Below are 115,343 nucleotides of genomic sequence, written 5' to 3'. Positions count from 1 at the left end.
CTGTCAAAGCAAAAAGAAGGTAAAAAACGCATGAAGCAAGTGGGACGTGTTGAGATTCCACAAGAAGCGTTTTTGGCAGTGTTAAAAGTGGATAATCAGTCATAGAGGCAAGTATGGATTTTGATTTTAATTTGATTCTTGTCCCTGCGACCTTGATTTTGGGCGCTATTTGGCTACTGGATAAATTGGTACTAAAGCAAAAGCAAAGCAAAGGATTGGAGAAATCGACTGCGCCGGTGCGATGGGCGTATGATTTTTTTCCGATTTTAGCGATTGTGCTCGTAGTGCGCTCGTTTTTGATTGAGCCGTTTAATATTCCCTCATCGTCGATGGTGCCAACCCTGTATACGGGTGACTTTATTGCGGTCAATAAATACGCGTATGGTATTCGCTTGCCACTGGTGAATACCAAGGTGCTTGATTTAGGCGCGCCACAGCATGGTGATGTGGTGGTATTTCGCTATCCTGAGAACCCAAAAATTTATTATATCAAGCGGGTGATTGGCGTGGGTGGTGATACGGTGAGCTTTAACAACGGGCAGTTAAGCATCAATGGCAAAGCGATTGCGACCACGCCAGCAAGCTTTACTCCCGACCCTAAGATGACAGCGCAGCTATATCCGCCAGGTAAAACCGAGACCGGTGAGGTTGTGACAGCTGAGCAAGCAGCGCAACTGGGCAATCAAGAAGAATTGTCTGCCAAATACGTGCAAGAATCACCTAGCAGCAATCATCAACATTTGGTGCGCTATTTGGGTGACAAGAATTGGTATCAATATGCCAGCTTTTTGCAGCAAGCGTCACCTCAATTGATGGCGAGCCAAGGTCAACAATGGCAAATCAAAGTGCCTGAAGGACACTATTTTGTGATGGGCGATAACCGTGATCGCAGTGCTGATGGTCGTTTTTGGGGGTTTGTGCCCGATCAAAATTTAGCGGGTAAAGCCGTGTATGTGTGGACGCACAAAGCCAGTGGATTAAGTCTACCCACCTTTAATCGCAATGGCGCAATACACTAACCGCTTACTCTAAAAAATTGGATATCAAAGCCTTTGTTGTTGAGAATATTTAATTAACTAAGGCTTACATTAACCTATCTTGAGCGATGGTCAAAGGAGAATACGGCATGAACCTACCAAGTCATCAGCGCGGCGCCAGCGTCACGGGTATCGTGATTATGATTGTACTCATCGTCGTGTGTGCCAAAATTGGTTTAGCTATTATCCCTGCCCAAGTCGGTCACTACCAACTCAAAAAATCGTTGGCTTTTGAACTCAAAAAGTCCAATGACAACAAAGAGAGCGTCAAAGAGTTTTTAGGTAATGTCAATTCCCAATGGCATATCAACGGTGTCAGCCAAAAGGCAGAAGATGTTGTGGAAGTGGTGGATAATACGCCAGGTGCGATGTCAGTGAAATTAAAATACGATGAAGCAAACAACTTTTTTGGTAACGTCGATATCGTCAATCGCTTTGAAGATACCATTAGCGCAGAAGATGCCAAAGTCGCCAAGCCCTAGTTAAATAGTTAAATAGTTAGTAGCTATTGAGCTTATAGCCCCAATCTTAAGTAAGTGATAGCCATGTGATGATTTTACTGGCTAATACGTTTTCTAACAATTTGAAGCAGATGAATTTACCAATCACTATCCCTACCTTTAATCTCAAAAAACTACCGCCACAAGTGCGTCAATTAACCGCGCTTTTTTATCAAATGGGTTATCAGTTTGATAATGTGAATTTACCCATTATGGCACTCATGCATCGCTCATTTGATAGCGAACACAATTATGAGCGATTAGAGTTCTTGGGAGATGCATTGCTCGGTGTGATCATCGCAGAAGCTTTATTTTTGCGCTATCCCGACTATAATGAAGGTCGGCTCAGTCGCTTACGTGCATCGCTTGTGCGCGAAGAGACCTTGGTAATTATTGCAAAACAGCTCAATTTGTCAGATTATTTGATTTTAGGGGTGGGTGAGCGTAAAGGCGGTGGTCGTCAACGCGCCTCAATCTTGGCAGATAGCGTTGAAGCCTTGATTGGCGCTATTTATCTTGATAGTCAAAATTTTGACACGGTTAAAGCTTGTGTACTGGCGTGGTTTGAAGATTTGTTCGAAAAAGTGAAAGAACAAAAAGTGCTAAAAGATGCCAAAAGCCGTTTACAAGAGCTGTTGCAAGCACACCAACTTGCGCTGCCACGCTATGAAGTGACCGAAACCATTGGCAATGCCCCCAATCAAATTTTTGTGGTCAGCTGCCAAGTAGATATTGTTTTTGACAATAAAACCGCCAAACCCATAGCACCAACCCAAGCTTTAGTCACAGCCGAAGGGGAAAGTCGCCGTATTGCCGAGCAGCGCTGCGCTGAAGCCATGCTGACTAAAATCAGTGATTTGTTACCGCCGCTGCGCTAATTTGCCGACCTGCTATACCGTCAACACCCAAATTTGCTGAAATGCTTACTGAAATTTGCTCAAAACTCTTCTACAATAATTTGTACCCTTTAAACCAATGTTGAGATCCCACTTTATGTCTAACCAAACAGACACTACCCAACAAACAACCACTGACCCAGCTGTCGATATTCCATCAGCGGACAACAACCATGATGTCATCAGTCAATTCTTCAGTGGGCAAAGTGAAGCAGCGCTCGCGCGTGCGGTGGATTTTCGCACGGGGTATGTAGCCATTGTCGGACGTCCAAACGTGGGCAAGTCAACATTGATGAATCATGTGTTGGGTCAAAAATTGTCGATAACCTCGCGAAAACCCCAAACCACCCGCCATCGTATTATGGGGATTTTGACCAACGAGCAACTACAAGCGATTTTTGTTGATACCCCAGGTATCCATAGCCGCGAAGTGCGCGCTATCAATGAGCGGATGAATAAGGCAGCAACCTCGGCTTTAGCAGACGTTGATGCGGTATTGTTTGTGATTGATAGCCTAAAATGGGTGGAAGATGATGAGCTGGTGTTTGCCAAAGTGCAAAATTTGGGTGTCCCTGTGATTGCAGTGATTAATAAAAGTGACACGATTAAGGACGAAGCTCAGCTGTTTGCGCTACTACAAAAACTGCATGACACCCAAGTATTTAGCGATATCGTGCCCGTATCTGCATTACGTGCGCATAACTTAGATGAGCTAGTACGAGTCATCGGTAAGCATTTACCGATTGCAGCGCCAATCTATGATGCAGAGCAGGTGACTGACCGTTCAGAACGCTTTTTAGCCAGTGAAATCATTCGTGAAAAAGTGATGCGCGCATCGGGCGATGAGATTCCTTACGATTTAACGGTACAAATTGATACCTTCAAGGATGAGCCCGCGCATCAAGACCCAAAAACAGGCAAATGGCGTAAAGCTGTGACCTTTATCGATGCCACGATTTTTGTCGAGCGTCAAGGTCAAAAAGTGATTGTCATCGGTGATAAAGGCGAAAAAATCAAACAAATCGGCATCGAAGCGCGCCAAGATATGGAAAAAATGTTTGATAAAAAAGTGATGCTAACACTGTGGGTCAAAGTCAAAAAAGGCTGGTCAGATGATGAGCGTGCGCTAACAAGCTTGGGCTACTAGGCTAAAGGCTAAAGGCTACTATGCGCAATCAACTGCTAACAGGTTATATTCTGCACCAAAAACCGTATGGTGAAAGCCGTAGTTTAATTCACCTGTTTAGTGAAGAATGGGGCATAGTACATGGTATCGGTAAAAAAAACTTACCGCTATTTGTCCCTATACAATTTTTTGGCAATGGTAAAAACAGCCTAAAAACTTTTAGTCAAAGCCAGATTTTGCAAAATCATATTACCCTCACAGGACAAAGCCTCTATGCAGGCATGTATCTTAACGAGATTTTGCAAAAACTATTGCCTATTGAAGAGCCATTTACTGAAATATGGCAAGCATATCAGCAGTGCCTTGCAAACATGGCAAATCTATTTGTCGAGCCAGCGCAATCGTCACATGACATGATCTTTTTAAAGTGGCATTTAAGACGCTTTGAAAATGTATTGTTTGAACAATTAGGCTATGGGTTCGATTTTGCTAAAGATGCGTTGGGGGATTTAATAGCACCATCGCAGCGTTATCAATACCAGCTACAGCAGGGATTTATGCCAGTTTTACCTTTGGATAAACCTGATATGGCAATAACAGGTGAGCAGCTGCTAACTTGGTATCAATGTTTGCAAGATGAAGCGAGCTTTAACCAGGTGATGCAACAAGATTTTGATTTAGCCAAACAATTGGTCAATAGCATCAGTGCCATGCACCGGTATTTAATGGATAATTTACTCAATTATCAAACCTTGCAAAGCCGAGAACTTTGGCAGCAGCTTACTCAGTATCAATAAGCTTACCCAGTATCAATCATAGACAAAATAGGGCATATTATGACCAGCAATCAACCCTTACTCGGTGTCAATATCGACCATATTGCTACCCTGCGTCAAGCGCGCGGCGTGGCGTATCCCGATCCTGTAGCAGGGGCGTTAATTTGTGAGCAGGCAGGGGCGGATGGTATCACGCTGCATTTGCGTGAAGATCGTCGTCACATTCAAGATGATGATGTTTATCGGCTTGCCAAAGTCATAACCACTCGTATGAACCTTGAAATGGCGGTCACTGACGAGATGGTAGCGATAGCCTGTGATGTTAAGCCAGCTTGGGTGTGCTTTGTCCCTGAAAAACGCCAAGAATTGACCACCGAAGGCGGTCTTGATGTGATTGGTAATCAGGACAAAATAGCCAACGCGATTCAACAGTTACATCAAGTCGGCACTCAAGTGTCACTATTTATTGATCCAGAGTTGGCACAAATTGATAAAAGCATTGCGCTCGGGGCAGATGCCATTGAACTACACACGGGCGCCTATGCGGATTATTGTTTGCAACATGACCAAGTTAAAATTAGCCATGAAATCACCCGTATCAAAGCAGCCGTGACTCATGCCCACGAGGCAAAAGCAAGTTTACTGGTCAATGCGGGGCACGGTCTTACCCGTGATAACGTTGCACCCATTGCTAATATGGGTGGCATCCATGAACTAAACATCGGTCATGCCATTATTGCAGATAGTGTGTTTATGGGACTTAGCGAAGCGGTTAGCGCAATGAGAAAAGCATTTACCGCAAAAGCCTAGCTGTTAGGGGCAGTTAAATTGTTCGACTGAGTAGGGCTTGTATTTAATAATGCCTGTTTTGCTAAAACTTACCTTCAGTCGATTATCGACCTTACCATCTAAAGGGCAGTATTGAATATTGCCCATATAACCAATGGGTCTAGCGTTTTCTGGCTTAAAAATAATGTAGTTGTTATTCAGAGAGATATTTGCTGTAAGCACACCCCAAGACAAGTCTAACGTAAGCTGATGATTGAGTTTGTCTACCGCTGCCTCATAGCTGTTATTGTTGTTTTTATCGATAAAGCTAATCAGCTGATGGCCGCCAGTTGTTACGCAAGCCAAGCTATCACTAGCCACACAGGCAACAACAGGATTTTGATAAATTAACGCCTCTTGTTTTGCCCTGCTTAAAAAATTCATTAAACTTGAAGCGATGTTTTTTGCTTCCATTTGCTTTAAGCTGTTGGTAATAGTAATCGAAGCCATCGCCACCATGATAGATAAAACAGCCAAAACGACGACTGTTTCAATCAAAGTAAATCCCTGTCTTTTTATTGAGAACACGTTGGCTTTCGAATCATTCATACTATTAGAGCTACCGGCTAGACCATGATGGAATAATACAATAAACGATTTTAGTTCATCATTATAGAGAGTTTTGCTGAATTAACAAACAAATATTGATATAAAAGATAGGGGTGGCTGACTATAAAGCTAATAACTAACAGTAAAGCTAATAAAAGCGACCAAAAGGCTGGTACTGTCTGACATACTGAAGTTTTCAAAACCGATTGATGGGTTTATATGTTAAAGTATCTATACCATATTATTAATGTTAAGCCATTATCTAGACGAAACTGTTTTAGTGGTATGGCAAATGTATCAGTTAGACATTAAGTAAATGAATGTCACCAGAATGTATCATTTAGTGACAGTATGAATTTAAGATATGGTAAATTTAAATAGACTGTATTAAAATCCTTCTCAAGATGAGTGTATAGTTTTGATGTGTAATTTCGAATCATTATGATGGTTGTTGGATTCTTAGTATCGAGCGTAATTAATAAGCTTAGCTACTAAAAAATAAAAATATAACATATTGTGATGTTCGTGTAATATTGTGTAGCAATGTAAAAAAATAGTTGTAAACACAATTTTTAGGCGTTAAGCTATATTTAACAAGTTCATAAATTACATATGTTTTGATGTGTTATTTTGTGAATTAACTGTCAGGTTATTTTAATTTAAAATGAGCCAATCCTTTGGAGGACTTCTATGAAGCTAAATAAAATCGCTCTAGCAGTTGTTGCTGCAGCTGTTATGCCAGTAGCCGCTAACGCAGGCGTTACTGTTACCCCTTTACTATTAGGTTATCATTATGTAGACGGTATCAGCAAAACTGAAGACAAACAAGGCGAGCAATTCGCAGGTACTCACCAAGATAACGACTTGTACACTGGTGCAGGTATTGGTATCGAATTGACACCTACTATCGCACTTGAATTAGAGTACGGTGAAACTGATTCTGACGCATTGGATGCTAATGGCGATAATGTAACCGGATGGGGTTTTGAACAGAAATCATACTCAGGTAACTTTACTATCGGTACTGAAACCTTTAGTGGCTACACTAACAGCCCATTCAAGCCATATGTGTTAATCGGTGCAGGTCAATCTAAAACCTCAATGGCATTTGATGATGGCAGCAAAGCAACTTCTAAAGATACAATTGGTAACTTAGGTCTTGGTGCTTACTACCGTATCAATGATGCATTAAGCTTACGTGGTGAAGGCCGTGCAATTTATAACTTCGATAACGATTGGTGGGAAGGTCTAGCATTAGCAGGTCTTAACGTGGTTCTAGGTGGTCACTTGGCACCAGCAGCGCCAGTAGTTGAGCCTATCCCTGTTGAACCAATCGTTGTGACTGATGGTGATGACGACCAAGATGGCGTATTAAATAGCGTTGACAAATGCCCAGGCACTCCATTAAACGTTGTTGTAGATGCTGATGGTTGCCCACGTGAAATTACAGCTGATGACGCATTACGTATGGAATTACGTGTATTCTTTGACAATGACAAAACTGTCATCAAAGATCAGTACAAACCAGAAATCCAAAAAGTTGCTGAAAAAATGAGTGAGTATCCAAATTCAACAGCTTCAATTGAAGGTCACGCTTCAAAAACTGGTCCATCTGCGCGTTATAACCAACGTTTGTCTGAAGCACGTGCAAATGCGGTTAAATCAATGTTAGTTAACCAATTTGGTGTTGCACCACAACGTATTAGCACAGTGGGTTACGGTTATGATCGCCCAATCGCAGACAATAACACTGCTGAAGGCCGTGCAATGAACCGTCGTGTATATGCTATCATCACTGGTAACAAATCTAGCACAACCGTTCAAACTAAAGACATGAACGTACAATAATTAGTTATTAAATAAAAAAAGCTACCCTCGTTGGTAGCTTTTTTTATTTTTATTATCAGGTATAAACTCAACTTAGATAAATTTAATCTATTTTTAATGATAAGATGTTATACTACCGCGTGTTTTAATTTCCCTTCCTAGCCGAATTTTCAAGAGCTATTTTTTTATGTCAGATTCAATCAAAAATCTTCGCAATATTGCGATTATTGCCCACGTTGACCATGGTAAAACTACTCTAGTCGATAAACTGTTACAACAATCTGGTACTTTTGGCGAGCGTGCCGCAGAAGTTGAACGTGTCATGGACTCTAACGCATTAGAGCAAGAGCGTGGTATTACCATTTTAGCCAAAAATACGGCGATCAAATGGACCAATCCTAAAGACGGCGTTGAATACCGTATTAACATCGTCGACACCCCCGGTCACGCCGACTTCGGTGGTGAAGTTGAACGCGTGATGTCGATGGTTGACTGTGTGTTGTTATTAGTTGATGCCGTTGATGGTCCTATGCCACAAACCCGTTTTGTGACCTCAAAAGCATTTGCCCGTGGCTTAAAGCCAATCGTGGTGATTAATAAAATTGACAAACCAAGCGCACGCCCAGACTGGGTAATGGATCAGGTGTTTGATTTGTTTGATAATTTGGGTGCGACAGATGAGCAGCTAGATTTTCCAATCGTTTATACCTCTGCCATGAATGGTATTGCAGGATTATCACCTGACGAGCTTGCAGAAGATATGCAGCCATTGTTTGAAACCATTGTTAATGTTGTTGAGCCACCACAGGTGGATACGGACGGTCCATTCCGTATGCAGATTTCAAGCCTTGACTATGATAACTTCAAAGGTTTGATTGGTATCGGTCGTATTCAGCGTGGGTCAGTTAAAACCAATACGCCTGTAACGATTGTTGATAAAGAAGGTAATAAACGTAACGGCCGTATTCTACAAATCATGGGTTACCATGGTCTTGACCGTATCGAAGTACCTATGGCGCAGGCAGGTGATATCGTCTGTATCACGGGTATCGATGCGTTAAATATTTCTGATACTATCTGTGATCCACAAAACGTAGAAGCCTTACCACCGCTAAGTGTCGATGAGCCAACCGTATCGATGACTTTCCAAGTGAACAACTCACCGTTTGCGGGTAAAGAAGGTAAATTCGTAACGTCACGCAATATTCGTGAACGCCTAGAACGTGAGTTGATTCATAACGTAGCACTTCGCGTAGAAGATACCGACAGTCCTGATAAATTCAAAGTATCAGGTCGTGGGGAACTACACTTATCTGTATTGATTGAGAATATGCGCCGTGAAGGTTTTGAACTGGGTGTGTCACGTCCAGAAGTGATTGTTCGTGAAATCGAGGGTGAGAAACAAGAACCATTTGAAAATGTGATTTTTGACGTTGAAGAACAGCACCAAGGCGCAGTAATGGAGCAAATGGGCTACCGTAAAGGCGAATTAACCAATATGGAAGTTGACGGCAAAGGTCGTATCCGTATTGAAGCGGTAGTACCGTCACGTGGTTTAATCGGTTTTCGCTCTGAGTTCTTAACCATTACCTCAGGTACCGGTATCATGACTTCAAGTTTCTCACATTATGGTCCTGTGAAAACAGGCGATGTGGCAAAACGCCAAAATGGTGTGTTGATTTCTATGGTGAATGGTACGGTATTGGGCTATGCGCTATTTAATCTTCAAGAACGTGGTCGTATGTTTGTATCACCACAAACTGAAGTCTATGAAGGTATGATTGTCGGTCAAAACTCACGTAGCGATGACATGGTAGTCAATCCAACCAAAGCAAAACAGTTGACGAACGTGCGCGCCAGTGGTACCGATGATGCGATTATTTTAACGCCGCCAATCATTTTTACTCTTGAACAAGCGCTTGAATTTATTGAAGATGATGAGCTGGTTGAAGTGACACCAAAATCAATTCGTCTACGCAAAAAATACTTGACTGAAAATGAGCGTAAACGTAACGGTCGTAAATAATAGCAGATTTAAGCTATAAAATTTTTAAAAAGCCTAACATTTATTTACAAAAAGCTTGTACCTGTTACAAGCTTTTTTAATTTAATCTACACGCTTGCAAAGCAAAGGTTTAAAATTTTATAAAATTTCTTATGATGATAAGGGCTTTTTAGTCAACGATTGTAGTAACTATTTTGAAGATAGGAGAAGTTATATGAGTATGATGTCAGAATTTAAGGAGTTTGCCCTCAAAGGTAACGTGATGGATTTGGCAGTGGGTGTCATCATCGGCGGCGCATTTGGTAAAATCACGACGTCATTGGTAGAAGATATTATTATGCCGATTATCTCTGCGATTATGGGCGGCAAAATCGACTTTACCAATATGTTTATGGTGTTAGGTGATGTACCTGCAGGCACCGCCATGACGTACGATGCACTGAAAAAAGCGGGCGTGCCTGTGTTTGCATATGGTAATTTTATTACCATCTTAATCAACTTTATTATTTTGGCATTTATCATATTTATGTTGGTGAAAGCCATGAACCGCCTACGCCGTCAAAGCGAAGCGCAAGAGGCTGCTGCGCCAGAACCTTCAGAAGAAGTACTATTGCTGCGTGAAATCAGCAGTAAATTAAGTAAATAACGGTTTGTACTCACGCTGATAGATTAAAATTTCAGCCCATGTTATTTATAAATGAAAAAAAGCCTCCATGATAACTGGGGGCTTTTTATTGATTGCTAGTCAATCTACATTTTTTATCTATACATATTAATCAGCTAAAGATAGTAAGGCAAGTTATGACAAAGCAGGTAATCGTGCTTGGTGCAGGGGTGGTGGGTGTCACTACTGCTTGGCAGCTTCGACAAGCAGGGTTTGAGGTAACGGTAATCGAGCGTGAAAGCAGCGCTGCATTGTCAACATCGTTTGCCAATGGTGGGCAAATATCTGTATCACATGCTACGCCTTGGGCAAATCCTGATACACCCTATAAAGCGCTAAAATGGTTACTGCGAGAAGATGCGCCATTGTTGTTTCGCTGGCGTCGGTTGTTGGGTTTGCCGGGCAACGCGGGACAAGATACAGTCCCTGATATGGCGCTGTGGCGATGGGGTTGGCAGTTTTTGCAGCAGTGCAATGCGAAAAGTGCCGATGCTAATTTGGTGCAAATGGTCAATTTAGGATTATACTCTCGGCAAGTACTGGGGGATGTTAGGGCGCAAACGGGCATTGATTATGACTGTCTGACACGCGGTATTATGCATTTTTATACCGATCATGCTGAGTTTGAGGCAGCCATAGCACCCACTAAGCGGATGCAGCAATTGGGTTGTGATCGGCAAGTAATTAGTGTGGATAAAGCGATAGAACTAGAGCCTGCGTTAACTGGTATTGGCAAAGAATTGGTTGGGGCGACTTATACCGCACTTGATGAATCAGGGGATGCCCAAAAATTCACTCATCGCTTGGCAGCACTTTGTCAACAGCAAGGGGTAACATTTTTATTTAATACTGCCATCAAACGACTTATTTATCATAACCAACACATTGACGGTGTAGAAGTAATGTCCGTTGATAGCAAAGACAATGCTGCTTTGCCAGCGCAGTCACAGATACTGTCCGCCGATGCGTATGTACTGGCGTTAGGGAGTTATAGTCCAGCCTTAGTCAAAGATTTGGGTATCAATCTACCTATCTATCCTGCCAAAGGCTATTCAGCCACGTACCCCGTGTTGCGACCCCATGAGACACCTTATGTAAGCTTGATTGATGATGAGCTTAAACTGGTATACTCGCGCTTAGGCGAGCGCTTGCGAGTAGCAGGAACGGCTGAATTCAACGGTTTTAACCTTGAGCTTAATCCCATTCGTTGCCAAGCGATTACGCGGCGGGTGAGAGAGGTGTTTGGGGATGCGGTAGATTTGACCCAGCCAAATTATTGGACAGGGCTGCGACCGATGACACCGTCAAATGTGCCGATTATCGGTCGCGCGGTCAATCGTCAAGGACGTATTGATAATTTGTATCTCAATACCGGACATGGCACTTTGGGCTGGACGCACTCGAACGGCTCAGCAAAAGCGATGGCTGATATCATGCAAGGGCGCCAGCCACAAGTAAATTTTAACTTTGTGGGACTGCAGGATTAAGGGATTGGGTTGGAATACTGGCAGATTTTGGAAAGGTCACAGTAAAGGTTGAGCCTTTGCCAACTGTGGAGGTGATATCCAAGGTGGCATGATGCTGATACAAGACATGCTTGACAATTGCTAGCCCCAAACCGGTACCCCCTGTGTCACGGCTTCGACCCGTGTCCACGCGATAAAAACGCTCGGTTAAGCGCTGAATATGGCGCTGCTCGATACCAATGCCATTGTCGGTCACGCTAAAACATACCCCGGCGTCACACTCATGCCAGCTAATACTAATCTCACCCCCTTTGGGAGTGTATTTCATGGCATTGGTAATCAGGTTACTGAGCGCACTTCGCAGATAATCTTCATAACCCAAAATATGTAACGTGCTGTCGATATGCAAATGAATCATATGGTCGTATGACTTGTTGTACATCTGCGCATCGTCAAACAATTGCATCAGCATTTTGGGAATGTCAATGTCTTTGGGTTCAGCGGGCTTTTCATCGTTCTCTAGTCGAGATAATAACAGTAAGTCATTGATGATATTATTCATGCGCTGACTTTGCTGCATCATCTGAGTAAACGCGCGAGCAATACGCGAATCTAAATCAGGCTGTTCACTCAAAGTCTCCACATACCCCATGATGACAGTAAGCGGCGTGCGAAGTTCATGCGAAACATTTGCCACAAAGTCTTTTCGCATTTGTTCTAAGTGCTGAAAACGGGTGACATCATAAATCAGCAGTAATTTTTCTTGCCCGAATTTGGTAATCTTGCACTGCACATAGCGCTCGATATTAGATGGGCTATGGATACGCACACCATCGGGATAGTCTTCAATGTGGTGATAATATTGATGAAAAAGTGGGTTGCGAATAATGGTCAACACATTGCGACCTTGGTCGGGCGCTTTAAAATGAAAAAGCCGCTCGGCAGAGTTGTTCCACCATTCGATACAGTCGTTTTTATCAATCAGCATAATCGAGTCTTGCAATGCGCTCAGCGAGTCGCGCACTTTTTGCACCAGCGAAACGGTCTGCTGATGCGCCAATTTCTCTTGGCGATTGACTTGGTAGATATTACTGGCGATGACATTAAGGTTGGGCTCAAATGCAGGTGGCGGCTCATCGGGGTTTTTGTTATACCACGCTTTAAAGCGTTGTATCGACCATAAAAAATATAGCTGATACAGGCAAAGCCCTATCGCCAGTCCCCAACCCCAAAACCCTAATAGCCCGCCAATCAACAGCCCGGCAACCCCAGCTGTCAATACGGGTGAAATGCTCGCCCACATATTAATTTTTCTAGCATCCATTGAGACAGCTTACTATAGCGAAGTTGGGATAAGTTGGCAAAAATTTCAATGCGATTAATCAGGCTATTTTTAGTCGATTTTATTAGAAAAGCGATAGCCTGTGCCACGTACAGTTTGGATATAGTCGGCAAACCCAAATGGCTCAAGCACTTTACGCAATCGGCGGATATGCACGTCAATGGTACGATCTTCGACATACACATTGCCACCCCACACTTGATCGAGTAGCTGGGTGCGGGTATAAGCCCGCTCGGGATGACTCATAAAGAAAGCAAGGAGACGATATTCTGTCGGTCCGATATCCACCGCTTTGTTATTGGCACTCACGCGCTGACTGGCAGGGTCTAGGGACAAGCCGCCTACGTCAATGGGTTTTTCGCCTGACAATGCGCTACTACGGCGCAATACCGCTTTGATACGGGAAACCAATTCACGGGTAGAAAACGGCTTGGTGATATAGTCATCTGCCCCTGCGTCAAGTCCTTGAACTTTGTTGTCCTCTTCGCCTTTGGCGGTGAGCATGATGATAGGAATTTCAGAGAGCATTTCATCTTTCTTTAGGCGGCGGCATAAATCAATGCCTGATAGCCCATTGGGTAGCATCCAATCTAATAAGATAAGGTTGGGGCGATGATCGACCGCCAAATGATGGGCTTGAGAGACCTCTGAGGCTTGCAAACAATCAAATCCTGCCATCTCTAGTGTGGTTACGATCATTTCTCGAATGGCAGGCTCATCTTCCACTACCAAAATAGTTTCATTTTTCATAAATTTCTCAAGCGATAAAAATAGGCAACTGTTTGTCAAAATAATTTTATGACAACAATATTACAATGCCCATATTACAACTTCAGAATATGACAAAAAAATGACAACGATAAGTTTTTAAGGGTTTTATTTGTGGTGTTGTAAAAAATTCGGCGTTTCACTCAATTTTTATTACCTAATACAGGTCACATCACAGTTCAAAAATAAAATTTATCGGACCATCATTGCAACTGCTGACTTGCATATCTGCGCCAAATTCGCCTGTTTGCACAGCGGCATATTGCGTCTTGGCATACGCTACTATCTGGGCAAACAAAGCTTTGGCAGTGTCGGGCGCCATCGCGGGCTTAAAATCAGGACGTCTACCCGATTGGGTATTGGCAAGGAGAGTAAACTGCGACACTAACAATAAGCCGCCATTAACCTCTTGCACGTTTTTATCCATTTTGCCTAGCTCATTTTCAAATACGCGATAGGTGAGGATTTTATCAATTATTTTTTGCCCCATCGCGAGCGTATCATCATGCCCAAGGCCAAGGTAGACCAGTACGCCGTGTGCAATCTCGCCGACGATTTGTTGTGGGTGAGGCGCTTGGTTGACTGCTACTTTGGCAAATTTCACCCGTTGTAATACTGCTTTCATGATTTTTCCTATCCATCAGTTTAAGCGTAAGCGGCTTAACTTAAAAGCTAGCTTGTCGCTTAACTCGTAGCCCAGTGTTTAATATACCGTGATTCTAAGGGGGATTTTGATTATAATAAGCCAACTTTAAAATGCCAATCTCGAGTAACTTATGACCTTGTTTACGACGTTACAATCGCTTGTCCCACAACAAAAAATCAGTGAAATCGCAGGTCGTCTTGCCCAAAGCCGTCATCCGATGGTGAAAAAAACTTTTATTCGTACCTTCGCTTCGGTATATGGCATCAAGCTAGAGGAATATGCGCGCGGTAGTTTTTCTCAGTATGACAGTTTTAATGATTTTTTTACCCGCGAGCTCAAAGATGGCGCGCGCAAGATTGATGATGACCCAGATGCGCTGATCTGTCCTGCAGATGGCATGATATCGCAATTGGGGCAAATCGATAAAGACCAAATCCTGCAAGCCAAAGGCAAATCGTATGAAGTCGGGCAATTGCTCGCGGATTATGAACTTGGCAAAGCCATGCAAGAGGGGAGTTTTGTCACCGTGTATTTGGCACCGACCAATTATCACCGCGTACATATGCCGTTTGATGGTACTTTGGTAGAAACCATCTATGTGCCAGGACAGCTATTTTCGGTCAATAATGAGACCGCTGAAAACATTACCGATTTGTTTGCCCGTAACGAGCGCTGCGTGTGTGTGTTTGATACCGAATTTGGGAAAGCTTGCGTTGTGCTAGTCGGGGCGATGATTGTAGCAGGAATTGAAACAGTGGCTACAGGCAAAATCAAACGTAGCGATCGCGTGCAGCGTCAAACCCATCACATGACGTTGAAAAAAGGCGATGAACTTGGGCGGTTTTATTTGGGCTCAACGGCGATTGTGGTATTACCAAAATCAGCGGGCATGGCTTGGGACGCAGGTCTTTCTAATTCAGTGCCGGTGACAATGGGTCAACGTCTAGGTACTTTTTTGCAGTAAGCTGTCAAGGTATTTGCTAAAAAAGGTAGCAAAGGCTGCCTTTTTTATTGGGTCTTTTACGCAATCTGCATGGTTGATTGCTCACATAAACTAAACGATAACGAAAAATATTTTAGGAAAATTTGTTTATAATAGCCGACTTATGATTTTTGCCTGCTTTTTTATTTAGACGCGCTTTTTTAGTTAAATTGATCACTATGAACCTACCGCCAACACCACACCCCCAACCATCGCACGACTTAGACTATCCAACAGTTTGGATTATGATTTTGGGGTTGATTATTGCCATCGGCCCGCTGTCGATTGATATGTATTTGCCGGCCTTGCCCAGTATGGCACAAGATTTTGGGGTGGCAACGGCTTTTATGTCCAATTCGGTACCTGCTTATTTTGTGGGCTTGGTGGTCGGGCAGTTGTTTTATGGTCCGATTTCAGATCGAATTGGGCGCATCAAGCCCTTGTATGTGGGCATGGTTCTGTATGTGATTGCTTCGGTGATGTGCGCCACGACTACCAATGAATACGTGTTGTTTGTCTCACGAACGCTACAGGCGTTGGGTGCATGTGTGGGAACAGTGGTGTCGCGGGCGATGATTCGTGACCGCTTGCATCCCAAGCAAATGGCAAAGGCATTTTCGCTGATGGTCCTAGTGATGGGGATTGCGCCGATTTTGGCACCAAGCTTGGGGTCGTTGCTGTTAAAAGTCGCCAGTTGGCGGGTGATTTTTTGGTTTTTGGCAGGGTTTGGTATTTTAAATATCGTGCTGACCCGGCTGTTTTTGCATGAAACCTTGACCGATGAGTTTCGCAACAGCCGTCCGATGAATGACGTGCTCAGCCAATACTGGGATTTGCTCAAAGACACCCAGTTTAATTATCCTGCGATTGGCGCAGGACTGCTGATGGGTTCGATGTTTGTGTATATCAGCGCCGCACCTGAGCTAATTATGGAAGGGTATGGGGTCACGCCGCAGCATTTTAGCTGGATTTTTGGCATGAACGCGGCAGGTTTTATTGGGTTGACACAGGTCAACCAATGGCTGGTGAACCGTTATCGTCTAGTCAGCTTGCTGCGATTTGGGGCGGTGATGCAAGTAATTGCAGCAGCGTGTTTGATGCTGCTAGGCTTAGTCTTTGGCACGCAAGCTTGGCTACCGTTGGTGCTCGCCAGTATTTTTTGTTGTATTGCAGGGTTAGGACTCACTCAGCCCAATTCAGGTGCCATTGCTTTGGCATTTCAAAAACGCCGTGCTGGCATGGCGAGTGCTTTGCAAGGCTCACTCAACTTTGTCGTCGGTATTTTTGGCGGATTAGTGTTAAATATCCTGCCCTTTAATCCGGTCGCCAAGCTGGGTATTACCATGTTTATATTGATGACTATCGGCGCATTTTTGGTATTTCAAATCGACAAAAATCTCGATGTGGCGGATGTGGACTAAGGATTAATCAAACCGATACACATCCATACCCAAACTAAAATGGGCAAAACTTTCATGCACGATACTCATCTTTGAGCCTGCGCCTGCCGCAAAAAATAACGGCAATAAATGCTCAGGGGTGGGGTGATTGTGATGGGCAAATCGATGTGACCGCCAATCTAAAGCCGTTGGCATATGTTGTTTGAGTTGATGAATCAACCAATATTTAAATTCACGTGCCTCAGCATCCACCTCACCACTATCAAACTGTACCTGCGCCAAATTATGGGTGACACTGCCAGAACCGATGATTAATACTTGCTCTGCCCGTAGGGGCGCCAATAAAGCCCCCAACTGAAAACACGCATAACTATCAAAATGCTGCGGCAGCGAAAGCTGCACAATCGGCACATCTGCCTGCGGATACAAATGCACCAGTGGCGACCATACCCCATGATCAAATGGACGCAGTCGATTGACCGACGTGATAACGCCCAAAGCCTGCAACTGCTGTGCCAGCTGCTCAGCAATCTGGCTATCGCCTTTGACAGGATAATCGATTGTATACAGTTTCTTTTGAAAGCCGCTAAAATCATGCCAAGTAGCGGGCGCCGCATTGCCATTGATTTCTAGATGCTGGCTTTGCCAATGTGCAGAGATGATGATAATCAAGCGCGGTTTTGGCAGATTTTGCCCAAATTTATTCAGCGCTTGGGTAGTACGGTTGTTTTCGATAGCAATCGTCGGCGCCCCATGTGAGATAAACAAACTGGGCAAGGTATAAAGCTGGTACGGTGTGTTGGGTAAAAATGGCTGCAGGCTGATTGGTTGTTTTTCGGTTTTTTCCATCAATTTTCTTAAAGTTGCCGTGATAAATAGAAGTGATAACGAATTAATAAGGATTAACTAAAAAGGATTAATAAGTTAAATAAGGGAAAAATTCGCAAAAACAAGCCATTTTAGAGATTTCATACATAATCAGATATAACAGGTTAACTGGAAAAACTTAAAAATAATCACCGCGATGATACGGATGATGATGGATAATGGTCATAGCGCGGTACAGCTGCTCCATCAGTAGCACGCGCACGAGCGGATGCGGCAAGGTAAGATTGGACAGCGACCATTTGAAGGTCGCATGGGCTAATACCTCTTTTGATATGCCATCAGCACCCCCAATCACAAACGCCATGTCATCACCCAACTGCATGGCTTCGCCAACTTTAGCCGCTAAATCTTCGGTTGATAGATTCCTACCGCGGACGTCTAGGCAAATCAGCTGCTCGCGTTTGCCTGCTGAATTTTTGGCTTGGTGCGCTTGCAGAATTAGCCCGCCTTCGGTGATGGCATATTTTTCAAGCTCGGCAGGCGAGGGGTTTTTGGTACGTTTACAGGCGGGGATTTCGACGATTTCGGTGCTGAGCATGGGCTGAATACGTTTATAATAGTCGTCAAATCCCGTCTGCACCCAAGCTGGCATTTTTTGTCCAACGGCTAAAATTCTTGCTTTCATGGGTTCCCCTTTGTTAGTTTTGACCAATCTATGTCACTGTGGCGATTCACTGTCAGCCATTGAACATTCATTAGTGAAGCCAACTATATTTTCGCTATCGAAGCCAGCTATATTAAAGCTTACTTAAAACTTAAATTAAAACTTAAAACGAACCATTTAAAAACCAACCATTTAAAAACGCTTGCAACGCACCCATATACAATGCGATAAAGCCTAAAGCAACCTAAGCTGAGCTAAAGCCTGAACTAAAGCTAAGCTGAGCAACAAAATTTTAACATGATTTTATCGCTGTGATGGATAATACTTCCCCTAGCATTTAACGAAAATGATAAAATAATTTGACTGACAAAGTTTAAATGACAAATTTTAAATGATAAGAAAAGACGACAACAATATGAAAAATTGGCAAGACCCCAATGCCGCTGTTGAAGCAGCCAACTATGACAACCCGATTCCAAGCCGTGTACTGATTTTGCAAACCCTACTTGAGCGCGGACAAGCTACCCAACACGAGCTTGCGACGATTTTTGATTTAGATGATGATGAGTACGACGCACTGGGCAACCGCTTAAAAGCCATGCTGCGTGATGGACAATTAAGCCGTGATGCCGACGGTGGCAATCCTTACATTTATCGCCCATTGACTGAGAACGATGCCGTGACTGGCGTGGTCGCTGCCCATGCCAAAGGCTTTGGCTTTGTCGTGCTTGAGGATATGCCGGATTTGTTTTTGAATGAAACCGAAATGCGCTGGGTATTTCATGGCGATAAAGTAAAAGCTATCGCCACTAGTACCGACAACCGTGGTCGTATGATGGGTCGTGTACTGTCGGTGGTGTCCCATGCCCAGCTACAATATATCGGTAAACTTGCAAAAGATGACGATGGTTATTTCGTAGAACTCATTAGCCCAAACAATCATCAACCGATTACGGTGACGGAAGAAAACGTCGAAGCGCTACAACTTAAAATGGGTGACCCCGTGAAAGTCGATATCATCGACTATCCCACCCAACATGAATACGCGACGGGGAAAATTACTGAAAGCTTGGTCGATGATAACGAGCGTGAATTGATTATCAAAACCACGCTGCTAAATTACGATATTCCCCATGATTTTAGCCCAAAAGTCATGCAGCAAGTCGATGCGTACAAAGAGCCGACACAAAAAGACTATCAAGACCGTATCGACTTACGTGCCTTGCCGCTAGTCACCATTGATGGCGAAGACTCGCGTGACTTTGATGATGCTGTCTATGCCGAAAAACGTCGCGGCGGTGGCTACCGCTTGGTCGTCGCGATTGCCGATGTCAGTCATTATGTGACTGCCAACTCAGTACTTGACCAAGAAGCCTATGAGCGTGGTACATCGGTGTATTTCCCGCATTTTGTGGTGCCGATGCTCCCTGAAAAACTCTCCAATGGGCTTTGCTCTTTAAACCCAAGTGTTGACCGCTTGTGTATGGTAGCCGATATCGTACTATCGCGTAGCGGCAACGTGACTAGCTATGAGTTTTATCCAAGCGTGATGCACTCTCAAGCGCGATTGACTTATAACCAAGTCAATGATTATTTTGCCCAAGCTCAAGGGGAAACGCCCAAATCCGAAGTGCCTGTCACTATCACCGGTAATAAAGCGGTCAAAAAATCGATTGATGTGCTGTATGATTTGTACAAAGTGCTATTGGTCAAACGCGAACAGCGCCATGCGATGGAGTTTGAAACCCAAGAGACTTATATTAAGTTTGATGAAGCCGGCAAAATCAGCGCCATTGTGGCACGGACGCGTGGTGACTCGCATAAGCTCATCGAAGAGATGATGCTACTTGCCAATACCTGCGCGGCTGAGTTTTCGCTCAAGCATGAATTGCCGGTTTTGTATCGCAATCATGATACCCCAGAGGCAGAAAAAGCCGCTCGCGTCAGTGACTTTGTGAAGCATTTTGGTTTGTCATTTCCTGAAGAAAACCCGACACAGGCAGATTATCAGCGTATCATTGAAGCGACACGTGAGCGTCCTGATGCGATTAGTATCCATAGCGTGTTACTGCGCTCCATGCAGCAAGCCAACTATGCACCGACTAATATCGGACACTTTGGGCTTGCGTATGAGGAATACAGCCACTTTACCTCACCGATTCGCCGTTATCCCGACTTGATGCTACACCGTGCCATCAAAGCGAAAGTGACGGGCAAAAAAGCGCCGCTGCCAGATTGGTCACTAGAAGATGCGGGTGAACAGACCTCAATGACAGAGCGCCGTGCCGATGAAGCCAGCCGTTTTGTTGAGCAGTGGCTCAAAGCCCATTATATGAAAGACCATATCGGTGAAGCGTTTGATGCGGTGGTTACGACAGTGACCAATTTTGGCTTGTTCGTGACTCTCACCGATTTATTCATTGATGGCTTGATTCATATCTCGCATTTGGGCGAGGATTACTTTGTATATGATGACAAGGCGCAGCAGTTATTCGGTGAAAAATCAGGACTGGTGTTTGGACTCGGTGATAAAATCCGTGTCAAAGTCGCTGCCGTCAATATGGAGACCCAGCAGATTGATTTTGATTTGGTGGCACAGCTGGAAAAATCGTCATTTAATAATCGCGGTAAAGGCAAAAGTCGCGGTCAATCGCAAGCGTCATCCACTCCTAACGCGCCATCTAAGCCAAATGAGAGCGTCAGGAAAGCAAAAAGCGCTAAAAATAAAAGTAACGCGCGCAACAAATCTCGTTAATGAAAAAAAAGGGCAATACAATTTGCCCTTTTTTTTATCGTTGAGACAAATACCTGCTAGAACAAAAAACGCCTTTGACTATTCAATCTTAACTATTTAACAATAGCGATTTAATATTAGCCACTTGATGCCCTTTAACCAGTCTTGCGTGGCGGTACTAAAATCAATTACGCGAACTGATTATTGCGTGGTTTTCTCTGCGCTTGCCAAGTTGTTGGATGAGGTTTGGGCGGCTTGATTCAAATCTGTTGTTGCCTTATCAAGCGCTTGTTTGGGCTGCTCGCCAATCGATGGCGTATCGTTTGATGCTATGGCTAGGGGCGCCGAGGCGGCACTACTATTGGCTTGATTGGATGCAATGACTTGCTGGGTACGATGTGATGATATTAGGTTAAAAATAGCGAGTGCAGTGATGCCTAATATCGCAAAAATAATGAGTAATTTTGGTTGCATGGGGATTTCCAGTGTAGCGTCAATTTGGCTAACCGACGTCTAAAGTCTGACGTCTAAAGCCTGAGGCTTAAAACGTCAAATCGGGTTTGGCTAGGACAAAAATTGACAGTCGTGTCTATAAAAATTGCTAGGCTACCTTTGTGCAAAAATCATGCAAATTTAATCTGTTAATCTTTTAATCTTTAATTTGGCAGCAGACTGACCTCGGCACTAACCGGCAAATGGTCAGAGAGATTTGACCAAGGTTGTCCCTTATGCACCCAAGCACGGTGTACTTGTAGGTTGCGAACATAGATACGGTCAAGGCTTAATACCGGAAGCTTGGCAGGGAAGGTGGGCAGTAATTTGCCATGGTGGGTCAGCACAGCTTCTTGTAAATTAAGGTCACAGCCAAGCTTTCGACAGGATAATTTTTTCCAGTCATTGAAGTCGCCTGCCAATATCAGCGGCGTGGATTGGTCGATTTCGTTATTGATATACTGGCTCATCACCTCATATTGTTTTTCACGGTCATTTTCCCTTAAGTTTAGATGCGCGCAAAGCACGATAATGGGCGTATGCCAGCCTTTGGGCAGGATTTCGCAGTGCAACACACCACGCTGCTCAAGGCGGCTCACTGTGATATTGACATTGTGTTTGGGGTCGAGCGGATGGCGACTTAGCACCGCATTGCCATGATGACCGTGATTATATTCGACGTTTTTGCCATAGCTGTTTTCAAGCTGTAAATACTCGCCAAACCATTCATGTTGGGACTGGTCGGGAAATTCATTGTATTTCACCACGCGTTTGAGATTTTGACCTTGGACTTCCTGCAAACAGATAATATCAGATTGCACTTGGTTAAGGGCCGCAGCGATGCCTGCCATTTTGACAAAACGATTGAGGGGTGACATGCCTTTATGGATGTTATAACTGGTGATGATTAGGCTGTTTTTTGGTTGTTTGGCGCCTGCTACTTGGTTAGATACTATTTCGTCAGATGCTACTGGGTTAGGTGTTATTTTTTTAGGTGTTAGTAAGCGCATAATAAAATCACAGTGATAAACATGGCATTATTTTAACGTGAAATTGTACCGCTGGCTTGTTTTGACAAAAAATTGTCACAATATAATGGTTGTCGACATTTATGTCGCAAACGTATGTCGCAAAGCCGTGTAGCAAAATGGGGTAGCTTTGCCAAGCGTTGCGGTTTTTATGCTAAAATTTTGGGCAATGACGACTTTTACTCTCAATCATCAACGAGCGATAAAAAATTGGAAAACAGTATGACCAACGATGTAGAAAATCCGACAGAAAATTTGCACCTTGTTGAATTTAATCAATTAGCGCTTGAGCGACTCAAGACGGCAATCGATGGGGCGTTGGCGAATGGACATGCGTTTTTGACTATGCTCGATGATGAAGCTGGGCTCGATGACCTCGATAATACAGCTGGGCAAGCTAATAGCCAAGTTAACGATGCACAGCTCAGCAGCCAGCAAGCGCTCAATGATATTATCGCCTTTGACCATGTGAATTTGGCATTGGACCGTAGTTGGGGCTTGCTATCGCACTTAAATAGCGTGGTCAGTGATGAGCCAATTCGTGCGCTGCATCATGCATTATTGCCCGCGCTTTCTGCTTACGGCACCGCGGTTGGTCAACATCTACCGCTGTATCAACGCTATCAGCGTGTGGTGAGCGATCAGTCATTTTTTGAGCGTTTAGAGCCTGCAAGACAACGCTCGTTGACTTTGGCGCTACAAAGTTTTGAGTTATCTGGTGTGGGTTTAGCGGAGGCGCAAAAACAGCAATTTGCCACCCTTGCCAGCGAGTTATCTACGCTATCGGCTAAATTCTCCGATAACGTGCTCGATGCTACCCAAAGCTACTTTTTACCGTTAAGCGAATCGCAACTGGCAGGACTGCCTGAATCTGCGCTTGCCATGCTGGCAGATGCGGGTAACCGATACACAGAAAAATTCCCGGAGCAAGTATTGGCAACGCCTTATGTCGCGACACTTGATATCCCAGTCTATCTTGCGGTGATGACCTATGCCGATGACCGCGAGTTACGCGAAACCTTGTATCGTGCGTATGTCACCCGTGCCTCTGAACTGTCAGCGCAGCCAGAATTTAACAATGCCGATATCATGGCGGATATCATGGCAAAACGCGCACAAAAAGCCCAGTTATTGGGCTATGACAATTTTGCTGAGTTATCGCTTGCCACCAAAATGGCGGACAATGTCGACACTGTAGAGCAGTTTTTACGGGATTTGGCAGACAAAGCACGACCCTTTGCCATGCAAGATTTAAAACAACTGCAAGTTGAAGGGTTGGCGTTTGGCATCGGTGATGAGGGCGATGAGGTGCGACCTTGGGATACGGCGTATCTGGCAGAAAAGGTTAAACAACGTCAATTTAATCTATCGCAAGAACAAGTGCGTCCGTACTTCCCAGTGCCGACGGTCATCGTAGGCTTATTTGAGATTGTGCAAAAACTGTATGGCATTCAGATTGAAGATAAAACTGCAAGCACGCAGCGCTGGCATGATGACGTGCGTTTTTATCAAGTTTTTAATGAACATCAGCAGCTTATCGGTGGTTTTTATTTTGATTTATATGCCCGTCCTGGCAAACGCGGTGGCGCATGGATGAGTGGCTTTCAAGCGCGTTATCAACACGATGATAGCGGTTATCAGCAGTTACCCGTTTGTTTTATGGTGGCAAACTTTACCCCTGCGCCAACGGGTGCACAGCGCGGCAAACCCAGCTTATTAACCCATGATGAAGTGTTAACGCTCTTTCATGAGTTTGGACATGGGCTGCATCATCTGCTGACTGAAGTGAATGTGGGCGATGTGGCAGGCGTGAATGGCGTCGAATGGGATGCAGTTGAGCTACCCAGTCAGTTTATGGAAAACTGGGCATGGCACCCTGAAGGCATTGCATTAATCAGCCGTCATGTCGATACAGGCGAAACACTGCCAGAGCGCATGCTACAAAGTATGCTCGCTGCCAAAAATTTCCAAAGCGGCATGCAAACACTGCGCCAGCTAGAGTTTGCGCTATTTGATTTGTTATTGCATGCCAAAACCCCAGCACCCGACTATCCCCAGTTATTGGCGTTACTTGACAGCGTGCGTGCCGATGTGTCGATTATGCCGACCGCCAGTTATAACCGTTTTGCCAATGGTTTTAGTCATATTTTCGCAGGCGGCTATGCGGCAGGGTATTATTCTTACAAATGGGCAGAACTGTTGTCAGCCGATGCGTTTAGCAAGTTTGAAGAGACCAGTATTTTTGATAAAAACGCTGGCAAATCCTTCCGCGATAACATTTTAGCCAAAGGCGGTAGCCAATCTGCAAAAGCCAACTTTGAGGCATTTCGCGGTCGTGAAGCCCGTATTGATGCGCTGTTACGCCACTCAGGATTTTTAACCAGCAGCTATGATGAACTGCTGAGCGATGACACCGATAACGCCAACACCCAAGCTTGGTAACAAGGTTGTCAAAATACAGGCTAGTAAAAAGAAGAAACTATGAGATATCAATCCAATCGCCCCAAACGTCAATTTTTGGCAGGGGTGGCTTGTCCAAGCTGTAAAGCACTGGATAAAGTTGTTCAGATTCAGCTATATCAGCCCGAGTATGATGAGTATATCGAGTGTACGGCATGTGGCTATACCGAGCGTCGCCCAACACCTGATGAGATCGTTGACATTCAGCAATCCAATCATCAGGAAACTGTTCATTATGGAGACGATGGCGCGGGTATTGTTAGGTTTAAATAAGCCAAGTTTAAGCGGTTTGGGTAAATTTTGGCAAGGTTAACTATTTAAGTGCCCGTCATACAATTAGGCTGGTCAAAGTATGGCGGTTAAAGTAGGTTTTTGTCCCAAAAGTTGTTATTTTTGATTGCGGTTTGTTATAGTAACAAGCAAACGAATGTACACCATCATTTTCATGCCAGCTTGGTATATACATCGCTAGCATGAAATCGTACAGACATCTGACCCGCCCGACATGGATAGGGATAGTGATCCAACATGAAATTATTTAGCCTAAAAAAAGACAATGACTCTACAGCCCCGTCTAGCGAAGATGCCAATCCATCATCACAGCTGGCTGAAAATCCAATGATAGACGTGTCAGATAATCCGTTGCAGCTTGATACAACTAATCAGCCGCCGATGCAATCGACTAAATCCCCAGAAACGACAACAATCAAAGATGCGTTTTCGCTAGATAGCATTGATTTGAACCAGTTAGAAGATGAATTACTTCATGGCAAAACGGACTATACGGCAGATAACACAAAAGCGGCTGATACTGTCGCGCCTAAAAAGCTGAGTTTTGATGATTTTGATTTGGATGAGCTACCCAGCGTTGTTGAACCCAACACCACTGTGACTCTCCAAGACACTGCTAATACAGCGACAGTGTCACAGCCCGTACCGTCACAGACAACCGATAACGCGCTGATATTTGGTATTGATAACCTACCGTTAGCAGCTAAGCCAGACCCAGACCTAAACCTAGGTCTAGAATCAGACACGCATAGCGCGCAACCACAGCCCATCGCACCAGAAAGTAATGATAAAAAAACTATCGAGACTATCGAGAAGACGCCACCCGTTGTATTAACCAAAACAGAACCCGAAATGAAAGCGTTTATCCCCCAAACCCCAAACCCATTTTTAAGACCGCCAAGTCAACCACTAACAAAACGGACGTTAAAAAAACGCAATCAACTTGGGTTGCTAGTGGGTGCAGGGTTGGCACTGGCTGCCTTGGCATGGTTTTTTATGGGGCAGTCAAGCGAGCCCAACAAAGCTACCGTGCAATCACAGACGCAGACCCAAGCACACGCAACACCCAAAACTGCAGCGCCTATAGTAAAACCACAAGCTAGCGCTAGCTTGCCTGCCGCGTCAACCGTCGCAGTGGATGCAACCACTAGTTCAGTCCATGAGACCGCAGCGCTACCGGCAATCACGCCAGAAGAAATTCTTACGCCGACACTGCCTGAAGATCCGGCGCTTGCCAAAGAAGAGCTGAGCCGATTGTCAGAGCAGAGCGCGCAGCTAAAAGAGCAAGAAACCATGATGCAAGACCAGCTGCGTATGATGAATGAGCTGAGTAGTAAAAAAGAAGAGCGTATTCAGCTGCTAGAACAGCAAGTCGCACAGCTTGAACAGCAAAAAGCCGCCAACAAATAACCACCAACAAATAATTGGAAAGCTAAGTAGTGCTGACCCAAGTCGATAAAAAAACCTTGTTTCAAGACCGCTATCAAGCGCTCATTATGCCCGTCCCGGTGTCAGGTATTTTTCGTCATCGCGCCTTACTTAAGTACCAATCGCTATATCCTGAGCATTATACCATTTACAAGCAAGCCTGTGAGCGTTCGCAGCTGTTACTCGGTGATGTGTTACAGTTTAACCCGCAGCGTGATTTGGCGGGTATGGCAGTCGGTGGGGCATTGTCAAAGCCACAGTTCATCGTGGATATGGCAATCACAGAATTTGCTGAAAATCCGCCGCATGTTGAGTATATGGTGTCAGCGTTACAAAAGTTAGAGAAAATTGTGTTTGATTGGGGACGGTATCAAGGTATTCGCCGTGTGGCAATATTGGCAAGTGATGAGCTCATTTTGCCAAAGGATAAAATTTTTGATGAAGATATTTTGCCATTAATGGAAAAATACCTTCAGCCTGTGAGCAATTTGAATGTGATGGTTTATCGTTAACGCTATTATTTTAAATAGTTTTCAATGGTTAAGATTTTATCGAGGGCTACTCAGCGATTCACTTTCGTTATCGGTATATTGCAAGTAGTAAAATATCAACGCGGTCAAAACCTTCTCATCATCGGGCATTTTTTTAATTACTGTAATGATGTTTTCATAGCGTTTGCCAAAATTTATTCCAAAAAAAAACGCTTTACCATACGATAAAGCGATTTTCATTTTTTGACAATTAAACTTTAATAAAATTATTCAGCCGCTGGCGTTTCAGTATCAGCAGGTGCAGTTGGCGCTATGGTTTGATCCACGCCTTTCATGGTAAGTTTAATACGTCCACGGTTGTCGATGTCTTGTACCAGTACATTCACCATTTGACCTTCTTTTAGCACATCATTTACATTCTCGATACGCGCATCAGAGATTTGTGAGATATGCACCAGACCGTCAGTGTTAGGTAATACATTGACAAACGCACCAAACTCAACAATACGAGCCACTTTACCTGTGTAAGTCTTGCCGATTTCTACTTCTGCCGTAATCGCCTCGATTTTAGCAATCGCGGCTTTGGTCGCGGCTTTGTTTTCACCAAAGATACGAATGGTACCGTTGTCATCAATATCAATCACTGCGCCTGTTTCTTCAGTCAATTGGCGAATGGTTGCACCACCTTTACCAATCACGTCACGGATTTTTTCAGGGTCGATATCAATCACTGCAAAGTTTGGTGCATGGGCGTTGATTTCTTTACGGCTGGTTGCAATCACTTCATTCATCGCATTTAAAATATGGATACGACCCGCATGCGCTTGGTGCAGGGCTTTTTCCATAATCTCTGGCGTGATACCTTCAATTTTGATATCCATTTGTAGTGCAGTCACGCCATTGGCAGAACCCGCGACTTTAAAGTCCATATCGCCTAGGTGGTCTTCATCACCCAAGATGTCAGAAAGCACGGCAAAACGTTCGCCTTCTTTAACCAGACCCATTGCGATACCAGCAACAGGCGCTTTTAGTGGTACGCCGGCATCCATTAACGCCAGTGATGCGCCACAGACGGATGCCATTGATGATGAACCATTGGATTCAGTGATGTCAGATACAATACGAATCACGTATGGGAAACGGTCACTATCTGGCAGCATGGCTTGTACACCGCGGCGTGCTAGACGACCATGACCGATTTCACGGCGTTTTGGACCGCTGTCACGACCCGTTTCGCCCACTGAATAACTTGGGAAGTTATAATGCAGCATGAAGTGGTCTTGTTTGGTGCCCGCAAGGGTGTCAATCATGTTCACATCACGGCTGTTGCCAAGCGTGGTGGTAACGAGCGCTTGTGTTTCACCGCGCGTAAATAGCGCTGAACCATGCGTGTAAGGCAGTACACCAACTTGGATGTCTAAGGCACGGACAGTTTGCAAGTCACGACCATCGATACGGGGTTTGCCAGACAAAATATTGTCACGTACTGTACGGTATTTTAGCGTCTCAAATAGCTCTTTGATTTGTGCCACGTTGTCGGCATAGCCTTCGGCTTCTGCGTCACCGGCTAAGGCTTCAATCGCTTGGTTTTTGATTTCATCAAGGCGAGTATAACGGCTGGCTTTTTCGCTGATGGTATACGCCTCTGAAATCGCTGCAGCAAATTGATTTTGTAGAGCAGTTTCTAAGGCTTCGTTGACGGCAGGGGCAACGAATTGGTTTTTTTGTACGCCAATTTCTTTGGCAAACTCATTAATGGCATCAATCACGACTTGTTGCTGGGCGTGACCGTATAGTACCGCGCCAAGCATTTGGTCTTCTGATAGTTCTTTGGCTTCAGATTCGACCATCAATACCGCAGACGACGTACCCGCGACCACCAAATCGAGCGAGCTTTGTTTTAGCGCTTCATGGTTTGGGTTTAGCACATATTCATCGTTGATAAAACCGACACGTGCCGCACCAATCGGACCATTGAATGGCGCTGATGAAATCGCCAATGCCGCTGAAGTACCAATCATCGCTGCGATATCAGCATCTTGTTTTTTGTCTGACGAAATCACCGTGGCGGTCACTTGGATTTCGTTGAAGTAGCCTTCAGGGAACAATGGACGAATCGGGCGGTCAATGAGGCGTGAGGTCAAGGTTTCCATCTCAGATGGGCGACCTTCACGTTTGCCATAGCCACCTGGGATTTTACCAGCAGCGTACATTTTTTCTTGGTAGTTGACGGTCAATGGGAAAAAGTTTTGACCCGCTTGCGCCTCGTCTTTTACCACAACAGCGACTAGTACAGAGACGCCGCCCATGTGGACGACGACTGAATTAGCTTGGCGTGCGATACGACCTGTTTCTAAGGTAACTTGTTGATCACCATATTGGAATTCTTTAGTAATGATATTAAACATAATGCGGTTTTATCCTTAGTGTGATGAAATAGGGCGATTTAAGTTTTAGTAATAGCCCCTAACGTTTGTGTTCTTTTCAAAAAATACAAACGTTAGAAGCAATCTACCAATTCGCTTGATAGCAGCCTTAAATCAGCCTAAATTAAAAAATACTTTTAAAAAGTAAGTGTAAACTGCAATTGTGCAGGCACAATGCGTTGTCTATTTTACCTAGTTTTGTGGCGAATCACCACCTTTTAACTGCGCTTTAACCACTAATAGCAAACGATGGGTAATGACTAAGCTAACAGCGAGGGTAAAAGTGAAAAGAAATTCACTAAAAATATTGAACCCATAAAAAAGCGGCTACCCAAAAGCAGCCGCTGATTGAATAAAGCTCATAATGCGCTGATAGATTAGCGACGTAAGCCTAATTCATTGATCAATGCAGTATAACGGTCTGCATCTTTACGTTTTAAGTAATCAAGCAAAGTACGGCGTGAGTTAACCATACGAATCAAACCACGACGGCTGTGATGGTCAGCTTTGTGTGCTTTAAAGTGTGGTTGTAAGTCATTGATACGCGCTGTTAATAACGCCACTTGAACTTCAGGTGAACCTGTGTCGTTTTCAGCGCGTTGGAATTTTGCGATTACGTCTGCGCGGTCTTGGTTAGTCAACATAATATTTTCCTAGCTTTTTTAGCATAAAATGAGAAGCCTAATCGGCTAACAATCGAGTCGATTAGTGTAAAAAAATCAGGATAACCACGCTTCTCAGTAGTTAACCGTCAAAAAGGAGCACTATTTTACCAAATATTGCCCAATAAAAAAACCCTAATTTGCATTAGGGTGTTGAATTTATTAAGGCTTTCAATAGATTCAAGTTTTCAATTTACTGGTTACCCGTGGGCTGTTTGGGTATTTCGCTATGAAGCTGGTCAAGCTGCTCTTGTGGCGCGGTGGTGAGTTTATCAGAAGTCACTTCATCCGCATCATTAGGCGTTATGTCAGCAACAAACGTCGCGTCAGGTGCTTTCTTTTCCATTTTTTCAATATCTGTCATGGTAGTCGGTTGCATGGCAATCTCCTTTTTTTCTTATGTTCTATCAAAATCAAAGCTTATTTATTCAATGCTTGGTCAATCGCTTCAGCAAAATCTGGAATATCTTCAGGTTGACGACTGGTAATCAAATTATCGTCTACCACCACCGATTTGTCTTCAAACTGCGCACCCGCATTTTTTAGGTCAACAGCAATGGTTTTATAAGCGGTTAATTTTTTACCACGGGCAATTTCGGTATCCGCAAAAATCCACGGTGCATGACAAATCGCTGCGACAGGTTTATCCGCATTCATGAATGCTTTTACCATCGCTTGAGCATCAGTATTCGCCCGCAACGCATCGGCATTGGCACCGCCACCTGGTAACACAATGGCATCATAATCGGCGGCGTTGGCTTCACCAATTAATAAATCAGCGGTAAAAGTGTCAGCAGGATCAGTATGATTAAGCCCGCGCACTTGTTTTTTTGGTTGTGTGGTGATTAACGTGGTTTGGTGACCTTTAGCTTTAAGGAGTTCATTGGTTTGGGTGTATTCGACTTGTTCAAAGTCGGTATCAAGTAAAATAGCAATCTTAGCCATGGTAATTATCCTATTGATGTCATTATTTAAGTGAGTTAATTAAAGTTAAAAAAATTGTTGTTGTTATCGATTCATCTTTTGTAGTTTGGGCGTTTTATTTTGAGATTATTATTTGATTTTTCTATTTAATTTTTATTTTATTAATGATATTTTTATTAATTATATAAAGTTCTCTAAATAAGCCGCTGTATGGTGTTTATTAGCAAAGCTTCATTAGAAAAGTTTGCTAAGCAAAGAAGCAAGTGAATCAATACCATTAAGAATATTAAGAATAAAGAAATCGCCGGATAAAAACTGCTACTAAAGCGTCATGTTTTGTATCAATGCATAAAAAACGTACTCGCTTTGTGACATCACATCGCCCATTGAGCAAATTATGTGAACACAGCAAAAAATTAGCAAGATGGTAGGTTTACTGACTTACTGTGGCGGGTTTAAATTAACCAGCTTCATCGGTTGTAAACGCCCATTGGGTTCAAGTAGTCCCGTGCCCAAAAATTGCTGATGGTCGTCAAACAAGCGAAACGTTTGATTGGCGGTTAAGTTAAGCTGCTGAGTTAACATGGTTGTCTTGACGTTTAAGCGTTGACCCTGTCGGATGCGCTTTGATTGGCTATCGTCTAATAGTAAGCTTGGTAGTGAGTGAACGCAGGCATCCACTGCTAATAGCTGATCAAACCGCGCTGCAAAATCGAGCGCTGCAAAGTCGGCTAATGGGATGGCATCGGCAATTTCAAAATCACCCGTCTGTATACGCCTAAGCGCTGTCAGATGTCCTAGCGTGCCCAGCGCTTTGGCAATATCTTCAGCGAGCACGCGCACATAAGTGCCTTTGGAGCAAGTGACGGTTAATTCCAACTGTTGAGCGGATAGGGGAGTAAGTGAAAGCTTATAAATGGTGAGAGGACGTGCTGCTCGCTCCACTTCAACACCTTCACGCGCAAGTTCATAGAGCTTTTTGCCGTCTTTTTTGAGCGCGGAGTACATGGGCGGTACCTGCATTATCTCACCCAAAAATTGCTCAGTGACGCTTTGTAGCATCGCTTGTGTCACACGCGGTAAAGGAGAAGTGGCAATTATCTCACCCTCAGCATCCCCTGTATCGGTTTGCTCGCCAAGTTTGATAATGGCTTGGTAAGATTTGATGGCATCGAGTTGGTAGTGGCTAAACTTGGTAGCCTCTCCCAGACAAATCGGCAGCAAGCCTGTTGCCATTGGGTCAAGGGTACCGGTATGACCCGCTTTTTTACTGTCGTGCATATCAGATTTGAGCAAGTATTTGACTTTTGATACCACTTGCTGGGATGTCATCCCTTGCGGTTTATCAATCAGTAAGACACCAGAGACGATGGATTTGGCTGTTTTTGGTTGGGTCATCATGTTAGGGATTTATCAATTCATTAAAAGTCGGTTCGAATCAGCTGCGAGTAATCTGCTGCGCTAATAGGGTGGTTGACAGAATACGGCTTTGACTTTGGGTTAATGTGTGCCCGTTGTTGCCACTGCTGCAAGCTATAGCGGTTATCAATCAATTGCTGGTCATACAGATAACTGGGAATATAGCCTGATAACAGGATACGATAATCAAATGGCAAAGGTTGGATATCATCAATCAGCTCATAAATTGCCGTGGTACAGTTATTTACCAATGAATTATACCATGTCGGCTGCGTTTTTAAGGACTTAGCTTTCGCTAGATACGCAAGCAGCAGCGCTTTAATATGGTCTTTTGGCATATTAATGGGATAAATATAAACATCTTCATGACGGATATTACTACGGGTATAAATAATATCTTTTTCATCGGCAGCGATAATCACCAATTCAAACTTGCGAAAAAATCCACCCAGCGTACTAAATTCTTCATTGACTTCTTTGCGAATCTCGATGGATAACGCAAGCTGCTTTCCATCACTAAACCCAAAACTCACTAGCGTATGGGCAATGGCATCGCCCATCCAATAAGAGGCTATAAAATCGACAGTTTGCAGCTTTGCCAAGTCGTATTGTCTAGTTTCCCAGCGCGGCTGAAAATAGGTTTTATCTTGCCAATCAAAATTTCTAACATTGCTAATGGTGAGTGTGTTGCCATCACTGTCAAGCCGATAGTCTAACATTTGGGCAACTTCAGGGTTCCAATCACGCGCATTGCTAGCTGACATCGAAAAAAAACTGGCAATGGCAATCGCCACCACCGCAAAAAAAATCAATAATAAAGACTGGTGAGAAAGTAGGGGTGAAAATAGGGTTGGTTTGATGATACTGACCAAAACAGCGAGGGTAAAAAATACCCATACACTAATCAGTGCCAGACTGACATATTTGCCTAAGGGCTGATGCGTCCATACAAACACCCCGACCCACAGACTTGAGAGAATAATGATGATAAACTTAATGATACCCCAAAGTAACTGCATTCAACATCCCTGTTAATGACTTAAAGTGACAAATAGGCTCGTCTAGGCTCGTCATGGCCTACAACGCATCAGTCGTCTGATGGCTGACCTTCGCTACTTTGTACGGCTTTAGAAATCAGATTCATCATATAGTTAGCGTTAGCGGTCACTTCATCATAGTGAAAGCGTAGACGTGGGGTAGTGCGGGTTTTTAGCAAATGACTGAGCTCAGTACGCAAAAAACCTGATGCTTTGTTCAGCACTTCTAAGCTCTCAGTATGATAATCTTTTGCCATGGCATCATCCATCGACTTTTCCATGATGGTGACATAGATATCAGCATAACCCAAATCTGGGCTGATTTTGACACTAGAAATGGTCACAAACCCAGTCAAGCGTGGGTCGTTAATCTCGTCACGAATCAAAACCGCTAGGTCGCGCTGAATTTGATCGGCAAGACGTTGTAAACGTTGATTCATTGGTAATCCTTTTTATAGTAAAAAAAGGTCTAATTAACCTAGATTAATTAGACCTCTGGGAAGGTTGCTAATAGCAAGCTGGCAGTATTAGGTTGTCAGCTTAGCTTATAAGGTACGTTTGACTTCATGAATTTCGAAGACTTCAATCTTATCGCCTTCTTTTACTTCATAACCTTTTACCGCTAGACCACACTCCATACCAGCGCGCACCTCATTAACATCCTCTTTAAAGCGACGTAATGATTGTAATTGACCTGTGAAAATAACTTGGTCATCACGCAATACCCGAATTGGCTTGTTACGGATGATATTGCCTTCCGTCACCATACAACCCGCTGCATAACCAAAGCGACTAGAGTGGAAGACTTCACGTACTTCTGCGATACCCAAGATTTGCTCACGATGTTCTGGCGCAAGTAAACCGCTCATTGCCGCTTTCACATCATCAATCAACCCATAGATAACACTATAATAGCGAATATCTAAGCCTGCTTCATCCGCTTTGCGTTTGGCAGCGGTATCAGCACGAACGTTGAAGCCTAATAACACCGCTTCACTTGATTCAGCGAGTACCACATCCGATTCGGTGATTGGACCGACACCCGATGAGATGACTTTGACTTTAACTTCATCGGTAGATAATTCATCAAGCGCGGTTAACAAGGCTTCTAGTGAACCTCGAACGTCAGTTTTAAGAATCAAATTAACGGAAGGCAGTTTTGCATCACTCATTTGGTCAAACAAGTTTTCTAAGCGTGATTTGGCTTGACGTTCAAGCACTTTTTCACGCTCACGCACCGTGCGATATTCTGCCACTTCGCGCGCACGTTTCTCATCTGAAACCACCATAAACTCGCTACCAGCCGCTGGTGTATCAGGCAGACCTAAGATTTCAACAGGAATCGAAGGACCCGCTGAGGTGATTTTTTGACCGTTTTCATCGGTCATAGCACGGACGCGACCATAATATTCGCCAGCAAGTACCAAGTCACCTTGATTTAAAGTACCTTGTTTAACCAGCAAACTGACCACGGCACCGCGACCTTTTTCAAGACGTGATTCAATCACCACACCTTGCGCTGCACCGTCAGTAGCGACTTCAAGTTCCATCACTTCTGCTTGTAGGTTAATCACCTCAAGCAATTCATCGATGCCTTGACCTGTTAACGCAGAGACCTTGACCACCGGTGTGTCACCGCCCCATTCTTCAGGAACGACTTCTTTGGTGGTCAGTTCGTTGAGCACGCGGTCTGGATCGGCGCTGTCTTTATCCATCTTGTTGATAGCCACGATAATCGGGGTACCTGCGGCACGCGCATGGTCAATCGCTTCAGCCGTCTGCGGCATCATACCATCATCAGCTGCAACCACTAACACCACGATATCTGTTGCTTTGGCACCGCGAGAACGCATCGCGGTAAATGCGGCGTGACCTGGGGTGTCTAAGAAAGTAATAACACCTTGATCAGTCTGCACATGATAAGCACCGATATGCTGAGTAATACCACCTGCCTCGCCTGATGCCACTTTACTTGAACGGATCTTATCGAGCAGGGACGTTTTACCGTGGTCAACGTGACCCATGATGGTAACCACAGGCGGACGCGCTTGGACGTTGCTACTTTTCTCGCCCACCGCCTCACGTAATGAGTCTTCAACTTGCGTTGAACTCACAAGCACTGGGTTATGACCCATTTCTTCAACAAGTAGGGCAGCGGTCTCTTGGTCGATAGATTCGTTTTCACGGACCAACTCGCCCATTTTCATTAACATTTTGACGACTTCGCGTACTTTGATTGCCATTTTTTGGGCAAGTTCAGATACCACGATGGTCTCACCGATTTCAACGTTATGCACGATTTTCTCAACCGGTTTCTCAAATTTATGTCTATTGGCCTGCGATGATTTTAAGCCGCGACCACGATTCTTAATTTCTTGCTCACCCTCATCGTCACGGCGACGACGACGGTTTTTGTTCGCAGTGCTTGCGGTTCCGCGTTTAATTTCACGGCGTTCTTGTTCAAATGAGTCTTCAAGCGCTGCGCCCACCAAACCTTCTGCCAATGGCTCATCTTTTTTGACAACCATCGTAGTTTCAGTATCGGTTTCGCTGTATTTACTCGCCATTTGGCGCATTTGCTCAAGGGTACGCTGCTGAGCTTCTTCAGCGGCTTTACGGCGATTTTCTGATTCGATTTGACGTAAGCGTTCTTCTTCTGCTTCACGCGCTTTGCGTTCACTATCCGATTCTTTTTTCGGCGCAGGTTTTTTCTCAGCTTTTTTGACTTCGATTGCAGCAGTTTTGTTGCCTTTTTTGACTACCACACTGGTGGTTGTGTGCTCTTTGGCAGCTTGACTACCACCACCTAAGTTAGCACGCATTGCTGCAAGGGTAGCTTGTTGACGCGCTTCAGCAGCTTGTTTGGCCTTGTCTTTTTCAGCTTGTTCTTGGGCGGCTTTTTCTTTTGCCAAACGCGCTTTTTCTTCAGCGTCTTTCGTCGCTGCCTCACGAGACGCGAGCTCCTCAGCAATTTTATTGGGATTTGGTTTATCAAATACCATTTTTTTGCGCACTTCAACATTGACACTTTTGGCTTTACCAGAAGTGCCTGTCACACGTGCAGTAGAAGTAGTTTTGCTTTTTAAGCTAATGCGAGGTTTGTCATTTTGACCATGACTTTGTTGTAAAAAGCTGACCAGTTTTTGTTGTTCGCTATCGGTGACGATGTCATTGTCACCGCGCGCAGACAGCCCTGCCTTGACCAGTTGATTATTAATTGCTTCAACGGTCTTTGTGGTCATTGCTGCAAGTTCTTTTACGGTTTTATCTGCCATTCATACACCTTTTTTAATTAAACCATGATTCACGGGCTTTCATAATAAGCTCACCTGCGGTCTTTTCATCAAGACCTTCGATATCTTGGATATCAAAGATGGCTTGTTCGGCAAGGTCGTCGACGGTGATGACATCACGTTCGGCAAGCTTGTAGGCCCATGCTTGAGTCATGCCTTCAAGGTTTAGAAGCTCTTGGCTTGGCTCTTTAATATTTTGTTGTTTGACCAATTCATCGGCAATCACCGCTTCTTTGGCACGTTCTTGGATTGCGTCGATGGCGTCATCATCTAGCCCATCAATGTCATAGAAAGTCTCAGCAGGGACATACGCCACTTCTTCAAGTGAGGTAAATCCAATATCCACCAAGGCTTGTGCCAAATCTTCATCGACTTCAAGACGTGTGTAGAATAGGTCGCGATATACTTTGGTTTCTGATTCTTGTTGAGCATTGTACTCGTCTTCGAGCATCATGTTAAGACGATAGCCTGTTAATTCTGATGCAAGACGCACGTTTTGACCTTGTGAGCCAATTGCACGGGCCAACTGATCGTTAGTGGCAAAGATGATATCTGCCGTTTTGGTATCTTCATCAAGAATAATACGATCGACATCGGCAGGTTCCAAAGCGCTGATAATGTACTGCACCGGATCATCCGACCATACCACTACGTCGATACGCTCGCCTTCAAGCTCTTGTTGCACGGCTTGGATACGAGTGCCACGCATACCAATACAAGCACCGACGGGGTCGATACGATGGTCATTGGTTTTGACTGAAATCTTAGCACGTAAGCCAGGTTGACGCGCAACATCACGAATTTCAATGATTTGCTCAGCAATCTCTGGTACTTCTTTTTGCATCAGTGCTGTCAGCATTTGGGGTGAGGTACGAGACAATACGAGCTGAGCACCACGGTTATCGCGATTGACTTGCTCTAAAATCGCATTGATACGACCTTTGATGCGTAGTTGCTCACGCGGCAACATTTTATCGCGTGGTAGATAGCCTTCGACATTATCGCCCAAATCAATAATATAACCATCGCGCGCCGGTTTTTTGACTTCACCGGTAATCATCTCGCCGATACGATGTTCAAACGCATCTGCCACCAGTGAACGTTCAGCTTCACGGATTTTTTGAATGATGACTTGTTTTGCTTGGGTAGCGGCAATACGACCAAATTCAATGGATTCGATTTGTTCTTCTTTGACGTCGCCGATTTTCCACTCGTTTTCATCCAAATCGCTAATCGCTAGTTGACAGGCAGGCATTTCATGATCTTCATCTGCCACTACTGTCCAATAGCGGTAAGTGTCATAGTCACCTGTTTTGCGATTGATATGCACGCGAACAGCAACTTCAGGTTGCTCACTATAAACTTTCTTTTTGGTCGATACCACCAAGGCTTGCTCAATCGCTTCAAAAATATCTTCAGGATTTAAGCCTTTTTCATTACTGACGGTTTCAACGACCGTTAAAATTTCTCGATTCATGTAATCACCTATAATTTAAGTCATTCTAGACTTTATTCTTTAAAATCTTGCTTTTAGCTAGAAAAAAGTTAGCTAGAAGACATAGCGTAAAAAAGGCGTTAACCCCAAATTTAAAAGCTAAAATTGGTAGACCAAATTGGCTTTATCAATATTATCAAGCTCGATGGCTAAAAGTTGGTCATTGACTTGATCGTTTTCGGTTTTGACCGTCAACTGGCGCTCGTCAATATTGACCAATTCGCCTGTTACTTTACGGCGCTTATCACTACCTTGTCCAATTGCATGAATCAATCGTAAGCTGATGGTTTGCCCCACATAGTCATGCAGCTGCTCAGCAGAAAAAAACGCGCGGTCTAAACCGGGTGAGGACACCTCAAGTAGATACTCGCCTGCAATCGGGTCGTGTAAGTCTAACACACCACCGACTTGGTGGGTGACCGCAGCACAGTCTTCAATGGTGACTTGTTTGCCTTCGGCACGGTCTTCAGGTAGGGCTTCAATATAAATACGAAGAAGAGAGCGTCGACCTTGTGGTACAAATTCAATACCCCACAAGCTCACATCACAGGCAGTTACTGCTGGCTCAATGATTTGGGTCAGTTCAGCAACTTTCGTTGATAGTTTCATGATATCCTTTAGAGTTGATTATTAACATCTTTGTTGATTTTAAAAGCTGATTTTAAAAATTGGCAAGTTACTAAAACGCAACCGCTAATTTAGCAAAACTTAAGTTTTTTCGAAACCAATAGATACAAAAAAACCCACAAACTAATTGGTGGGCTTTTAAATCAATAAAAGTGTGTCTAAATTGATTTTTCTAGTAATGATACCAAAGCAATGCTACTAGAAAAGTGGTAGCGGGGGCTGGATTTGAACCAACGACCTTCGGGTTATGAGCCCGACGAGCTACCAGACTGCTCCACCCCGCAACAATTTAGAGAGCGTATTATAGAGTGAGATATTAACCTTGTCAACAGTTATTTAAAATTAATTTTAGTTGGTGCGAATGGAGGGACTCGAACCCTCACACCTTGCGGCACTACCACCTCAAGGTAGCGTGTCTACCAATTCCACCACAATCGCAAAAAACCAAACTACTTTAACCAAGCTGTTTTTAAATAACAACACTCTAAAATAGACGCTGTATTCTAGGTCAAAACTACCAATAACGCAACATTTTTTTTAATAACTTATTTGGCAGGTGTAGGCGTGGTTGGTGTAGGGCTTGCAGGCGCAGTATTGGTCGCTAGACTGGTATCAAGGGTACGACTAGATAGCGATTGCTGTTTGGCAAATACTGCCAGTGTCATACTGGTGATAAAGAAAATTGCTGTTAAAACTGCCGTCAAGCGCGTCAAAAAGTTGGCAGAGCCAGACGCACCAAATACGGTTGCCGAACCGCCTGCACCAAATGAAGCGCCCGCATCGGCACCTTTACCATGTTGAACCAAAATCAGACCAATCATTGAAATCGCGACAATGATATGAACCACTAAAATTGCATTATACATACTTATCTCTACAAAACTTGATAGCACTGATGCCCAACAAAAACGCTGTCAGTGGCAAAAGTAAGAAATTTTAAATGGGTGCCATTTTACCTTAAATTTGGGCAAATGCTTGAATAATTTGTGTAAAGCTCGTCGCGTCTAGTGATGCCCCGCCTACCAAAACCCCATTTACATTTGGACATTGGGCGATTTCTGCGGCATTATCCGCTTTCACGCTGCCGCCATACAATATCGGTGTGGTCGCTAAAGAGGCGTCTATGTCCGTTAAGGTGGTGTTGATAAAGGAATGAATGTTTTGTACTTCTTGTATGGTTGGGATTTTACCTGTACCAATCGCCCAAACCGGTTCATAAGCAATAATCAATCGCGATGCTAAGTTACCCAATTGGGCGTTATCAACTTGAGCGCCTTCAAATTTGGCGTTAGCAAATTCGGCGGCTAGTTGTTTAACTACCATTAATTGTGCTGCTAGCACATCTTGGGTCTGATTTTGCTCATACTGGGCTTGTGTTTCACCGATACAAAAAACAACGGTTAAATCGTGTGCAAAGGCATTGCGAATTTTTTGGATTAAACAAGCGTCATTTTCATTAAAATATTGACGGCGTTCTGAATGTCCGACTAAAACATAATTTACTTGAGCGTCCTTGAGCTGAGCACCCGAAACTTCCCCAGTAAACGCGCCTTTATCGGCGTGTTGTGCACATAAGTTTTGCGCAGCTAGCCCGATGTTGCATGAGCCATGTTGGATGGCTTGTTGCGTGGTCGATAAATGCATAAAACTCGGGGCGACAACCACGTTACAGCTTTGCAGTGCATCTGCCGGTATCTGCTGGTGTAAATCGGTCATGAGGGCTGTGACAGTCAGCTGTGTGCTAGGATTCATTTTCCAATTAGCAATCACCCAAGAATTCTGCCAATTTGCTACATAATCAGATGCTTTCATAATGTCCCTGTCAATTGAGGTAAGTGGTTATCTAAGAATTTGCAAATTATAAATGTCAAGATAACCTTAAAGTATAAGTAACGCTATTTAACCTATCATGATATAAAAAATCACCCTTTAAAAATATCAAGATATGCCAATAGGAGGATTTAAAATACCAAGCGTAAATATCAGGCGTAAAATGGTACCTATTATATAAGCAATTGCCGCGATTTGCCGAATAAATTATTGGGTTATGAAAGCGAGGTGTTTAAAGAAAGGATAAAGAAGGGATAAAGTATAAAACAGTTTTATCAAGGTTGATGGATGGAGATAAAATGCGATAACAAATTATTTATAGTTGAATTCACGGATTTGTCGAGAATGATTTGTTAATATATAAATGAATAGTTTACACTAACAAACATTAGCCAAACATTAGCCCATTTGAATAAATATTGAGTAAACGAGAAAAACGATGGCAGCATCCCTTCCTGGTTTTGGTGGCATTGCCTCGCGATTAGTGCATGAAGGACTAATTAGCGAAGCGGCAATGCAAAAAGTATTGGCAGAATCGCAGCAGCAAAAAACAAATTTAATCGCCTATGTGGTTGAAAATAAGCTCGCGCAAGCTGACGCAGTAGCGTGGGTAATTTCGCGAGAATTTGGCGATCCCCTCATTGATTTGGATGCCATCAATGTCAACTATATTCCAAAAGAAGCGGTTGATGAAAAAATTATTCGCGAATTTAATATTCTGCCGATTTTCCAACGAGGTAGCCGCTTATTTGTTGCCATGAGTGACCCGACGCGGGTGGATGCTTTAGATGCACTGCGATTTGGTACAAGATTTACTGTAGAAACAGTGGTTGCCGAACACCACAAAATCAAATCACTCATCGAAAAAATCTTTGCTACCAGCAATTTAGCTGATTTTGATGATATGGAAGCGGTGGAGTTTGATGAAAACCGTGCCGATGACGACAATAGTGCCACCAGTCATTTAGATGTCAATGATGAAGCGCCTGTCGTCAAGTTCGTTAATGGGATGCTCATCAAAGCCATTACCATGGGCGCCTCAGACTTACACTTTGAACCCTATGAAAAATCTTATCGCGTGCGTTTTCGTATTGATGGGGTGTTACAAAAAATGGCAAATCCACCGACGCAGCTAGCGGGTAAAATTGCTGCCCGCCTGAAAGTCATGTCACAAATGGACATCTCTGAACGCCGCGTGCCGCAAGATGGTCGTATCAAATTAAAAATTTCCAAGGATAAGGCGATTGATTTTCGTGTCAACTCACTGCCAACCTTATTTGGTGAAAAAATCGTACTGCGTATTTTAGACCCATCATCAGCGATGCTAGGCATTGATGCACTCGGCTATGAGCCGGACCAAAAGCAACTATTTATGGATGCGCTGGCAAAACCGCAAGGGATGTTATTGATTACCGGCCCTACTGGTTCGGGTAAAACTGTCTCCTTGTACACGGGTCTTAATATCTTAAACACGGTTGAGACCAATATTTCCACCGCAGAGGATCCCGTTGAGATTAACCTTGAAGGCATCAATCAGGTCAATGTGAACAATAAAGTTGGCTTGACCTTTGCCAGTGCGCTCAAATCATTCTTGCGTCAAGACCCTGATATTGTGATGGTCGGTGAGATTCGTGACTTGGAAACGGCTGAAATTGCTGTCAAAGCTGCCCAAACAGGGCATATGGTGCTGTCAACCTTGCATACCAACTCAGCGCCAGAAACCTTAACGCGTCTGCGTAATATGGGTGTGGCATCTTTTAACATTGCCACCTCAGTCAATTTGGTAATCGCACAGCGCTTAGCCCGTCGCCTTTGTAAATCCTGCAAAAAACCGACAGATGTGCCAAAAAATAGCTTGCTTGAAATGGGCTTTATGGAAGAAGATTTGGCAAATCCCAGCAATGTCATTTATGAGCCCGTTGGCTGCGCTGAATGCCGCGATGGCTATAAAGGACGTGTTGGTATTTATGAAGTGATGAAAGTAACACCAGAGATTGCCCGAATTATTATGGAAGACGGCAACGCTATTGAGATTAAAGACGCGGCTTTAAAGCAAGGGTTTAGGGATTTAAGGCGCTCTGGCATTTTAAAGGTTCTACAAGGCACGACCAGTATCCAAGAGATGTATCGTGTTACTAGCGAATAGTGCGTTTTTCATCCGTCTTTATTGAAGATTAGTTGAGATAGTAAGGGGTTAAGGGTATGGCAAAAGTCCAAACAGAAATGTTATTAGACTTTGTCTATGATGGGGTCAATCGCCGTGGTGAAAAAGTCAAAGGCGAAACCACCAGCCGCAATATTGAGCTGGCAAAGGCGCAACTACGCAAGCAAGGCATCAAAGTCAAGACGATTAAGAAAAAACCCAAGCCTATTTTTCAAATGAAAAAAAGCATCAAGGCAATTGATATTGCTATCTTTGTGCGGCAGTTGGCTACGATGATGAAAGCGGGCGTCCCCCTTACTCAGTCGTTTGAAATCGTTGCAGATGCGCTCGATAACCCCTCAATGAAAGAGTTGGTGCTTAGTGTCAAGTCAGAAGTGGAATCGGGGAGCACCTTTGCTGCAGCGCTGCGCAAACATCCCAGATATTTTGATGACCTATTTTGTTCATTAGTAGAGGCAGGTGAGCAATCAGGTGCGCTGGAAACCATGCTTGAGCGTGTCGCGACGTACAAAGAAAAAAGCGAGCTACTAAAAGCAAAAATTAAAAAAGCCTTGAAATACCCGATTGCGGTTATCGTGGTTGCGATTATCGTTACCATTATTTTACTTGTTAAAGTAGTACCAGTGTTTGCTGATTTATTCAATTCATTTGGCGCAGAGTTACCCGCGTTTACCCGAATGGTAGTCAATATGTCGGAGTGGATGCAAAAATGGTGGTGGTTATTGCTATTTAGCATTGCAGGTGCTGTTGTTGGCTTTTCTGAAGCTAAAAAACGTAGCAAGCCCTTTAATGATTTTTTAGACCGACTTACCTTAAAATTGCCAATCTTTGGCAATATTGCTTATCAAGCGGTGGTTGCCCGTTTTTCCCGCACCTTGTCTACCACTTTTGCGGCAGGTGTGCCGCTGATTGATGCGTTAGATTCAACTGCTGGGGCAACCAACAATGTGGTATTTTATAATGCCACGCAAAAAATCAAAGGTGATGTTGCGACGGGTCAACAGCTGCAGTTTTCGATGCGTTCTACTAATCTTTTCCCCAGTATGGTTATCCAAATGGTCGGTATTGGTGAGGAGTCAGGTAGTCTAGAGGAGATGCTTGATAAAGTGGCGACTTATTATGAAAACGAAGTGGATAACGCCGTAGACGGGTTAACAAGTCTGATGGAACCGATGATTATGGCGGTTTTGGGGGTGCTGGTAGGGGGTCTAGTGATTGCCATGTATCTACCAATTTTCCAAATGGGCTCGGTGGTGGGCTAACAATCATGGCATTGATTCTAGATTTTGTATTATTATTACAGCAGTCGCAATGGCTGACGTTGATTATCGTAGCTTTATTGGGATTATGTGTGGGCAGTTTTCTCAATGTGGTAATTTATCGCACGCCTTTGATGATGGAGCAGCAGTGGAAGAACGAATGCCAGCTATTGCTCCATCCAGAAACCATTGTTGACCATCATGAATCCATTACCTTAAGCCGTCCTGCTTCTCGTTGCCCGCATTGTGGGTACTCAATACGTTGGTTTGAAAATATGCCTGTTATTAGCTGGCTACTGCTAAAAGGGAAATGTAGTCAGTGTCATCACGCCATTGGTTATCGTTATCCGCTTGTAGAAATCATCACCGCTATTTTATCTGTACTGGTTGTTATGAAATTTGGTGTTACTTGGCAAGCGCTGGCAGGATTAGCACTCACATGGACATTAGTGGCTTTGACAGGCATTGATTTTGATACCCAATTGTTGCCTGACCGATTTACATTGCCGTTAGCGGGATTAGGCTTATTTGTCAATGCCTTTGGCTTGTTTGTCAGTCCCACAGCGGCTATTTTTGGCTATGTGTTTGGGTTTTTATGCTTGTGGATTGTCTATCAACTGTTTTTGCTGATTACGGGCAAGCACGGGATGGGGCATGGCGATTTTAAATTATTAGCGGCTTTGGGGGCTTGGCTAGGGCCTTTGATGCTACCGTTAATTGTGCTTTTATCTGCGTTTGTCGGCTCGGTTGTGGGTGTAATATTGATGAAGCGCTCAGGTGAGAGTAAACCTTTTGCTTTTGGACCTTATATCGCGATTGCTGGCATGATCGCACTGTTGTATGGGCAACCAATAATGTCGTGGTATCTAGGCAAAATGTCATGACGTCATATATGGGTCAGTTATCCGTGAATCAAGGAGGGGTTGTGATGTTGGTAGTTGGGCTTACAGGTGGCATCGGTAGTGGCAAATCACAAGTGAGCCGTTGGTTTGCTGAGCATGGAATTGTTATTATTGATGCCGATGTATTGGCACGTGAAGTCGTTGCCAAAGGTTCGCCAACGCTAAAAAAAATTGTCGCCAAATTTGGTGACTGGGTGATTGATGAGGCAGGTGAGCTTAATCGCCGTGCTATGCGAGAGCATGTATTTGGTAGTGTGCAAGCGTTAATGGATTTGGAACAAATCACCCATCCTGCCATTCGCAGCCGTGCCAAAGAATTACTAAGAGCTGCCCAGTCGCCCTATGTAATTTTGGTAGCACCCTTACTGTTAGAAGCCTCCGAAGCGGGGCTGGCCAATCTGTGTGAGCGAGTATTGGTGGTCGATAGTCATGAATCCTTGCAGATTGAGCGCGCCAGTCAACGCGATGGTCAAACACCTGAACGTATTCAAAACATCATGGCAAATCAACTGTCGCGTCATGACAGGCTCAGACAAGCCGATGACATAGTCGATAACAACGGTAGCTTAGACGATTTGTATTTAAAACTTGAACAGTTGCACCAAAAATATTTGGCAATGGCAGGGGTTAATTAGCGCTAAAGATAACAAGCCGTCTGATTAAGACGGCTGTTGAGATTGCGACAAGTTCAATTAAGATTTTACCGATGAGCGTTGACGAATCGCGGTTAGCGTATCATCAACTAGTAAATCACCGTTCAAAAATACATCTTGCAACAAATTATTTTGCTCGGCAAGCTCATCTTCACGCAGCGTCATATAACTACCCTGATGTTTGACCAAGGCTAAACGCCCGCGTTTGCTGCGTTTGCTCACACTGGTAATCGGGTCTTTATACACATCTCGCCAAAAACCGTCCACCCGTGCGCTGCTGGTTTTCATGGCAAAATTCAAGGTATCGCGGTTGACTTGTTGCAGTAGCCCGCCACCCATCCCAAAGGTGATATTATCACTACTAAAGCCTGCTTTAATCACTGCATCAATTATTTTACCCATGCTGGTGGGATTAATACCATCCCCTTGGATGAGTCGCACATAGCTAGGTAGTAGCTTATAGCCTTTTGAGTTGGTGGTAGTGCCAAATTTTGCTGCAAGGCGCTGCAGGGCTTCACGAACCACTTTAATCGGATCGCCACTATCAGGGCGAATGACCAACGTGCCGCCTGTTTGCGCCACTTTTTCTTTTAGCTCACCGCCCCAGATATTATCGATGGCATTCCATAAATCGTAGCTATCACTCACCACCGCAAAGGTTTTACCTTCACCACCAAATTTGGCAATCATATTGCCATAGGCGTCCGCTTCATGCTCACGTCCCCAAGTGGTCATGGTGCTATGCTCTGCTGCGGGAATGGAAAAAGCCGTCATGTCATTTTGCATACCATACCAACGATTGGCAGCCACAATCGCGCTTAAGGTATCCGTACCAGAAAAATTTACCAAGTGCGCAAGAGCGCCAAGCGCAGCCGATTCAAGGCTAGACACCCCACGGGCGCCAAAATCATGCAATTTAAACGGTAGATTATTTAAGTTATCAGCCGATTTTTCCAAGCCTGCTTTGATGATTTGCTTACAATAATAAGAAAGGCTTGCCACAGTGCTAGGATACCAAATAGCGCGCAATAGCGTGGTTTCGATATAGCTCGTCAACCAGTAAAACTCAGGGTCGGTATTCACTACCTGACACAATACTTGACCTGTTGGTACCACCATGCCTTCTGGTATCGCTTGAATGCGAAGCGGTAATAGACCGCCATGTTTGGCGACTAATTGTCGCCAGCCTGCTTCATTAAACGGTACGCCATGAGCAGCAAGTAGCACTTTGGCTTCATCTATATCAGCGTCGGTAATGGGTTTGGTCAAATACTGTTTTAAAAAAGCTTGTAGCCCAAAAAATAGCACATTTTCAAAGTTGCTATTGCCGCCACGCGCTTCAATATAGCTAGATACATACTCGGTATTTGGCGGGTATTGCAGCCAATGCGACGTCTTATAGCTGTCAGTATTTAAAATAAAATTGTCAAAACTTTGACTAAACATCACAGAACTCCTCTGGTGATTGCTTGCGCAGGTTAAAACCAAACCGTCTATCAGTTTGGCGGGAAAAAATCAGAGACCGACCATTTTACAAATAATGGCATAATGGTCTTCAAACAGTTTATCGGCTCTTAATTCAGCCAAGGGTAGCCAAAACGCTTTTTTGGCATCATCGCCACCTTTCACCGACGGTAAGCCTTTGGGATCGTTTTTGAGCACAAAGTAAAACGCTTGGGTGATGGTGCGACCACGAGCTGAGCGATACGGGTCATCAAAGGTGTGTTGACTATGGCGCGAGCCGCGCAGAACTGCTTCAGGTACTTTTAACCGAGTCTCTTCACGTAGCTCACGAATACAGGCGTCAAATAGCGTCTCTTTAGGGTCAATAAAGCCGCCAGGCAATGCCCATAGCCCTTGACCTGGCATGCCACGACGCTCCACCAATAAGATGTGTCCTGATTGAATGACCACGGCATCAACCGTCATAAAGGTGGGCGGGTAGGGGCTTGATTCCCATTGTTTTTTGTATTTATCAATGAAGCCAGCCTCTTCGTGTAGGCGCTTAAATGCTTCAGTCTTTTTAAATGCCTTCATGACATCGGCTGTCGATTGCGGTACCGTATCGGTTAACGGATCGGCACCCAGCAAAAAGCCTTCGCGAATTGGCGTGGCAGATAATTCATGGAAATTGGGCACAGCCACAGACTGCCAATTTGGAAAAAGTGACAAGTAATATGATGAGCTGTCTTTTGAATGTCCAATTAGACCAATATTGGCGTTTAAATCGCCGGTAACCGACTTGACGCACTGCTGCACATATTGAAGCCATTTTGTGTCATTGTATAAGGCATCATCCAAACCGACACAATGAATACGTTTGGCATCTTTTTTGTCAAAGGCGCCCAAAATCATCTGGCTACGTGCTTCGACGCTAAAGCTATTACGGATACTACTTGGTAAATTGGCAGAACCAATGAGCATAATCACATTCTCAGCAAGCTTTAATGCTTCATCGACAACCGATCTATGACCTAAATGAAACGGCTGAAAACGGCCGATAAATACCAAATAATCATATTGATAACCTTTTTTATTTTTGGGTGTGCTAAAACGCCCTTTATCTTCGGTAACGTCGTTTTTAGTAACCGTGATAGTGTCATTAGTGTTATTTGGCATGACGCAAACTCCTTGCGAATGATAACGCCCTCGGTCTATCCAATAGCGTTTTGGTGATAAAGTTCGGTGATAAAGCATGTTTTTTTAACTATCTTGCCTAAACTTTCAACCAATGCCAAGTTATTTTTGGTTAAAGATTTTTGGTTAAAGATAATGGCTAGACTCAATTTTTAGCTTGACTAAAAAATATTGTGACGACCCTTGATAAGCCAAACAACGACCCCCAATAAAATCCGAGTAAATTACTCAAGTTTATGCTAAAATATGGGTAAAAATTGATGACAAGTTAGGGTGACATATGAGCGATACAGAAAAAACCACAAATATCAAAATTACCGATTCAGCGCAAGGTTATCTGACTGAGTTGTTGGCAAAACAAAATACTGACGGCATCGGCGTACGTATTTTTGTTGAACATCCAGGCACGCCGCGAGCAGAATGCTGTATGTCATATAGCCAGCCAGATGAACACAATCCGGATGATTTAAAATTGGATTATGAGACATTCACCGCTTATATAGATACCCCGTCTATTCCTTATCTTCAAGATGCAGTGATTGATTACAATAAAGACCGTTTTGGCGGTCAATTGACATTTCGTGCGCCCAACTCAAAAGTGCCAAAACTGGGTGAAAATGCGAGCCTAGAGGAACGTATCAATTACGTGTTGTCTTCAGAAATCAATCCAAATCTAGCGGCGCATGGGGGTAACGTGCAATTGGTGGATTTGGTACATGAAGAAGGCGTTGGTATCACCGCCGTGCTCAAATTTGGCGGCGGCTGTCAAGGCTGCTCTGCAGTTGATATGACGCTAAAACAAGGGGTTGAAGTTTCGCTAAAACAGCAAATACCAGAATTAACCCAAGTGATTGATGAGACTGACCATACGTATACTGCCAATGCGTTTTATAAGTAAGGTGAAGAGATTAGCAAGTGATACTTAATTCAAGTGACACTTGATTAAAGAAAGGGTAATTCAAGAAAGGGCGTCATAAGACGTCCTTTTTTATTATTAAATTATTATTAAATTTTACTCAATAAAAAACCCAGTTGTGCACTGGGTTTTTGGTTTGACGTATTGGCTTAATCGCGGTCTTCAACAGCCACAAAATCACGCTGGGTATAGCCAGTATATAACTGACGTGGACGACCGATTTTGTAAGGTGCAGAGTGCATTTCTAACCAGTGACTAATCCAACCAGAAGTACGTGCTAAAGCAAAGATTACAGTAAACATAGAGGTTGGAATACCGATGGCTTTTAGGATGATACCTGAGTAGAAGTCAACATTTGGATATAGGTTACGCTCTTTAAAGTACGGGTCATTCAAGGCGATTTGTTCAAGCTTCATCGCAAGTTCAAGTTGTGGATCTTTGATGCCAAGCTCGCCCAATACTTCGTCACAAGTTTCCTTCATCACTTTGGCGCGTGGGTCAAAGTTTTTATAAACACGGTGACCAAAGCCCATTAATTTTACTTCTTTACGTTTTACTTTTTCCATGAATTCGTCAACGTTGTCTACGCTGCCGATTTCATCCAGCATTTTAAGTACAGCTTCGTTGGCACCACCGTGCGCAGGTCCCCATAGAGCCGCAATACCTGCCGCGATACAAGCGTATGGATTAGCGCCCGTAGAACCTGCTAGACGTACAGTTGACGTCGAGGCATTTTGTTCGTGGTCAGCATGTAAGGTAAAGATTTTGTCCATCGCTTTTGCAAGAATTGGATTGACTTTATAGTTAACATCCGCTGGGGTTGCAAACATCATGTGTAAGAAGTTTTCAGCGTAGTTTAAATCATTACGCGGATACATGAATGGTTGACCATTGCTGTATTTGTAGCACATGGCGGCGATGGTAGGGACTTTAGCAATCAAACGAATCGCAGTGATTTCACGATGGTCTTGTTTGCTTACATCAAGATTGTTGTGGTAGAACGCAGATAATGCACCCATCACACCGACCATAATCGCCATCGGATGTGCGTCACGGCGGAAACCTTCAAAGAAGCGACGTAATTGGTCATTTACCATTGAATGCTTACGAACTTTTTCATAGAAGTCAGCTTTTTGCTCAGCATTGGGTAATTCACCATGAATGAGTGCATACGCAACTTCTAAGTATTCTGCTTTATCAGCTAATTGGTCGATTGGGTAACCACGGTGTAATAAGATACCTTTGTCACCATCAATGAAGGTGATTTTTGATTCAGTGGAAGCGGTTGACATGAAACCTGGATCGTATGTCCAAAAACCAGCTTGGGGTACTGCCTTAATATCGAGTACAGGATCGCCTAATGTTCCTTCAATGATAGGAAGCTCATAGTCCTGGCCATTGACGTGCAAGGTTGCAATATTGTCTTTCTCTGACATAAAATCCTCTCAGACGTGTAAAAAAAAGAAGACCTATACTTGCTCAAATGCATTGGCGCAATGACAAGGATAGGTAACTGCCCAGCCACACAGAGACGTGCAGGGCGACTTTATTAATAGCGAAAAAATAGCGAAAACCCAAAACTAAAACATATCTATATTAACAGCATTTTTGCCAAAAATGAAAGTAAATTTACGCCTTACGCGTACAAACAGTTAGTTATAATTAATAGGAGTTAACTAAAACTATGCTCCATGCTTCCGACATTCTATCAACCCTTGATGCGGTTAAATATCTAGATAGGTAAGTAGCAAAACGCTGAATCTTATCAAATTATTTCTGAATTTTAAGGGTGTGCTACAGTGGTTTGATAAAAGATGGTTTTTTTTCTGTTTTTGTTTGTATTTGTAATCAAAGACTCTTATAATTATAAAAATTTTACTGGTGGCTAGCTTTGTATTATTAATATTTGCTAAACATAATTTACTTTTTAGCTTTGTGATTTAACAAAATTAAAAAGTAAGTTGTGGGTGGCTTTTTGTCGATTATTAGTTGGTAATTGTTTGATGCGATTAGGTTTGCGGCTAATAACTATCTATGTGAATAATCCAAAGTACGCTAGCTATTCCTTATCTTCGATTTACCTGTTATTTGACAGGCTATGTGATTCATCAAATCCTGCAAGTGATGTGAAGTTCGTGCTTGATATTTTGGATATTGGCATAGCGATAACACAGGTAAGTTATAACTGCGAATAAAGGATGCCCGCTGTGAAAAGCAACCGACCGATTGACCTTCCTTTAAGCCAAGTAATTAATGTTAATTCAAAAAACCCAATTGCTTTGGCTTCAATTACCCACCGTGTTTCTGGTGTGGTGCTATTTCTCTTAATTCCTGTGATGTTATGGATTTTTCAAACGTCGCTTGCCAGTGCTGAAGGCTTTGCAGATATTTTCACCAACCCATTGGTGAAGTTTTTGGCTTGGATCTTTGTGGCTGCATTAGGCTACCATTTTGTGATGGGTTTCAAACATTTATTTGCCGACATGGGCATGAATGAAGAATTAAACAGTGGTCGCACTGCGACATTCATTGGCTTTGTACTTGCAGCGCTTTGGGTTGTGGGTTCATTTGTATGGGTGATGTTCTAATGAAAAGTGCAACAGGTTTAACAGGCTCAGGCTCTCGCGATTGGGTGGTACAACGTATTAGTGCGGTTGTATTGGCAGTTTATTCATTGGTAATGTTGGGCTGGTTCTTAACCCACCAACCAACGTTTGCATTATGGCAAGGCTTTATGCTAAGCCTACCGATGCGCTTATTTACGCTATTGATGGTACTAGCATTAGTGGGTCATGCGTGGGTAGGGATGTGGACTGTATTAACAGACTACGTTAAGTCAAATGGTTTACGTTTTGTGCTGCAATCTGCCATGATTCTTGCAGTCTTGGTTTATTTATTTTGGGGCGTGATGATTTTCTTCTAAACATCCTGTTAGATAAATTTTGTTAACGTATTTATCGATTTTAACTTTATCGCTTTTTAAGCATTTATGGGGATAAAATCGAACCATCATTTAGGAAATTAAAGCAATGGCAACAAAACAAGACAACACCATTAGCAATATTCAAACCTTAACCTTCGATGCGGTTATCGTTGGTGGCGGTGGCTCTGGTATGCGTGCGTCGCTACAATTGGCGCGAGGCGGTATGAATGTTGCGGTATTAACCAAAGTGTTCCCAACGCGTTCTCACACGGTTGCTGCGCAAGGTGGTATTGGCGCAAGTTTGGGTAACATGAGTGATGATAACTGGCACTTTCACTTTTATGACACCATCAAAGGTTCTGACTGGTTAGGTGACCAAGACGCCATCGAGTATATGTGCCGCGAAGCACCAAAAGTGGTATATGAACTTGAGCATATGGGTATGCCATTTGACCGTAACGCGGACGGTACGATTTATCAGCGTCCATTTGGCGGACATACTGCCAACTACGGTGAAAAAGCGGTGCAACGTGCATGCGCGGCAGCTGACCGTACAGGTCATGCATTATTGCATACGCTATATCAAAAAAATCTTGAGCAAGGCACAGAGTTTTTTATCGAGTGGATTGCGCTTGATTTGGTCAAAGATAGCAAAGGCGACATTAACGGCGTTATCGCGCTGGAGCAAGAAACAGGTCGTGTTGCGGTATTCCAAGCGAAAACAACTGTGCTAGCAACGGGGGGTGCAGGTCGTATTTTCGCTGCGTCTACTAATGCCTTTATTAACACCGGTGACGGTCTCGGTATGGCAGTGCGTGCGGGTATTCCACTACAAGATATGGAATTTTGGCAATTTCACCCAACAGGTGTCGCAGGTGCGGGCGTATTATTGACCGAAGGTTGTCGTGGTGAAGGTGCGTTACTTCGCAATAAAGATGGCGAAGCTTTTATGGAGCGTTATGCGCCAACCCTAAAAGACTTGGCACCGCGTGACTTTGTGTCACGCTCAATGGACCAAGAGATCAAAGAAGGTCGTGGTTGTGGTCCACAGGGTGATTACGTGGTACTTGACATGACGCACCTAGGTGTGGATACCATCATGAAGCGTTTACCATCGGTTTATGAAATTGGTAAAAACTTCGCGAACGTTGACATTACCAAAGAGCCAATCCCAGTTGTACCGACTATCCATTACCAAATGGGCGGTATCCCAACCAATATTCATGGTCAGGTTGTCATGCCAGATCTTGAGGCGGGTACGGATGCGGAAGGTTTATACGCCCAGCAAAAAATCGTGAAAGGCTTATATGCGATTGGTGAATGTTCATGTGTATCGGTTCACGGCGCCAACCGTCTAGGTACTAACTCATTACTCGACTTGGTAGTATTTGGTCGTGCAGCGGGTCAACATATCATTGATGAGTTCCACGCCGCTGACCGTCATGACTATGAGCCATTATCACCGCGTGTTCTTGACAAAACCTTGGCGCGTTTAAATGTGTTACAGCAATCTACGCAAGGTCTCAATGCGCAAGATGTGGCTGACGAAATCCGCCGTACCATGCAGCAACACGCAGGTGTATTCCGTACCCAAGCGTCCATGAATGAAGGTGTACAAAAAATCTTGGCACTTGAAAGCCAGGTCAATAGTCTTCACCTAGCTGATAAATCGCAAGTGTTTAATACCGCACGTATTGAAGCGCTTGAAGTGGCGAACCTCTATGAAGTTGCCAAAGCGACAATGATTTCAGCTTCACTGCGTCAAGAATGTCGTGGCGCACACACTGTCGTTGACTACGAACGCGCGGCAGATGATGCGTATGCCCCGCTTGGTCGTAATGACCACGAATGGATGAAACATACCCTTTGGTTCTCTGAAGGTAACCGTGTTATCTACAAACCTGTTCGTAAGAGCCCACTGACGGTAGACTATGTTGAGCCAAAAGTACGTACATTCTAATTAATATTTTTTGGTCTTTGCAGACTGTTGTAAAGACCCTATAAACCAATACCATAAACGTGTGGAGTTTAGCATTATGAGCAGAGGTACTCGCACCATCGAGATTTTCCGCTACGATCCAGATAAAGACGCAGCACCCCGTATGCAGACATACCAAATTGAGCTTTTAGACTCTGACCGTATGTTATTAGACGTACTTGTCCGTTTGAAAAAAATGGACGAAACCATCAGTTTCCGCCGTTCGTGCCGTGAAGGTATTTGTGGCTCTGACGGTATGAACATCAATGGTAAAAACGGTCTATCATGTCTTATCAACATGAACACGCTACCACAAAAAATTACTTTACGTCCGCTACCTGGTTTACCTGTCGTGCGCGACTTAGTGGTAGATATGAATCAATTCTATGAGCAGTATGAAAAAGTTCATCCGTACTTGATTAATGACCAGCCAGCGCCACCGACTGAACGTCTACAATCACCTGAAGACCGCGAAAAGTTAAACGGTCTATATGAATGTATTCTATGTGCGTGTTGTTCAACCAGCTGTCCATCATTCTGGTGGAACCCAGACAAGTTCTTAGGTCCATCTGCGTTGTTGAATGGCTACCGCTTTGTGGCAGATAGCCGTGATACTAGCACACAGGAGCGTTTAGCACGTTTGGACGACCCATTTAGCTTGTTCCGTTGCCGTGGCATCATGAACTGTGTATCGGTTTGTCCAAAAGGCTTGAATCCTACCAAAGCGATTGGTCACTTACGTAACATGCTGTTAGACCAAGCCGGTTAGTACCAAAGTTTGGTGACAAAAAAGCTCTGTATCGACAGGGCTTTTTTTATTGGGATGTGATAAATTCATAGTAATTGGCTATCTATTAATGAAAGTAATAAATGATATCCAAATATCATAATATTTTTTATACCTTTTCAGCCTAATGAATGAGATAAATTATCATTAATTTTGTATAATATACGATAGGTATCTATAGGGAATATTCATTTAGGTTTTCTAAGGAAGGAAAAAACTAACTTTCACATTACTCTTCTTTTACTGCCATTTGATAGCCATTTCTCCACACGCCAAGCCGCGTGAATCGCTATATTTAGTAAATGAATGGTAACTATTACCTTAACAAAATTTTTTGTTAATTATAAAAATGCTAGGCTATTCCCTAAAATTTTATTTCCACCTTTAAATACTACAGTAGAAAGAATCATGGCTAACCAAAACCAAACTTCTGTCTCATCTGCTCAGTTTACCGAACTGTCAGCAGATAACGCAGTCTATCTTGAATCACTCTATGAACAGTATCTTCAAGATCCACAAAGCGTTGATGAAAAATACATTCCTTACTTTGCGCAGTTTGCCAAAGATGATGATAAAAACGCCCTTCATCATACTATCCAAGACCAATTTTTGCTATTAGCTCGCAACACCACTGCCCACAAAGTTACCGGTCAATCAGCTGCAGGCGCCGTCAGCCCTTCTGAAATTCGCGAATTTGCGGACAACCAAATGGGCGTGCAAAAACTGATTACCAGTTATCGCCGTCGTGGGCATCGTATTGCTAATCTAGATCCCTTAGGACTGATGCCACGTCCAGAAGTTGAAGAGTTGACTTTAGCTTACTACGGTCTTTCTGAAGCGGATTTAGACACTGTTTACCCTGTCAGCGACCTAAATATCGGTAAAGACAAAGCCACACTGCGTGAAATCATTCAAGTGTTAGAGCGAGTTTATTGTAGCAGCATCGGTGCAGAATATTTCCATGTGACCACCGCCAAAGAAAAACGCTGGATTGAAAAATACCTAGAACAAAATCTTGGCTATGTCAAATTTGACAATGAAAAACGTAAATCTATCCTTGAGCGTTTGACAGCAGCGGAAGGGTTAGAAAAATACTTAGCGCGTAAATACACGGGTGTAAAACGTTTTGGTCTTGAGGGTGGTGAAAGCTTTATCCCGATGGTCAATGAGATAATTCAGCGTGCAGGTGAAAACGGAACCAAAGAAATGGTTATCGGTATGGCGCACCGTGGACGTTTAAACTTATTAGTAAATATCTTAGGTAAAAACCCTAAAGATTTGTTTGATGAGTTTGATGGTAAAAAACAACCGACCGTGGGTTCAGGTGACGTAAAATACCACAATGGTTATTCATCTAACGTAATGACACCGGGCGGCGAAGCACACTTGGCGTTGGCATTTAACCCCTCGCATCTTGAGATTGTATCACCTGTATTGATTGGATCAGTGCGTGCCCGCCAAGTACGCCGTCAAGATAAAACCGGTGATGCCGTTTTGCCAATCGTGGTACACGGTGACGCCGCGTTCGCCGGTCAAGGTGTCAACCAAGAAACTTTCCAAATGTCACAAACCCGTGCCTACTCAACAGGTGGTACGCTGCATATTATTATCAATAACCAAGTGGGTTTTACCACTAGCCGCTTAGAGGATGCGCGTTCAACTGAATATTGTACCGACATTGCCAAAATGGTACACGCACCGATTTTTCATGTAAACGGTGACGATCCAGAAGCGGTAGTATTTATGGCGCAGCTTGCCCATGACTATCGCCAAACTTTCCATAAAGATATCGTGATTGATATGTACTGTTACCGTCGTAACGGTCACAATGAAGCGGATGAACCTTCAGCCACTCAGCCACTTATGTATTCGGTGATCAAAAAACTGCCAAGTACTCGTGAGTTATTTGCCAATAAATTGGTTGCCGAAAACGTTATTAGCAAAGCAGAAGCTGTGGCATTTGAAGATGACTACCGTGAGTCACTCGATAAAGGCGAATATGTTGCTAGCGCACTCGTGCGTGAGCCAAATAAAACGCTGTATGTAGATTGGACACCTTATATTGGGCATAAGCTTGAAGACAATTGGGATACGGGCGTTGATATCAATCAATTAAAAGCGTATGGCGAAAAAATGGCGCAAATTCCGGAAGGCTATGAGCTACAACGCCAAGTGCAAAAAGTGGTTGAACAACGTAAAGCCATGCAAACCGGCCAAGAGCCATTGAACTGGGGCGCGGCAGAGACCTTGGCTTATGCGTCACTGGTCGAAGAAGGCTACCCTGTGCGTATCACGGGTGAAGACGTGGGTCGTGGTACTTTCTCACATCGCCATTCAGAACTGTTCAACATGAAAGACGGCAGTATGTATGTACCGCTTGCCAACATGAGCCCTAACCAAGCACGTTTTGACACCTTTAACTCATTGTTGTCAGAAGAAGCAGTGTTGGCGTTTGAATATGGTTACGCAACGACAGTACCCAATGCGCTAGTGATTTGGGAAGCGCAGTTTGGTGACTTTGTCAATGGGGCACAAGTGGTTATTGACCAATTTATTTCTTCAGGTGAAACCAAATGGCAACGTCTATGTGGTCTGACCATGCTGTTACCACACGGCTATGAAGGTCAAGGTCCTGAGCACTCATCAGCGCGCCTAGAGCGTTTTTTGCAGCTATGTGCCGAAGACAACATGCAAGTAATTACGCCGACAACCCCGGCACAGATTTTCCATGCCCTGCGTCGTCAAGTGGTTCGGCCAGCGCGTAAACCGCTGATTGTGATGTCACCAAAATCACTGCTACGTCATAAATTGGCAGTGTCAACGCTTGAAGAGCTTGCGCAAGGTCAGTTCCAAACCGTGATTCCAGAGATTGACCAACTTGATAATAACCAAGTGACGCGTTTAGTGTTGTGTGGCGGTAAGGTATATTATGACTTGCTTGAAAAACGTCGTGAATTGGGTCTCAATCACGTGGCGATTGTGCGTATCGAGCAGCTTTATCCATTACCTGAAGCACGTATTTTGGAAGAAGTGGCAAAATATCCAAACCTTGAAGGTATTGTTTGGACACAAGAAGAGCCACGTAACCAAGGCGCTTGGTACTATCTAGCACCGCACTTATTCCGTTTGATCGCACCGCCAAAACCAGCGACTCGTCCGACCAAAGCCTACTTGCTTGAGCCAGTAGCTCGCCCTTCATCAGCAGCACCTGCTGCAGGTTCGATGCAAATGCACGTTGCCCAACAACAAAAAGTTATCAACGAAGCATTGGGTTTGCCAAAGAATGAAGATTCAACCGAAGATAAGCTAGAAGCTAAAGCGGAAATCGCAGAAAAGCAAGCGACTGACTAAGCGTTTTAAAGGATTAGTACCCAATAGATGCGTACTAATCCTTCTTGTTTTTTGGTATAGGCAATTGCGCCGAGTGCTAAGACAACAATGAATTTAACCCATTAAAAATGAAAGAATGTGAAATTAACTAGGAGTTTTCCATGAGTGAGATTAAAGTCCCCGTTTTCCCAGAATCCGTTGCTGACGGTACAATTGTTGCTTGGAATTTTAATGAAGGCGACCAAGTAAGCCGTGACGCTGTATTGTGTGAAATCGAAACCGATAAAGTTGTGATGGAAGTGGTAGCACAAGCTGACGGCGTGCTTAGCAAAATTCTCAAACAAGTTGATGACACAGTGCTTTCTGCTGAAGTCATCGGTGAGCTGACTGAAGGCGCAACCGCGGCTGCACCAGCAAGCCAACCTTCTGAAACCCAAGCACCGGCTGCCCAAGCTGAAGCCGCGCCTGCAGCTGCACAACAAGCGCCTACCGCTCAAGCGACTGCTGAAGCAGATTATAAAGACCAAAGCCCAGCGGTTCGTAAAGCAGCGAATACCACAGGCGTTAATCCTGCAGACGTTGAAGGTTCAGGCCGTGGCGGTCGTGTCACCAAAGAAGACATGGCAAACCCAACCTTAAAAGCCAACAATGCAATTAAAGCAGACAACGGTCAAGTGGTCGCCAATGCAGTCGGTCAACGTGCAGACAAACGTGTGCCAATGACGCGTTTACGCGCCCGTGTTGCTGAGCGTCTGTTAGCCGCTACCCAAGAAACTGCAATGTTGACGACATTTAATGAAGTGAACATGAAACCCATCATGGACTTACGTAGTGAGTTCAAAGAGCGTTTTGAAAAACGTCACGGTGTAAAACTAGGCTTTATGTCATTGTTTGTAAAAGCCGCCACTGAAGCGTTAAAACGTTTCCCAGCGGTAAATGCCTCTATTGATGGCAGCGATATCGTTTATCATGGTTATTATGATGTAGGTGTTGCGGTATCGAGCGACCGTGGTCTTGTGGTGCCGGTATTACGTGACACTGACCAAATGGGTATGGCAGATATCGAACGTGCGATTGGTAACTATGCATCAAAAGCGCGTGAAGGTAAATTAGGCATTGAAGACATGACGGGTGGTACTTTCACCATTACCAATGGTGGTGTATTTGGCTCATTGATGTCAACCCCAATCATCAATCCACCACAAACAGCGATTTTGGGTATGCATGCGACAAAAGAACGCCCAATGGCTGTTAATGGCGAAGTGGTAATTCTACCAATGATGTACTTGGCATTGTCGTATGACCACCGTTTAATTGACGGTAAAGAAGCTGTACAATTCTTGGTCACTATCAAAGAATTGGTTGAAAACCCAGCGATGCTACTTCTCGATTTATAATGAAAAAAGCCTGTATTGGCAAAGGTTGATACAGGCTTTTTTGTTTAACAACTTTAACAATAACAACTCAAATTTTTGGTGAAGATTATGAAAGAAAGCTATGATTTGGTAATTATCGGTGGTGGCCCTGGTGGCTATGAAGCAGCTATCCGTGCAGGCCAATTAGGTATGAGCGTGGCTTGTATCGAAAAACGTATTAATAAAGGTGAGCCAGCGTTAGGCGGTACCTGTTTGAATGTCGGTTGTATTCCTTCAAAAGCATTACTAGACAGTTCACATCGTTATGAAGCAACCAAGCATGACTTAGCCGACCACGGTATCACCACAGGTGAAGTGGCGATTGACATCAGCAAAATGTTAAGTCGTAAAGACGCTATCGTTAAACAATTAACCGGTGGTGTGGCTGCGTTATTAAAAGGTAACGGTGCTGACTGGCTACAAGGTACAGGTAAATTACTTGATGGTAGAGGTGCGGCTAAACAAGTTGAATTCACCCCATTAGATGGTTCTGCGCCTACAACTATTACCGCTAAAAATGTGATTTTAGCGTCTGGTTCTGTGCCCATTGATATCCCTGTTGCCCCGATTGATAACGAATATATCGTTGATTCAACCGGTGCCTTAGACTTTACCGAAGTACCCGCACGTCTAGGCGTCATTGGCGGTGGTGTGATTGGTCTTGAACTGGGTTCGGTATGGCGCCGTTTAGGTAGTGAAGTCGTGGTATTTGAAGCCATGCCAGAATTTTTAGCAGCGGCTGACAAAGCCGTGAGCAAAGAAGCGGCAAAACTACTAAAAGCCCAAGGCATGGATATCCGTATTGATACCAAAGTCACTCAGGCTCAAGTAGAAAACGGTCAGGTAGTGGTATCGTTTGACGCAAAAGGTCAAGCAGGACAAGAAACCTTCGATAAACTCATCGTTTGTGTGGGTCGCCGTGCTTATAAAGAAAACCTGCTTGGTGAAAATTCAGGGGTAGAGCTTACTGAACGTGGTTTAGTAGCGGTGAATGATTTCTGTCAAACCAACCTTGATGGCGTCTATGCAATCGGTGACTTGGTGCGTGGTCCAATGCTAGCACACAAAGCGATGGAAGAAGGCATGATGGCAGTGGAACGCATTCATGGTGAAAAAGTTCAAGTCAATTATGACACCATTATTAGCGTGATTTACACACACCCAGAAATTGCATGGGTGGGCTTGACTGAAGAACAAGCCAAAGAGAAAGGTCATGAAGTCAAAACAGGTCAATTCAGCCTAGCGGCCAATGGCCGTGCGTTAGCCGCTGGTGAAGGCCAAGGCTTCATCAAAGTGGTCGCCGATGCCAAAACGGATCGTTTACTGGGTATGCATGTCGTGTCAGCGGGTGCAGGCGATATCGTTCATCAAGGCATGATTGCGATGGAATTTGTGTCAAGTATTGAAGACTTGCAGTTGATGACGTTTGCTCACCCAACCATTTCTGAAGCAGTACATGAGGCGGTGCTATCAGCGGATGGTCGTGCGATTCATGCGATTCAACGTAAGCGCAAATAACCCAGTTCTAAGTAACTTAGTTTACAAGTAAATGGGCTAATTAGTTTATGGGTCAATAGTTTGGATAAAGTAGGTGAGCTAACTAGATTATCAAACATGTTAGCTCACTGTTGAACACAATATTCAAAAATAATTTTAAAACAATGTAAACCAAAACCGAGAGGATAAATTCATGAATTTACATGAGTATCAAGCCAAAGAATTATTAAAAAGCTATGGATTGCCAGTACAAGAAGGTATCATCGCTAAAAATGGCGACGAAGCCGCCGCAGCGTTTGACAAAATGGCAGGCAACGCCGGTGCCGTGGTTGTTAAAGCCCAAGTACATGCCGGTGGGCGTGGTAAAGCGGGTGGCGTAAAAATCGCTAAAACGCGTGAAGAAGCCAAACAAATTGCTGAAGAATTGATTGGTAAAAACTTGGTAACTTACCAAACTGACGCCAACGGTCAACCTGTTAACAGCGTACTTATCGCCGAAGACATGTATCCAATCGCAACTGAATTGTACTTAGGTGCAGTCGTAGACCGTTCAGCCCGTCGTGTGGTATTCATGGCGTCAACTGAAGGCGGTGTTGAAATTGAAAAAGTTGCCGAAGAAACCCCAGAAAAAATCTTGAAAGTAGAAGTTGACCCACTGGTAGGCTTACAACCTAGCCAAGCTCGTGAAGTGGCTTTCAAACTAGGTCTAAAAGACAAGCAAATCAACGAATTTGCCAAATTGATGACAGGGGCTTATAAAGCCTTTACGGAAAATGACTTTGCGTTGTTTGAAATCAATCCATTAGCGGTTCGTAAATCTGGCGAATTAGCCTGTGTTGACGCCAAAATCGGTATCGACTCAAATGCCCTTTATCGTCTACCAAAAGTCGCTGAACAACGTGACAAATCACAAGAAAATGAGCGTGAATTAAAAGCCTCAGAATTTGACCTAAACTATGTTGCGCTTGAAGGTAACATCGGCTGTATGGTGAATGGCGCCGGTCTTGCAATGGCAACCATGGACATCATCAAACTATATGGCGGTCAACCTGCTAACTTCCTAGATGTAGGCGGCGGTGCGACCAAAGAACGTGTGGTTGAAGCGTTCAAATTGATTCTTGAAGACAAATCAGTCCAAGGCGTACTCATCAATATTTTCGGTGGTATCGTACGTTGTGACATGATTGCTGAAGCAATTATCGAAGCGGTGAAAGAAGTTAACGTCACCGTACCTGTGGTTGTGCGTCTTGAAGGTAACAACGCTGAAAAAGGTGCGCAAATCCTACGTGATTCAGGTCTTAAATTAATTCCTGCTGAAGGTCTTTCTGAAGCCGGTCAAAAAATTGTTGATGCGGTTAATAATGCCTAATGAAGAAAGTATAGGTATGAGCGAGTAGGGCTATGTGCCCTACTGGTTAATCGTTTAAATCAAACATAAAAAGTAAAAGGAAAAACAATGAGCGTATTAGTTGGAAAAGACACTAAAGTATTAGTGCAAGGTTTCACAGGTAAAAACGGTACTCTACACTCAGAGCAATCAATTGCTTATGGTACCAACATCGTTGGCGGTGTTACCCCAGGTAAAGGCGGTACAACCCACCTTGATCGTCCAGTATTCGATACCATGGATGAAGCAGTAACAGCAACGGGTGCCAATGCCTCGGTTATCTTTGTACCAGCACCATTTGTATTGGACTCAATCGTTGAAGCGATTAACTCTGGCGTAAAATTGATTGTAGTCATCACCGAAGGCGTACCTACACTAGATATGCTAAAAGCCAAACGTTACCTAGAAAACGTCAACGCTGACCTACAAGCCAAGGGCGAAGAAATCATCCGTATGGTAGGTCCAAACTGTCCAGGCGTCATCAGCCCAGGTAAATGCAAAATCGGTATCATGCCAGGTCACATTCACCAAGAAGGTAAAGTCGGTATCATCTCACGTTCTGGTACATTGACTTATGAAGCGGTGGCTCAAACCACTAAACTTGGCTTTGGTCAATCAACCTGTATCGGTATCGGTGGTGACCCAATCCCAGGTATGAACCAAATCGACGCATTGAAATTGCTTCAAGATGACCCACAAACCGAAGCGATTGTATTGATCGGTGAAATCGGTGGTACGGCTGAAGAAGAAGCGGCTGCATACGTCAAAGACCACGTGACTAAACCCGTTATTGGTTATATCGCAGGTGTCACAGCACCAAAAGGTAAACGTATGGGACATGCCGGTGCGATTATCTCAGGTGGTAAAGGTACAGCGGAAGAAAAATTCAAAGCCTTTGAAGAGGCTGGTATTGCTTATACCCGTGACCCTTCAAAAATCGGTGAAAAAGTAAAAGAAGCCACTGGTTGGTAATCATCCGCTATTTTGACTAATCAAGAGCAGATAATCATTGGGTTATCTGCTTTTTTATTATCCGCTGGTGTTAGCAAACACTGGTGTTAGCAAAATACCCTCAATCAATGTTAATAATGCGTTTAAAATATTCGGGCAGATAAAATATTTGCCATAAAAATATGTTAAGCTTGATATAAACTATTTGAACAACTTATCTTATTAAGAGTTAATATGTCGACAAAAATCACTCACGCTGTTATTCCTGTGGCAGGGTTTGGCACGCGTATGTTACCACTATCAAAAGCAGTGCCAAAAGAGTTACTACCGCTTGGCAATAAGCCTGCCATTCAATATGTCGTTGAAGAAGCGATTGCCGCAGGTTTAACCAATATTGTTTTGGTCAATCATGCGCAAAAAACTGCCATTGAAAACTATTTTGACATCAATAGCGAGCTTGATACCCAGTTACGCGGTAAAGGTAAAGCGGCGCTAGCAGATAGTTTAAACTGGCTACCTGCAGGGGTCACGGTTACCAGTGTGCGCCAAGGCAAACCGTTAGGATTAGGGCATGCGGTATTGCAAGCCCGTGCCATTGTAGGTGAAGAACCCTTTGCTGTGCTGTTACCGGATGTGATTTTAAACCCTTATAACACTGACTATACTCAGCAGAATTTAGCCTACATGCTACAGCAGTTTGCCAAGCAGCAGCATTCACAGATATTGGTTGATCCTGTCAAAGAAAGTGATATTCATAAATATGGCATTGCCAAGTTAGCCAGCACACAAATGGTAGCAAAGTCTGAACAGAACCAGTCATTTGCTGTGACGGGTTTTGTGGAAAAACCCAAAGCTGAGGACGCGCCCTCTAACTTAGCTGTCGTTGGGCGCTATGTATTTAATAATGCTATTTTTGAGTATCTAGCGAACACGCAGCCAAGTGTGGGTGGGGAAATTCAGCTGACCGATGCCATTGACGCGCTTATTAGCACACAAGGGGTAGACGTGGTTAGCATGGTGGGTAACAGCTTTGATGCAGGTGACATGAATAGCTACTTACAAGCTGTGGGGTATTTTGCCACCCAATTGGGTATTGAAGCGTTTCAACATACAGCAAATTAATATAGGGTCATAGACGAATGTCAACCGATACAAGTGCGAATCGTACATGGCAAACACTGTCTACCCAGGCAGATAGTATGGCCACGCTTAATCAACTGTTTAGCCAGCAATCCAATCGCGGCTTACAGTACCGCGTTGCCACGTGCGACATGATCATGGATTTTAGTAAACAAAAAATTGATGAAGCGGTGCTCAGTAATTTAATCACCCTGGCAAATGAGCGTGAATTAGCGCAAGAAATCCATCGGCTGATGACAGGCGAAATCGTGAACGATACTGAGCATCGTCCGGCATTGCATACCGCGTTAAGACAGCCGCAAGGTGAGCAAGTTTGGGTCGAAGGTGTCAATGTCATTGAGCAGGTACATACCAGCCTACAAAAAGCGGAAAAGTTGGTTGAGCGGATTCGTAATGGGGTCTGGCGTGGTTATTCTGGTCAGGCAATCACCGATGTCGTGAATATCGGGGTCGGCGGCTCAGATCTAGGGCCAGTGATGGCAACAACGGCACTAAAAGAATGGACAGATACCCCTATCAGTGTGCATTTTGTCTCCAATATGGATGGCACCCAGCTCGATAGTTTGCTTAAGGTATTAAATCCGCAAACCACGCTATTTATTATCTCGTCAAAATCTTTCTCCACCATTGATACGCTGTCCAATGCCAAGACGGCGATGTCGTGGTTGTTAGCCAGTCATGATAACAAAGCCACTATTTTGCGTCGTCATTTTATTGGGATTTCTACCAAAGCCGATAAGATGACAGAATGGGGTATCCATGTCGATAACCAACTAATGCTCTGGGATTGGGTTGGGGGTCGATTCTCCATGTGGTCGGTGATTGGACTGGCGATTGCCATAAAAATTGGCATGCACAATTTCTATGAGCTGCTAGCAGGTGCCTATGAGATGGATCGGCATTTTGCTACCGCCGATTTTGCTCAAAACATGCCTGTGTTGTTAGGGCTACTCGGTGTTTGGAATAGTACGTTTTTGCATATTAACGCCCATACGGTTTTACCTTATGATGGTCGGTTATCTTTTTTTCCCAACTACTTAACCCAGCTTGAAATGGAGAGTAACGGTAAATCCGTCAATCGCCAAGGTGAGGCAGTGGTTTACAGTACTTGTCCGATTTTGTGGGGTGATATTGGCTCCAATGCTCAGCATGCGTTTTATCAGTTGCTGCATCAAGGCACACAGGCAGTCAGTTGTGATTTTATTGCCCCAATCAAACGCTACGCAGATGCCCAAACAATCAATAAAAACTTGCTTGAGCAGCATGGGCTTTCGCTTGCCAACTGCTTAGCGCAAAGCCAAGTGCTGGCGTTTGGCAATGCTGCCATCAAAGACAGCAATAATGGTATGGATAAATTCAAACATTATCGCGGCAATCAGCCGTCAACAACCATTCTACTTAAACAGCTGACCCCAAGAACGTTAGGGTCATTGATTGCGCTGTATGAACACAAAGTGTTTGTTATGTCAGTCATTTGGCAGATTAACCCATTTGACCAGTGGGGAGTTGAAGTGGGTAAAGTAATGGCTAATGCCGTTTTTGATGCCTTGGTATCAACGCAAGAATTATCGCCACAACAGGCGCAGCCGTTTGACAGCTCAACCAATCAGTTGCTAAATACCATTAAAACAACCTTTGCAAGCTGATCAAGGATAGGGATAAAAGAAGAAAACAATGACAAAAACTGTATATGTAATTGGCAGTACCAATGAATCAATCAATGCCTGTATTTTACTTGCCACCCTTCAATACCAAGTCAGGCTATTGACCGATGACGATAGCCTTCAGCAGGTCATGAATGATTACCAATTTGACCGGCAGATGGTGCTACTGTGGCAGTTGTACCAATCTCAAGGCAACATCGTTACCCAGCCTTTGCCAACCCATGATTTTTCAGCCTATGTCAGCGCAAATGATATTTGGTTGTTTGTCGATGGTGTGTCAGCGCAGGCGCTTGACCAATTTGGCTCATTTCATTTTAACCCAACGACCCAGATTATCATCAGTGGTGTCAAAGCCATTGGTGAGATTGAACAATTCGCGCGCAAATTGACAACTACTTGGGTGTATTATCTTCCCTTTATTTTTATGAAAGATGGGGCGAATTTTAGTTCTTTTTTCCAAGCCGATTTGGCACTGATTGGTGAAAAAACGCAAGGCAGTAGCGCGCACAACAACATTTTACTGTTTTTTATTGAAAAGAGTGACAAGCACTTTATTACCGATATCAAAACGGCAGAATTTGCGCGCAGTAGTATCATGGGAATGCTGGCAACGCGCTTGTCTTTCATGAATGAAATGGCACGTCTCGCCGCCAGTGAACAGGTCAATATCAAACAAGTTGAGCAAATCCTTGGGCTGGATAAACGCATTGGTAAAGATTATCTTAAAGCAGGTTGGGGGTTTGGTGGCAAGTCATTACCGCTAGAATTGGATTTTTTGATTGATAGTTTTAAGCACAATCAAGTGGAAACGTCGCTGCTCGAGGCGGTAAAATCCATTAATGAAGACCAAAAAGAACTGATTTTCCGTGAATTTTGGCAATATTTTGATGGCTTTATCGAAAATAAAACGGTGATGATTTGGGGCTCAGGCTATCGTAATGGTACAGGACGCACCACCCATTCAGCGTTTCATCCACTCATTAAATTGTTATGGTCATACAATATCAAGACGATTGTGTATGCCAACAATACCAAAGAAGAATTGTTAGAGTTATACGGTAATCATCCGCTGTTTTCATTGATTGACGATGCCTATGCGCCGCTTACGCAAGTGCAAGCGTTGTTTATTGTCAACTGGTCGCTACCGATCAAGCCGGATATCAATCGTTTAAATAACATTGCATTACCCATTTTTGATGCAAAAAATACGTTAACCGAACCACAAATTCAGCAGCTCGTTGGTTTTTATACGGGTATAGGCTGTAAAAAATAGGCAAAACAATGATAAATCAAAGCAAAAAAATCTTAGTCACGGGCGGCGCAGGCTATATCGGCTCACATACATTAATTGAGCTAATTGCCGCAGGCTTCACCCCCGTGGTGTATGATAATTTATCCAATAGTAGTCCCGCCTCGCTGGCGCGTGTCCAGCAAATTGTAGGGCAGTCTATTGAGTTTATCGAAGGCGATATTTTGGATACACAGCTGCTTGCCAAAACCTTTGCCGCGCATGACTTCACTGCGGTGATTCATTTTGCAGGGCTAAAGGCGGTCGGTGAATCGGTTGCCAAGCCGCTTTGGTATTATCAAAACAATGTCGCAGGCACGCTCAATCTACTCGATGCGATGACCAACGCCCAAGTAAAAAACTTGATTTTCTCGTCATCAGCAACCGTGTATGGCGACCCAGAAGCCTTGCCGATTGTCGAATCCTCACCGCGTTCTGCGACCAATCCGTATGGGCAAAGCAAGCTGATGATTGAATATATACTCGAAGACTTGGCAAAATCAGATAACCAATGGCAATTAATTTCACTGCGCTATTTTAATCCCATTGGTGCCTACCATACGGGAACCATAGGTGAAAATCCCAATGGTATTCCAAACAATTTGATGCCGTATGTCAGCCAAGTGGCAGTGGGTAAGCTGCCGCAGTTAAGCGTGTTTGGCAATGATTATGATACCGTAGATGGCACAGGCGTGCGAGATTACATCCATGTGGTCGATTTGGCAAAAGGGCATGTCGCCGCTTTACAGTATTTGGAACAGCAAACCCAGCTAGGGTTTGAGCCGATTAACTTGGGTACAGGTAAAGGAACATCTGTATTAGAATTGGTCAATGCCTTTATCAAAACCACTGGTCAACCCGTGCCTTATAGCATAGCGCCAAGACGACCTGGCGACATTGCCAGTTGTTATGCCAGTAGTGACAAAGCCAAGCATCTGTTGGGCTGGCAAGCTGAGTTTGATATCGAGCGTATGTGTACCGACACTTGGCGTTGGCAAAGCCAAAACCCTAATGGCTATGACGATTAAGCACCCCTTTAATACTGGCGAGTATTAACGAATATTAACGACGGTTTTATAACCGTCTTTTTTATGGCTAGGTTTTATCAAAGATGACCATTTTTATCATAAAAACTTAGTCAAGGTTATGATTTTACTTGACCCTAGGCTTGCTTCAGCGATAATAGGGGGTTAGATAAATTATGATTTTTAGTTGTTTTCACCCTAGCGATTGTTTAGCGAATTTCTTTTTTCTTATAGCCCCATTGAGCCTGTTATGACTGTTAGCGCACCCGAATTTATCCATGAAACCGTTTTATTAAAAGAAACGGTGGCAAGTGTGCTCAATGTAACTGTAGCGGCGCTAGAAACAGGAACCATCAAAAAAACGGGCACCTTTGTCGATGCCACATTTGGGCGCGGTGGGCACAGCCGATTGCTGTTAACTTATTTGGATAAAGACAGTCGTCTGCTGGTATTTGATAAAGACCCCCAAGCCATACAAACGGCGCAAGCATTGGCAGCCAGTGATGCGCGCGTGATAGTGATTCATGATAGTTTTGCCAAGCTACAGGACAATCTGCAGCGATTAGGGATTGAACAGGTCGATGGGATTATGGCAGATTTGGGCGTGTCCTCGCCGCAGCTGGATGACGGTAGCCGCGGCTTTAGCTTCATGCGCGATGGTGCGGTCGATATGCGCATGGATACCACCCGCGGTGAATCGGTCGCCCAATGGTTAAAACGCGTGGATGAAACCGTGCTTGCCGATGTGCTGTATAACTATGGCGAAGAACGACACAGCCGCCGTATTGCAAGGGCAATCAAACAAATGGACCACTACGATTCTACCCTAGCGCTGGCAGAAACCATCAAACAGGCGCATCCCAACTGGCAAAAAGGCAAGCACCCTGCCACCCAAAGTTTTCAAGCCATGCGTATTTTTATCAATAATGAACTCGGTGATATCGATAGCTTCTTGGATCAATCGCTCATGGCGCTTAAGGTAGGGGGACGCTTGGCGGTGATTAGTTTTCATTCGCTAGAAGACCGCATCATCAAGCAGTTTTTGCAAAAACACAGTAAAGGTCAATATCCTGAAGATGCCAATTTGCCGATGCCGCCCAAACGCCCCAAACTCCTATCTAAACCTGAGCGTGTCGCCCCGTTGGATACGGAAATAAAAACCAACCCGCGCGCCAGAAGTGCTTGGCTTCGTTCAGCCACCCGACTGTAAAAGTAGCCGTTTTTGTAACATGATATTTATAACAGACAATAAAAAACGATTGCATTAACCAAACTTAGATGGGTTGCGTTATAATGACTTGTTTTACCTTGATACCCTGCTCTTTGATATAAAAAGCTCTTTGATATAAAAATGCCAAAATCTCAGCCCCTGCCTCCCATGACGAGTGACCCCATGCCGAATGGCCGCGATAATCAAAATTCGCCCAAAAAAACGCGTCTTTTCTCCGCCAAAAATAAAGAAGCTACGGTAAAAAATAATACGACGATGAAAAAAAGCAGTGAAGGCTTGGGTGCCAGTATTAGCGAGATGCTCGATACTGAGTATCGCGGCGTTAGTCTATATACGGTTGCGATGATGCTATTAGTGATTGCGATTTTGTGGACAGGGGTGAGTGTCGTCGAGCAAATTCAAACTTATCACCAACAATATGGCGAGCTGCAAAAACTCAAAAAACAATTTCGCCAGTTGCAAATGGAACACCAACGCATGCTGATTGAGCAGCAAACCTTTAGCGCTACCCCGCAAGTGACCAATCGCGCGGTGACTGAACTCAATATGTTTTACCCTAACTTGTCCGATCGTATGATTATTCACGACAACAAAGTCACGGTATTTACTAGTGACGCCGGCAGCAACGAGTCAAACACTCAAGCTATCAATCCAGAAACGCAGCATTGATGAGGCAACCGCTTGACTACTCGCAATAAAAAATCGATAACCACCAAAGTCGCCAATGCCATGTCAGGGCGACCCACCAAAGTGCCTGTGCTTAAAGTCACTGCCCCTAAAATCAATGCGTCAAAGCGTCGTAGTGGTGCCTCACGCCAAGGCAGTATCGAAGAAGATGCTATTCGATTTAAGTCCATTTGGATAGCGATGGGGCTGGTGTTTGTGGCGATTTTTGGACGATTGGCATACATCCAAGTCATTAATAAATCCTACTATCAAGATAAAGGTAATTCGCTCATCACCACCGTAAGAAAAGAACCGTCTTACCGGGGTATGATCACCGACCGCAATAACATGCCGCTTGCGATTTCAGCCCCGTTAACCTCGGCGTACTTTAGTCCGCATGAATATGCGGTTGAATACTATGAGCTCAAAGCGCGCCAGCAAGAATTGCAAAAGTCTAAACCGAGTAAATCGGTCAATCGTGAGCTTGAGCGCGTTGCAAAACGCTTGCAGAACATGGATTTAGCCAAACTTTCGGCATTGACAGGCATTAGCGTGAGCGAATTTAAAAATGCGGTGCGTATCAATGACAACATCAATCTTGCCGATAAAGAGGCAATCAAAGCCGTATTGCCCACGGGCGCAGGGTCGCATTATTTTCCATTAATGAAAAATGTGCAACCTGAAGCAGCGCAGCCGCTCATTGATGCCGATTTTGCTGGGGTCAGTACCGACACGTTTTATCAGCGCTACTACCCACAGCCACAGCCCAATGCCCAATTATTGGGCTTTATGGCGCGTACCAACATGACAGATGGCACGCATTATCAAGGGCAAGCTGGGGTAGAGCGCGTATTTAATGACATGCTATCGGGCAAAGATGGCGAAGTCATGGTCATGCGTGATGCCAAAAACAACAGTATTAAAGAAATCGAACAAGTCAAACCTGAAGTCGCTGGCAAGGATTTACAATTAACCGTTGATTCACGGCTACAGTACATCTTGTACCAAGAGCTTGAAAAAGTCGGACGTGTACAGCAGGCGCGCTGGGCAGCGGGTATGATTGTTGATGTCAACTCGGGCGAAGTGATGGCGATGTCCAACTGGCCGTCGTTTAACGCCAATGACTTAAATAGCTTATCCAATGAAAACCAGCGTAACCATGCCTTGATGGATGTATTTGAACCCGGTTCGGTGATGAAACCCATCACCGTTGCCACGGGCTTAAAATCAGGACAATACAATGCCAACTCACTGGTTAACACCAGTCCAGGTAGCATGGTGGTGCAAGGGCATACTATTCGTGACCATGGCAATTTAGGTACCATTAGTCTGCGTACCCTACTGCAAAAATCGAGTAATATCGGCTCAGCAAAAATAGCCCTTTCTTTGCCAGCGAGTGCGATGAGTGATATGCAAAAAGCCTTTGGGTTTGGCGCAAAAACCAACCTAAAATTACCCGGTGAATCTGCAGGTCTAGTGCCAACGCCTGAGCAAAATGAAATCGCACGCCGCGCAACTGTGTCGTACGGTTACGGTCTACAAGTCACGTTAGCGCAGCTTGCGCAAGCTTACAGTGTGTTAGGTGCAGGGGGCGTGATGCATCCGTTGACGCTCCTCAAAAGTACCCGTGATAACGCCCTCAATAGCAGTAGTACCAATAATGTCTCCGTTCCTTTTGCCAAACCTGCCGCCAAGCAAGTTATCAAAACCAGCGATGCCCTCACCATTGTCGACATGATGACGTCAGTCACTGAGCCGGGTGGTACGGCAACCTTAGCCGCCATCGATGGCTATCGGGTGGCGGGTAAAACAGGTACGGCAAGACGCACCAATCCCAAAGGCGGCTACTATGATGACCAATACCGCACCGCGTTTGTCGGTATTGCCCCTGCTTCCAATCCGCGTTTTGTGGTCGCCATTATGGTTGAAGACCCGCGTGTTGACAAATTTGGTGGTTTAGTTGCAGCACCCGTGTTCCGCAGTGTGATGAAAGAAGCCTTGCGTTTGTACAATGTGCCGTTTGACAAGCCGCTATCAGGTAAAGAAACCACTGCCGCCAGCATCGAAAGCGTCAATGACTTATAACAACCCTATGGAACAAGCTATGATTACGTTGCAACCGATGATGTCTGCACTATCACTACCAGAAAGCGTGCGACAACTGTTAAACCCTGTCATGAATCAACCGTTTGGGCAGTTTGTGGTCGATAGCCGTCAAGTGGGTCAGGGCGATGTATTTGTATTGCTAAAAAGTCAAAACGCGACCGACAGCCTCGATTTAGAAAAAGCTGCAGGTTATCTTGCCCAAGTCGCCAACAAAGCGGCGTTTGTGTTGTCAGAAATTGATGTATCCGCGATCCAGTCGCAGTTTATGTTGCCGATTATTTATTTACCCACCATTCGTGATTTTTTAGGTTCTTTGATTCAAACCAGTTTGCAACAGCAACATCCCACCAAGTTACCAGCGGTCATCGCGGTGACAGGCACCAATGGCAAGACCACGGTAAGTCAACTGGTCGCCCAACTCATCAGTCAATCGGGCATCAAAACTGCGGTGATGGGCACGGCAGGTAATGGGGTTTTGCCAAATTTAACCCCAAGTACCCACACCACCCTAGAAGTGTTTAATCTGCAACATGCGATTAATGATTTTGCCAAGCAAGGCGTACAAGCCTTAGCCATTGAAGCCAGCTCTCATGGTTTGCACCAGCAGCGGCTGCAAGGCGTACCCATCAATGTGGCGATATTTACCAATTTAAGCCGTGATCATCTCGACTATCATACTGACATGGACGATTATGCGCAGGCGAAAGCGCGATTGTTTGATAAAGCGCACTTTCCCACCCTCACTCACGCAATTATTCATTTAGATGATGAATTTAGTGCGCTGATGATTGAGAAGGCTAATGCGTCTAATTTAACCGTGTGGACGTATAGTTTGATCAATGACCAAGCTGATTTTTTTGCCAAAACCATCCTGCCTAGTTTGCAAGGGGGTGATTTGACCATTGCTCTTTCAAAAGCTGTCACGCCACAAGGTGAATTAATGGTGAACAGTCCACTGTTAGGGCGATTTAATGTGGCCAATTTGCTCGCGAGTATCGCAGGTGCCTTAGCGTTATCGCAAAGTGCTGCCATGGGATTGAGTGTGGCGCAAATCCAAGCGGCAGTGCCAAAGCTTCGCGGCGCCACAGGTCGTATGGATCGGGTGCCATCGACCAGCAGCTGTTTTATCGTGGATTATGCGCATACGCCAGATGCGCTAGAGCAGGTGTTGACCAGTTTAAAATCGCACTGCACAGGTGAGCTGTGGGCGGTATTTGGCTGTGGTGGCGACCGTGATAAGGGTAAACGTCCACTGATGGCGCAAGCAGGCCTGCGCCTAGCTGACAAAGTGATTTTGACTGCCGATAACCCACGCAGTGAAGACCCCAATGCGATTTTGAACGATATGCAAGCGGGCATGACTTGCCAGCAGCACTATCAAGCCATTATTGAGCCAGACCGTCAAAAGGCGATTGAATATGCGGTGCAACATGCCAAGCCTAGCGATATCGTGGTGATTGCAGGCAAAGGGCATGAAACCTATCAAGAAATCAAAGGAGTACGCCACGATTTTGATGATAAAGTGGTGGTAAAAAATGCCATTGACAAATTTGGCAAATAACTTAGCCTAGCATCATGAAAAAAATCTACCTAATCCGTCATGCCCAAAGCGAGTCCAATGCAGGGCAAGCGGTGCGCCCCAATCATGCCATCAATCTTACTGACGTTGGTAAGACGCAAGCGCAAGCATTGGCGGACTGGCTCACTGACCATATCAGCGAGCCAGTCACCGAGATTTTTGTATCCCAGTATCTTCGCACCCAGCAAACGGCTCAGCCTTATCTACAAAGCACTAAGCGCACAGCCATTGTCATCGACGAATTGCACGAATTTAACTTTTTGGATTTTGACACCATCAAGGATTTGTCATTTGATGACATCCGTGTGATTGCCGATGATTTTTGGCAACAGCATTCTACGCACCGAGCCAGTGAGGTGACGGACAGTTTTGAGCATTTCGTAGCGCGGGTACAAAAAGTGCGCGCGTATTTTGATGCCTTGCCCGATGGTACCTATCTAGTATTTACCCACGGCATGTGGATTGGCATGCTTATCTGGCAACTGCTACTTGGCGATAGCCCGCGTCTATATAATATGAAAAAATTCCGTGAGTTTGAACTGGCAACGCGCCCCAAAAATTGCGAAGTGTTGTTGCTCGCTCCTGCAGGAATCAAGAAAGTATGGGTGCGCAATGATGGGCAAGATGACGAGATTCGCTAGTAATAAACTATAAAGAGACGCGAATAAAGAGACCCCAATAAAGAGACCACAATGACTGCATATATTTGGCAATCTGCCAACTTAACCGAAGCGATGAAAGACCTAAACCCAACCTTTCACAGTGATTTTACCCAGACATCCACAAGAATTATCACTGACACCCGCAAAATCGAACAAGGCGATATTTTTCTAGCGATTAAAGGTGACAACTTTGACGGCCATGATTATGTAAAAACTGCCAAAGATAAAGGCGCGGTCTTAGCGATTGTCAGCCGTGCAGTCGAAAGTGACTTGCCGCAACTTGTAGTGACTAACACAAAATTGGCACTCGGCAAATTAGGTGCTTACCGCCGTGACCAACATCCCAATCTAAAAGTTGTTGCGATTACAGGCTCGAGCGGCAAAACCACCGCCAAAGAAATGCTTGGCAGTATTTTAAACCGTATTGCGCCGACACTTATTACTCGCGGCAATCTCAACAATGATTTGGGCGTGCCAATGATGCTACTAGAGCTGACCGATGATCATCGTTACGCTGTCATGGAGCTTGGCGCCAATCATGTCGGAGAGATTGCTTATACTACCCAGCTTGTCAAACCCGATGTCGCTTGTGTGCTCAATATCGGCACTGCCCATTTGGGGGAGTTTGGCGGGCGTGATAATATCGCCAAAACCAAATCTGAGATTTATCAAGGATTAAGTGACACAGGTACAGCGATTGTGCCATTTGGTGATGATTATTTTGATACGCTACTCAACAATGCGCAACAATTTACCCAAAATATTCTCACCTTTGGCGAGCGTGACGTGTCCTTGGCGGATGCTGGCGTGGATATGCAACAAGCCAAAGAAATTGGCTTAACCGATGAAGATACGGTGCTACTGATGGGCGATGTGTTTGCCGATGATGTGGAAGTCGGTAATACCAGTACCTTTAGCCTAAATTTCAATTTTGAAATTGATGAAATCGAGACTCAAAACGTCAGATTAAACTTTGCAGGTGAACACAACATCAGCAATGCCTTAGCCGCTGCGGCCTGTGCGCAAGCTTTGGGGCTGTCGATTGATGATATCGCCAAAGGACTCGATGCCGCCAAACCTGCCAAAGGTCGACTCAATTTTATTGAGTTTGGCAAACATACGTTAATTGATGACACTTATAATGCCAATCCCAGTGCTGTCGTTGCTGCCACGCAAGTATTGGTGAGTCAAGGTGCGCCAACCCTATTGGTGTTGGGCGATATTGGTGAGTTGGGTGATACTGCCCAAGAGGAGCATCGCAAGCTCGGTGAGACTATCGCCGCCTCTGGCGTGACTGTGCTGTATACGGTGGGGGAGTTGACGCCTGTTACCGTCGCGCAAGCGCAAACATCCGGCATGCAAGCACAGGCTTACCCAGACAAAGCCTCCCTACTTGCAGCGATCAAAGATAAGTTAGCGAATAGTGATGACGCCTGGCATATCTTGTTTAAAGGCTCACGCTATATGATGATGGAGCAAGTAATGGATGCGTTAATCCGTCAGCCATCCTAACTAAAAACAGCGCTTTCATCAGCCATTTGATAAAAATTGGCTGATTTTTTGTGAATTTTTACTTAAAATAGTCAACTTTTTATGATGGGTTTTTGCTAATGAGTCAACGTGAGACGGTTTTCATAGCGATTTTTCATTTATCCTATCATGATAATGACAGGGACCTTAAGTCCCTGTTTTTACCCAGAACCCCCTAAGGAGTCCACTCGTGCTATTGTGGTTATTTGAATGGCTAAGCCAATTTTATTCCCCATTTTCGGCTGTGTCATCGCTGACCTTACGTGTTTTATTAGCGGTACTGACTGCGCTGGGTATCAGTATGGTGTTTGGTGGACGCGTCATTGAACGGCTGCGTGCGCTCAAATATGGACAAGCCATTCGTAACGATGGCCCACAGAGCCACCTTGCCAAAACAGGCACACCCACCATGGGCGGGATTTTGATTTTAGGCAGTATTTTGGTGACCACGCTATTGTGGGCGAATCTAACTAATCCTTACGTATGGATTTTGCTGGTGGTCTTGGTGATTTTTGGCGCGGTGGGCTGGGCAGATGACTGGCTAAAAATCAAATATAAAGACCCAAAAGGCTTGATTGCACGCAAAAAATATTTTTGGTTGTCAGTTGGCGCTTTATTTGTTGGTGTGTCCTTGTACTGGATTGCCAGTCAGCAGCCGCATGTGGCGACAGCTCACGCCATGCAAGATTTACTGATTCCATTATTCAAAAACGTGTCAATTCCTTTCTCCGCTGTACCATTGGGTTTGGCGTTTATTATCTTTACTTATTTTGTGATTAATGGCACCTCAAATGCGGTCAACTTAACCGATGGTTTGGATGGTCTCGCCATTTTTCCTGTGGTGTTGGTCGCCGCAGGCTTAGGGGTGTTTGCTTACGTGTCAGGGGATTTTCGCTTTGCTGAATATCTCCACGTGCCCTATATTGCTTATAATAGCGATGTGACAGTGGTGTGTGGCGCCATGGTTGGCGCAGGGCTTGGGTTTTTATGGTTTAATGCGCATCCCGCCCAAGTGTTTATGGGTGATGTTGGTGCATTAGCCTTGGGTGCGATGCTTGGCACCATTGCTGTGATGACGCGTCAAGAGATTGTGCTGTTCATCATGGGTGGTTTATTTGTGGCAGAAGCGGTATCGGTCATGCTACAAGTAGGCTCTTACAAACTGCGTAAAAAACGCATCTTTCGCATGGCGCCGCTGCATCACCATTTTGAAGAAGGCGGCTGGAAAGAAACCCAAGTGGTTACCCGTTTTTGGATTATTACCATTGTCTTGGTTATATTAGGGCTGATGACGTTGAAACTTCGCTAACTTTGCTACGTTCGCTAACGGCGCTTTATATCAATTGGGTTTTTAACGGTTTTTTTTGAGATATTTTTATGGTGGCATTGCCTTCGACATTTTCTGCAAATTTTCGCTGCCCGATTTGCCAAAGTCCGCTAAAGGTGGGTGAAAAAGTTTGGCAATGCACCGGTGAAAATGCGCAGCAGCGGCAACATGATTTTGATGTCGCCAAACAAGGGTATGTGAATCTACTGCCGGTGCAAAATAAGCATAGCAAAAACCCCGGTGATAGTGATGAGTCGATTATGGCGCGGCGTCGTTTTCTGCAAGCGGGGTTTTATCAGTCGCTGCAAGATGGGTTGTATGACTTTTGCAAAGGGCTATTATCCTCCCAACCATCGGTAAATTGGCTAGACATTGGCTGTGGCGAAGGATATTATACTGAGCGATTTTTACAGCTTAACCCAAGCAAGTTAGTTGCGGTTGATATCAGCAAACCTGCCGTACTTGCCACTGCCAAACGACTTAAACCAATTAGCACGACCACGCAAAAATATTGTTTAGTGGCATCTGCTTCGCAAGTGCCATTGGCCAGTCAGGCGGTGAGTATGTTAACCAGTATTTTTAGCCCGATTTTGGCGGATGAATTTCATCGGTTGGTCAACGATCAGGGTTTTGTAGTGATTGCCAAGCCTGCCGTCAATCACTTGATTGAGATGCGTGGCGGGCTATTTAAACAAATCGTGGCGCACGACTCAGACAAATTTATCGATGAATTAGCACCCTATTTTGAGTTGGTTAAGCAAACGCGGGTGGAAACCACGATTTCGCTTACCGCTACGCAGTTACAAGATTTATTGACGATGACGCCCTATGCATTTCGGGCGCAGCCACCCAGACGTGAGGCGTTAATCGACCGCTGCGAGCAGGCAGGGTCAATGCGCTTTACGACCGATTTTATGATTTATGGGTTTCAAAAAAAATGTCTGTAAAAAAGCGCCCGTCAGTGGGCTATTTTTTTACCTTAAAAATAGCCTTAAACAAACAGCCTTAAGCGCGCGGATGATGCTGCTGATGCAGCTGTTGCAGTCTTGCTGTCGCCACATGGGTATAGATTTGGGTGGTTGATAAATCACTGTGACCCAATAACATCTGTACACTGCGCAAGTCAGCGCCGTGATTGAGCAAATGGGTGGCAAAGGCATGACGTAAAGTATGCGGCGAAATTTCACTGTCGATGCCGGCTTGCTTGGCGTAGCGTTTAATGACATACCAAAAGTTTTGGCGGGTCATGTAGCCGCCTTGTTGGGTCAAAAATACCGCTTGGCAGCGACTTTCTCGCCCATTTTTCATGATACATAATTGCGGTCGCGCTACGGTCAAATAATCGGTCAATACATCAATCGCCACTTCGCCAAGGGGTACCAGCCGAGTCTTATCACCTTTACCGGTAACCTGTAACCAGCCAGCATTGAGATTGACTTCACTGAGCGATAGATGAATAAGCTCAGAGACACGCAGCCCGCAGGCATAGAGCACTTCAAACATGGCTTGGTCACGCATGCCCAATGGGGTCGATGTGTCGGGGCTTGCGAGTAGGGCATCGACATCATTTTCGGATAAATCTTTGGGCAGCGCGCGCCCAAGTTTTGGGGTCTTGATATGCTCACACGGGTTGTCATCACGCTGATTGGCGTTGATTTGCCATAAGAAAAACTGTTTGAGCGATGATAAGGCACGTGCTTGGCTGCGTGCTGTTTTGCCTTGTTTATAGAGCGCTGCTAGGCAAGCCAACACGTCACTGGCGTCCCAACGGGTGATGGCTTTGCTACAGGTGGCTTCACACAGCATCAAGTCACGAATATAAGCGTTGCGCGTATTGGTGGCAAGTCCCCGGGTTAGCAACTCTTGGCGAAACTGCTGAATATAACTGGGCTCATCATGAAGGTGTAAGGCTTTGACTTGGCGGGGTTGGCGCGCGGCGACTTGGGACATAAATGACTTGAAATCTCGGGATAAGGGGGCGTTTTTTTAACTAGCTTTTTTCTTAATCCAGTAATGATACACATTGGCATACGGATCAGGGTTTTGGTGTTGTTGCGGGTTAATGATGTCTTGCTGCTCGATAAGCTCATGCCCCAGATGACGACAAAAATTGGGGATATCGCGTGTGGTCGCAGGGTCGGTTGCGATGACATGAATCACCTCTCCCGACTGCGCTTTACGAACGGTTTTATGCAGTAGCATAATCGGCTCTGGGCAAATCAGCCCTTGGGTATCGAGTTGGTAATTGGCATCAGGCATGTTGAGTCTCTGTTGGTCGACTTTCTTGGATAAAATTAAAAAAACGGGTTAAATTGGCTTTAAACATAAACGCCACCCCAATCCAGGCGGCTAGGGCGACATAGCTACTGATAACAAACAAGCCAAATCCCATACCGATACACAGCGCAAGCATGCTCGGCTGGCTTAAACGGTAACGGTATAAAATAAACGCCACATAGCAGGATAGCGGTATGGTCAGTCCAACAAGTCCGTAAGGCACCCAATGAAACAAAGTATAAATTGTTTGGCTGTCCTTAAACTGTGACAAGCTCTTTAGGGTACCAAATAATAAAAATAGCGCAATTGCCAAATAAACCACATAAATTGACCATTTGTTGAGTCGCTGTGCGTGCTCAATCAAGCCAAGAACAGGGGCAGAAAAGCCTTTGGTCGTTGGCGTAGCAGGCGCATTCAATTGAGTCATGATAACAGCGCTCCTTCGCCACTTCTAAGCCAACTGCCAAGCATAATCGCCGAGGCGATACTATCAATCGGCGCTTTGTCACTTTTGATTAGCCCATATTCCCAAGCCAAATTTTTGGCTTCACGGCTAGTTAAGCGCTCATCCGCCAAAATAATCGGGCGTGGTCGATGCGCTTCTTCGAGCTGGTGCTTGAGCCTACGAGCAAATTTTTTGGCACGATTGCCAAGCTCAGATGCAGTGCCATCCATATTCAGCGGCAAACCGATGATGATGGTGCTCACTTGCCATGACTCGATAAGTTTTAGCAATTCATCCCAATTGGGTTTGCCATTATCCATTTTAAACTGCATCAATGGGCTTGCGGTTTGGGTTAAGGTATTGCCCAAGGCGATACCCATTTTTGCGATGCCAAAATCAAGCCCCATCACCGTTTCGATAGTGTGGGTGTGATGGGTATCTTGCGCCATAGTCAGGTTAAGCATGCCCGATATCCGTACTTAGTTTGTTAAAATCAACGCCCAACTGCCGAGCGGCGACTTGCCAGCGAGTCTGATGGTCGATATCAAATAGTAGCCCCATTGATGCCGGCAAAACAAACCAATCGCCTTGGTTGATTTCTTCTTCTAGCTGCCCTTTTCCCCAGCTGGCATGACCCAAACAAAGCTCAAAATGCTCAACGCCTTGACCATTGGCGATACTTTGTAAAATATCCTTGCTAGTGGTGATACAGACGTTTTCGGTGATGGCAAACGAAGATACCCAATCGGGCTGTCCAGTATGGAGCACAAACCCAACTTCCGGGTTCATGGGACCCCCATCTAAGGGTAATTTTCGGTGCAAGTCAGTGATGGTCACATCAATATTTAATTCTTCAAACAATTTGGCAACGTTGCTGGTTTCGATGGGTTTGTTAATGACTAGCCCTAACGTGCCTTGTTGGTCTTGACGGCAAATATAGACCAAGGATTGATAGAAAATCCCGCCGTCAATATTGGGCGAGGCTATCAAAAAATGGTTGGTAAGATTTTGGTTTTTTGACATTCAGTGGCATACCTAATTAAAAGCGACTTAAAAACGGCAAACATTAAAAACAATAAGCATTAAAAACAACAGGCGATATTAAATTAACTGACACGGCGACTTGCTAGCAAACTGCGCGCGTGTTTGAGCGTGTCTTCGGTGATATTGACCCCGCCCGACATGCGCGCTAATTCCTGCACTTGGTCATCGCCCGACAGAATTTTTAAGTGAGACTGGGCTTTCTCTTGCTGGGTCTTGTACACCAAAATATGCTGATGGGCTTGTGCTGCGACTTGCGATTGGTGAGTGATAGCAATGATTTGTTGTTCTTCACCCAGCTCACGCAGTAATTCGCCCACCACTTGCGCCGTGCCACCACTGATACCTACATCTACTTCATCAAATACCAATAACTGACGGGTGGTGGTTGCCATATCGGTCATCGTATTACGGCAAACCCCTTGCGCATCAATGACTTGCATGATAAGGGCTAGCCGTGATAATTCACCGCCTGAGGCGATTTTGTGAATCGGTTGCATCGGCATGCCGACATTGGCACTAAATAGCAAATCGATTTGCGATAACCCGATACTTTGTGGTTTATCCAGTGGGGTAAATTCAAATGCCGCTTGCACATTGGGCAATGCCAATGCTTTTAACCGTGTGACTAGGGCTTCAGCTAATGTCGTGGCATTGGCTTGGCGACTGTCATCCAACGCTTGGGCTTTTTGCAAGTAGGCTTGATAAGCTTCTTCAATTTGCTCTGCCATCGCTTCAGGCGACATCACCGATTGCAAATCATCTAATTGCTGTTGCCAGGCTTGGCTGTCTTCAACAAGGCTTTCAGGGGTGGTGTGATATTTACGCGCCAGTCGGTGGAACGTCGATAACTGCTCATCAAGTAACGCTAACCGTTTGGGGTCAAGGCTTTGTCCTTCGGCATAATTGCTCAGGGTGCTAGCGACTTCAGAGATTTGGGTATGTGCTGAGTACAACTGTTCAACACAATCAGCATAGGTTTGGCTAAGCTCGGTTTGCGCTTCACACAGTTTAATCGCCCGATTAAGCAGGCTTATCACATCGGGCTCATCACTGTCATTATCGAGTAGTTGCACCGACAAGGCGGCTTGCTGCATGAGGTTTTCAAGGTTAGATAATTCATCGTATTCGGCTTCAAGTTCACTGTATAAGACAGTGGCAATTGGCTCGATATCGGCTAATTGATTACTCAATAGCTGAATTTGCTGCTGGCGCAATTGCTCGTCTTTGGCGTGCTGCGCGGCTTGTGATTTAAGGCGTTCGTACTGCAAAAACGCTTGTTTCACGTCGTTTGCTTGGCTATTTAAGCCCGTGGCGCTATCCAGCCATTCCATCACAAATTGCGGACGCAGCAAACTTTGCTGGGCATGTTGGCTGTGAATATTCACCAGTAACCCACCCAAGGTTTTAAGCTCATTCATACTAATGGGCATGCCATTGAGCCAAGCTTTACTACGAAGCGTACCGTTTTGGTTGGCAAGTTGCCGGCGAATCAGCAGTGTATCGTCTTCAAATGGGTAATTTTGCTCGCTCAGCCATGCCATGACTTCGGGTAATTTACCGATATTAAATTCTGCAAAAGCGTCTGCCGTGGTCTGTCCATGCCGAATCAAACCTGCGTCACTACGACCACCCACGCACAAGGTCAAGGCGTCAAGCAACAGTGATTTACCAGCACCTGTCTCGCCAGTGATAATGTTAAATCCAGCATTCATCTCAACCTCAGCATTGGTGACGAGTGCTAAATTTTGTAAGGTTAACTGTGTCAGCATATCAATCCTATCATTGACGTTAAGAGTGGCACATTGGCGGTCAAATTTGCAAAAACTTTATTGTAACCTTGTCATGAAAAGCTCACAATAATCCTAGACAAGTCTTCAAAAATCAGTAAAAATTCCATCTAGCTGTTTCACACTAAACAATAGCATAATTGGGACAATTACAAAATAAGCAACGCAAAAATCCAACTTTCAGTCAGCTGAGTATTTTTAGGATATCTTTATTGGTTATCTGTGTATAGCAATCTTCGCCTAGTCAAGTTGAGGGCGGTTTCATCGATTGTCATAAAACATAGATTGTTATAATAGATTGTCATAAAAGTTGACTAAATTTGATGCTATCCTATTGGTCTAAACAACGTCTGCATAAGGATAACGGAACATAATTTTTTATCAACCGTTAACAATCTATCGGCAATAGCATTGGCTGATTGCGACAAGTCACGGACTGCGTTTGATTATAAAACCCATTTGTCGACTAAAAAAAGCGGGTTGCCGCAAAACGACTTGCCAATCTTTATAATTCTTTATAATTTTTTATAATAAGGCAGCGTTATCAAGTCAACTGACTGTGTATTTTAAGGAGAATCTCATGACGTCACCTAATCGTTTCGACCATGTATCGGTAGAAAAAATAGCGAATGTTTACTATGAAGGTCGTACTTTTAGTCGGACCGTTTGGTTTGAAGATGGACGCAAAAAAATGCTAGGAATCGTGCTACCTTGTGATGCCGATGTGCCAGCCTATGAATTTAAAACCGACTCATCTGAACGTATCGAAATCTTGGCAGGCGAGTGTGAAGTCAAACTGGCAGGCGAGGAAGAGTTTACCTATTACCGTGCCGGTCAAGCATTCTTGGTCGAAGGGCATAGCAGTTATGAGTTACGTAATGAAGCAGTCGTGCAGTACATTTGCCACCTAGAAGGCTAGGGGCAAGGCAAATATAAAATTGAAGAAAAGGGTCATCAATCATGGCAAAACCGAGTTATTTTTATGGCATTCATGCCGTGCAATCCATCTTGCAACACCGCGGTATCGATGGGTTGACACTCTTTATTCAAGACGGTAAAAAACAAGATGATGCCACGGTAGCCAACATCACCGAGCTTGCCCAAACCTACGGGATTGCGATACAAATCAGCGCCAAAGACAAACTCACCAAACTTGCAGAGAGTCCGCAGCATCAAGGCGTGGTATTACAAGCCCGCCCTGCTGAGCTCCAAGATGAAGCAGATCTCAAATACCTTGTTGACAAACACCAAGCCGAGCGAAAACCGCTATTATTACTGGTGCTTGATCAAATCACCGACCCGAACAACCTTGGCGCGTGTTTGCGTACCGCCGTGGCAATGGGCGTCTCAGCCGTCATTATTCCCAAAAATCATAGCTCAAGCATCACCCCAGCCGTGGCAAAAGTCGCCGTTGGTGCGGTGGAATTAATGCCTTTTATCCAAGTCACTAATCTTGCGCGTACGCTCACTGACATCAAAAAACAAGGGGTGTTTGTGTTTGGTACGGCACTCGATGACACGGCAAAGCCCGTGCAAGACTGTGATTTGACAGGTGATGTGGCGATTGTGATGGGCTCAGAAGGTGATGGTATTCGCCGCTTGACCGCAGATACCTGTGACCAGCTGGTTTATATTCCGATGCCTGGCAATGAACATGGGCAAATCCAAAGCTTAAATGTCAGTGTCGCCACTGGCATGGTGCTGTATGAAGCCAGTCGTCAGCGTTCTAGAAAATAATAAGAAAATATGTTATCTGTATTAATGATTTAAAAAAATTTGCTCAGGAAATGGGCTAAGAAAGGAAAAGTCAAAATGCAATTTGCCATTATTGGACTGGGTGTTTTTGGTATTACCTGTGCTAAAGAGCTTGAAAAATTGGGCAACCAAGTCCTAGCGATTGATATTGATGAAAAACTGGTCGATGACATCAGTGAATATGTCACCCGTGCCGTGATTGCTGACGCTACCGACAAAGACACCATAGAAGAGCTTGACCTTGCAAGTTTCGACGGGGTGCTCGTGAGCATTGGTGATAACCTTGAAGCCAGCTTGCTATGTACACTCAACCTACTAAGCCTGAACGTACAAAACCTATGGGTGAAAGCCAAAACCGACTCCCATCACCAAATCCTGCAAAGCTTAGGGGTGAATAATATCATTCATCCCGAACAAGACATGGGGGTTCGTATTGCCCAAAAGATGAACTATCCGATGGTCAAACAATACATGGCATTGGGCGACGAGCAGTTTTTGGTTCGTTTAGACCCACCTGAGCAGTGGCGAGGGCACCCGTGGTCGGATGTACAACACAGCCATCCCGATATTACCTTTATCATGCTAAAACGCAACCAGCAAATCTTTAACCAATTACCCGATGGCTTTTTCTTTCAAGGTGGGGATAAATTGGTGGTAGGGGGTGATACCCAGGCGCTGCGTCGCCTTGCCAAAGCCATTCGCCAAACGGCTATTTAGCCCACCACTCACGCAAAAAAGGTAATTAGGTGTAGATATGCCGTTTCGTGAAGTCAAAAAAGGCGACAAACCAAAGATTGTTGATAAATCAAAACCCAGTGCTCACGACCTAGACCCACCTACCAAACAAGGACTGCAGCTGTCATCGCCTGCTATTTTGTCCTTGGGATTTTTAGCGTTAATTGTGATTGGGACGGTTTTGCTGTCATTGCCAATCGCAACGATTCAACCGATTAGTATCCTAGCGGCAGCCTTTACCGCGACCTCTGCGGTGACCGTCACGGGGCTAAATGTCGTAGATACCGCTAACTATACCACGTTTGGACAACTGGTGATTGCCGCGCTGATTCAATTTGGCGGACTGGGCTTTATGACCTTTGCAATTTTGGTATTGACCAGTTTGCAAGGTAAAATGGGGTTATCTGGCTCAATCACGGCGCAAGAAGCGTTGGGTACTCATAGCAACCAAATTGGCAGTACAGCCAAAGCGGTAATCAAAATTGCCTTTATCACCGAGGGCTTGGGTTTTTTAGGGTTAACGCTATTGTTAGCACCGCTAAAAGGGCTAAAAGATGCGATGTATGAAGCGTTTTTTCTGTGTATCTCAGCGTTTAACAATGCAGGTTTTGCGCTAAATGGCAACAATATGACTGCCTATGTGCACCAGCCGATGATTAGTTTTATCATAAGTTTGCTTATTATCACGGGTGGTATCGGATTTTTGGTGATTTTAGATATCATCAAACACAAGCGCTGGCAAAAATTTACCCTGCACACCAAAGTCATGGTTTTGGGGACGTTAGCGCTCAATATCATTGGTTGTATACTGTATTGGTTACTTGAGCGTCATAACGCCAAAACGATTGGCGGATTGAGCGAAGCTGGGCAGTGGTTTGCATCTTGGTTTATGGCGGTGGCGTCACGTACCGCAGGTTTTAATAATGTTGATTATAGCCAAGTGACAGATGCCAGTACGTTATTGACCTTTATATTGATGTTTATTGGCGCAGGCTCAATGTCCACAGGTGGCGGTATCAAAATTGGCACCTTTGTGGTTATCCTAGCATCGACTAGGGCATATTTGCGTCAGCACCCGCAAGTGACGATTTTTCATCGTGCTATCTCTGATCACTTGGTAAAAAAATCGTTTGCGGTGATGAGCACCTCGATTTTGATGATTGCTTTAGCGGCGTTTATTTTAACCATATCTGAGCCAGAAGGGCATTTGACTGATATTTTATTTGAAGTGATATCGGCATCGTCGACGGTCGGTTTGTCACGAAATTTCACCCCGACCTTGAGTGAGCCCGGGCAATGGGTGATTATGTTTATGATGTATATGGGGCGTCTTGGACCGTTAACCTTGGCGTATTTTATCGCCACCCCTAAACCGACCCGTATTCGTTATCCTGAGACCCATACCCTTGTTGGTTGAGTTGGTTAAGCTGGCTAATTTAACAGGATTGGCGAAGTAGCAAATACCAAGCAAAACCTTTAGACAGCGGTTGGTGTACCCAAGATACTGAGAATAAGATACTTAAAACCTAGGATAGCGAAAACTCAAGATACTGAAAACCTAACGAAGCTATCGCCAAATCGTGTATGATGATTGTCTACAACTGGTGAATTGAGCGATTTAGTAAGTTTTAAGGTTATGAGTAGTTATATTTTAGATACAGAAGCGCATGGATTGGTTGAGCCACATGCGACCGAAATTGCCTACATTGGCGTGGTGTTTAGTCCAGCAGACGAGTTGATACTACAGACCCACAACGCCTTTGAGCAGCGCTTTAACCCACACAAAAAAATTACTTTGGGCAGCCAAGCCATCACAGGCATTTTTGACGACGATGTGGCAGACAAGCCGCCGCATACTGATTTTCAGTTACCAAAAGACTGCGAGTATCTCATTGGGCACAATATCGACTTTGATGCTGACGTGCTCACCAATGCCAAATGTGATTTATCAAATATTAAGCGTATTTGCACTTTGGCACTGGCGCGGCATTTTTTTCCGCAGTTAGATAGCCATAGTTTGGGTGCGCTACTGTGTTTTTTTGAGCCGCAGGTTGCCAAAAAAAATATCAAATTCGCGCATGGTGCCAAATACGATATTTGGTTTACCTTTTTGGTATTAAAAGCTATCTGCTATCAGCATCACATCACCGATATGGCACAGCTGCATCAAGCCAGTGAACATGCCCGAAAACCCACGGTAATGCGCTTTGGCAAACATAAAGGGGTTGCTATTAAAGACTTGCCGCCTGATTATGTCGATTGGCTGCTCAAACAAGCTGACCTTGACCCGTATTTACACCTTGCGCTCACCGAAAATAGCGCAGGTAATCACAGCAACCTTCTATGATTGAACCCTTGCGCTATGATTTGACCCATGAAGTGCCAAAATGATTACGCGCCAAATTGCGGTTTAACAATCACCAAAATCACCACGGCGACCAAAATAAACACAGGCACCTCATTAAACCAACGCCAAAAAACATGGGTTTTATAGTTAGGATTGTCAATGAGTTTTAAGCGAAATCGACCGCAAGCTACATGATATACCGTCAACGCAATGACGCAGGCTAGCTTGATATGTAGCCAAACTTGGGTTTTATAACCGTCCCAATTGGGTAGCAACATACACAAGCCAAAAATCCAAGTGGCAATCATCGCAGGTGTCATGATGCCGCGATACAGTTTACGCTCCATCAATGCAAATCGCTCTTGACTGATTTTATCGGCGCTCATGGCATGATACACAAACAAGCGTGGTAGATAAAAAATCGCGGCAAACCAACACACCAATGAAATCACATGCCAGGCTTTAAACCATAAAAAATATTCTGTCATTGCTTACCCCGATGATGATGCAACTAAACAAGCTTACTCAAAATAAGCTTATTCTAAATCAGCTTACTCTAAATAAACTTGCCCTAAAAAAGTCTGCAAATAGCCGTTATTTTAAAGTCTGCATGATGGCAAGTAAATCCGAGATTTGTTGTTCGCTATGGCGAGCGCTTACGCAAAAGCGTAGCCGTGCTGTGCCTACAGGCACTGTAGGTGGACGGATTGCCGAGACCCAAAAACCGCGAGATTTTAATGCGTTGGCAAGCTGCAGGGTTCTATCATTATTGCCAATGACCACAGGAATAATGGCGGTGGTCGGTATTTGATTATCAATAGCTACTTGCCAATTTTGCTGCGATAGCCCTTGACTGAGCTGTTTAATGTTGGCAAGTAATTGCTCGCTGCGCAAAGTATCGGTGTGTGACATGGCTATGCTAGTTTCAGTCACGCTAGCAAGCACAGGGGGCATTGCCGTGGTGTAAATAAATGAACGGGCAAAATTGGTCACATAGTCAATCAACTCACTCGAACCTGCGACAAATGCGCCACTGGTACCTATCGCTTTACCAAAGGTACCGATATAGATATCCGCTTGCGGTTGGGCTTTTTTATAAGCTTGATAGGGCAAACCAAAACCGTGCGCATCATCTACCATCAAGGCGCACTCATAACGAGTACCTAACGCATACAGCGCATCCAAATCGGCAATGGTACCATCCATACTAAAAATATGATCGGTGACAATCAGTTTTTGCTTAGCGCTACTTTGCGACAGCAATTGTTCTAATTGGCTATAATTGCGATGCCCAAAACGCATGATTTTGGCACGGCTAAGGATTGCCCCATCGACAATGGAGGCATGATTGAGCTTATCACTAAAAATCACGCTGTCTTTACCACACAACGCTTGAATCACACCGACATTTGCCATATACCCTGTACTAAAAGTTAATGCCCGCTTATAGCCTGTCGCTTGGGCAAGCGTGGTATCCAACTGTTCATGCCAAAGCGTATGCCCCGTAATCAGGTGCGACGCGCCACTACCCACTTGCTGGATGATTTTTGCAGCTTGGCTAAACGCTTGTATAAGCTGCGGGTCGGTGGCAAGTCCCAAATAATCATTGCTGGCAAAGTTGACGTAGGTTTTGCCACCTATGTCAATGGTGGGCGTCACGCCATGACTAATAGGTATCAGTTGACGATACAGGTCTTTTTGGCGCTGTTCATCAAGGGCTGATTGAAGGGAAAAATTGGCTAACATACTGTTGAACTCTGTTAAAGCATCGTTAAAGCATCTAAGAAAAAACCGCCAATTCGGCGGTTTCTTGGCATATCAAACGACAGCCAAACTCCCGATGCGACCATTCATCGCATTGGTCACCGGAATTTGTCTAGGCTCGGCTTGTTCAAGCGTCAATCCTAAATCGGCAATCAACTGATCATCATGATTGGTGGTAGCATTATCGGTGGTCAATAAACGATTCCCATAAAAGAAAGAATTGGCACCTGCCATAAACAACATGGCTTGCTCGGCATCGGTTAAGCCTTCACGACCTGCGGCAATACGCACATAGCTGGTTGGGCAAGCAAGACGCGTGACAGCAATGGTGCGAATCCACTCAAGCACAGGCAAGCGCGTGCCTTGCAGCTGATCTGCAATCGGCGTGCCTCCAATGGGTACTAGCATATTGATTGGGACTGATTCAGGGGGTTTTGGCAGATTAGCCAGTTCTGTCAGCAGATTGATGCGGTCATCACGACTTTCACCCATACCGATGATACCACCTGAGCAAATATTAATGCCTGCTTGACGCACATGGTCAAGGGTAGTTAGACGGTCATCATAACTACGGGTGGAGACGATATGGTTATAGTACTCGCGTGATGTATCAAGGTTATGGTTATAATAATCCAATCCCGCCTCAGCAAGTACTTGCGCTTGGTTACCCGATAACATCCCAAGCGTCATGCAGGTTTCTAACCCTAATGCTTTAACTTCTTTAATCAGCTCAACCACATAGGGCATATCTCTATCGTTTGGGTGCTTCCATGCTGCACCCATACAAAAACGGCTAGAGCCAGCTGCTTTGGCTTTTTTGGCCTCGATAATCGCTTTTTGTACTTCGATTTTCTTTTCAGGTTGTAAGTCGGTGCTATGGTGTCCTGACTGTGAGCAATAGCCGCAATCTTCAGGACAATTGCCTGTTTTTATTGATAGCAGGGTGCTGATTTGTACCGCATTGGGTGGAAAGTGTTCGCGAAGTTTGTTTTGCGCGAGCAACAATAAATCCATCAAAGGTAATTCAAACCAAGCTTGGATTTGCTCACGAGTTGGGCGGCTTTGGGTGGTCAGTGTGGTGCCAATCGGTTGTTGTGATTGTTGAATTGCTAATAAGTCTGCCATGACAGCTATAATCCTAATTAAAACAAAACTTAAAATGATAAAAGGTGTCTCATCATACCAAAAAAAAACAACCACCTAAAGTGATTGTTTTTTATAATTTAATGACAATGGCTTATTTATCTTGAGAGCTATCACCACGGGTAATTGAAATATTGGTGATGGGTGATTTATCATCAGTGACTGCACTAGTTTTGACATTGTCGGCAATGACCTCATCAGACGCATGCTTTGCCTCAATTTCAGCCGATTTACGCAGTGCAGGCGTTAAGTTCTCATTATCGGCTGATTTAGCAAACACGTTGTCAGGACGGATGCTATCATCATCTGCCGTACTATCTTCAGCTTTAGCCGTACTATTTTTAGCCGCCTCATACTTCTCTTCGATGGCTTTGTTATCGGATGCGTCAGAATCACTGGCTGTTTCGTCGGTAAGCTTTTGCCTAACTTGTTCGACTTTATCTTTTGCCTCGCTGACTTTTTCTTTAGCTTCATCGTTTAGCGCATCTAGTTTGTCATCGGCTTGGGTTTTTAATTCTTCAACCTTTGATCTAGCATCATCTAGTTTTTCACCCGCCAAGCTTTTAACATCGGCTAATTTTTCAGCTGCTTGGTCTTTGACGTCTTCAAGCTTGGTTTTAGCATCGGCAAGTTTATCATCTTTGGCTGCTTTTGCTTCATCAAGCTTTTGAGTGGCAGTTTCTTTAGCGTCATCAATTTTATCAGCCGCTTGCGCTTTAGCTTCATCCAATTTTTCTTTGGTTTCGCCAAGTTTTTCGTTAGCGGTGTCTTTAATATCCGCTAATTTTTCGCTCGCATCTTCTTTAAGTGCATCGATTTTTCCTTTGGCTTCGGTTTTTAACTCATCAAATTTTTCCACCGCGTCATCTTTGATTTCAGCCGCTTTCGCTTTAAGGGTGTCTAATTTGCTTGCAGCTCCGGACTCGCTGTCAGCATTAACGTCTTTGGTATTTGATTCATTAAAGTATTTGCTACTACCAGATGCTTTACTTGCGCTCGCGCCCCCAATCATTGCTAGGGCTTTGCTGCAAAGTTCTTTGGCAAAAGGTGTGGCTTTTTCAATCAAGGGTTTTGCTTGTTCAACCACAGGTTTAAGTGGCTCAGGTACTTTTGGCACAATAAATTTTGCGATTTGGTTAAACCACATCAGCAGTGAATAATCACCCGACATTTTTAAATCGCCATTTTGGATGCCCGTCATAAATGCCGTCGCTTCACCTTTAGTGAGCAATTTCACACCCGTCATTGAGTCTTTAAAGGTAATCGTCAACGTTGGGTCTTTGGCTGGACCTGCATGTTGGCTAAAAGTACCGTTATTGATTTGGTAGTAACGTGACGTTTGTTCCGCGTCGCTGCCTAGTTGAATAGTAAAATTACGGTTTTCTAATAAGCCTTTAAATTTGTCATCGCCCATTTTGGCAAGTTGGGTTAAACGCAAGCCAACTGCAAACAATAATACGTCAAGGGGATCTGATTTGATTTGGGTTAATTGAGATAACATACGTGTCCTCCAAAATTATAGATTTTATAGATATTGCAATGCGCAAGGTCTTTAAATAAATGACGATACTTAAGTCACTCATTTCAAAGAAATTATAATTCGCTACTACAAAGAATTTAATAGCTTTGTTATACAATATATTATAAGGTCATCGATGCCAAGTTACAGTAATGTTTAACATATCAGTATCATTTTTTGTAATCGAAGCGTTTGATTTGTGTATTTAAGCAACGTTATACAGCGAACCTCTTACTTTTTTCAAACCAAAGCGCATAAAAAACCCACCAACATGATGGGTCAAATAATTTGCTACTAATTGGCAATAAGGGGATAGGGTTGTTATTACTGTTTTGAGTCAAACACAGAGGCATGACGAACAAAGTTTTGATGAAAATCGGTATCTTTTTCTAATACCACAGGACGATGACCGGCGCTCATTTGAACACTACTTTTTAACATAGCTTGGTTGGTAGCAACTTGACTTGTGGTTTTGTTGAACTTGGGTTTTCCATTTAACGCTATCACAATCGGAATCATCGATAAGCCAATTGCCGCCACATACGCATCTGTGCCAGTCAACGATGACAGCGTGACGACTGCCCAGTGCAGACCTTCCACCGAAATCCAGTACACCATACCCAACATAAAATAGCCCAATACAAAACGATAAGGGGTAAACGCAATCGCTAGCATACCGACAGTCACTAGAACGATTAAAAACAACCAATTAGAAGTTAACGACGTAGCAGCTAATAATAGACTTGCCGAAATAAGCATGGTTGACCTCATGAAAAGTTATTGAAAACAAATACTTAGGATAAATTAAGTAAAAGCTTGTATAGGTTATTATGGCGGTAAAAGATGAAAATTAAAAGTCAAAACCCAACTAAAACGACAATGGATGACGTATCAAATTTGGCTGATTTATCTCAAAAAAAAGCGATTAAAAAGGCTAAAACCTGCTAAAAAAAGGCAATAATCAATCGTCGAAATCTCTTGTTCAAGGGTAGCAGGAATTTTCGTAAATCTAGTAAAAAAGTGCTAAAATGCGGTAACTGATTTGTCGCGAAATGTATATTGTTTTAATACTTTGTAGTTTTGTCCACCGCTTAATTTGCTCAATAATCATGGCTATATATCTAGCTAAAAAATTGGATAAGTTTGCTATTTTGGGCGTTTTAAGTAAAAATATCGTTCGGCAATTGTACCGCCTATTTTAAGTGCTATTTGCGACGCAAAAAAATTTAAATTTTTAATGTGACTAATTAAAAAAACTGACGCTTTATCAAAATCACGTGGACAACTATTTTGATAAACACGGTTTGCCTAATCACCGACTATATAGTGGTAATTCTCGTATGATGACGTTTCAACAATTGATTTTAACTTTGCAAAATTATTGGGCAGAAAAAGGCTGTGTGGTGTTACAGCCTTACGATATGGAAATGGGTGCAGGCACGTTTCATACCGCCACTTTCTTACGAGCATTAGGTCCAGAACGTTGGCATGCCGCCTATGTACAGCCATCACGCCGTCCCACGGATGGTCGCTATGGCGACAACCCAAACCGGTTACAACATTATTATCAGTTCCAAGTGGTACTCAAACCCAATCCACCTGATATTCAAGAGTTATACTTGGGGTCACTCAAAGCGATTGGCATCGATACCTTAACGCATGATGTCCGCTTTGTAGAAGACAACTGGGAATCACCAACGCTTGGCGCATGGGGACTTGGTTGGGAAGTTTGGCTCAATGGCATGGAAGTTACTCAGTTTACTTACTTCCAGCAAGTCGGTGGTATTGAGTGTTTCCCAGTGACAGGAGAAATCACGTACGGTCTTGAGCGCCTTGCCATGTATATCCAAGGCGTGGACAGTGTGTATGACTTGGTATGGACGGATGGCGAATTTGGTCGTGTCACCTATGGTGATGTATTCCACCAAAATGAAGTAGAGCAATCGACCTACAACTTTGAACATGCCGATGTGGCAAAAATGTTTGAGTTGTTTGATTTTTATGAAAGCCAGGCCGACAAATTGGTCGGTCTTAATCTGCCGCTGCCTGCGTATGAAATGGTGCTTAAAGCGTCACATACTTTTAACTTGTTGGATGCGCGTGGGGCGATTTCGGTGACAGAGCGTCAGCGCTTTATCTTGCGTGTGCGCACCTTGGCGCGTAAGGTAGCACAAAGCTATGTAGAAAAGCGCGCCAAATTGGGATTCCCATTGGCGGATGACGCACATAAAGCGGATGCGTTAGAAAAATATCTACCAAAAGAAGCTATTTCAAAACAAGAGATTAAAGAAGTGGATAAATCACAATAGCTTCTGTCACACTGACGAAAAAATTTTCTTTGAACGGTCAAATTAAAAAGGGCAATAGATAGATAGTTTCTATTGCCTTTTTTCTTGCCTTATTTTATTGATTATTTTGTTGTCAACGTTAATAAAAAATATCAAATTATCAGAATATTCTAATCTCGCATATTTATATCAAAAATCGCCACAGGGAAACAACGCGCTATTCTACTACAATAGCCGCAGCAAGTAAGCCAGGTAACAAGGGGCGGTGAGTGGAACTTTATTTTATTTTAGCGGGTATTTTTGTCGGATTCTGCGTGGGTGTGACGGGTGTGGGCGGTGGGTCACTGATGACGCCGATTCTGATTTTACTGCTAAAAGTAGAGCCGCATATCGCTGTTGGCACCGATTTGCTATACGCCGCTATTTCCAAGTTTTTTGGTGGTGTGGTACATTTTAAAAAATCAAATGTCGTTTGGCCAATCGTGCTATGGCTAGCGATTGGTAGTATTCCAGCCTCTATTGTCACCAATTATCTCGTCGCTACTTACTTGGGTAATATTAATGCCATCAAACTAATCATGACCTTGATATTGGGCGTGATGTTGACCATTACCGGGATTTCGCTGATTTTTCGCAACCGTATCGAAGCGTTTTTTGACAGATACCGCAAAACTGACCAAACTGACAGTCTCACCTCCCAAATCCCCAAATATAAATTGGTGCTGATGGGCATATTGCTCGGGGTAGTAGTGACCTTATCGTCGGTTGGGGCAGGGGCATTTGGTGTCATGGCGCTGGTACTGATTTTTCCCCAATTGCCACTCATTCGTATCATCGGCTCGGATGTGGTACATGCGGTGCTATTAACCTTGGTCGCAGGTCTCGGACATTTGCTGTCAGGCAGTGTGGATTTTCACATGCTGACCTTTTTGCTCATTGGCGCGATTCCTGCCATTATTGTAGGGACATTATTGAGCAGTAAACTGCCTGAGAAAAAATTGCGCCCGATTTTAGGGGTAACGCTGTTGTTGTTAGGGATTAACTTTGTGGTCAATCCTGCCAAAGCCAAACCAAAAGCGGCGGTCAATACGCCAGTCGCCACAACCGCTGTAACAACTTCGGCAAGCGCCCGTCAATAAGTTTAATTTTCGTTTTACGATGATGGTTTTCTTGATTTGCCCCGCTGATGGGGCATTTTTATGGCTTAAATTTCTGCTATAATCGCCTATATTTACCCTATTTGAATCAACAAGGCTTTAGCATGTCTACTATTTTATTTGAACTTGGCACCGAAGAATTGCCCCCAAAAAATCTAAAAACATTGCGCGATGCACTTAACGACCATGTCACCCAAGCGCTAAAAGATGCCAATATTCGCTTTGATACCATTAAAAGCTTTGCCGCCCCGCGTCGTCTTGCCTTACAGATTCAAGGAATTAGTGAAAAACAGCCCGATAAAATCGAACAAAAACGCGGTCCTGCAGTCAAAGCTGCCTATGATAAGGACGGTAATCCAACCAAAGCGGCACAAGGGTTTGCCCAAGGCTTGGGTATTGACGTCAAGGATTTGATTACCATCAAAGGTGATAAAGGCGATTATATCGGCTATGAAATGAATGTCATCGGTCAGCCTGTGGCTGAGTTACTGCCGAGTATTTTTCAAAAAGCCTTAGATGAGTTGCCGATTGCCAAACGTATGCGCAGTGGCGCAGAGCGTTCTGAGTTTGTTCGCCCTGTCAAATGGTTGGTGCTACTAAAAGACGACCAAGTGCTGCCAGCGACGATTCAAGGATTAACGTCGGGTGAGACAGGATCCCACGGCGTTGAATTGGGTCGTTATAGTCTTGGACATCGTTTCCATCATCCTGATAGGGTTAGAATTGACACGGCGGACAGCTATGAGCAAAACCTTGCCGAGGCACACGTCATTGCTGATTTTGACAAACGCCAACAACAGATTAAAGCGCAAGTCCAACAGCTTGCCGATGAAGTAGGGGCGACCGCTATCGTACCGCAAGATTTGCTTGATGAAGTCACTGCGTTGGTCGATTATCCAGTAGCGCTACGCGCAAGCTTTGAGCCACGATTTTTACAAGTGCCGCAAGAGGCCTTGATTAGTACCATGCAGGCGGATCAAAAATATTTTTGTTTGACTGACAGCCAAGGTAAATTACAGCCTTATTTTATTTTTATCAGTAACATCGACAGTAAAGATAAAGCGCAAGTGATTGCCGGTAATGAAAAAGTAGTGCGTCCACGCCTTGCCGATGCTGAGTTTTTCTTTTTACAAGACCAAAAACAGCCATTGTTTGCGCTGACTGAAAACCTAAAAACCCGCGTATTCCAAGATAAGTTAGGGACAATTTGGGAAAAATCTGAGCGTATTGCCAAGCTAGCTGCCTTTATTGCTACCCAAATTGGCGAAGACGTTGAGCAAACGGCACGGGCAGGCTTGCTGTCAAAAGCAGACCTTGCCAGTACCTTGGTGGGTGAGTTTCCAGAATTGCAAGGCGTGGCAGGGACTTACTACGCGCGTTTAAATCAAGAGCCAGAAGCGGTGGCGGCGGCAATTGAAGAGCAATATCTGCCAAAATTTAGCGGTGATAAATTACCGGCGACCAACATTGGCACAGCGCTGGCATTAGCAGATCGTTTGGATACGCTGGTCGGTATTTTTGGCATTGACCAAGCGCCAACGGGTTCAAAAGACCCGTTTAGTCTGCGCCGCGCGGCGATTGGGGTACTGCGTATTTTGATTGAGAAACAACTGCCATTAAATCTGGTAGTATTGCTTGAGCAAGCTTTATTGGGTTATGTAGGCAAAATTGACGACTTACCAAAAACGTTCAAACAAGTGATGGCGTTTATTAATTCGCGCTACCGTGCTATGTATGAAGACCAAGGCGTGAGCGTGGATACAATTATGGCGGTACAAGCGCTACAACCGCAACTGCCAATGGACTTTGACCATCGCATCAAAGCAGTCCAAGCCTTCCGTGATTTGCCACCCGCCAAACAACTTGCCGAGGCCAATAAACGCGTTGCCAATATTTTAGCCAAGGCTGAGAGTGAGATTGTAACCCAAGTACAGACGGCTTATTTACAAGAACCTGCCGAAAAAGCATTGTATCAAACAGTGCAAACTGCAGCGCAAAGTATTGAGCCCCACCAACACACTGACAACGCCAACTACACCCAGATTTTACAATCGCTAGCGACATTGCAGCAGCCATTGGATGACTTCTTTGAGCAGGTGATGGTGAATAGTGAAGATGCTAACCTCAAAGCCAATCGGTTGGCGTTGCTAAAAAAAGTGCGTGGGTTGTTTTTAACGGTTGCAGATATCAGTGAGTTACAGCTATAAGCTAATTTAGACACGAGTCAACGCTTTAGTCATATGGCTTCGATACTATTGCTTCGATACTATGGCTTTAATACCCCTGCTTTAATATCATTGGTTAAACCCATACTGACAACGGTCATTATGGGTTTTTTTACAAGCTAAAGATACTTTTACGCTTGTTTTTGCTAAATTGGCAGGCTAGTTTACGCGTATTTGATACTATTTTAAGGATGTTTTTGTCTGAATTGCTCTTTAGGGTTTAGGATGGTATAAACAGTATAACCAAGTTCAAAGCTTTTGGTAAATTGTGTATTTAACGGTGGGGTTTTAGCTATTATTTATTTTTTTTAATTTATCTTTTCTAATTTATCTTGGTATAGGGTAATTACGTGAAAGTCAGCAATAACGATAGCTTGTTTCGATATATGGTACGTACCAAAAGGTATCGGCTTCTTTTACGAAGCTTAGTGTTGCTGTCTTTGTTTGTGCTATCGTTCGTGATTATCAATGTATATATTGCGCGCTTCTTGACCCAGTCTACCCAGCATATGGATATCATCGGCAACATCAGTGATTTGACGCTTGAGATAGCAACCGGTGCGCAGTATCTAACGATAACGCCGCACAACGATAGTCAACAAATCATTGAAACCTTACAAAAACAGGCGGCTGAGTTAGACGGTTATATGGCACAGTTGTCCCGCTATCCAAAGCAAGAAACGGCAATGGATGAATTTGCCATTATTTGGCAAGACTATCGCCAAAGAATCGCGCAAATCTCTGAGCAAGATGAAAAAGGCAAAGTTGAATTGGCTGAATTTGCTTATCATAACCAAGCCAAAATTTGGTCGTTGATGAATATTGGCTATGACACTTATCTCAATGACACCTACCGTACCGCAGATTATTCGCGATACTTGACCTACTGCAGTTTTTTTGCCTTGATAGCCTATATCATCTTTTTTATCCATTACACCATCAGACAGATGTATTACGATGACGTGGCGATTGATAAAGCGCAGACTGATATGCGCGATATCATGAACACAGTCAAAAAAGGCTTGTTTCTCATCGATGATAAAATGGTCATTGGTGAGCATTATTCTAAAAAACTAGAGCAGTTATTGGGGCGCAAGCAGTTAGCTGGTCTGACATTACCCCAGCTGTTACAAAATATGGTCAGCGAAAAAGATATCAGAGCGACACAGCATTTTATCAATTACCTGTACCAATCCAACGTGGATGAAGAGTTGATTCAAGATATCAACCCACTTAAAACAGTCGAATTGATTTTTTTAGATGAAACAGGCGTTACCAACAAGAAATACCTGCATTTTGAATTTTTACGGGTAGTGAAGAGCGCCAATAAAAAATCCATTCATCTATTTGTCAGCGTGGTAGATATTACCGAAACGGTGCTTTTAACAAAGCAAATCGATAAGGTAAAAGATGAATACCATAAATTTATCAGCCGTGCCGTCTATCTATTAAGTTTAGATACACAAACAGTTGATGATTTTATTGCCACCAAAAAAGCCACTGTTGCGGCTATAACCGATATCTTATATGGTCAGGTATTGGACAAAGAGCATTTAGTGACGAAAGCCAAGACCTTGCTAACAGTGACACAAACACTAGCAGATGATACCCAAGTTTTACGTCTCAAACAATATGATGATGTTGTCAATAGTTTGGTGTATGAGCTAAAGCGTTTAACGCGGTTATCCCATATTCAAACCAATGATTTTACTAGCTTTATGCTTAAACTTGATTCCTATCAAGAAATGTTGAGTTTAACTGAACATTTAATCAATGAACAAGCCGAGCAAGCCTGATGGGTTATCTACAAAAAATTAAAACTTCCATTAGCTATAGTTTACGACATACTATCTTACATCTGTGTTAAACGCGGGTTTTTAAACGCCAATTCACCACGAATCGATATTCCAAAAAACAGCATTAATGTTCCAATAATGCTCTATTGTGAATTTGCAAAACTGATTAGTAACTCGTTACAATGCAAAAGAGATTTTTTTGCTAATTAAACTAAATTCAAGGAATATATATGAGCCCACCGCATCGCCCAGAAACGCTCGCTATTCATGCAGGGTACGAACCAGAACCAACCACCAAAGCTGTCGCTGTCCCTATCTACCACACCAGTTCGTATGCCTTTGATAACACCCAACACGGTGCTGACCTTTTTGATCTTAAAGTTGCTGGTAATATCTATACCCGCATCATGAACCCAACCAACGCGGTGCTTGAAGCGCGTATGGCAGCGTTAGAAGGCGGCATCGGTGCATTGACGGTGGCATCCGGGATGGCGGCGATTACTTATACCATCCAAACGCTATGTGAGGCAGATGATAACATCGTCTCAGTATCAACTTTGTATGGCGGTACTTACAACTTATTTGCTCATGCGTTGCCACGTCAAGGTATCGAAGTGCGTTTCTTTGATTATACCCAACCAGAGACCTTGGTTGATTTGATTGATGAACGTACTAAATTGGTATTTGGCGAAAGTATCGGTAATCCATTGGGTAACGTGCTGGACATCGCAAAAATTAGCGAATTTGCCCATAGCAAAGGCGTACCTGTGGTGATTGATAACACCGTCGCCACGCCAACATTGTGCCGTCCATTTGAGCATGGTGCTGATATTGTGATTCATTCATTGACCAAATATGTGAGTGGTTCGGGCACGTCGGTGGGTGGGGTGATTATCGATAGTGGCAAATTTGATTGGGGCGCTCACAAAGAACGTTTCGCGATTTTAAATACCCCAGATGCCAGCTATCATGGTGTCAATTTTGTCGAAGCCATGGGTGCTGCGGCGTTTATTGCCCGCGCACGCGTTGCGCCCTTACGTAATACCGGTGCGGCACTAAGTCCAATGAACGCTTGGCAAATTATGCTTGGGCTAGAGACGTTAGCCTTGCGTATGGAGCGACATTGCCAAAATGCCCAAGCCGTGGCAGAATTTTTAAACCATCATCCGCAAGTGGCTTGGGTCAAGTACGCAGGATTAACCGACCATCCAGAGCATAAGCTTGCGCAAACATACTTTGGTGGTAAGCCATCAGCGATTCTAACCTTTGGATTAAAGGGCGGTCGTGAAGCAGGGGCGAAGTTCATTGATGCGCTACAATTAATTACCCGACTGGTCAATATCGGTGATGCCAAGTCACTCGCTTGCCACCCTGCAACTACCACGCACCGCCAATTAAATGCTGAAGAGTTGCAAAAAGCAGGCGTTAGCGAAGACATGATTCGTTTATCCATTGGTATTGAACATATTGATGACATCAAAGCTGACCTTGAGCAAGCGTTAGCCGCAGCCAAATAATCTATTCAAATAAAAAGCGAGGATTAAGCTCGTTTTTTATTTGGACCAAATTTTTTAGATCAGAAAAATGCGAATGATAACCAAAAAAATTGGATTATGGGTAAAAAGTGTTGCCATATATGCCTTGGTGTTTATCGCTATCTATAATGTGGTTAATTGGTGGCGACAACCCGTGATGCCAGCCAATCCTGTTTTGCAATTTACTACCATTCACGGTCAAACCATCGATTTGCAACAAATGAGTCAACAGCGACCTATTTTGGTGTATTTTTGGGGTAGTTGGTGTGGCGTATGTCGCCAAACCTCACCCAGTGTGGATAAACTGGCAAAATCAGCGGATTATCCTGTGGTGAGCGTCGCAGTGAATTCAGGCGAGCCAAATGAAGTGCAACAATACTTAAGTCAACATGGGTGGCAATTTGTAACGATAAATGATGAAGATGGCAAAATTTTCACAGACTGGCAGGGACAAGTGACGCCATCTTTCATCATTTTAAAAGATGGCAAAATGGTACAAGGTCTGACGGGGGTTCATCCAGCGTGGGAACTAAAATTGCGACTGTGGCTATTACGATAATATTTATTACGACAACATTTACTTGCCCTGCCAAACTGGAGGACGTTTGGCAATAAACGCATCTATGCCTTCTTGGGCATCTGCCGCCATCATATTATCCGCCATGGTACAGCTAGCAAATTCATACGCTTGTTCGATAGGCATATTTAATTGTTGATAGAACATTTGCTTACCCACTCTTACCGCTAAAGGTGATTTATCTAAGATATGTTGGGCTAGCTGCTTGACACAGTCATCAAGTTTATCACTTGCGACAGCATGATTAATTAGTCCAAACTGCACCGCTTTTTCTGCACTGATAAACTCACCTGTCATCAGCATTTCAAAGGCTTGTTTGGTAGGTAGGTTACGACTAATTGCTACTGCGGGTGTTGAGCAGAATAAACCCACCCGAATTCCTGACGTAGCAAACATCGCAGTATTGGCAGCAACAGCCATATCACAGGTGGCAACTAACTGACAACCAGCTGCAGTCGCAAGTCCTCGTACTTTAGCTATTACAGGTTGCGGCAGTTGCAAAATTTGCTGCATGACGCTACTGCAACGGGTGAATAGTTGCTGCTGATACTCGTGCTCAGGATTGGCACGCATTTGTTTGAGATTGTGTCCTGAGCAAAATGCCTTGCCATTGGCAGCCACTACCACCACTCGCACGTTGTCATCGTTGGCTATTTGGGTCAGATGTTGGGACAAGGCAGTCAGCATTTCTTCTGATAGCACGTTGTATTCTTGTGGACGATTGAGTGTAAGCGTGGTCAATCCATTATTATCGCTGCGTAAGACATAATCAGTATCTGAGTTTATAGCGATCATTTTTACATCCTTGTAAATGTTATTAATCATTTTATCCTAACACAATTGATTATTCTGAAGCCAAAAAAAATACCCCAAATTTATGGGGTATTTTTAACAAGTTAACCGCTCAGCGGTTGTCGCTTATTATTTAGCTGCTGCTGCTTGAGCTGCCGCCACTTCTTCAGCGAAGTTTTCTTGTTTTTTCTCGATGCCTTCACCCACTTCTAAGCGTTTGAATGCTTTAACCGTCATACCTTCAGATTTTAATATATCGCCAACTTTTTTCTCGTTGTCGATAACGTAAGGTTGGTTCAACAAAGTCACTTCGTTCAAGTACTTTTGTAGACCACCGGTAATCATTTTTTCAATCACGGCGTCTGGTTTGCCAGATTCTTTCGCTTTCGCTTCGATGATGTCTTTTTCACGTGCTAGCGTATCAGCAGGTACATTGGCTTCATCAACAGCGATTGGGTTGAATGCCGCAACTTGCATCGCTACATGTTTTGCGGTGTCAGCGTTACCGCCTTCAACAGAAACCACTACACCAATACGAATACCGTGACGGTAAGAGGCTAGGTTGTCACCTTCAATCACTTCTGCACGACGTACTTGGATGTTTTCACCGATTTTTTGTACGAGCTCAACACGGGCTTCTTCAACCGTTTGACCGTCGCCATACGGCAATGCAGAGATAGCCGCTACATCAGTGGTATTGTTGGCAAGTGCAAGTTCAGCTACTTTGTTTGCAAATGCGGTGAAGTTAGCATCTTTTGCCACGAAGTCAGTTTGACAGTTTACTTCAAGTAGTAAGGCTTTGTTACCTTCTTGGGCAATAATGATAGCGCCATCAGCAGCAATGTTACCTGCTTTTTTAGCAGCTTTTGCTTGACCTGATTTACGCAGGTTATCGATTGCGGTTTCGATGTCGCCGTCTGCTTCTTGCAGGGCTTTTTTACATTCCATCATACCAAGACCTGTACGGTCACGTAATTCTTTTACCAGTTTTGCACTAATTTCTGCCATGAGATACCTCAATTGATTATCATTATAGATGAGAATTGGGTTGTTTATTGTCTAAACAGTTGGAAATTAAAGGACAAAAATGGGTGATTTTTGCCCTTTAATATTACGCTACAAATTCGAATTTTTAGAAACCAATTTTGTGTTTACCCATCAAAGTTAGTTTACAAAATTTTGATGACAGTATCATAACAACTTAAGTAATGCGCTGCTATGATACTGCGGTAACCCTTATTCTGCCACAGCTTCTGCTGGTGCTTCAGTTACTGCTTCTTCTTGATTTGCTGCTTTGCCGCCTTGAGTTTTAGCGTATTCTTTACCAGCGATAATTGCATCTGCAACCGCTGATACGTATAGCGTTACCGCACGAATCGCATCGTCATTGGCAGGAATGACATAATCTACGTCATCTGGGTTTGAGTTTGTATCAACGATACCAATGACAGGGATACCTAAGTTTTTTGCTTCTTTGATTGCAATCGCTTCATGGTCAACGTCAACCACAAAAATTGCATCAGGTAAACCATTCATGTTTTTGATACCGCCTAACGCACGCTCAAGTTTTTCCATTTCACGAGTACGCTCTAACGCTTCACGTTTGGTAAGCTTAGCAAACGTACCGTCTTCAGCTTGTTTTTCGTATTCTTTTAAACGAGTAATTGACTGACGGATGGTTTTCCAGTTGGTTAACATACCACCTAACCAGCGATGGTCAACATAAGGCATACCAGCGCGAGCCGCTTGTTCGCTAATAACGTTGCTTGCTGCACGTTTAGTACCAACAAATAGTACTTTATTGCCACGCGCTGCTTCACGGTTAACGAAGTTTAGTGCTTCGTTCATCGCTTTAACGGTATGCTCAAGGTTAATGATGTGGATTTTGTTACGTGCACCAAAAATAAATTTGCCCATTTTTGGATTCCAAAAACGAGTTTGGTGACCAAAGTGTGCACCGGCTTCTAAAAGATCACGCATTGAAACTTGGGTAGGATTAGCTGACGCCATGAGATTTCCTTAAGTAAAGTTGGGTTATGCCTCCACATTACCGATTAAGCCGATTTGCAAACACGCATCAAAATCTACAGGATTTTAATTAATCAAATTTGCAAACACCCAGCTTAACTCTTATCAAGCTTTTTAGCTTGAAATTAGCAATGTGTGTGTCATGTTAGTAAATAAAAAAAGCAATTTGCCATTTCAAGATAAAATGACAAACTGCTATTTTAACACATTTTTATATGGTTAAGCTATATGTTTTAGCAAAATCACATGGCGATTATTCAACCAATCCAATTAAGTCACCATAACCTTCTTGTTCCATCTCGTTCACAGGGATGAAACGTAGCGACGCGCCATTGATGCAATAGCGCACGCCGCCAAGCTCAGGAAGACCATCATTAAACACATGGCCTAAATGTGAATCGCCAACACGGCTACGCACTTCAGTACGTCGCATACCGTGACTGTCATCAAACAATTCACTGATTACTGCTGTATCAATCGGTTTACTAAAGGCGGGCCAACCACAACCTGAGTCATACTTGTCTGATGAGCTAAAAAGCGGCTCACCACTCACAATATCCACATAGATACCACGTTCAAATTGGTGGTCATATTCATGGCTAAAAGGGCGTTCGGTGCCGTTTTGCTGTGTCACATAATATTGCTCATCAGTCAAATTTGCCTTGATTTCAGCTTCAGAAGGTCTTACATACTTCTGTATATCGATATTAATTGAATTAGCCATAGACGTTTCTAACCCTTGTTGTCATTGTAGAACATCACAATAGTTACAACCCGTCCAAAATTCAAGTAACAACTGTTTAAACAAATAGTAGTTTTGTGAAAAAGGCGAAAAGGGCTATAATACGTCTTCTTAAATTTTTGCAAAATCAGATAATTATTGTATGAAAACACTATTAAATAACCCTGAAGCCGTTGAAAAAATGCGCGTCGCTGGTAAATTAGCCGCCGACGTTTTAGTGATGTTAGATGAATATGTCAAAGAAGGTGTAACGACAGGGGCATTAGATAAGCTTGCCCATGACTATATTGTCGATGTCCAAAAAGCCATTCCTGCCAATGTCGGCTATCATGGCTACCAGCATACGCTTTGTACTTCAATCAACCATGTGGTTTGTCATGGTATTCCCGATGACAGTCGTATCCTAAAAGATGGCGATATCGTCAATATCGATGTCACAGTGATAAAAGATGGCTATCATGGTGATACTTCAAAAATGTGGATTATTGGTGAAGGCTCTATCATGGCGCAGCGTATCTGCAAAATTGCCCAAGACGCACTATATGCAGGGATGAAAGCCGTTCGCAATGGCGCCTATGTAGGCGATATTGGCGCAGCGATTCAAGCGGTGGCTGAGCCAGAGCGTTTTAGCGTAGTAAGAGAATATTGCGGACATGGTATTAGTGACGTATACCATGATGAACCACAAATTCTGCACTATGGTAAAAAAAATACCGGTCTACAACTGACGACAGGCATGACATTTACCATTGAACCAATGATTAACCAAGGTGTATGGCAAACCAAAACCTTACCCGATAAATGGACGGTAATTACTAAAGACCGTAAATTGTCCGCCCAATGGGAACACACACTGATGGTCACTGAAAACGGCTGTGAAGTGTTTACCAAGCGTCCAGAAGAAGATTTGAGTTTTTTAAATAGTTAAAATATGAATAAAATCATCAGTATAAAAGAAAGTTAGTAATTAATTTAAAATTATTTATATTTTCCTGTTGACACCCATTCGAATTCACGTATAATACGCCACCACTGAGCGACGAACAGTTTACAAACAAGTAAAACAAGTTACGAAGCTTAGAAAGAATTAAAATAAAGCTTGACAGAGTAAAACAAAACGTATTACAATATCAAGCTCACCAAATGATAGACGATATCTTTGGTACATTAAATAACAACAAACACAAGAACAACTTGTGTGGATTTTCACTTAGGGCGATAAAATTAAGACTTTAATTAATTTGTATTGTCAGAGTGAAGATACTCGTAAGTTTATTTGAGCAAAGACAGTATAAATAATTGAGTCAACAAATTAAATCTATTGACACCGCGTAGCGGTGACAATAGATAGAAAGATTAAACTGAAGAGTTTGATCATGGCTCAGATTGAACGCTGGCGGCAGGCTTAACACATGCAAGTCGAACGATGAAACTCTAGCTTGCTAGAGATGATTAGTGGCGGACGGGTGAGTAACATTTAGGAATCTGCCTAGTAGTGGGGGATAGCTCGGGGAAACTCGAATTAATACCGCATACGACCTACGGGTGAAAGGGGGCGCAAGCTCTTGCTATTAGATGAGCCTAAATCAGATTAGCTAGTTGGTGGGGTAAAGGCCCACCAAGGCGACGATCTGTAACTGGTCTGAGAGGATGATCAGTCACACCGGAACTGAGACACGGTCCGGACTCCTACGGGAGGCAGCAGTGGGGAATATTGGACAATGGGGGCAACCCTGATCCAGCCATGCCGCGTGTGTGAAGAAGGCCTTTTGGTTGTAAAGCACTTTAAGCAGGGAGGAGAGGCTAATGGTTAATACCCATTAGATTAGACGTTACCTGCAGAATAAGCACCGGCTAACTCTGTGCCAGCAGCCGCGGTAATACAGAGGGTGCGAGCGTTAATCGGAATTACTGGGCGTAAAGCGAGTGTAGGTGGCTCATTAAGTCACATGTGAAATCCCCGGGCTTAACCTGGGAACTGCATGTGATACTGGTGGTGCTAGAATATGTGAGAGGGAAGTAGAATTCCAGGTGTAGCGGTGAAATGCGTAGAGATCTGGAGGAATACCGATGGCGAAGGCAGCTTCCTGGCATAATATTGACACTGAGATTCGAAAGCGTGGGTAGCAAACAGGATTAGATACCCTGGTAGTCCACGCCGTAAACGATGTCTACTAGCCGTTGGGGTCCTTGAGACTTTAGTGGCGCAGTTAACGCGATAAGTAGACCGCCTGGGGAGTACGGCCGCAAGGTTAAAACTCAAATGAATTGACGGGGGCCCGCACAAGCGGTGGAGCATGTGGTTTAATTCGATGCAACGCGAAGAACCTTACCTGGTCTTGACATAGTGAGAATCTCTCAGAGATGAGAGAGTGCCTTCGGGAACTCACATACAGGTGCTGCATGGCTGTCGTCAGCTCGTGTCGTGAGATGTTGGGTTAAGTCCCGCAACGAGCGCAACCCTTTTCCTTATTTGCCAGCGGGTTAAGCCGGGAACTTTAAGGATACTGCCAGTGACAAACTGGAGGAAGGCGGGGACGACGTCAAGTCATCATGGCCCTTACGACCAGGGCTACACACGTGCTACAATGGTAGGTACAGAGGGTTGCTACACAGCGATGTGATGCTAATCTCAAAAAGCCTATCGTAGTCCGGATTGGAGTCTGCAACTCGACTCCATGAAGTCGGAATCGCTAGTAATCGCAGATCAGAATGCTGCGGTGAATACGTTCCCGGGCCTTGTACACACCGCCCGTCACACCATGGGAGTCTATTGCACCAGAAGTAGGTAGCCTAACGAAAGAGGGCGCTTACCACGGTGTGGTCGATGACTGGGGTGAAGTCGTAACAAGGTAGCCGTAGGGGAACCTGCGGCTGGATCACCTCCTTAACTAAAGCACTAAGTGAGAATTCACAGCAAGTTGTTCTTGTGTATAAATAAGCTAATAATCGTTAATCTACAGCAGCGCAAATAGCAAGGCTAAGACTAAAATCCTTAGCAAAGGATTTTAGCTCGAACCTAAAATTGCGATGCAATTTTTTAACGGTTCTCGGGGTCTATAGCTCAGTTGGTTAGAGCACTGCCTTGATAAGGCAGGGGTCATAAGTTCAAGTCTTATTAGACCCACCATTTAACCAGAGGTTAAATGCTTTAGAATTTACTTGGTAAATTCTCTTGCACTCGGGCAAAGCGATGCTTTGCTGATCCTTGCTCAGGGGCCATAGCTCAGTTGGTAGAGCGCCTGCCTTGCACGCAGGAGGTCAGGAGTTCGACTCTCCTTGGCTCCACCATAATTAGCTTAACGTAATAAAGCAGACAGAGTAATTTAGTAAGTGTATTAAGAGATTACTTCAATCTGTTTTATCAGAAATCACGACCTGACGAGGGTCTGATAATTCAATAACAACATAGAGAAATGAGTCTGGGTTAATTATCAAGTTCCAACGAAGATAATTAACCTTAGTAATCAGCCAATCAGACCCAAAGAAATGATTGGAACAACTGATTACTTAAAAGTAAAGAGAACTGAATCAAGCGTAAACATAGGTGAAGATCGTTACCATTACCTATACGACCCTTTAGGGTTGTATAGTCAAGTAATGAAGTGCACATGGTGGATGCCTTGGCAGTCAGAGGCGATGAAAGACGTGACAGCCTGCGAAAAGCGTCGGGGAGGCGGCAATATCCTGTGATCCGGCGATATCTGAATGGGGAAACCCACTTGTCATAAGACAGGTATCGTAAATTTATTTACGAGGCAAACCGGGAGAAGTGAAACATCTCAGTAACCCGAGGAAAAGACATCAATAGAGATTCCCCTAGTAGCGGCGAGCGAACGGGGAGGAGCCGACGAGTTTTAGTGTAGAAGAAAGGTTTGGAAAGGCCTACTGTAAAGGGTGATAGTCCCGTATTCGAAACACTTTAATGAGCATATTAAGTAGGGCGGAACACGAGAAATTCTGTCTGAAGATGGGGGGACCATCCTCCAAGGCTAAATACTCCTGACTGACCGATAGTGAACCAGTACCGTGAGGGAAAGGCGAAAAGAACCCCTGTGAGGGGAGTGAAATAGAACCTGAAACCGTGTGCATACAAGCAGTCGGAGCATCATTTATGATGTGACGGCGTACCTTTTGTATAATGGGTCAGCGACTTATATTCTGTAGCAAGGTTAACCGAATAGGGGAGCCGTAGGGAAACCGAGTCTTAATAGGGCGTCTAGTTGCAGGGTATAGACCCGAAACCGAGTGATCTATCCATGAGCAGGTTGAAAGTGACGTAACAGTTACCGGAGGACCGAACCCACTGTCGTTGAAAAGCCAGGGGATGACTTGTGGATAGGGGTGAAAGGCTAATCAAACTCGGTGATAGCTGGTTCTCCCCGAAAGCTATTTAGGTAGCGCCTCGGACGAACACCATTGGGGGTAGAGCACTGTTTCGGCTAGGGGGTCATCTCGACTTACCAAACCGATGCAAACTCCGAATACCGATGAGTGATATCCGGGAGACAGACGGCGGGTGCTAACGTCCGTCGTCAAGAGGGAAACAACCCAGACCGCCAGCTAAGGCCCCAAATTCCTAGTTAAGTGGGAAACGATGTGGGAAGGCACAGACAGCTAGGAGGTTGGCTTAGAAGCAGCCATCCTTTAAAGAAAGCGTAATAGCTCACTAGTCGAGTCGGCCTGCGCGGAAGATGTAACGGGGCTCAAACTAGGAGCCGAAGCTGCGGATTTAATTGTTTCAATTAAGTGGTAGGGGAGCATTGTGTAAGCCTGTGAAGGTGTGTTGTAAAGCATGCTGGAGGTATCACAAGAGCGAATGCTGACGTGAGTAACGACAATGCGAGTGAAAAGCTCGCACGCCGGAAGACCAAGGGTTCCAGTCCAACGTTAATCGGGGCTGGGTGAGTCGACCCCTAAGGCGAGGCCGAAAGGCGTAGTCGATGGGAAATCGGTTAATATTCCGATACTTGTTTATGATGCGATGGAGGGACGGAGAAGGTTATGCCAGCTTGGCGATGGTTGTCCAAGTGGAAGGATGTAGTTAGACTTAGTAGGCAAATCCGCTAGGTTATTAATGAGATCTGATAGCAAGCTGTACTTGTACAGCGAAGTGGCAAATACCCTGCTTCCAGGAAAAGCTTCTAAGCGATAGTCATAAAGAAATCGTACCCTAAACCGACACAGGTGGTCAGGTAGAGAATACCAAGGCGCTTGAGAGAACTCTGCTGAAGGAACTAGGCAAAATGGTACCGTAACTTCGGGAGAAGGTACGCTGCCGATGGTGAGTAGACATGCTCTACAAAGCTATTGGCAGTCGCAGATACCAGGCCGCTGCAACTGTTTATTAAAAACACAGCACTCTGCAAACACGAAAGTGGACGTATAGGGTGTGATGCCTGCCCGGTGCTGGAAGGTTAATTGATGGGGTTAGCGTAAGCGAAGCTCTTGATCGAAGCCCCAGTAAACGGCGGCCGTAACTATAACGGTCCTAAGGTAGCGAAATTCCTTGTCGGGTAAGTTCCGACCTGCACGAATGGCATAATGATGGCGGCGCTGTCTCCAGCAGAGACTCAGTGAAATCGAAATCGCAGTGAAGATGCTGTGTACCCGCGGCTAGACGGAAAGACCCCGTGAACCTTTACTACAGCTTTACATTGAACTTTGACCTTACCTGTGTAGGATAGGTGGGAGGCTTTGAAGCAGGCACGCCAGTGTCTGTGGAGCCATCCTTGAAATACCACCCTGGTAATGTTGGGGTTCTAACTCAAGCTTAACAGAGCTGAGGACAATGTATGGTGGGTAGTTTGACTGGGGCGGTCTCCTCCTAAAGAGTAACGGAGGAGTACGAAGGTGCGCTCAGAACGGTCGGAAATCGTTCGAAGAGTATAAAGGCAAAAGCGCGCTTAACTGCGAGACCCACAAGTCGAGCAGATACGAAAGTAGGTCTTAGTGATCCGGTGGTTCTGTATGGAAGGGCCATCGCTCAACGGATAAAAGGTACTCTGGGGATAACAGGCTGATACCGCCCAAGAGTTCATATCGACGGCGGTGTTTGGCACCTCGATGTCGGCTCATCTCATCCTGGGGCTGAAGCAGGTCCCAAGGGTATGGCTGTTCGCCATTTAAAGAGGTACGCGAGCTGGGTTTAGAACGTCGTGAGACAGTTCGGTCCCTATCTACCGTGGGCGTTGGAAATTTGAGAGGATCTGCTCCTAGTACGAGAGGACCAGAGTGGACGAACCTCTGGTGTTTCGGTTGTGACGCCAGTCGCATTGCCGAGTAGCTATGTTCGGATGGGATAACCGCTGAAAGCATCTAAGCGGGAAGCCCACCTTAAGATTAGATTTCCCTAAAGAGCCGTTGTAGACTACGACGTTGATAGGTTGGGTGTGGAAGCACAGCGATGTGTGTAGCTAACCAATACTAATTGCTCGTTTGGCTTGACTATACAACGCCTAAATGGCTTTGTAGGTAATAACGATTATCACCTCGCTTGATATAGCTGATACTTTACTTTTAAATTAACTCATTCCTCTATCCCCCTTTGCTGACGATAATAGCTTGGAGGTCCCACCTGATCCCTTCCCGAACTCAGAAGTGAAACTCCAATGCGCCAATGGTAGTGTGGTTCGCCCATGTGAGAGTAGGTCATCGTCAGCTCCCTATACCAACCCCCCTTACATAAGTAAGGGGGGTGTTGCTTTGGGGTTTTCCGAATACCACACAAGATTTAGATGGTTTATATTTAAAAAATTGGGGTGAAAGCATTCTAATGAAAGATTCCACCTTAAACATCTACCCTCAAATCAGTCAATTTTTTCTACATTAACTTTCATATCTTTTAACTCAAATGGCGCGAAGAAAGTCGCAAAAGCAACATCCGCAGCATCCCTTCCATAACCTAAGATCACACGACCGCCTTTGGGCGATGATTGCGTTGCGTCAAATGTGTACCATCGCTCGCCAATAAAAACCTCATACCATGCATGTAAGTCCATTGGGTCAAGTTGATATAAGTAGCCAACCACCATGCGAGCCGGCATATCTAATGCCCGTGACAGACTAATACCCAAATGGGCAAAATCACGACAAACGCCTTTTTTATGTTGCCAAGTGTCTAGTGCTGTGGTGTCTGCTGTACTGCTACCATATTGGTAAGTAAAGTTTTGGTGAATATAGGTGCAAATTGCCGCTGCTTTGTCATAACCGTCGGCAAAATCTTGGGTTATCATTTGGGCTTCTTGAAGTAGAAATTCTGGCAGACAATAGCGACTGGGCAGCAAATATACCATTGTATCTGAAGGCAGATGCTCAATCGGTGTTTTTGGCATACCGGGTGCGACATCTATCCATTCGCTGGTGCATAGCTCAACTGTTAGGCGAACTTGGTAATCCCCCATCGGAAATAAAACCCTATCACATAAGTTACCAAAGTTATCGTTATAGCTTGTAACTGCTAGGGGTGGCGTGACTTGCCATTCTTCTTGAATGATCTGCTGTGCTAACCCTGATTGCGGTCGTAATAGGAACACTGCAGGGGTTGGCTGGGAAAAGTAATAATCGAGTTGGCAAGTGGCGCGTAATTTCATCATAGATTTTTCATCAAATAAGGTGACAACACTAACTAAAAATTGCAAGGTGGAGTGATTGCTGCAAAAAAATAGCAGAAGGCTTAGAATTTATGCCATTATCATTAAAATGGCAATCAATATTTATAGATTTTATTTCCACTTAAATTCTCATAATTTAAAGCTTGTTTATCAAGGGCTATCAATGCTCGTGGCAGTAGATATTGTGAAAATTCTAGGATTAATCTATGGTAGAATGAGAAAATTTTTTATAACCCAATGACCACCATGACATCACCTAGTTCAAATCAGCGTCCTGATAAATTTGCTAGCTATTTAGAAGGATATGCCGCGCAGACCAAGGGAAAAACAGGGCTCAAGCGTATCATCAATGCCGTAGGTTACTCAAAAGATGGTTTGGTTGCGGCGTATCAAAATGAAGCGGCTTTTCGACAGGTTGCATGGCTCAATAGCATTTTATTAATTGCGTTGATTTTTTTACCTTTTATGATGCCGATTAAAATGATACTGGTGTTTTCATCGTTTTTTTCTCTTATCGTTGAGTTGTTTAATACCGGTATTGAAGCGTCAATTGACCATACATCGACAGAACGTCATCCGCTGGCAAAGATTGGTAAAGATGTAGGTTCTGCCGCGCAGCTATTAGCCTTGACGATGCTGTTTTTGTTATGGATGATGGCGTTATATACGACTTTTATTAATTTCTATTAATCAATGATGTGCTAATTTTGCAATTAAGTAGAACCAATTTTCTATGAGCATCTATATCGGAACAGGGGGATACAGTGATACGGATTTTTTGGGAATCCTATATCCTGCTGACACCAAAAAAACTGAATTTTTAACCGAGTATAGTCGTCATTATGCCACTGTTGAAATCAATAGTAGCTTCTATGCGCCTTTAGGTCGAAAAGCGTATGAAGGTATGCTCAAAAAATCCAACGGAAAGCTAAAATTTTCGATTAAGATTCACCAAGATTTTACCCACCGATTAACCGCCACTGCAGAGACCGCGCAAGCTTTTTTGCAGGCAATTGAACCTATTTTAGCGGCAGATTGCTTGGCTGCGTTATTGATTCAATTTCCGCATGGTTTTGATAGAACGGTGGCACATCGTCAGTATTTGGCAACCTTAACCAGTTGGTTTGATGGGTTACCATTGGCGATAGAGTTTCGCCACCAAAGCTGGCATATCCCGCAAGTTTATGCCAGTTTTCAGCAGCAAAATTTGATTTGGTGTAGTGTGGACTATCCAAATATCCATGGTTTACCGCCCAGTCGGCTGTTGTTTACTAGCCGCATCGGTTATTTACGCATGCATGGGCAAAACTTAGACTGGTGGGATGCCCATTCGGCGGCCGAGCGGCATGATTATCGCTACAGGAATGCAGAAATGCAAGCTTGGGCAAAGACGATTGCCAATCAACAGGCCAATTTTGATACTTTGTATATTTACTTTGAAAATACGGTAAAAGGTCACGCGGTGTATAATATTGAGATGCTCACACAAGCGCTCATGACCGAAGGTATGCCAGTCGTCAGTCCGTTGGTAGTGAATGATGAATAAGTAAACAGCCACTATCAACAAAATCATTCACTTGAAAATGTAATTTTTGCTATCATAAACAGTTTTACTTTTCATCATTTAAATTTCTAATTTGGAAGCATGGTTAAGCGGTATGACTGATTTTGCGATTGGACAACGTTATCTGTCGGATACAGAGAATGAATTGGGGCTGGGCGTCGTCGTGCTCGTTGATGAACGCTGCGTGCATATTTTGTTCCCGCAAAGTGAAGAAACGCGTGTGTATGCCAAGACATCGGCGCCTTTGTCGCG

Annotated in this window: 98 protein-coding genes, 4 tRNA genes and 3 rRNA genes (2 of these 105 running past the window's edge); 64 read left to right on the top strand and 41 right to left on the bottom strand. The window is 44.2% G+C overall.

Features of this window, described 5'->3' with window-relative positions; genetic code table 11:
* From lepA to pdxJ, 7 genes are all read left to right on the top strand, one after another.
* Positions 1-105, top strand: the final stretch of a protein-coding gene (lepA, locus tag ACAM39_RS10435) for a translation elongation factor 4 (RefSeq protein WP_100269413.1). The gene continues 1,701 nt to the left of window position 1, outside the view; 105 of the gene's 1,806 nt are visible here — the last part of the coding sequence; its start codon lies off the left edge, out of view; it ends in the stop codon at positions 103-105.
* 8 nt (positions 106-113) lie between these two features.
* The gene (lepB, locus tag ACAM39_RS10430) at positions 114-1,019 is read left to right on the top strand and encodes a signal peptidase I (RefSeq protein ID WP_369627633.1); all 906 of its coding nucleotides are present in this window, start codon (positions 114-116) and stop codon (positions 1,017-1,019) included.
* A gap of 107 nt (positions 1,020-1,126) precedes the next feature.
* Positions 1,127-1,519, top strand: coding sequence for a DUF4845 domain-containing protein (locus ACAM39_RS10425; protein WP_369627632.1), 393 nt, complete (start codon positions 1,127-1,129; stop codon positions 1,517-1,519).
* A gap of 110 nt (positions 1,520-1,629) precedes the next feature.
* Entirely contained in the window at positions 1,630-2,415 is a 786-nt protein-coding gene (rnc, locus tag ACAM39_RS10420; protein ID WP_369627631.1) for a ribonuclease III, read from the top strand.
* Positions 2,416-2,530: 115 nt separating this feature from the next.
* Positions 2,531-3,580, top strand: a complete 1,050-nt coding sequence (era, locus tag ACAM39_RS10415; RefSeq protein ID WP_369627630.1) for a GTPase Era — start codon at positions 2,531-2,533, stop codon at positions 3,578-3,580.
* A gap of 20 nt (positions 3,581-3,600) precedes the next feature.
* Positions 3,601-4,356, top strand: coding sequence for a DNA repair protein RecO (recO, locus tag ACAM39_RS10410; RefSeq protein ID WP_369627629.1), 756 nt, complete (start codon positions 3,601-3,603; stop codon positions 4,354-4,356).
* A 39-nt stretch (positions 4,357-4,395) separates the two neighbouring features.
* Positions 4,396-5,145, top strand: coding sequence for a pyridoxine 5'-phosphate synthase (pdxJ, locus tag ACAM39_RS10405; protein ID WP_369627628.1), 750 nt, complete (start codon positions 4,396-4,398; stop codon positions 5,143-5,145).
* 3 nt (positions 5,146-5,148) lie between these two features.
* Here pdxJ and ACAM39_RS10400 read toward each other — a convergent pair whose 3' ends face one another.
* Entirely contained in the window at positions 5,149-5,712 is a 564-nt protein-coding gene (locus ACAM39_RS10400; protein ID WP_369627627.1) for a pilus assembly FimT family protein, read from the bottom strand.
* Between the two features lie 690 nt (positions 5,713-6,402).
* Between ACAM39_RS10400 and ACAM39_RS10395 the strand changes: the two genes are divergently transcribed.
* The 4 genes from ACAM39_RS10395 (at position 6,403) to ACAM39_RS10380 (ending at position 11,695) form a co-directional block, all read left to right on the top strand.
* Complete coding sequence (locus tag ACAM39_RS10395; RefSeq protein ID WP_369627626.1) at positions 6,403-7,560, top strand: OmpA family protein; 1,158 nt, start codon at positions 6,403-6,405, stop codon at positions 7,558-7,560.
* A gap of 166 nt (positions 7,561-7,726) precedes the next feature.
* Positions 7,727-9,565, top strand: a complete 1,839-nt coding sequence (gene typA, locus ACAM39_RS10390) for a translational GTPase TypA (protein WP_036595294.1) — start codon at positions 7,727-7,729, stop codon at positions 9,563-9,565.
* A 193-nt stretch (positions 9,566-9,758) separates the two neighbouring features.
* On the top strand, positions 9,759-10,190 hold the full coding sequence (gene mscL / locus ACAM39_RS10385) for a large conductance mechanosensitive channel protein MscL (protein ID WP_062333600.1): 432 nt from the start codon (positions 9,759-9,761) through the stop codon (positions 10,188-10,190).
* Positions 10,191-10,282: 92 nt separating this feature from the next.
* Complete coding sequence (locus ACAM39_RS10380; RefSeq protein WP_369627625.1) at positions 10,283-11,695, top strand: D-amino acid dehydrogenase; 1,413 nt, start codon at positions 10,283-10,285, stop codon at positions 11,693-11,695.
* Here the strand turns inward: ACAM39_RS10380 and phoR are convergent.
* From phoR to dtd, 3 genes are all read right to left on the bottom strand, one after another.
* Complete coding sequence (gene phoR / locus ACAM39_RS10375; RefSeq protein ID WP_369627624.1) at positions 11,670-12,998, bottom strand: phosphate regulon sensor histidine kinase PhoR; 1,329 nt, start codon at positions 12,996-12,998, stop codon at positions 11,670-11,672. The genes ACAM39_RS10380 and phoR overlap by 26 nt on opposite strands.
* Positions 12,999-13,067: 69 nt before the next feature.
* Positions 13,068-13,766, bottom strand: coding sequence for a phosphate regulon transcriptional regulator PhoB (gene phoB / locus ACAM39_RS10370; protein WP_036595303.1), 699 nt, complete (start codon positions 13,764-13,766; stop codon positions 13,068-13,070).
* A 190-nt stretch (positions 13,767-13,956) separates the two neighbouring features.
* A complete protein-coding gene (gene dtd, locus ACAM39_RS10365; RefSeq protein WP_050324857.1) occupies positions 13,957-14,409 on the bottom strand; it encodes a D-aminoacyl-tRNA deacylase in 453 nt (150 codons plus the stop codon).
* A 151-nt stretch (positions 14,410-14,560) separates the two neighbouring features.
* Here dtd and asd point away from each other — a divergent pair, with 151 nt between their 5' ends.
* Complete coding sequence (asd, locus tag ACAM39_RS10360; protein ID WP_369627623.1) at positions 14,561-15,394, top strand: archaetidylserine decarboxylase; 834 nt, start codon at positions 14,561-14,563, stop codon at positions 15,392-15,394.
* A 197-nt stretch (positions 15,395-15,591) separates the two neighbouring features.
* On the top strand, positions 15,592-16,833 hold the full coding sequence (locus ACAM39_RS10355; RefSeq protein WP_369627622.1) for a multidrug effflux MFS transporter: 1,242 nt from the start codon (positions 15,592-15,594) through the stop codon (positions 16,831-16,833).
* A 3-nt stretch (positions 16,834-16,836) separates the two neighbouring features.
* Here ACAM39_RS10355 and ACAM39_RS10350 read toward each other — a convergent pair whose 3' ends face one another.
* Both ACAM39_RS10350 and rlmH read right to left on the bottom strand, forming a co-directional pair.
* A complete protein-coding gene (locus ACAM39_RS10350) occupies positions 16,837-17,661 on the bottom strand; it encodes a DODA-type extradiol aromatic ring-opening family dioxygenase (RefSeq protein ID WP_369627621.1) in 825 nt (274 codons plus the stop codon).
* 157 nt (positions 17,662-17,818) lie between these two features.
* Positions 17,819-18,325 (bottom strand): 23S rRNA (pseudouridine(1915)-N(3))-methyltransferase RlmH, encoded by a 507-nt coding sequence (gene rlmH / locus ACAM39_RS10345; RefSeq protein WP_369627620.1) that lies wholly within the window; start codon positions 18,323-18,325, stop codon positions 17,819-17,821.
* Positions 18,326-18,719: 394 nt separating this feature from the next.
* Between rlmH and rnr the strand changes: the two genes are divergently transcribed.
* Complete coding sequence (gene rnr, locus ACAM39_RS10340) at positions 18,720-21,059, top strand: ribonuclease R (protein WP_369627619.1); 2,340 nt, start codon at positions 18,720-18,722, stop codon at positions 21,057-21,059.
* A gap of 180 nt (positions 21,060-21,239) precedes the next feature.
* Here rnr and ACAM39_RS10335 read toward each other — a convergent pair whose 3' ends face one another.
* Together ACAM39_RS10335 and ACAM39_RS10330 are read right to left on the bottom strand one after the other, a co-directional pair.
* On the bottom strand, positions 21,240-21,512 hold the full coding sequence (locus ACAM39_RS10335; protein ID WP_369627618.1) for a hypothetical protein: 273 nt from the start codon (positions 21,510-21,512) through the stop codon (positions 21,240-21,242).
* Positions 21,513-21,694: 182 nt separating this feature from the next.
* Positions 21,695-22,540, bottom strand: coding sequence for an endonuclease/exonuclease/phosphatase family protein (locus tag ACAM39_RS10330; protein WP_369627617.1), 846 nt, complete (start codon positions 22,538-22,540; stop codon positions 21,695-21,697).
* Between the two features lie 240 nt (positions 22,541-22,780).
* Between ACAM39_RS10330 and ACAM39_RS10325 the strand changes: the two genes are divergently transcribed.
* The 4 genes from ACAM39_RS10325 to ACAM39_RS10310 all read left to right on the top strand — a co-directional run bounded on the left by ACAM39_RS10325 (position 22,781) and on the right by ACAM39_RS10310 (position 27,249).
* On the top strand, positions 22,781-25,000 hold the full coding sequence (locus tag ACAM39_RS10325; RefSeq protein WP_369628606.1) for a M3 family metallopeptidase: 2,220 nt from the start codon (positions 22,781-22,783) through the stop codon (positions 24,998-25,000).
* 39 nt (positions 25,001-25,039) lie between these two features.
* On the top strand, positions 25,040-25,291 hold the full coding sequence (locus tag ACAM39_RS10320) for a YheV family putative metal-binding protein (RefSeq protein ID WP_100285209.1): 252 nt from the start codon (positions 25,040-25,042) through the stop codon (positions 25,289-25,291).
* 255 nt (positions 25,292-25,546) lie between these two features.
* Complete coding sequence (locus tag ACAM39_RS10315; RefSeq protein WP_369627616.1) at positions 25,547-26,719, top strand: hypothetical protein; 1,173 nt, start codon at positions 25,547-25,549, stop codon at positions 26,717-26,719.
* A 29-nt stretch (positions 26,720-26,748) separates the two neighbouring features.
* Entirely contained in the window at positions 26,749-27,249 is a 501-nt protein-coding gene (locus tag ACAM39_RS10310; RefSeq protein WP_369627615.1) for a hypothetical protein, read from the top strand.
* 245 nt (positions 27,250-27,494) lie between these two features.
* On the opposite strand, the gene pnp is transcribed toward ACAM39_RS10310, so the two are convergent.
* The 14 genes from pnp to tpiA form a co-directional block, all read right to left on the bottom strand.
* Positions 27,495-29,636, bottom strand: coding sequence for a polyribonucleotide nucleotidyltransferase (gene pnp, locus ACAM39_RS10305; RefSeq protein WP_369627614.1), 2,142 nt, complete (start codon positions 29,634-29,636; stop codon positions 27,495-27,497).
* 395 nt (positions 29,637-30,031) lie between these two features.
* A complete protein-coding gene (gene rpsO / locus ACAM39_RS10300; RefSeq protein ID WP_135890029.1) occupies positions 30,032-30,301 on the bottom strand; it encodes a 30S ribosomal protein S15 in 270 nt (89 codons plus the stop codon).
* A gap of 208 nt (positions 30,302-30,509) precedes the next feature.
* Positions 30,510-30,695: a hypothetical protein gene (locus ACAM39_RS10295; RefSeq protein WP_369627613.1), complete on the bottom strand. Its 186-nt coding sequence runs from the start codon at positions 30,693-30,695 to the stop codon at positions 30,510-30,512.
* A gap of 41 nt (positions 30,696-30,736) precedes the next feature.
* Positions 30,737-31,261: a type 1 glutamine amidotransferase domain-containing protein gene (locus ACAM39_RS10290; protein WP_369627612.1), complete on the bottom strand. Its 525-nt coding sequence runs from the start codon at positions 31,259-31,261 to the stop codon at positions 30,737-30,739.
* Positions 31,262-31,681: 420 nt separating this feature from the next.
* The gene (gene truB, locus ACAM39_RS10285) at positions 31,682-32,641 is read right to left on the bottom strand and encodes a tRNA pseudouridine(55) synthase TruB (protein ID WP_369627611.1); all 960 of its coding nucleotides are present in this window, start codon (positions 32,639-32,641) and stop codon (positions 31,682-31,684) included.
* 20 nt (positions 32,642-32,661) lie between these two features.
* A complete protein-coding gene (locus ACAM39_RS10280; protein ID WP_369627610.1) occupies positions 32,662-33,678 on the bottom strand; it encodes an Lnb N-terminal periplasmic domain-containing protein in 1,017 nt (338 codons plus the stop codon).
* A gap of 68 nt (positions 33,679-33,746) precedes the next feature.
* The gene (locus tag ACAM39_RS10275) at positions 33,747-34,136 is read right to left on the bottom strand and encodes a ribosome-binding factor A (protein WP_007115084.1); all 390 of its coding nucleotides are present in this window, start codon (positions 34,134-34,136) and stop codon (positions 33,747-33,749) included.
* Between the two features lie 105 nt (positions 34,137-34,241).
* Positions 34,242-36,971 (bottom strand): translation initiation factor IF-2, encoded by a 2,730-nt coding sequence (gene infB / locus ACAM39_RS10270; RefSeq protein WP_369627609.1) that lies wholly within the window; start codon positions 36,969-36,971, stop codon positions 34,242-34,244.
* 13 nt (positions 36,972-36,984) lie between these two features.
* A complete protein-coding gene (gene nusA / locus ACAM39_RS10265; RefSeq protein WP_065264333.1) occupies positions 36,985-38,466 on the bottom strand; it encodes a transcription termination factor NusA in 1,482 nt (493 codons plus the stop codon).
* A gap of 117 nt (positions 38,467-38,583) precedes the next feature.
* The gene (gene rimP, locus ACAM39_RS10260; protein ID WP_007115081.1) at positions 38,584-39,093 is read right to left on the bottom strand and encodes a ribosome maturation factor RimP; all 510 of its coding nucleotides are present in this window, start codon (positions 39,091-39,093) and stop codon (positions 38,584-38,586) included.
* Positions 39,094-39,318: 225 nt separating this feature from the next.
* Positions 39,319-39,395: transfer RNA gene (locus ACAM39_RS10255), tRNA-Met, on the bottom strand.
* A 69-nt stretch (positions 39,396-39,464) separates the two neighbouring features.
* Positions 39,465-39,549 (bottom strand) — tRNA-Leu (locus ACAM39_RS10250).
* Between the two features lie 107 nt (positions 39,550-39,656).
* The gene (gene secG / locus ACAM39_RS10245) at positions 39,657-39,977 is read right to left on the bottom strand and encodes a preprotein translocase subunit SecG (RefSeq protein ID WP_036594931.1); all 321 of its coding nucleotides are present in this window, start codon (positions 39,975-39,977) and stop codon (positions 39,657-39,659) included.
* Between the two features lie 91 nt (positions 39,978-40,068).
* The gene (gene tpiA, locus ACAM39_RS10240; protein ID WP_369627608.1) at positions 40,069-40,923 is read right to left on the bottom strand and encodes a triose-phosphate isomerase; all 855 of its coding nucleotides are present in this window, start codon (positions 40,921-40,923) and stop codon (positions 40,069-40,071) included.
* A 457-nt stretch (positions 40,924-41,380) separates the two neighbouring features.
* On the opposite strand from tpiA, the gene pilB reads away from it, so the two are divergent.
* The 4 genes from pilB to coaE are packed head-to-tail and all read left to right on the top strand — an operon-like array spanning position 41,381 to position 45,901.
* Positions 41,381-43,087 carry a type IV-A pilus assembly ATPase PilB gene (gene pilB / locus ACAM39_RS10235; protein WP_369627607.1) on the top strand — a complete coding sequence of 569 codons (1,707 nt, stop codon included), beginning with the start codon at positions 41,381-41,383 and terminating at the stop codon, positions 43,085-43,087.
* Between the two features lie 56 nt (positions 43,088-43,143).
* The gene (locus ACAM39_RS10230) at positions 43,144-44,367 is read left to right on the top strand and encodes a type II secretion system F family protein (RefSeq protein WP_369627606.1); all 1,224 of its coding nucleotides are present in this window, start codon (positions 43,144-43,146) and stop codon (positions 44,365-44,367) included.
* A 5-nt stretch (positions 44,368-44,372) separates the two neighbouring features.
* The gene (locus ACAM39_RS10225; RefSeq protein WP_369627605.1) at positions 44,373-45,248 is read left to right on the top strand and encodes a prepilin peptidase; all 876 of its coding nucleotides are present in this window, start codon (positions 44,373-44,375) and stop codon (positions 45,246-45,248) included.
* Positions 45,245-45,901, top strand: coding sequence for a dephospho-CoA kinase (coaE, locus tag ACAM39_RS10220; RefSeq protein WP_369627604.1), 657 nt, complete (start codon positions 45,245-45,247; stop codon positions 45,899-45,901). The genes ACAM39_RS10225 and coaE overlap by 4 nt, the downstream gene beginning before the upstream one ends.
* 57 nt (positions 45,902-45,958) lie before the next feature.
* Here the strand turns inward: coaE and ACAM39_RS10215 are convergent, their stop codons facing one another.
* Complete coding sequence (locus ACAM39_RS10215; RefSeq protein ID WP_369627603.1) at positions 45,959-47,365, bottom strand: nicotinate phosphoribosyltransferase; 1,407 nt, start codon at positions 47,363-47,365, stop codon at positions 45,959-45,961.
* Between the two features lie 69 nt (positions 47,366-47,434).
* On the bottom strand, positions 47,435-48,538 hold the full coding sequence (locus ACAM39_RS10210) for a bifunctional nicotinamide-nucleotide adenylyltransferase/Nudix hydroxylase (RefSeq protein ID WP_369627602.1): 1,104 nt from the start codon (positions 48,536-48,538) through the stop codon (positions 47,435-47,437).
* Positions 48,539-48,836: 298 nt separating this feature from the next.
* Between ACAM39_RS10210 and nfuA the strand changes: the two genes are divergently transcribed.
* Positions 48,837-49,454 carry a Fe-S biogenesis protein NfuA gene (nfuA, locus tag ACAM39_RS10205; RefSeq protein ID WP_309577721.1) on the top strand — a complete coding sequence of 206 codons (618 nt, stop codon included), beginning with the start codon at positions 48,837-48,839 and terminating at the stop codon, positions 49,452-49,454.
* 167 nt (positions 49,455-49,621) lie between these two features.
* Here the strand turns inward: nfuA and gltA are convergent, their stop codons facing one another.
* Positions 49,622-50,908 carry a citrate synthase gene (gene gltA / locus ACAM39_RS10200; protein ID WP_062332382.1) on the bottom strand — a complete coding sequence of 429 codons (1,287 nt, stop codon included), beginning with the start codon at positions 50,906-50,908 and terminating at the stop codon, positions 49,622-49,624.
* Positions 50,909-51,670: 762 nt separating this feature from the next.
* On the opposite strand from gltA, the gene sdhC reads away from it, so the two are divergent.
* The 21 genes from sdhC (at position 51,671) to ACAM39_RS10095 (ending at position 78,905) form a co-directional block, all read left to right on the top strand.
* The gene (gene sdhC / locus ACAM39_RS10195; protein WP_071586266.1) at positions 51,671-52,060 is read left to right on the top strand and encodes a succinate dehydrogenase, cytochrome b556 subunit; all 390 of its coding nucleotides are present in this window, start codon (positions 51,671-51,673) and stop codon (positions 52,058-52,060) included.
* Complete coding sequence (gene sdhD / locus ACAM39_RS10190; protein ID WP_369627601.1) at positions 52,060-52,395, top strand: succinate dehydrogenase, hydrophobic membrane anchor protein; 336 nt, start codon at positions 52,060-52,062, stop codon at positions 52,393-52,395. The genes sdhC and sdhD overlap by 1 nt, the downstream gene beginning before the upstream one ends.
* A 97-nt stretch (positions 52,396-52,492) precedes the next feature.
* Complete coding sequence (gene sdhA / locus ACAM39_RS10185; RefSeq protein ID WP_177343775.1) at positions 52,493-54,355, top strand: succinate dehydrogenase flavoprotein subunit; 1,863 nt, start codon at positions 52,493-52,495, stop codon at positions 54,353-54,355.
* 76 nt (positions 54,356-54,431) lie between these two features.
* Positions 54,432-55,142, top strand: a complete 711-nt coding sequence (locus tag ACAM39_RS10180) for a succinate dehydrogenase iron-sulfur subunit (RefSeq protein WP_007115066.1) — start codon at positions 54,432-54,434, stop codon at positions 55,140-55,142.
* 426 nt (positions 55,143-55,568) lie between these two features.
* Complete coding sequence (locus tag ACAM39_RS10175) at positions 55,569-58,511, top strand: 2-oxoglutarate dehydrogenase E1 component (protein ID WP_369627600.1); 2,943 nt, start codon at positions 55,569-55,571, stop codon at positions 58,509-58,511.
* Positions 58,512-58,651: 140 nt separating this feature from the next.
* A complete protein-coding gene (gene odhB / locus ACAM39_RS10170) occupies positions 58,652-59,887 on the top strand; it encodes a 2-oxoglutarate dehydrogenase complex dihydrolipoyllysine-residue succinyltransferase (protein ID WP_369627599.1) in 1,236 nt (411 codons plus the stop codon).
* Between the two features lie 87 nt (positions 59,888-59,974).
* On the top strand, positions 59,975-61,423 hold the full coding sequence (gene lpdA / locus ACAM39_RS10165; RefSeq protein ID WP_369627598.1) for a dihydrolipoyl dehydrogenase: 1,449 nt from the start codon (positions 59,975-59,977) through the stop codon (positions 61,421-61,423).
* Positions 61,424-61,595: 172 nt separating this feature from the next.
* Positions 61,596-62,771, top strand: coding sequence for an ADP-forming succinate--CoA ligase subunit beta (sucC, locus tag ACAM39_RS10160; protein WP_007115062.1), 1,176 nt, complete (start codon positions 61,596-61,598; stop codon positions 62,769-62,771).
* 87 nt (positions 62,772-62,858) lie between these two features.
* The gene (sucD, locus tag ACAM39_RS10155; protein ID WP_369627597.1) at positions 62,859-63,761 is read left to right on the top strand and encodes a succinate--CoA ligase subunit alpha; all 903 of its coding nucleotides are present in this window, start codon (positions 62,859-62,861) and stop codon (positions 63,759-63,761) included.
* Positions 63,762-63,974: 213 nt separating this feature from the next.
* Positions 63,975-64,862, top strand: a complete 888-nt coding sequence (locus tag ACAM39_RS10150) for a UTP--glucose-1-phosphate uridylyltransferase (RefSeq protein WP_369627596.1) — start codon at positions 63,975-63,977, stop codon at positions 64,860-64,862.
* 17 nt (positions 64,863-64,879) lie between these two features.
* On the top strand, positions 64,880-66,526 hold the full coding sequence (gene pgi / locus ACAM39_RS10145) for a glucose-6-phosphate isomerase (protein WP_369627595.1): 1,647 nt from the start codon (positions 64,880-64,882) through the stop codon (positions 66,524-66,526).
* Positions 66,527-66,554: 28 nt separating this feature from the next.
* Positions 66,555-67,817 (top strand): UDP-glucose 6-dehydrogenase, encoded by a 1,263-nt coding sequence (locus ACAM39_RS10140; RefSeq protein WP_369627594.1) that lies wholly within the window; start codon positions 66,555-66,557, stop codon positions 67,815-67,817.
* Positions 67,818-67,825: 8 nt separating this feature from the next.
* Positions 67,826-68,860 carry a UDP-glucose 4-epimerase GalE gene (gene galE, locus ACAM39_RS10135; protein ID WP_369627593.1) on the top strand — a complete coding sequence of 345 codons (1,035 nt, stop codon included), beginning with the start codon at positions 67,826-67,828 and terminating at the stop codon, positions 68,858-68,860.
* Between the two features lie 247 nt (positions 68,861-69,107).
* On the top strand, positions 69,108-70,067 hold the full coding sequence (rsmH, locus tag ACAM39_RS10130; protein ID WP_369627592.1) for a 16S rRNA (cytosine(1402)-N(4))-methyltransferase RsmH: 960 nt from the start codon (positions 69,108-69,110) through the stop codon (positions 70,065-70,067).
* 141 nt (positions 70,068-70,208) lie between these two features.
* Positions 70,209-70,757, top strand: coding sequence for a cell division protein FtsL (gene ftsL / locus ACAM39_RS10125; protein ID WP_369627591.1), 549 nt, complete (start codon positions 70,209-70,211; stop codon positions 70,755-70,757).
* A 12-nt stretch (positions 70,758-70,769) separates the two neighbouring features.
* Positions 70,770-72,839: a peptidoglycan D,D-transpeptidase FtsI family protein gene (locus ACAM39_RS10120; RefSeq protein ID WP_369627590.1), complete on the top strand. Its 2,070-nt coding sequence runs from the start codon at positions 70,770-70,772 to the stop codon at positions 72,837-72,839.
* Positions 72,840-72,858: 19 nt separating this feature from the next.
* Positions 72,859-74,421, top strand: coding sequence for a UDP-N-acetylmuramoyl-L-alanyl-D-glutamate--2,6-diaminopimelate ligase (locus ACAM39_RS10115; RefSeq protein WP_369627589.1), 1,563 nt, complete (start codon positions 72,859-72,861; stop codon positions 74,419-74,421).
* Between the two features lie 14 nt (positions 74,422-74,435).
* A complete protein-coding gene (locus tag ACAM39_RS10110) occupies positions 74,436-75,080 on the top strand; it encodes a histidine phosphatase family protein (RefSeq protein ID WP_369627588.1) in 645 nt (214 codons plus the stop codon).
* A 51-nt stretch (positions 75,081-75,131) separates the two neighbouring features.
* A complete protein-coding gene (locus tag ACAM39_RS10105; protein WP_369627587.1) occupies positions 75,132-76,613 on the top strand; it encodes a UDP-N-acetylmuramoyl-tripeptide--D-alanyl-D-alanine ligase in 1,482 nt (493 codons plus the stop codon).
* 208 nt (positions 76,614-76,821) lie between these two features.
* Positions 76,822-77,940, top strand: coding sequence for a phospho-N-acetylmuramoyl-pentapeptide-transferase (gene mraY, locus ACAM39_RS10100; protein WP_007115049.1), 1,119 nt, complete (start codon positions 76,822-76,824; stop codon positions 77,938-77,940).
* A gap of 68 nt (positions 77,941-78,008) precedes the next feature.
* Positions 78,009-78,905 carry a putative RNA methyltransferase gene (locus ACAM39_RS10095; protein WP_369627586.1) on the top strand — a complete coding sequence of 299 codons (897 nt, stop codon included), beginning with the start codon at positions 78,009-78,011 and terminating at the stop codon, positions 78,903-78,905.
* Between the two features lie 58 nt (positions 78,906-78,963).
* On the opposite strand, the gene xerD is transcribed toward ACAM39_RS10095, so the two are convergent.
* From xerD to recN, 6 genes are all read right to left on the bottom strand, one after another.
* Complete coding sequence (gene xerD / locus ACAM39_RS10090) at positions 78,964-79,908, bottom strand: site-specific tyrosine recombinase XerD (RefSeq protein WP_369627585.1); 945 nt, start codon at positions 79,906-79,908, stop codon at positions 78,964-78,966.
* Between the two features lie 36 nt (positions 79,909-79,944).
* Entirely contained in the window at positions 79,945-80,217 is a 273-nt protein-coding gene (gene tusA, locus ACAM39_RS10085) for a sulfurtransferase TusA (RefSeq protein WP_100270584.1), read from the bottom strand.
* Positions 80,210-80,662: a hypothetical protein gene (locus ACAM39_RS10080; RefSeq protein WP_100270583.1), complete on the bottom strand. Its 453-nt coding sequence runs from the start codon at positions 80,660-80,662 to the stop codon at positions 80,210-80,212. The genes tusA and ACAM39_RS10080 overlap by 8 nt, the downstream gene beginning before the upstream one ends.
* Positions 80,659-81,144, bottom strand: a complete 486-nt coding sequence (gene ruvX / locus ACAM39_RS10075; protein WP_369627584.1) for a Holliday junction resolvase RuvX — start codon at positions 81,142-81,144, stop codon at positions 80,659-80,661. Before ruvX ends, ACAM39_RS10080 begins: the two co-directional genes overlap by 4 nt.
* A complete protein-coding gene (locus ACAM39_RS10070; RefSeq protein ID WP_369627583.1) occupies positions 81,137-81,703 on the bottom strand; it encodes a YqgE/AlgH family protein in 567 nt (188 codons plus the stop codon). The genes ruvX and ACAM39_RS10070 overlap by 8 nt, the downstream gene beginning before the upstream one ends.
* Positions 81,704-81,786: 83 nt before the next feature.
* Complete coding sequence (gene recN, locus ACAM39_RS10065) at positions 81,787-83,493, bottom strand: DNA repair protein RecN (RefSeq protein WP_369627582.1); 1,707 nt, start codon at positions 83,491-83,493, stop codon at positions 81,787-81,789.
* Positions 83,494-84,091: 598 nt separating this feature from the next.
* On the opposite strand from recN, the gene ppnP reads away from it, so the two are divergent.
* The 5 genes from ppnP (at position 84,092) to ACAM39_RS10040 (ending at position 88,348) form a co-directional block, all read left to right on the top strand.
* Positions 84,092-84,430, top strand: coding sequence for a pyrimidine/purine nucleoside phosphorylase (ppnP, locus tag ACAM39_RS10060; RefSeq protein ID WP_007115041.1), 339 nt, complete (start codon positions 84,092-84,094; stop codon positions 84,428-84,430).
* 41 nt (positions 84,431-84,471) lie between these two features.
* Positions 84,472-85,248: a 23S rRNA (guanosine(2251)-2'-O)-methyltransferase RlmB gene (gene rlmB / locus ACAM39_RS10055; protein ID WP_036604081.1), complete on the top strand. Its 777-nt coding sequence runs from the start codon at positions 84,472-84,474 to the stop codon at positions 85,246-85,248.
* A 75-nt stretch (positions 85,249-85,323) separates the two neighbouring features.
* Positions 85,324-85,983: a potassium channel family protein gene (locus tag ACAM39_RS10050; RefSeq protein ID WP_369627581.1), complete on the top strand. Its 660-nt coding sequence runs from the start codon at positions 85,324-85,326 to the stop codon at positions 85,981-85,983.
* Positions 85,984-86,020: 37 nt separating this feature from the next.
* Positions 86,021-87,418: a TrkH family potassium uptake protein gene (locus ACAM39_RS10045; RefSeq protein WP_369627580.1), complete on the top strand. Its 1,398-nt coding sequence runs from the start codon at positions 86,021-86,023 to the stop codon at positions 87,416-87,418.
* A 219-nt stretch (positions 87,419-87,637) separates the two neighbouring features.
* Positions 87,638-88,348 carry an exonuclease domain-containing protein gene (locus ACAM39_RS10040; protein WP_369627579.1) on the top strand — a complete coding sequence of 237 codons (711 nt, stop codon included), beginning with the start codon at positions 87,638-87,640 and terminating at the stop codon, positions 88,346-88,348.
* A 44-nt stretch (positions 88,349-88,392) separates the two neighbouring features.
* Here ACAM39_RS10040 and hemJ read toward each other — a convergent pair whose 3' ends face one another.
* The 5 genes from hemJ to aciT all read right to left on the bottom strand — a co-directional run bounded on the left by hemJ (position 88,393) and on the right by aciT (position 93,533).
* On the bottom strand, positions 88,393-88,836 hold the full coding sequence (hemJ, locus tag ACAM39_RS10035; protein ID WP_369627578.1) for a protoporphyrinogen oxidase HemJ: 444 nt from the start codon (positions 88,834-88,836) through the stop codon (positions 88,393-88,395).
* Between the two features lie 106 nt (positions 88,837-88,942).
* The gene (locus tag ACAM39_RS10030; RefSeq protein ID WP_369627577.1) at positions 88,943-90,094 is read right to left on the bottom strand and encodes an aminotransferase class I/II-fold pyridoxal phosphate-dependent enzyme; all 1,152 of its coding nucleotides are present in this window, start codon (positions 90,092-90,094) and stop codon (positions 88,943-88,945) included.
* A 72-nt stretch (positions 90,095-90,166) separates the two neighbouring features.
* Complete coding sequence (bioB, locus tag ACAM39_RS10025) at positions 90,167-91,237, bottom strand: biotin synthase BioB (RefSeq protein ID WP_369627576.1); 1,071 nt, start codon at positions 91,235-91,237, stop codon at positions 90,167-90,169.
* A 112-nt stretch (positions 91,238-91,349) separates the two neighbouring features.
* Positions 91,350-92,756: a hypothetical protein gene (locus ACAM39_RS10020; RefSeq protein ID WP_369627575.1), complete on the bottom strand. Its 1,407-nt coding sequence runs from the start codon at positions 92,754-92,756 to the stop codon at positions 91,350-91,352.
* A gap of 342 nt (positions 92,757-93,098) precedes the next feature.
* Positions 93,099-93,533 carry an AciT family ciprofloxacin tolerance protein gene (gene aciT / locus ACAM39_RS10015; RefSeq protein ID WP_369627574.1) on the bottom strand — a complete coding sequence of 145 codons (435 nt, stop codon included), beginning with the start codon at positions 93,531-93,533 and terminating at the stop codon, positions 93,099-93,101.
* A gap of 584 nt (positions 93,534-94,117) precedes the next feature.
* On the opposite strand from aciT, the gene glyQ reads away from it, so the two are divergent.
* From glyQ to ACAM39_RS09985, 6 genes are all read left to right on the top strand, one after another.
* On the top strand, positions 94,118-95,083 hold the full coding sequence (gene glyQ, locus ACAM39_RS10010) for a glycine--tRNA ligase subunit alpha (protein ID WP_369628605.1): 966 nt from the start codon (positions 94,118-94,120) through the stop codon (positions 95,081-95,083).
* A gap of 248 nt (positions 95,084-95,331) precedes the next feature.
* Positions 95,332-96,201 (top strand): sulfite exporter TauE/SafE family protein, encoded by an 870-nt coding sequence (locus tag ACAM39_RS10005; RefSeq protein WP_369627573.1) that lies wholly within the window; start codon positions 95,332-95,334, stop codon positions 96,199-96,201.
* 122 nt (positions 96,202-96,323) lie between these two features.
* Entirely contained in the window at positions 96,324-98,426 is a 2,103-nt protein-coding gene (glyS, locus tag ACAM39_RS10000) for a glycine--tRNA ligase subunit beta (RefSeq protein ID WP_369627572.1), read from the top strand.
* Positions 98,427-98,872: 446 nt separating this feature from the next.
* A complete protein-coding gene (locus ACAM39_RS09995; protein WP_369627571.1) occupies positions 98,873-100,240 on the top strand; it encodes a hypothetical protein in 1,368 nt (455 codons plus the stop codon).
* A gap of 230 nt (positions 100,241-100,470) precedes the next feature.
* Complete coding sequence (locus ACAM39_RS09990) at positions 100,471-101,757, top strand: O-acetylhomoserine aminocarboxypropyltransferase/cysteine synthase family protein (RefSeq protein WP_369627570.1); 1,287 nt, start codon at positions 100,471-100,473, stop codon at positions 101,755-101,757.
* A gap of 73 nt (positions 101,758-101,830) precedes the next feature.
* A complete protein-coding gene (locus ACAM39_RS09985; protein ID WP_369627569.1) occupies positions 101,831-102,334 on the top strand; it encodes a protein disulfide oxidoreductase in 504 nt (167 codons plus the stop codon).
* An 18-nt stretch (positions 102,335-102,352) separates the two neighbouring features.
* Here the strand turns inward: ACAM39_RS09985 and ACAM39_RS09980 are convergent, their stop codons facing one another.
* From ACAM39_RS09980 to msrB, 4 genes are all read right to left on the bottom strand, one after another.
* Positions 102,353-103,147 (bottom strand): enoyl-CoA hydratase, encoded by a 795-nt coding sequence (locus tag ACAM39_RS09980; RefSeq protein ID WP_369627568.1) that lies wholly within the window; start codon positions 103,145-103,147, stop codon positions 102,353-102,355.
* Between the two features lie 126 nt (positions 103,148-103,273).
* Positions 103,274-104,152 (bottom strand): translation elongation factor Ts, encoded by an 879-nt coding sequence (gene tsf / locus ACAM39_RS09975; protein WP_007115804.1) that lies wholly within the window; start codon positions 104,150-104,152, stop codon positions 103,274-103,276.
* 228 nt (positions 104,153-104,380) lie between these two features.
* Positions 104,381-105,154, bottom strand: a complete 774-nt coding sequence (gene rpsB, locus ACAM39_RS09970; protein ID WP_036597389.1) for a 30S ribosomal protein S2 — start codon at positions 105,152-105,154, stop codon at positions 104,381-104,383.
* Between the two features lie 271 nt (positions 105,155-105,425).
* Positions 105,426-105,896, bottom strand: a complete 471-nt coding sequence (gene msrB / locus ACAM39_RS09965; RefSeq protein ID WP_369627567.1) for a peptide-methionine (R)-S-oxide reductase MsrB — start codon at positions 105,894-105,896, stop codon at positions 105,426-105,428.
* 160 nt (positions 105,897-106,056) lie between these two features.
* Here msrB and map point away from each other — a divergent pair, with 160 nt between their 5' ends.
* The 6 genes from map to rrf all read left to right on the top strand — a co-directional run bounded on the left by map (position 106,057) and on the right by rrf (position 112,577).
* Positions 106,057-106,842, top strand: coding sequence for a type I methionyl aminopeptidase (gene map, locus ACAM39_RS09960; RefSeq protein ID WP_062332270.1), 786 nt, complete (start codon positions 106,057-106,059; stop codon positions 106,840-106,842).
* A 430-nt stretch (positions 106,843-107,272) separates the two neighbouring features.
* Positions 107,273-108,804, top strand: a 16S ribosomal RNA gene (locus ACAM39_RS09955).
* A 163-nt stretch (positions 108,805-108,967) separates the two neighbouring features.
* Positions 108,968-109,044, top strand: a tRNA-Ile gene (locus ACAM39_RS09950).
* Positions 109,045-109,129: 85 nt separating this feature from the next.
* Positions 109,130-109,205, top strand: a tRNA-Ala gene (locus ACAM39_RS09945).
* 300 nt (positions 109,206-109,505) lie between these two features.
* Positions 109,506-112,365, top strand: a 23S ribosomal RNA gene (locus ACAM39_RS09940).
* 98 nt (positions 112,366-112,463) lie between these two features.
* Positions 112,464-112,577, top strand: a 5S ribosomal RNA gene (gene rrf, locus ACAM39_RS09935).
* The 16S, 23S and 5S rRNA genes sit together here with 2 tRNA genes alongside, the layout of an rRNA operon.
* 146 nt (positions 112,578-112,723) lie before the next feature.
* On the opposite strand, the gene ACAM39_RS09930 is transcribed toward rrf, so the two are convergent.
* Positions 112,724-113,509 carry a transglutaminase-like domain-containing protein gene (locus ACAM39_RS09930; protein ID WP_369627566.1) on the bottom strand — a complete coding sequence of 262 codons (786 nt, stop codon included), beginning with the start codon at positions 113,507-113,509 and terminating at the stop codon, positions 112,724-112,726.
* A gap of 264 nt (positions 113,510-113,773) precedes the next feature.
* Between ACAM39_RS09930 and ACAM39_RS09925 the strand changes: the two genes are divergently transcribed.
* The 3 genes from ACAM39_RS09925 to rapA all read left to right on the top strand — a co-directional run.
* Positions 113,774-114,217: a diacylglycerol kinase gene (locus tag ACAM39_RS09925; protein ID WP_472828210.1), complete on the top strand. Its 444-nt coding sequence runs from the start codon at positions 113,774-113,776 to the stop codon at positions 114,215-114,217.
* A gap of 43 nt (positions 114,218-114,260) precedes the next feature.
* Positions 114,261-115,073 (top strand): DUF72 domain-containing protein, encoded by an 813-nt coding sequence (locus ACAM39_RS09920; protein ID WP_369627564.1) that lies wholly within the window; start codon positions 114,261-114,263, stop codon positions 115,071-115,073.
* A gap of 112 nt (positions 115,074-115,185) precedes the next feature.
* Positions 115,186-115,343, top strand: the 5' portion of a protein-coding gene (rapA, locus tag ACAM39_RS09915; protein ID WP_369627563.1) for an RNA polymerase-associated protein RapA. 2,692 nt of this gene lie beyond the right edge of the window; 158 of the gene's 2,850 nt are visible here — the first part of the coding sequence; the start codon lies at positions 115,186-115,188; the stop codon falls past the right edge of the window.

Origin of the sequence: Moraxella sp. K02, assembly GCF_041154755.1 — a bacterium.
Lineage (GTDB): Bacteria > Pseudomonadota > Gammaproteobacteria > Pseudomonadales > Moraxellaceae > Faucicola.
This window is presented reverse-complemented; position numbering and strand designations above follow the sequence as displayed.

What these genes read in the sequence shown, in the direction of transcription:
- lepB (WP_369627633.1), top strand. Translation starts at nt 114, where the DNA reads ATGGATTTTGATTTTAATTTGATTCTTGTCCCTGCGACCTTGATTTTG.
- ACAM39_RS10425 (WP_369627632.1), top strand. Translation starts at nt 1,127, where the DNA reads ATGAACCTACCAAGTCATCAGCGCGGCGCCAGCGTCACGGGTATCGTG.
- rnc (WP_369627631.1), top strand. Translation starts at nt 1,630, where the DNA reads ATGAATTTACCAATCACTATCCCTACCTTTAATCTCAAAAAACTACCG.
- era (WP_369627630.1), top strand. Translation starts at nt 2,531, where the DNA reads ATGTCTAACCAAACAGACACTACCCAACAAACAACCACTGACCCAGCT.
- recO (WP_369627629.1), top strand. Translation starts at nt 3,601, where the DNA reads ATGCGCAATCAACTGCTAACAGGTTATATTCTGCACCAAAAACCGTAT.
- pdxJ (WP_369627628.1), top strand. Translation starts at nt 4,396, where the DNA reads ATGACCAGCAATCAACCCTTACTCGGTGTCAATATCGACCATATTGCT.
- ACAM39_RS10400 (WP_369627627.1), bottom strand. Translation starts at nt 5,712, where the DNA reads ATGAATGATTCGAAAGCCAACGTGTTCTCAATAAAAAGACAGGGATTT.
- ACAM39_RS10395 (WP_369627626.1), top strand. Translation starts at nt 6,403, where the DNA reads ATGAAGCTAAATAAAATCGCTCTAGCAGTTGTTGCTGCAGCTGTTATG.
- typA (WP_036595294.1), top strand. Translation starts at nt 7,727, where the DNA reads ATGTCAGATTCAATCAAAAATCTTCGCAATATTGCGATTATTGCCCAC.
- mscL (WP_062333600.1), top strand. Translation starts at nt 9,759, where the DNA reads ATGAGTATGATGTCAGAATTTAAGGAGTTTGCCCTCAAAGGTAACGTG.
- phoR (WP_369627624.1), bottom strand. Translation starts at nt 12,998, where the DNA reads ATGGATGCTAGAAAAATTAATATGTGGGCGAGCATTTCACCCGTATTG.
- phoB (WP_036595303.1), bottom strand. Translation starts at nt 13,766, where the DNA reads ATGAAAAATGAAACTATTTTGGTAGTGGAAGATGAGCCTGCCATTCGA.
- dtd (WP_050324857.1), bottom strand. Translation starts at nt 14,409, where the DNA reads ATGAAAGCAGTATTACAACGGGTGAAATTTGCCAAAGTAGCAGTCAAC.
- asd (WP_369627623.1), top strand. Translation starts at nt 14,561, where the DNA reads ATGACCTTGTTTACGACGTTACAATCGCTTGTCCCACAACAAAAAATC.
- ACAM39_RS10355 (WP_369627622.1), top strand. Translation starts at nt 15,592, where the DNA reads ATGAACCTACCGCCAACACCACACCCCCAACCATCGCACGACTTAGAC.
- ACAM39_RS10350 (WP_369627621.1), bottom strand. Translation starts at nt 17,661, where the DNA reads ATGGAAAAAACCGAAAAACAACCAATCAGCCTGCAGCCATTTTTACCC.
- rlmH (WP_369627620.1), bottom strand. Translation starts at nt 18,325, where the DNA reads ATGAAAGCAAGAATTTTAGCCGTTGGACAAAAAATGCCAGCTTGGGTG.
- rnr (WP_369627619.1), top strand. Translation starts at nt 18,720, where the DNA reads ATGAAAAATTGGCAAGACCCCAATGCCGCTGTTGAAGCAGCCAACTAT.
- ACAM39_RS10335 (WP_369627618.1), bottom strand. Translation starts at nt 21,512, where the DNA reads ATGCAACCAAAATTACTCATTATTTTTGCGATATTAGGCATCACTGCA.
- ACAM39_RS10330 (WP_369627617.1), bottom strand. Translation starts at nt 22,540, where the DNA reads ATGCGCTTACTAACACCTAAAAAAATAACACCTAACCCAGTAGCATCT.
- ACAM39_RS10325 (WP_369628606.1), top strand. Translation starts at nt 22,781, where the DNA reads ATGACCAACGATGTAGAAAATCCGACAGAAAATTTGCACCTTGTTGAA.
- ACAM39_RS10320 (WP_100285209.1), top strand. Translation starts at nt 25,040, where the DNA reads ATGAGATATCAATCCAATCGCCCCAAACGTCAATTTTTGGCAGGGGTG.
- ACAM39_RS10315 (WP_369627616.1), top strand. Translation starts at nt 25,547, where the DNA reads ATGAAATTATTTAGCCTAAAAAAAGACAATGACTCTACAGCCCCGTCT.
- pnp (WP_369627614.1), bottom strand. Translation starts at nt 29,636, where the DNA reads ATGTTTAATATCATTACTAAAGAATTCCAATATGGTGATCAACAAGTT.
- ACAM39_RS10295 (WP_369627613.1), bottom strand. Translation starts at nt 30,695, where the DNA reads ATGCAACCGACTACCATGACAGATATTGAAAAAATGGAAAAGAAAGCA.
- ACAM39_RS10290 (WP_369627612.1), bottom strand. Translation starts at nt 31,261, where the DNA reads ATGGCTAAGATTGCTATTTTACTTGATACCGACTTTGAACAAGTCGAA.
- truB (WP_369627611.1), bottom strand. Translation starts at nt 32,641, where the DNA reads ATGATGACCCAACCAAAAACAGCCAAATCCATCGTCTCTGGTGTCTTA.
- ACAM39_RS10280 (WP_369627610.1), bottom strand. Translation starts at nt 33,678, where the DNA reads ATGCAGTTACTTTGGGGTATCATTAAGTTTATCATCATTATTCTCTCA.
- ACAM39_RS10275 (WP_007115084.1), bottom strand. Translation starts at nt 34,136, where the DNA reads ATGAATCAACGTTTACAACGTCTTGCCGATCAAATTCAGCGCGACCTA.
- infB (WP_369627609.1), bottom strand. Translation starts at nt 36,971, where the DNA reads ATGGCAGATAAAACCGTAAAAGAACTTGCAGCAATGACCACAAAGACC.
- nusA (WP_065264333.1), bottom strand. Translation starts at nt 38,466, where the DNA reads ATGAATCGAGAAATTTTAACGGTCGTTGAAACCGTCAGTAATGAAAAA.
- rimP (WP_007115081.1), bottom strand. Translation starts at nt 39,093, where the DNA reads ATGAAACTATCAACGAAAGTTGCTGAACTGACCCAAATCATTGAGCCA.
- secG (WP_036594931.1), bottom strand. Translation starts at nt 39,977, where the DNA reads ATGTATAATGCAATTTTAGTGGTTCATATCATTGTCGCGATTTCAATG.
- tpiA (WP_369627608.1), bottom strand. Translation starts at nt 40,923, where the DNA reads ATGAAAGCATCTGATTATGTAGCAAATTGGCAGAATTCTTGGGTGATT.
- pilB (WP_369627607.1), top strand. Translation starts at nt 41,381, where the DNA reads ATGGCAGCATCCCTTCCTGGTTTTGGTGGCATTGCCTCGCGATTAGTG.
- ACAM39_RS10230 (WP_369627606.1), top strand. Translation starts at nt 43,144, where the DNA reads ATGGCAAAAGTCCAAACAGAAATGTTATTAGACTTTGTCTATGATGGG.
- ACAM39_RS10225 (WP_369627605.1), top strand. Translation starts at nt 44,373, where the DNA reads ATGGCATTGATTCTAGATTTTGTATTATTATTACAGCAGTCGCAATGG.
- coaE (WP_369627604.1), top strand. Translation starts at nt 45,245, where the DNA reads ATGACGTCATATATGGGTCAGTTATCCGTGAATCAAGGAGGGGTTGTG.
- ACAM39_RS10215 (WP_369627603.1), bottom strand. Translation starts at nt 47,365, where the DNA reads ATGTTTAGTCAAAGTTTTGACAATTTTATTTTAAATACTGACAGCTAT.
- ACAM39_RS10210 (WP_369627602.1), bottom strand. Translation starts at nt 48,538, where the DNA reads ATGCCAAATAACACTAATGACACTATCACGGTTACTAAAAACGACGTT.
- nfuA (WP_309577721.1), top strand. Translation starts at nt 48,837, where the DNA reads ATGAGCGATACAGAAAAAACCACAAATATCAAAATTACCGATTCAGCG.
- gltA (WP_062332382.1), bottom strand. Translation starts at nt 50,908, where the DNA reads ATGTCAGAGAAAGACAATATTGCAACCTTGCACGTCAATGGCCAGGAC.
- sdhC (WP_071586266.1), top strand. Translation starts at nt 51,671, where the DNA reads ATGCCCGCTGTGAAAAGCAACCGACCGATTGACCTTCCTTTAAGCCAA.
- sdhD (WP_369627601.1), top strand. Translation starts at nt 52,060, where the DNA reads ATGAAAAGTGCAACAGGTTTAACAGGCTCAGGCTCTCGCGATTGGGTG.
- ACAM39_RS10180 (WP_007115066.1), top strand. Translation starts at nt 54,432, where the DNA reads ATGAGCAGAGGTACTCGCACCATCGAGATTTTCCGCTACGATCCAGAT.
- ACAM39_RS10175 (WP_369627600.1), top strand. Translation starts at nt 55,569, where the DNA reads ATGGCTAACCAAAACCAAACTTCTGTCTCATCTGCTCAGTTTACCGAA.
- odhB (WP_369627599.1), top strand. Translation starts at nt 58,652, where the DNA reads ATGAGTGAGATTAAAGTCCCCGTTTTCCCAGAATCCGTTGCTGACGGT.
- lpdA (WP_369627598.1), top strand. Translation starts at nt 59,975, where the DNA reads ATGAAAGAAAGCTATGATTTGGTAATTATCGGTGGTGGCCCTGGTGGC.
- sucC (WP_007115062.1), top strand. Translation starts at nt 61,596, where the DNA reads ATGAATTTACATGAGTATCAAGCCAAAGAATTATTAAAAAGCTATGGA.
- sucD (WP_369627597.1), top strand. Translation starts at nt 62,859, where the DNA reads ATGAGCGTATTAGTTGGAAAAGACACTAAAGTATTAGTGCAAGGTTTC.
- ACAM39_RS10150 (WP_369627596.1), top strand. Translation starts at nt 63,975, where the DNA reads ATGTCGACAAAAATCACTCACGCTGTTATTCCTGTGGCAGGGTTTGGC.
- pgi (WP_369627595.1), top strand. Translation starts at nt 64,880, where the DNA reads ATGTCAACCGATACAAGTGCGAATCGTACATGGCAAACACTGTCTACC.
- ACAM39_RS10140 (WP_369627594.1), top strand. Translation starts at nt 66,555, where the DNA reads ATGACAAAAACTGTATATGTAATTGGCAGTACCAATGAATCAATCAAT.
- galE (WP_369627593.1), top strand. Translation starts at nt 67,826, where the DNA reads ATGATAAATCAAAGCAAAAAAATCTTAGTCACGGGCGGCGCAGGCTAT.
- rsmH (WP_369627592.1), top strand. Translation starts at nt 69,108, where the DNA reads ATGACTGTTAGCGCACCCGAATTTATCCATGAAACCGTTTTATTAAAA.
- ftsL (WP_369627591.1), top strand. Translation starts at nt 70,209, where the DNA reads ATGCCAAAATCTCAGCCCCTGCCTCCCATGACGAGTGACCCCATGCCG.
- ACAM39_RS10115 (WP_369627589.1), top strand. Translation starts at nt 72,859, where the DNA reads ATGATTACGTTGCAACCGATGATGTCTGCACTATCACTACCAGAAAGC.
- ACAM39_RS10110 (WP_369627588.1), top strand. Translation starts at nt 74,436, where the DNA reads ATGAAAAAAATCTACCTAATCCGTCATGCCCAAAGCGAGTCCAATGCA.
- ACAM39_RS10105 (WP_369627587.1), top strand. Translation starts at nt 75,132, where the DNA reads ATGACTGCATATATTTGGCAATCTGCCAACTTAACCGAAGCGATGAAA.
- ACAM39_RS10095 (WP_369627586.1), top strand. Translation starts at nt 78,009, where the DNA reads ATGGTGGCATTGCCTTCGACATTTTCTGCAAATTTTCGCTGCCCGATT.
- xerD (WP_369627585.1), bottom strand. Translation starts at nt 79,908, where the DNA reads ATGTCCCAAGTCGCCGCGCGCCAACCCCGCCAAGTCAAAGCCTTACAC.
- tusA (WP_100270584.1), bottom strand. Translation starts at nt 80,217, where the DNA reads ATGCCTGATGCCAATTACCAACTCGATACCCAAGGGCTGATTTGCCCA.
- ACAM39_RS10080 (WP_100270583.1), bottom strand. Translation starts at nt 80,662, where the DNA reads ATGACTCAATTGAATGCGCCTGCTACGCCAACGACCAAAGGCTTTTCT.
- ruvX (WP_369627584.1), bottom strand. Translation starts at nt 81,144, where the DNA reads ATGCTTAACCTGACTATGGCGCAAGATACCCATCACACCCACACTATC.
- ACAM39_RS10070 (WP_369627583.1), bottom strand. Translation starts at nt 81,703, where the DNA reads ATGTCAAAAAACCAAAATCTTACCAACCATTTTTTGATAGCCTCGCCC.
- recN (WP_369627582.1), bottom strand. Translation starts at nt 83,493, where the DNA reads ATGCTGACACAGTTAACCTTACAAAATTTAGCACTCGTCACCAATGCT.
- ppnP (WP_007115041.1), top strand. Translation starts at nt 84,092, where the DNA reads ATGACGTCACCTAATCGTTTCGACCATGTATCGGTAGAAAAAATAGCG.
- rlmB (WP_036604081.1), top strand. Translation starts at nt 84,472, where the DNA reads ATGGCAAAACCGAGTTATTTTTATGGCATTCATGCCGTGCAATCCATC.
- ACAM39_RS10050 (WP_369627581.1), top strand. Translation starts at nt 85,324, where the DNA reads ATGCAATTTGCCATTATTGGACTGGGTGTTTTTGGTATTACCTGTGCT.
- ACAM39_RS10045 (WP_369627580.1), top strand. Translation starts at nt 86,021, where the DNA reads ATGCCGTTTCGTGAAGTCAAAAAAGGCGACAAACCAAAGATTGTTGAT.
- ACAM39_RS10040 (WP_369627579.1), top strand. Translation starts at nt 87,638, where the DNA reads ATGAGTAGTTATATTTTAGATACAGAAGCGCATGGATTGGTTGAGCCA.
- hemJ (WP_369627578.1), bottom strand. Translation starts at nt 88,836, where the DNA reads ATGACAGAATATTTTTTATGGTTTAAAGCCTGGCATGTGATTTCATTG.
- ACAM39_RS10030 (WP_369627577.1), bottom strand. Translation starts at nt 90,094, where the DNA reads ATGTTAGCCAATTTTTCCCTTCAATCAGCCCTTGATGAACAGCGCCAA.
- bioB (WP_369627576.1), bottom strand. Translation starts at nt 91,237, where the DNA reads ATGGCAGACTTATTAGCAATTCAACAATCACAACAACCGATTGGCACC.
- ACAM39_RS10020 (WP_369627575.1), bottom strand. Translation starts at nt 92,756, where the DNA reads ATGTTATCTCAATTAACCCAAATCAAATCAGATCCCCTTGACGTATTA.
- aciT (WP_369627574.1), bottom strand. Translation starts at nt 93,533, where the DNA reads ATGCTTATTTCGGCAAGTCTATTATTAGCTGCTACGTCGTTAACTTCT.
- glyQ (WP_369628605.1), top strand. Translation starts at nt 94,118, where the DNA reads ATGACGTTTCAACAATTGATTTTAACTTTGCAAAATTATTGGGCAGAA.
- glyS (WP_369627572.1), top strand. Translation starts at nt 96,324, where the DNA reads ATGTCTACTATTTTATTTGAACTTGGCACCGAAGAATTGCCCCCAAAA.
- ACAM39_RS09990 (WP_369627570.1), top strand. Translation starts at nt 100,471, where the DNA reads ATGAGCCCACCGCATCGCCCAGAAACGCTCGCTATTCATGCAGGGTAC.
- ACAM39_RS09985 (WP_369627569.1), top strand. Translation starts at nt 101,831, where the DNA reads ATGATAACCAAAAAAATTGGATTATGGGTAAAAAGTGTTGCCATATAT.
- ACAM39_RS09980 (WP_369627568.1), bottom strand. Translation starts at nt 103,147, where the DNA reads ATGATCGCTATAAACTCAGATACTGATTATGTCTTACGCAGCGATAAT.
- tsf (WP_007115804.1), bottom strand. Translation starts at nt 104,152, where the DNA reads ATGGCAGAAATTAGTGCAAAACTGGTAAAAGAATTACGTGACCGTACA.
- rpsB (WP_036597389.1), bottom strand. Translation starts at nt 105,154, where the DNA reads ATGGCGTCAGCTAATCCTACCCAAGTTTCAATGCGTGATCTTTTAGAA.
- msrB (WP_369627567.1), bottom strand. Translation starts at nt 105,896, where the DNA reads ATGGCTAATTCAATTAATATCGATATACAGAAGTATGTAAGACCTTCT.
- map (WP_062332270.1), top strand. Translation starts at nt 106,057, where the DNA reads ATGAAAACACTATTAAATAACCCTGAAGCCGTTGAAAAAATGCGCGTC.
- ACAM39_RS09930 (WP_369627566.1), bottom strand. Translation starts at nt 113,509, where the DNA reads ATGATGAAATTACGCGCCACTTGCCAACTCGATTATTACTTTTCCCAG.
- ACAM39_RS09925 (WP_472828210.1), top strand. Translation starts at nt 113,774, where the DNA reads ATGACATCACCTAGTTCAAATCAGCGTCCTGATAAATTTGCTAGCTAT.
- ACAM39_RS09920 (WP_369627564.1), top strand. Translation starts at nt 114,261, where the DNA reads ATGAGCATCTATATCGGAACAGGGGGATACAGTGATACGGATTTTTTG.